The sequence below is a fragment of the Flavobacterium pectinovorum genome (genome assembly GCF_022802975.1).
GTDB lineage: Bacteria > Bacteroidota > Bacteroidia > Flavobacteriales > Flavobacteriaceae > Flavobacterium > Flavobacterium pectinovorum_B.
In genome coordinates, this window is the sequence record NZ_JAFEVZ010000006.1 from 230,685 (window position 1) to 346,027 (window position 115,343).

98 protein-coding genes, 3 tRNA genes and 1 pseudogene (2 of these 102 cut by a window edge) are annotated in these 115,343 nt (G+C 34.1%); 56 read left to right on the forward strand and 46 right to left on the reverse strand.

Going from position 1 to position 115,343, the window contains the following annotated elements; translation table 11 throughout:
• The 4 genes from FLV_RS11020 to FLV_RS11035 all read left to right on the forward strand — a co-directional run.
• On the forward strand, positions 1-476 hold the final stretch of the coding sequence (locus FLV_RS11020; RefSeq protein WP_243233826.1) for a TonB-dependent receptor. The gene continues 1,987 nt to the left of window position 1, outside the view; only the last 476 of its 2,463 coding nucleotides appear in the window; its start codon lies beyond the left edge, outside the window; its stop codon occupies positions 474-476.
• Positions 477-538: 62 nt separating this feature from the next.
• Positions 539-871 (forward strand): hypothetical protein, encoded by a 333-nt coding sequence (locus tag FLV_RS11025; RefSeq protein ID WP_243233827.1) that lies wholly within the window; start codon positions 539-541, stop codon positions 869-871.
• Between the two features lie 2 nt (positions 872-873).
• Positions 874-1,176: a hypothetical protein gene (locus tag FLV_RS11030; protein WP_243233831.1), complete on the forward strand. Its 303-nt coding sequence runs from the start codon at positions 874-876 to the stop codon at positions 1,174-1,176.
• Between the two features lie 3 nt (positions 1,177-1,179).
• On the forward strand, positions 1,180-2,736 hold the full coding sequence (locus FLV_RS11035) for a PepSY-associated TM helix domain-containing protein (protein WP_243233832.1): 1,557 nt from the start codon (positions 1,180-1,182) through the stop codon (positions 2,734-2,736).
• A gap of 63 nt (positions 2,737-2,799) precedes the next feature.
• On the opposite strand, the gene FLV_RS11040 is transcribed toward FLV_RS11035, so the two are convergent.
• Both FLV_RS11040 and FLV_RS11045 read right to left on the reverse strand, forming a co-directional pair.
• On the reverse strand, positions 2,800-3,147 hold the full coding sequence (locus tag FLV_RS11040) for a toxin-antitoxin system YwqK family antitoxin (protein WP_243233833.1): 348 nt from the start codon (positions 3,145-3,147) through the stop codon (positions 2,800-2,802).
• 207 nt (positions 3,148-3,354) lie between these two features.
• Complete coding sequence (locus tag FLV_RS11045) at positions 3,355-4,350, reverse strand: TlpA family protein disulfide reductase (RefSeq protein WP_243233838.1); 996 nt, start codon at positions 4,348-4,350, stop codon at positions 3,355-3,357.
• A gap of 160 nt (positions 4,351-4,510) precedes the next feature.
• On the opposite strand from FLV_RS11045, the gene aspS reads away from it, so the two are divergent.
• The 17 genes from aspS (at position 4,511) to FLV_RS11130 (ending at position 21,594) form a co-directional block, all read left to right on the forward strand.
• Positions 4,511-6,262 (forward strand): aspartate--tRNA ligase, encoded by a 1,752-nt coding sequence (gene aspS, locus FLV_RS11050; RefSeq protein WP_243233843.1) that lies wholly within the window; start codon positions 4,511-4,513, stop codon positions 6,260-6,262.
• Between the two features lie 313 nt (positions 6,263-6,575).
• On the forward strand, positions 6,576-6,770 hold the full coding sequence (locus FLV_RS11055) for a cold-shock protein (protein WP_007137066.1): 195 nt from the start codon (positions 6,576-6,578) through the stop codon (positions 6,768-6,770).
• A gap of 241 nt (positions 6,771-7,011) precedes the next feature.
• Positions 7,012-7,377 carry an NADH-quinone oxidoreductase subunit A gene (locus tag FLV_RS11060; RefSeq protein WP_243233845.1) on the forward strand — a complete coding sequence of 122 codons (366 nt, stop codon included), beginning with the start codon at positions 7,012-7,014 and terminating at the stop codon, positions 7,375-7,377.
• Positions 7,378-7,532: 155 nt separating this feature from the next.
• Positions 7,533-8,081: an NADH-quinone oxidoreductase subunit B gene (locus tag FLV_RS11065; RefSeq protein WP_031454074.1), complete on the forward strand. Its 549-nt coding sequence runs from the start codon at positions 7,533-7,535 to the stop codon at positions 8,079-8,081.
• Between the two features lies 1 nt (position 8,082).
• Positions 8,083-8,604: an NADH-quinone oxidoreductase subunit C gene (locus tag FLV_RS11070; RefSeq protein WP_243233846.1), complete on the forward strand. Its 522-nt coding sequence runs from the start codon at positions 8,083-8,085 to the stop codon at positions 8,602-8,604.
• 99 nt (positions 8,605-8,703) lie between these two features.
• Positions 8,704-9,942: an NADH-quinone oxidoreductase subunit D gene (locus tag FLV_RS11075; protein ID WP_243233848.1), complete on the forward strand. Its 1,239-nt coding sequence runs from the start codon at positions 8,704-8,706 to the stop codon at positions 9,940-9,942.
• Between the two features lie 198 nt (positions 9,943-10,140).
• Complete coding sequence (locus FLV_RS11080; protein ID WP_243233851.1) at positions 10,141-10,671, forward strand: complex I 24 kDa subunit family protein; 531 nt, start codon at positions 10,141-10,143, stop codon at positions 10,669-10,671.
• A 1-nt stretch (position 10,672) separates the two neighbouring features.
• The gene (gene nuoF, locus FLV_RS11085) at positions 10,673-12,043 is read left to right on the forward strand and encodes an NADH-quinone oxidoreductase subunit NuoF (protein ID WP_243233852.1); all 1,371 of its coding nucleotides are present in this window, start codon (positions 10,673-10,675) and stop codon (positions 12,041-12,043) included.
• Positions 12,044-12,135: 92 nt separating this feature from the next.
• A complete protein-coding gene (locus FLV_RS11090; RefSeq protein ID WP_078226937.1) occupies positions 12,136-13,167 on the forward strand; it encodes a 2Fe-2S iron-sulfur cluster-binding protein in 1,032 nt (343 codons plus the stop codon).
• Positions 13,168-13,169: 2 nt separating this feature from the next.
• Positions 13,170-14,225 (forward strand): NADH-quinone oxidoreductase subunit NuoH, encoded by a 1,056-nt coding sequence (nuoH, locus tag FLV_RS11095; RefSeq protein WP_243233853.1) that lies wholly within the window; start codon positions 13,170-13,172, stop codon positions 14,223-14,225.
• A 155-nt stretch (positions 14,226-14,380) separates the two neighbouring features.
• Positions 14,381-14,926 (forward strand): NuoI/complex I 23 kDa subunit family protein, encoded by a 546-nt coding sequence (locus FLV_RS11100; protein WP_243233854.1) that lies wholly within the window; start codon positions 14,381-14,383, stop codon positions 14,924-14,926.
• Entirely contained in the window at positions 14,927-15,466 is a 540-nt protein-coding gene (locus tag FLV_RS11105) for an NADH-quinone oxidoreductase subunit J (RefSeq protein ID WP_243233856.1), read from the forward strand. It abuts the gene before it with no gap.
• On the forward strand, positions 15,466-15,786 hold the full coding sequence (nuoK, locus tag FLV_RS11110) for an NADH-quinone oxidoreductase subunit NuoK (protein WP_017494599.1): 321 nt from the start codon (positions 15,466-15,468) through the stop codon (positions 15,784-15,786). The genes FLV_RS11105 and nuoK overlap by 1 nt, the downstream gene beginning before the upstream one ends.
• 6 nt (positions 15,787-15,792) lie before the next feature.
• A complete protein-coding gene (gene nuoL, locus FLV_RS11115; RefSeq protein WP_243233860.1) occupies positions 15,793-17,676 on the forward strand; it encodes an NADH-quinone oxidoreductase subunit L in 1,884 nt (627 codons plus the stop codon).
• 10 nt (positions 17,677-17,686) lie between these two features.
• Entirely contained in the window at positions 17,687-19,129 is a 1,443-nt protein-coding gene (locus FLV_RS11120) for a NuoM family protein (protein WP_243233862.1), read from the forward strand.
• 136 nt (positions 19,130-19,265) lie between these two features.
• Positions 19,266-20,657: an NADH-quinone oxidoreductase subunit N gene (locus tag FLV_RS11125; RefSeq protein ID WP_243233863.1), complete on the forward strand. Its 1,392-nt coding sequence runs from the start codon at positions 19,266-19,268 to the stop codon at positions 20,655-20,657.
• A gap of 163 nt (positions 20,658-20,820) precedes the next feature.
• Positions 20,821-21,594, forward strand: a complete 774-nt coding sequence (locus FLV_RS11130; RefSeq protein WP_243233865.1) for a Bax inhibitor-1/YccA family protein — start codon at positions 20,821-20,823, stop codon at positions 21,592-21,594.
• A gap of 84 nt (positions 21,595-21,678) precedes the next feature.
• On the opposite strand, the gene dinB is transcribed toward FLV_RS11130, so the two are convergent.
• The 3 genes from dinB to FLV_RS11145 form a co-directional block, all read right to left on the reverse strand.
• Positions 21,679-22,761, reverse strand: a complete 1,083-nt coding sequence (gene dinB, locus FLV_RS11135) for a DNA polymerase IV (protein ID WP_243233869.1) — start codon at positions 22,759-22,761, stop codon at positions 21,679-21,681.
• A gap of 850 nt (positions 22,762-23,611) precedes the next feature.
• On the reverse strand, positions 23,612-26,974 hold the full coding sequence (gene mfd, locus FLV_RS11140) for a transcription-repair coupling factor (RefSeq protein WP_243233876.1): 3,363 nt from the start codon (positions 26,972-26,974) through the stop codon (positions 23,612-23,614).
• A complete protein-coding gene (locus FLV_RS11145) occupies positions 26,967-27,581 on the reverse strand; it encodes a hypothetical protein (protein ID WP_243233878.1) in 615 nt (204 codons plus the stop codon). The genes mfd and FLV_RS11145 overlap by 8 nt, the downstream gene beginning before the upstream one ends.
• Positions 27,582-27,928: 347 nt before the next feature.
• Here FLV_RS11145 and FLV_RS11150 point away from each other — a divergent pair, with 347 nt between their 5' ends.
• Positions 27,929-28,867, forward strand: coding sequence for an L-threonine 3-dehydrogenase (locus tag FLV_RS11150; protein ID WP_243233880.1), 939 nt, complete (start codon positions 27,929-27,931; stop codon positions 28,865-28,867).
• Between the two features lie 85 nt (positions 28,868-28,952).
• On the opposite strand, the gene FLV_RS11155 is transcribed toward FLV_RS11150, so the two are convergent.
• Positions 28,953-30,833 (reverse strand): M1 family metallopeptidase, encoded by a 1,881-nt coding sequence (locus FLV_RS11155; protein ID WP_243233885.1) that lies wholly within the window; start codon positions 30,831-30,833, stop codon positions 28,953-28,955.
• Positions 30,834-30,912: 79 nt separating this feature from the next.
• Positions 30,913-32,532 (reverse strand): S8 family peptidase, encoded by a 1,620-nt coding sequence (locus tag FLV_RS11160; RefSeq protein WP_243233886.1) that lies wholly within the window; start codon positions 32,530-32,532, stop codon positions 30,913-30,915.
• Positions 32,533-32,745: 213 nt separating this feature from the next.
• On the opposite strand from FLV_RS11160, the gene FLV_RS11165 reads away from it, so the two are divergent.
• The gene (locus FLV_RS11165; protein WP_243233899.1) at positions 32,746-34,926 is read left to right on the forward strand and encodes a LamG-like jellyroll fold domain-containing protein; all 2,181 of its coding nucleotides are present in this window, start codon (positions 32,746-32,748) and stop codon (positions 34,924-34,926) included.
• A gap of 183 nt (positions 34,927-35,109) precedes the next feature.
• Here FLV_RS11165 and FLV_RS11170 read toward each other — a convergent pair whose 3' ends face one another.
• The gene (locus FLV_RS11170) at positions 35,110-36,843 is read right to left on the reverse strand and encodes a tetratricopeptide repeat protein (protein WP_243233902.1); all 1,734 of its coding nucleotides are present in this window, start codon (positions 36,841-36,843) and stop codon (positions 35,110-35,112) included.
• A 269-nt stretch (positions 36,844-37,112) separates the two neighbouring features.
• On the opposite strand from FLV_RS11170, the gene FLV_RS11175 reads away from it, so the two are divergent.
• Positions 37,113-40,631, forward strand: coding sequence for a leucine-rich repeat protein (locus FLV_RS11175; RefSeq protein ID WP_243233903.1), 3,519 nt, complete (start codon positions 37,113-37,115; stop codon positions 40,629-40,631).
• Between the two features lie 47 nt (positions 40,632-40,678).
• Here FLV_RS11175 and FLV_RS11180 read toward each other — a convergent pair whose 3' ends face one another.
• Positions 40,679-41,548, reverse strand: coding sequence for an MBL fold metallo-hydrolase (locus FLV_RS11180; protein ID WP_243233905.1), 870 nt, complete (start codon positions 41,546-41,548; stop codon positions 40,679-40,681).
• A 509-nt stretch (positions 41,549-42,057) separates the two neighbouring features.
• On the opposite strand from FLV_RS11180, the gene FLV_RS11185 reads away from it, so the two are divergent.
• From FLV_RS11185 to sufD, 5 genes are all read left to right on the forward strand, one after another.
• Positions 42,058-42,387, forward strand: a complete 330-nt coding sequence (locus tag FLV_RS11185; RefSeq protein ID WP_110305982.1) for a HesB/IscA family protein — start codon at positions 42,058-42,060, stop codon at positions 42,385-42,387.
• A gap of 86 nt (positions 42,388-42,473) precedes the next feature.
• Positions 42,474-43,922: a Fe-S cluster assembly protein SufB gene (gene sufB, locus FLV_RS11190; protein WP_243233907.1), complete on the forward strand. Its 1,449-nt coding sequence runs from the start codon at positions 42,474-42,476 to the stop codon at positions 43,920-43,922.
• 155 nt (positions 43,923-44,077) lie between these two features.
• Positions 44,078-44,824, forward strand: coding sequence for a Fe-S cluster assembly ATPase SufC (gene sufC, locus FLV_RS11195; RefSeq protein WP_113677127.1), 747 nt, complete (start codon positions 44,078-44,080; stop codon positions 44,822-44,824).
• 49 nt (positions 44,825-44,873) lie between these two features.
• Positions 44,874-45,242 (forward strand): four helix bundle protein, encoded by a 369-nt coding sequence (locus tag FLV_RS11200; protein ID WP_243233908.1) that lies wholly within the window; start codon positions 44,874-44,876, stop codon positions 45,240-45,242.
• A 117-nt stretch (positions 45,243-45,359) separates the two neighbouring features.
• On the forward strand, positions 45,360-46,676 hold the full coding sequence (gene sufD, locus FLV_RS11205; RefSeq protein ID WP_243233909.1) for a Fe-S cluster assembly protein SufD: 1,317 nt from the start codon (positions 45,360-45,362) through the stop codon (positions 46,674-46,676).
• 111 nt (positions 46,677-46,787) lie between these two features.
• On the opposite strand, the gene FLV_RS11210 is transcribed toward sufD, so the two are convergent.
• Complete coding sequence (locus FLV_RS11210; protein WP_243233911.1) at positions 46,788-47,747, reverse strand: MBL fold metallo-hydrolase; 960 nt, start codon at positions 47,745-47,747, stop codon at positions 46,788-46,790.
• A gap of 171 nt (positions 47,748-47,918) precedes the next feature.
• Between FLV_RS11210 and FLV_RS11215 the strand changes: the two genes are divergently transcribed.
• Positions 47,919-49,472: an aldehyde dehydrogenase family protein gene (locus tag FLV_RS11215; protein WP_243233913.1), complete on the forward strand. Its 1,554-nt coding sequence runs from the start codon at positions 47,919-47,921 to the stop codon at positions 49,470-49,472.
• Between the two features lie 84 nt (positions 49,473-49,556).
• On the opposite strand, the gene FLV_RS11220 is transcribed toward FLV_RS11215, so the two are convergent.
• The 10 genes from FLV_RS11220 to FLV_RS11265 all read right to left on the reverse strand — a co-directional run bounded on the left by FLV_RS11220 (position 49,557) and on the right by FLV_RS11265 (position 63,712).
• Positions 49,557-52,592: a T9SS type A sorting domain-containing protein gene (locus FLV_RS11220; protein ID WP_243233924.1), complete on the reverse strand. Its 3,036-nt coding sequence runs from the start codon at positions 52,590-52,592 to the stop codon at positions 49,557-49,559.
• Positions 52,593-53,074: 482 nt separating this feature from the next.
• Positions 53,075-55,858, reverse strand: coding sequence for a T9SS type A sorting domain-containing protein (locus FLV_RS11225; protein ID WP_243233930.1), 2,784 nt, complete (start codon positions 55,856-55,858; stop codon positions 53,075-53,077).
• A gap of 437 nt (positions 55,859-56,295) precedes the next feature.
• Positions 56,296-56,826 carry a DUF6646 family protein gene (locus FLV_RS11230; protein ID WP_243233932.1) on the reverse strand — a complete coding sequence of 177 codons (531 nt, stop codon included), beginning with the start codon at positions 56,824-56,826 and terminating at the stop codon, positions 56,296-56,298.
• 45 nt (positions 56,827-56,871) lie between these two features.
• Positions 56,872-57,597 carry a metallophosphoesterase family protein gene (locus tag FLV_RS11235; protein WP_243233934.1) on the reverse strand — a complete coding sequence of 242 codons (726 nt, stop codon included), beginning with the start codon at positions 57,595-57,597 and terminating at the stop codon, positions 56,872-56,874.
• Between the two features lie 149 nt (positions 57,598-57,746).
• A complete protein-coding gene (locus tag FLV_RS11240; RefSeq protein WP_243233936.1) occupies positions 57,747-58,943 on the reverse strand; it encodes an aminopeptidase C in 1,197 nt (398 codons plus the stop codon).
• A 233-nt stretch (positions 58,944-59,176) separates the two neighbouring features.
• Positions 59,177-60,610: a pyruvate kinase gene (pyk, locus tag FLV_RS11245; RefSeq protein ID WP_243233943.1), complete on the reverse strand. Its 1,434-nt coding sequence runs from the start codon at positions 60,608-60,610 to the stop codon at positions 59,177-59,179.
• A 5-nt stretch (positions 60,611-60,615) separates the two neighbouring features.
• Complete coding sequence (locus tag FLV_RS11250) at positions 60,616-61,104, reverse strand: IPExxxVDY family protein (RefSeq protein WP_243233944.1); 489 nt, start codon at positions 61,102-61,104, stop codon at positions 60,616-60,618.
• 125 nt (positions 61,105-61,229) lie between these two features.
• A complete protein-coding gene (rnc, locus tag FLV_RS11255; protein ID WP_243233945.1) occupies positions 61,230-61,970 on the reverse strand; it encodes a ribonuclease III in 741 nt (246 codons plus the stop codon).
• Positions 61,971-61,979: 9 nt separating this feature from the next.
• Positions 61,980-63,233 carry a beta-ketoacyl-ACP synthase II gene (gene fabF, locus FLV_RS11260; protein ID WP_243233946.1) on the reverse strand — a complete coding sequence of 418 codons (1,254 nt, stop codon included), beginning with the start codon at positions 63,231-63,233 and terminating at the stop codon, positions 61,980-61,982.
• Positions 63,234-63,475: 242 nt separating this feature from the next.
• Entirely contained in the window at positions 63,476-63,712 is a 237-nt protein-coding gene (locus tag FLV_RS11265) for an acyl carrier protein (RefSeq protein ID WP_007137004.1), read from the reverse strand.
• A gap of 175 nt (positions 63,713-63,887) precedes the next feature.
• On the opposite strand from FLV_RS11265, the gene purN reads away from it, so the two are divergent.
• Positions 63,888-64,472, forward strand: a complete 585-nt coding sequence (gene purN / locus FLV_RS11270) for a phosphoribosylglycinamide formyltransferase (RefSeq protein WP_243233947.1) — start codon at positions 63,888-63,890, stop codon at positions 64,470-64,472.
• A gap of 154 nt (positions 64,473-64,626) precedes the next feature.
• Positions 64,627-65,106, forward strand: a complete 480-nt coding sequence (rnhA, locus tag FLV_RS11275; RefSeq protein ID WP_243233948.1) for a ribonuclease HI — start codon at positions 64,627-64,629, stop codon at positions 65,104-65,106.
• A gap of 51 nt (positions 65,107-65,157) precedes the next feature.
• Here rnhA and FLV_RS11280 read toward each other — a convergent pair whose 3' ends face one another.
• On the reverse strand, positions 65,158-65,508 hold the full coding sequence (locus FLV_RS11280) for a DUF6249 domain-containing protein (RefSeq protein WP_243233949.1): 351 nt from the start codon (positions 65,506-65,508) through the stop codon (positions 65,158-65,160).
• A 295-nt stretch (positions 65,509-65,803) separates the two neighbouring features.
• Between FLV_RS11280 and FLV_RS11285 the strand changes: the two are divergent.
• The 6 genes and pseudogenes from FLV_RS11285 (at position 65,804) to FLV_RS11310 (ending at position 71,690) form a co-directional block, all read left to right on the forward strand.
• Positions 65,804-66,390: pseudogene (locus FLV_RS11285) on the forward strand (RNA polymerase sigma factor).
• On the forward strand, positions 66,374-66,769 hold the full coding sequence (locus FLV_RS11290) for a hypothetical protein (protein WP_243233950.1): 396 nt from the start codon (positions 66,374-66,376) through the stop codon (positions 66,767-66,769). Before FLV_RS11285 ends, FLV_RS11290 begins: the two are co-directional and overlap by 17 nt.
• A gap of 17 nt (positions 66,770-66,786) precedes the next feature.
• Entirely contained in the window at positions 66,787-67,671 is an 885-nt protein-coding gene (locus FLV_RS11295) for an alpha/beta hydrolase family protein (protein WP_243233951.1), read from the forward strand.
• 330 nt (positions 67,672-68,001) lie between these two features.
• Positions 68,002-68,925: a PfkB family carbohydrate kinase gene (locus FLV_RS11300; RefSeq protein ID WP_243233952.1), complete on the forward strand. Its 924-nt coding sequence runs from the start codon at positions 68,002-68,004 to the stop codon at positions 68,923-68,925.
• Between the two features lie 81 nt (positions 68,926-69,006).
• Positions 69,007-70,905 carry an amidophosphoribosyltransferase gene (locus tag FLV_RS11305; protein ID WP_243233953.1) on the forward strand — a complete coding sequence of 633 codons (1,899 nt, stop codon included), beginning with the start codon at positions 69,007-69,009 and terminating at the stop codon, positions 70,903-70,905.
• A 410-nt stretch (positions 70,906-71,315) separates the two neighbouring features.
• Positions 71,316-71,690, forward strand: coding sequence for a hypothetical protein (locus tag FLV_RS11310; protein ID WP_243233954.1), 375 nt, complete (start codon positions 71,316-71,318; stop codon positions 71,688-71,690).
• Positions 71,691-71,750: 60 nt separating this feature from the next.
• On the opposite strand, the gene FLV_RS11315 is transcribed toward FLV_RS11310, so the two are convergent.
• The 4 genes from FLV_RS11315 to FLV_RS11330 all read right to left on the reverse strand — a co-directional run bounded on the left by FLV_RS11315 (position 71,751) and on the right by FLV_RS11330 (position 75,308).
• Complete coding sequence (locus FLV_RS11315; RefSeq protein ID WP_031454019.1) at positions 71,751-72,362, reverse strand: superoxide dismutase; 612 nt, start codon at positions 72,360-72,362, stop codon at positions 71,751-71,753.
• A 135-nt stretch (positions 72,363-72,497) separates the two neighbouring features.
• Positions 72,498-73,172: an aminoacyl-tRNA hydrolase gene (gene pth / locus FLV_RS11320; RefSeq protein ID WP_243233955.1), complete on the reverse strand. Its 675-nt coding sequence runs from the start codon at positions 73,170-73,172 to the stop codon at positions 72,498-72,500.
• A 461-nt stretch (positions 73,173-73,633) separates the two neighbouring features.
• Positions 73,634-74,245, reverse strand: coding sequence for a 50S ribosomal protein L25/general stress protein Ctc (locus tag FLV_RS11325; protein WP_243233956.1), 612 nt, complete (start codon positions 74,243-74,245; stop codon positions 73,634-73,636).
• A 121-nt stretch (positions 74,246-74,366) separates the two neighbouring features.
• The gene (locus FLV_RS11330; protein ID WP_243233957.1) at positions 74,367-75,308 is read right to left on the reverse strand and encodes a ribose-phosphate pyrophosphokinase; all 942 of its coding nucleotides are present in this window, start codon (positions 75,306-75,308) and stop codon (positions 74,367-74,369) included.
• A 284-nt stretch (positions 75,309-75,592) separates the two neighbouring features.
• Between FLV_RS11330 and FLV_RS11335 the strand changes: the two genes are divergently transcribed.
• Both FLV_RS11335 and FLV_RS11340 read left to right on the forward strand, forming a co-directional pair.
• A tRNA-Leu gene (locus FLV_RS11335) sits at positions 75,593-75,672 on the forward strand.
• A 263-nt stretch (positions 75,673-75,935) separates the two neighbouring features.
• On the forward strand, positions 75,936-76,628 hold the full coding sequence (locus FLV_RS11340) for a hypothetical protein (RefSeq protein WP_243233958.1): 693 nt from the start codon (positions 75,936-75,938) through the stop codon (positions 76,626-76,628).
• 99 nt (positions 76,629-76,727) lie between these two features.
• Here the strand turns inward: FLV_RS11340 and FLV_RS11345 are convergent, their stop codons facing one another.
• The 4 genes from FLV_RS11345 to rseP all read right to left on the reverse strand — a co-directional run bounded on the left by FLV_RS11345 (position 76,728) and on the right by rseP (position 78,685).
• Positions 76,728-77,018 (reverse strand): GIY-YIG nuclease family protein, encoded by a 291-nt coding sequence (locus tag FLV_RS11345; protein WP_243233959.1) that lies wholly within the window; start codon positions 77,016-77,018, stop codon positions 76,728-76,730.
• Positions 77,019-77,071: 53 nt separating this feature from the next.
• Positions 77,072-77,145 (reverse strand) — tRNA-Asn (locus FLV_RS11350).
• Positions 77,146-77,184: 39 nt separating this feature from the next.
• A tRNA-Asn gene (locus FLV_RS11355) sits at positions 77,185-77,258 on the reverse strand.
• Positions 77,259-77,344: 86 nt separating this feature from the next.
• The gene (rseP, locus tag FLV_RS11360; protein WP_243233960.1) at positions 77,345-78,685 is read right to left on the reverse strand and encodes an RIP metalloprotease RseP; all 1,341 of its coding nucleotides are present in this window, start codon (positions 78,683-78,685) and stop codon (positions 77,345-77,347) included.
• A gap of 1,130 nt (positions 78,686-79,815) precedes the next feature.
• On the opposite strand from rseP, the gene FLV_RS11365 reads away from it, so the two are divergent.
• The 9 genes from FLV_RS11365 (at position 79,816) to hflX (ending at position 91,707) form a co-directional block, all read left to right on the forward strand.
• On the forward strand, positions 79,816-80,448 hold the full coding sequence (locus tag FLV_RS11365) for an ATP-binding cassette domain-containing protein (RefSeq protein WP_243233961.1): 633 nt from the start codon (positions 79,816-79,818) through the stop codon (positions 80,446-80,448).
• A gap of 141 nt (positions 80,449-80,589) precedes the next feature.
• Entirely contained in the window at positions 80,590-81,660 is a 1,071-nt protein-coding gene (locus FLV_RS11370; RefSeq protein WP_243233962.1) for an NADH:flavin oxidoreductase/NADH oxidase, read from the forward strand.
• 67 nt (positions 81,661-81,727) lie between these two features.
• On the forward strand, positions 81,728-82,771 hold the full coding sequence (locus FLV_RS11375; protein WP_243233963.1) for a Gfo/Idh/MocA family oxidoreductase: 1,044 nt from the start codon (positions 81,728-81,730) through the stop codon (positions 82,769-82,771).
• A 151-nt stretch (positions 82,772-82,922) separates the two neighbouring features.
• Positions 82,923-83,486, forward strand: coding sequence for a DUF4256 domain-containing protein (locus FLV_RS11380; protein ID WP_243233964.1), 564 nt, complete (start codon positions 82,923-82,925; stop codon positions 83,484-83,486).
• A gap of 111 nt (positions 83,487-83,597) precedes the next feature.
• A complete protein-coding gene (locus tag FLV_RS11385; protein ID WP_243233965.1) occupies positions 83,598-84,815 on the forward strand; it encodes an MFS transporter in 1,218 nt (405 codons plus the stop codon).
• A gap of 303 nt (positions 84,816-85,118) precedes the next feature.
• Positions 85,119-87,956 (forward strand): carboxypeptidase-like regulatory domain-containing protein, encoded by a 2,838-nt coding sequence (locus FLV_RS11390; protein ID WP_243233966.1) that lies wholly within the window; start codon positions 85,119-85,121, stop codon positions 87,954-87,956.
• 10 nt (positions 87,957-87,966) lie between these two features.
• Positions 87,967-89,316, forward strand: coding sequence for a DUF5689 domain-containing protein (locus FLV_RS11395; protein WP_243233967.1), 1,350 nt, complete (start codon positions 87,967-87,969; stop codon positions 89,314-89,316).
• A 137-nt stretch (positions 89,317-89,453) separates the two neighbouring features.
• Positions 89,454-90,317 carry a hypothetical protein gene (locus tag FLV_RS11400; RefSeq protein ID WP_243233968.1) on the forward strand — a complete coding sequence of 288 codons (864 nt, stop codon included), beginning with the start codon at positions 89,454-89,456 and terminating at the stop codon, positions 90,315-90,317.
• 160 nt (positions 90,318-90,477) lie between these two features.
• A complete protein-coding gene (gene hflX / locus FLV_RS11405; protein ID WP_243233969.1) occupies positions 90,478-91,707 on the forward strand; it encodes a GTPase HflX in 1,230 nt (409 codons plus the stop codon).
• A 203-nt stretch (positions 91,708-91,910) separates the two neighbouring features.
• Here the strand turns inward: hflX and FLV_RS11410 are convergent, their stop codons facing one another.
• The 7 genes from FLV_RS11410 to FLV_RS11440 form a co-directional block, all read right to left on the reverse strand.
• Entirely contained in the window at positions 91,911-92,843 is a 933-nt protein-coding gene (locus tag FLV_RS11410; RefSeq protein WP_243233970.1) for a DUF3078 domain-containing protein, read from the reverse strand.
• A gap of 80 nt (positions 92,844-92,923) precedes the next feature.
• Positions 92,924-93,433 (reverse strand): DUF2480 family protein, encoded by a 510-nt coding sequence (locus FLV_RS11415; protein ID WP_243233971.1) that lies wholly within the window; start codon positions 93,431-93,433, stop codon positions 92,924-92,926.
• Positions 93,434-93,515: 82 nt separating this feature from the next.
• The gene (locus FLV_RS11420) at positions 93,516-93,839 is read right to left on the reverse strand and encodes an SUF system Fe-S cluster assembly protein (RefSeq protein ID WP_243233972.1); all 324 of its coding nucleotides are present in this window, start codon (positions 93,837-93,839) and stop codon (positions 93,516-93,518) included.
• Positions 93,840-93,987: 148 nt separating this feature from the next.
• A complete protein-coding gene (locus tag FLV_RS11425; protein ID WP_243233973.1) occupies positions 93,988-94,398 on the reverse strand; it encodes a GxxExxY protein in 411 nt (136 codons plus the stop codon).
• A gap of 198 nt (positions 94,399-94,596) precedes the next feature.
• Positions 94,597-95,022 (reverse strand): SufE family protein, encoded by a 426-nt coding sequence (locus FLV_RS11430; protein ID WP_243233974.1) that lies wholly within the window; start codon positions 95,020-95,022, stop codon positions 94,597-94,599.
• 2 nt (positions 95,023-95,024) lie between these two features.
• On the reverse strand, positions 95,025-95,450 hold the full coding sequence (locus tag FLV_RS11435; protein WP_243233975.1) for a hypothetical protein: 426 nt from the start codon (positions 95,448-95,450) through the stop codon (positions 95,025-95,027).
• An 11-nt stretch (positions 95,451-95,461) separates the two neighbouring features.
• Complete coding sequence (locus FLV_RS11440; RefSeq protein ID WP_243233976.1) at positions 95,462-96,676, reverse strand: aminotransferase class V-fold PLP-dependent enzyme; 1,215 nt, start codon at positions 96,674-96,676, stop codon at positions 95,462-95,464.
• Positions 96,677-96,901: 225 nt separating this feature from the next.
• Here FLV_RS11440 and FLV_RS11445 point away from each other — a divergent pair, with 225 nt between their 5' ends.
• From FLV_RS11445 to FLV_RS11460, 4 genes are all read left to right on the forward strand, one after another.
• On the forward strand, positions 96,902-98,245 hold the full coding sequence (locus FLV_RS11445) for a serine hydrolase domain-containing protein (protein ID WP_243233977.1): 1,344 nt from the start codon (positions 96,902-96,904) through the stop codon (positions 98,243-98,245).
• Positions 98,246-98,296: 51 nt separating this feature from the next.
• Positions 98,297-98,815 (forward strand): ATP-binding protein, encoded by a 519-nt coding sequence (locus FLV_RS11450; RefSeq protein ID WP_243233978.1) that lies wholly within the window; start codon positions 98,297-98,299, stop codon positions 98,813-98,815.
• Positions 98,815-100,308 carry a PIN domain-containing protein gene (locus FLV_RS11455; RefSeq protein ID WP_243233979.1) on the forward strand — a complete coding sequence of 498 codons (1,494 nt, stop codon included), beginning with the start codon at positions 98,815-98,817 and terminating at the stop codon, positions 100,306-100,308. Before FLV_RS11450 ends, FLV_RS11455 begins: the two co-directional genes overlap by 1 nt.
• A gap of 96 nt (positions 100,309-100,404) precedes the next feature.
• Positions 100,405-100,782 carry an ASCH domain-containing protein gene (locus tag FLV_RS11460; protein ID WP_180908738.1) on the forward strand — a complete coding sequence of 126 codons (378 nt, stop codon included), beginning with the start codon at positions 100,405-100,407 and terminating at the stop codon, positions 100,780-100,782.
• A gap of 147 nt (positions 100,783-100,929) precedes the next feature.
• Here FLV_RS11460 and FLV_RS11465 read toward each other — a convergent pair whose 3' ends face one another.
• Both FLV_RS11465 and FLV_RS11470 read right to left on the reverse strand, forming a co-directional pair.
• Entirely contained in the window at positions 100,930-101,469 is a 540-nt protein-coding gene (locus FLV_RS11465) for a 3-hydroxyanthranilate 3,4-dioxygenase (RefSeq protein WP_243233980.1), read from the reverse strand.
• 110 nt (positions 101,470-101,579) lie between these two features.
• Positions 101,580-102,677, reverse strand: coding sequence for an endonuclease/exonuclease/phosphatase family protein (locus FLV_RS11470; protein ID WP_243233981.1), 1,098 nt, complete (start codon positions 102,675-102,677; stop codon positions 101,580-101,582).
• Between the two features lie 228 nt (positions 102,678-102,905).
• Between FLV_RS11470 and FLV_RS11475 the strand changes: the two genes are divergently transcribed.
• From FLV_RS11475 to FLV_RS11485, 3 genes are all read left to right on the forward strand, one after another.
• Entirely contained in the window at positions 102,906-103,802 is an 897-nt protein-coding gene (locus FLV_RS11475; protein ID WP_243233982.1) for an LD-carboxypeptidase, read from the forward strand.
• 117 nt (positions 103,803-103,919) lie between these two features.
• Positions 103,920-104,291: a YraN family protein gene (locus tag FLV_RS11480; RefSeq protein WP_243233983.1), complete on the forward strand. Its 372-nt coding sequence runs from the start codon at positions 103,920-103,922 to the stop codon at positions 104,289-104,291.
• Positions 104,292-104,411: 120 nt separating this feature from the next.
• On the forward strand, positions 104,412-105,068 hold the full coding sequence (locus FLV_RS11485; RefSeq protein WP_007808595.1) for a hypothetical protein: 657 nt from the start codon (positions 104,412-104,414) through the stop codon (positions 105,066-105,068).
• 149 nt (positions 105,069-105,217) lie between these two features.
• Here the strand turns inward: FLV_RS11485 and FLV_RS11490 are convergent, their stop codons facing one another.
• From FLV_RS11490 to FLV_RS11525, 8 genes are all read right to left on the reverse strand, one after another.
• Positions 105,218-106,384, reverse strand: a complete 1,167-nt coding sequence (locus FLV_RS11490) for an acyltransferase family protein (protein ID WP_243233984.1) — start codon at positions 106,382-106,384, stop codon at positions 105,218-105,220.
• 152 nt (positions 106,385-106,536) lie between these two features.
• On the reverse strand, positions 106,537-107,004 hold the full coding sequence (locus tag FLV_RS11495) for an OsmC family protein (protein WP_243233985.1): 468 nt from the start codon (positions 107,002-107,004) through the stop codon (positions 106,537-106,539).
• On the reverse strand, positions 107,004-107,852 hold the full coding sequence (locus FLV_RS11500; RefSeq protein WP_243233986.1) for a DUF2971 domain-containing protein: 849 nt from the start codon (positions 107,850-107,852) through the stop codon (positions 107,004-107,006). Before FLV_RS11500 ends, FLV_RS11495 begins: the two co-directional genes overlap by 1 nt.
• Positions 107,853-107,972: 120 nt before the next feature.
• Positions 107,973-109,154, reverse strand: coding sequence for an aldose epimerase family protein (locus tag FLV_RS11505; protein ID WP_243233987.1), 1,182 nt, complete (start codon positions 109,152-109,154; stop codon positions 107,973-107,975).
• A 136-nt stretch (positions 109,155-109,290) separates the two neighbouring features.
• Entirely contained in the window at positions 109,291-110,799 is a 1,509-nt protein-coding gene (gene araA, locus FLV_RS11510; protein WP_243233996.1) for an L-arabinose isomerase, read from the reverse strand.
• Positions 110,800-110,971: 172 nt separating this feature from the next.
• Complete coding sequence (locus tag FLV_RS11515; RefSeq protein ID WP_243233988.1) at positions 110,972-111,673, reverse strand: L-ribulose-5-phosphate 4-epimerase; 702 nt, start codon at positions 111,671-111,673, stop codon at positions 110,972-110,974.
• A complete protein-coding gene (locus tag FLV_RS11520; RefSeq protein ID WP_243233989.1) occupies positions 111,657-113,348 on the reverse strand; it encodes a ribulokinase in 1,692 nt (563 codons plus the stop codon). Before FLV_RS11520 ends, FLV_RS11515 begins: the two co-directional genes overlap by 17 nt.
• A gap of 222 nt (positions 113,349-113,570) precedes the next feature.
• Positions 113,571-115,343: the 3' portion of a glycoside hydrolase family 127 protein gene (locus FLV_RS11525; RefSeq protein ID WP_243233990.1), read on the reverse strand. The gene runs 216 nt beyond the window's last position; the window shows 1,773 of its 1,989 coding nt (coding positions 217-1,989); its start codon lies off the right edge, out of view; its stop codon occupies positions 113,571-113,573.

Below are 115,343 nucleotides of genomic sequence, written 5' to 3' on the forward strand. Positions count from 1 at the left end.
CTAATGATGTGACTTATTATCAGGATGGAGCTCAGGAAAACAAAGGTGTAGAAGTTGAAATTGTTGCCAATCCTGTTAATGGTCTAAACATTATTGCCGGATACAGCTATAATGAAGCCATTTTAACAAAAGGAGATCCTGACTTTGTGGGATTCAGATCTGAAGATGCAGGACCTAGAAATCTGGCAAACCTTTGGGCCAGCTACAAATTTACAAGCGGTATCCTAAGAGGTTTTGGTTTAGGTTTTGGAGGAAATTATGTTGGTAACAATATGATTATGCATAGAGCTACTGCAGGAACATTTACAATTCCGGAATACACTGTTCTAAATTCATCTTTGTTTTATAATGCAGAAAAATTTGGAGTAAATGTTAAACTAAACAACCTTGCAAACAAAGATATTTATGACGGATGGTCAACAGTTCATCCAAAAGACCCAAGAGCTATCTCGGCAAGTTTCACTTACAGATTCTAAAAAAATAACACAAAAACACCTTTCCAATCAAACAGAAAGGTGTTTTTAAATTTTTTAAAATTATGATATCAATAGCAAGCCTTATCGTTTTTTTAGCCTTTTACACGTTATACTACACGTCAAAAAGAGCTGTTTTATCGTATAATTTAGGTTTTGAAAAATGGATGCAGAAAAATCCAAAACAAACCAAAGTTACCGGATTGGTACTCCTTTCAACTGCCTATGGATTTTGGCTTTTTACACAATCACTGGGTTGCGGAACTTTACTGTTTTTTATTCAGTTAATGACAATAGGAAGTTTAATCGTAATATTGACCCCGCTAAAAAAAATAAGCCGTATAACACTATTGATTATTTTTATAATTATAGCTTTATTAGAATTTTATTACTCCTAAACATGCCTGCAAATCCTAAATATTTAACACAGTCCAAATGGCAACGGTTTGCCAAAATTACAGCTGCCATCCTGGGCGGCTATTTTGTTTCGGTTACCTTTCATTTAGCTTTGGCCTCCTGGTTCAATCGGGCAAATATCCTTATCACAATGGCTTTTAGTGGTTTTATCCTTTGGGTAGCACTTATGGTTATTGCTTTTTTAGCCAAAAACGGATGGAAGATCTGGATGATTTACATACTTCTTTCACTAATTTTCTCTCTTTTAATATACCTGGGACAAACCTATAATCCAACTGCACAATAACCCATGAGCAATCGAAATTATAACATCTATTTTCATACGCATACTGTTAGCGGAATTGTTATCAGTGTCGTTCTTTTTGTCATTTTCTTTGCCGGATCATTTTCTTTTTTCAGGGATGAAATCATTAATTGGGAAAAAAATGAGTCAGCTCCAATTTCACGAGAAATTGATCTAAACTACGACGCTGCCTTAAAAAAACTGGACAAAGAATATATTTTACACGGACGAAATATTACCATTTCTAAGCACAGCAACGAAAGAAGGGTCAACATTTATGCAGAAGGAACCAAAGATACTCTCGCTCCTGCCAAACAAAAAGAAGGAAGCTTTTTTTACTTAGATACCAAAAATTACAAAACAGCAACCTACGAAGAGTCATATTCTTTAGGAGAGTTTTTATACCGATTGCATTTTCTTGCTCAGGTTCCTTATCCTGTAGGGTATTATCTTTCGGGTTTTATTGCGTTATTCTTTTTATTTGCCATAGTAACAGGTGTTTTATTACACTGGAAAAAAATTGTGTCTAATTTTTATGTTTTCCGTCCAAAAGAAAAACTAAAAACGTTATGGACTGATGCTCATACTGCATTAGGAATGATTGGCTTGCCTTTTCAATTTGTATATGCTGTCACCGGTGCTTTTTTTATGATTAAACTTTTAATAGTTGCTCCAGCTGTAATGACACTCTACAAAGGTGATCAGGATAAATTATATAAAGAACTGGAATATACTGACCCTGAATTTAAGTTTGACAACAAAAAATTAGCAACACCTTTTAGCATCAATCAGTTAGTTTCTAAAGCGAAAAACAATTGGAAGGATTTTGAAATTACCCGTGTTATGATTCAAAATTACGGTGACACCAATATGCATGTTTTGGTCGAAGGTGAATTGTTAAGTACTAAAAAATTTACCGGAATCGGAAAAGTAGTTTATCGTATTGCTGACGGAAAAGAGGTTGCAAGAAAGAATCCTGAAACACAAAACTATTATTTAGATGTTGTCAAAAATGTTTTATATCGCATTCATTTTGGCGATTATGGAGGATATGCGCTGAAAATAGTAAGCTTTGTTTTAGGAATTATAACCTGCTTTGTAATTATTTCAGGAGTTATGATTTGGTTAGTAGCAAGAGATAAAAAGAACATGCCCGAAAAGAAACGCCGTTTCAACGAAGGCGTAGTTCGTATTTATTTGGCAATTTGTTTAAGCATGTATCCTATTACGGCATTGGCTTTTATTGCAGCCAAACTTTTCCACCCCTTAACTCAGTCTAATTTGTACAGCATTTATTTTATCGGATGGTTACTACTTACGATATTTTTTATCATCAAAAAGAATGATGCATTTACCAACAAATGGTGTTTAATCTCAGGAAGTATTTTAGGATTTTTAATTCCGGTTACTAATGGAATCGTTACCGGAAATTGGTTTTGGAGTTCTTTCCTGCAAAACAAAATTCAGATTTTCTTTATTGATGTTTTCTGGATAGTTCTGTCCTCAATTACCCTGTATATTACTCTTTCATTAAAACGAAACAACAAAATACAAGAGATATAAAAAACGAAAAAGGAGAAAAATTTCAGTGAAATTTTTCTCCTTTTTTAATTAAGTGAAATTATCTTAATTTGTATGTGCGATAACTTTTTCTTCTAAATTCTTAACCGAATTAATTTTGCTTTTTGAATAATCTACCTGACAAATATTTTTTTCGTTAAAGAAAATCCATTTCCCGGTTTTCAATCCGTCTGAATATTCTGCAATAGCTTTTTTATTTCCATTTTCGTCATAGGAAACCCAGACACCATCTAATTTACCTTCTTTAAAAAAACCTTCTTGTTGTACTTTGCCATTTTCATAATAGTAAGTTGCTCTTACTTTGTTTCCAACAGCTTCTAATTCAGGTTTTGTTTCTTGTGCAACTAAAATTCCAGAGAACAATATTGCAACTAAAATTACACACTTTTTCATATCTTTAGGTATTAATGTTATCAAATCTTTATCAAATATAATTAAATGTTTACATTAAAAAAACTTTTACTTAACAATTTGATAACATTGAATAAAAGCTTAACATTGGAAATTTTCATAAAACAAAAAAACCAACGCCGAAGCATTGGTTTTACTGGTATTTTAGAAAAAATTCAAAATTACGATAACGATATAATTTTGAAGGAATTATTTCAATAAAGTATCTAATTGTGTCTGTAATTCAGCTGATGAGGGTCTGTCAGCATCCGGATCTAAAATATTTCCATTTGGATCAATTAATATAAATCTCGGAATCCCCGTAACCCCATAACTTGTTACAAAATCGGATCCCCAATCCTTATCAGCAAATAATTGAACCCCTCCTAAATTTTTATCCGCTACAAATTTTTTCCATTTTTCGAAATCTTTTGCCTGATCGATAGAAATACTCACAAATTCAATATTTTTTCCATGATACTTCTCTTCGATTTTCTGAAGAAAAGGAATTTCAGCCCTGCAAGGCCCACACCAGGTTGCCCAAAGATCAATATAAACATATTTACCTTTTAATTCAGAAAGCTTCGTTTTTCCGCCTTTATAATTTTCATAATCAAAATCCGGCGAAGGTTTTCCTTTAAGTTTATTCGCTTTTGCATTACTTTCATAAGCCTGAGCTGCATATTGGCTAAATTGTACAAATGAATTTTTTAATGCAGCCTGAAATTCCGCATCATATTTCCCTTTTTCCAGCGTTTCATTATCCCACTTTTTCTTTGCTTCTAAAAGTACCGCAAACTCTTTTTCATCTTTAGAAAAAGCTTCATTTTGAAATTTCTCATTACTTAAAGAATATTGAGCTAAAAAATTGCTTTCTTCACCTCCCTTGCCTTTATAAACAATGGTTTCATCAAATTGTTTAGCATCCATAGTCAGATTTATTTCTGAATCTGGTTTTAAATACAAACTTGAAGCTTCTCTCCCGTCTGAAAATTGATAAAATCCCTTTGGCGCTTCAAAAGTCGCCGCAAAAACCTGTTTTTTATTAATTGGAATAACCTGCTTAAAATTATTTGCTCCACGAATAACTAAAGTATCACTGTTTCTATTCGTGATTTTAGCAGTAAATTTTATTAAATTCTTTGTTTGGGCATTAACGCTGAAAGCACCAAGCACAATCAAAGCTAAAAGAAAAACTTTTTTCATAATTGACATTATTTTGTTTTGAGTAGACCAAAACTAAAGAAATTCTGTGTGAGAAATTTAGCTATTAACAAAATATTTCATTTTAATGCTCATCAAGTTGCACACTTTTCTATATTAATTTGAATTTTGTGTTTACTTTTGCAGTCTAAAATTTTGATCAATGTATAGAAGTCATAATTGTGGCGAATTAAATGCCTCAAATATTAATACCGAAGTTACACTTGCCGGCTGGGTTCAAAAATCACGCGATAAAGGATTTATGAATTGGGTTGATTTACGTGACCGTTACGGAATTACACAACTTATTTTCGACGAAAGCCGTACCGATAAAACCGTTTTTGAATTAGCAAAAACATTGGGAAGAGAATTTGTAATTCAGGTAAAAGGAACTGTGATTGAGCGTGAAGCCAAAAACAAAAACATTCCAACAGGTGAAATCGAAATTTTAGTTTCTGAATTAACGATTTTAAACGCTGCCTTAACGCCTCCATTTACCATTGAAGATGAAACGGACGGTGGTGAAGACATCAGAATGAAATACCGCTATTTGGATATCAGAAGAAATCCTGTAAAAAACAGCTTATTATTCCGCCATAAAGTAGCAATGGAGGTTCGTAAATATCTTTCTGATTTAGATTTCTGCGAAGTTGAAACACCATACCTAATCAAATCAACTCCGGAAGGAGCCAGAGATTTCGTAGTACCAAGCCGTATGAACGAAGGACAATTTTATGCACTTCCACAATCTCCGCAGACTTTCAAACAACTTTTAATGGTGGGTGGAATGGATAAATATTTCCAGATTGTGAAATGTTTCCGTGATGAAGATTTACGTGCAGACCGTCAGCCAGAGTTTACACAAATTGACTGCGAAATGGCATTTGTGGAACAAGAAGACATTTTGAATGTTTTTGAAGGTTTGACAAGACACTTATTAAAAGAAATTAAAGGCATTGAAGTAGACAAATTCCCAAGAATTACCTACGATTATGCCATGAAAACATACGGAAATGACAAACCGGACATTCGTTTCGGAATGAAATTTGGCGAATTAAACGAATTTGCACAACACAAAGATTTCCCAGTATTTAATGCAGCAGAATTAGTTGTCGGAATCGCTGTTCCCGGAGCCGGAAATTATACCCGTAAAGAAATCGACGGATTAATTGACTGGGTGAAACGTCCTCAGGTTGGAGCATCAGGAATGGTTTACGTAAAATGCAACGAAGACGGAACCTATAAATCATCTGTAGATAAATTCTACGATCAGGATGATTTGACAAATTGGGCAAAAGCAACAGAAGCAAATCCCGGAGATATGATTTTTGTACTTTCTGGTCCAGCAAATAAAACACGTGCACAATTATCTGCACTTCGCATGGAATTAGCAACTCGTTTAGGATTACGTAATCCTGAAGAATTTGCTCCATTATGGGTGGTAGATTTCCCATTATTGGAATTAGACGAAGAAAGTGGTCGTTACCACGCCATGCACCACCCGTTTACCTCTCCAAAGCCTGAAGATATGGCTTTGTTAGAAACAGAACCTGGAAAAGTGCGTGCAAACGCTTACGATATGGTTTTAAACGGAAACGAAATTGGTGGCGGATCCATTCGTATTCACGACAAAGCGACACAACAATTAATGTTCAAATATTTAGGATTTACTGAAGAAGAAGCAAAAGCACAATTTGGATTCTTAATGGATGCTTTCCAGTTTGGAGCACCGCCACACGGAGGATTAGCTTTTGGCTTAGACAGATTAGTTGCTATTTTAGGAGGTCAGGAAACGATTAGAGACTTTATTGCGTTCCCTAAAAACAATTCAGGCCGCGATGTCATGATTGATGCGCCAGCTGCAATTGATGATTCACAACTGAAAGAATTATCAATTAAATTGGATTTAAAATAATTCTATACAATTTTCAATAAATACAAAAGGGTGACAAATTAAACAGTCACTCTTTTTTTTGATATTTATTGTAAGAATCATAAAAAATGAATTTTTAATAAGTAGTCCGTTTATTACAATAAAACAAGTGTCAAAAATGCTTAATCCTCAATAAATGATTCTTATTTTAAAGATATCCTTATCAAATTTAATATAATATAAGCACAGAAAACACTGTAAATCAATAATTTTTACAAAAAATTAACACCCTATTGTCTTTTGTATGAATTTATATATTACATTTGCTTCATTATAAATTATTATTACAATTACAATGCGTACAGGTACAGTAAAATTTTTCAATGAGTCTAAAGGTTATGGATTCATTACAGACGAAGAAACAGGAAAAGATATCTTCGTTCACGCTTCAGGAATTAACGCGGAAGAATTACGCGAAGGTGACCGTGTAAGCTATGAAGAAGAAGAAGGAAGAAAAGGGAAAGTTGCTGCTAAAGTAGCAGTAATCTAAGAAAAATATAGCAATTTATTTTTTTTGCCTCTGAATGGTTTTGAAACGTTTCGATTTATTTCGAAACGTTTTTTTTTGCATACTTGTTAAAAAAATGTGAAACTTTAATTTATTATTTATAATCAATAAAAATTACACTCAAACCCTGTTCAGCACTATACTTAAATCCTTTTTTAGCTTGTGATTTACAGAGTTGAAACCTATCTTTGTGGCTTATTTTTTAAGTAAAAACCCTAAGTTTATGCAATCTGATCAATACAGCTATCTTCCTATTTTAATGCAGCTTATCCTTGCTGTTGGTTTTGTAGTAGGAACTATCATTATTTCCGGAAAATTAGGTCCAAAAAGAACTTCTGAAACAAAAGATAAAAACTTCGAATGCGGTATCGAATCTGTTGGTAACGCCCGTATTCCCTTTTCAGTAAAATATTTCCTTGTAGCTATTTTGTTTGTTTTGTTTGATGTAGAGGTTATTTTTCTTTACCCATGGGCTGTAAACTTTAAAGAGCTGGGAATTGAAGGAATGTTGAAAATGATTGTTTTTATGTCTTTACTTCTTGTTGGTTTTTTCTATATCATCAAAAAGAAAGCATTAGACTGGGAATAAAAAAATTTAGATTTCAGATTTTAGATTTTAGATTGTTTGATTTAGAATTTTAGATTTGAAAGATAATTTTCAAAATACAATATTGATTTTTTTAAAATATTGATTTCGATTTCAGAATTAAATCTAAAATAAGAAATCTAAAATCTAAAATAAAAATGAGCGATTCAAATGTAAATATGGTTGCCCCTCCGGAAGGTGTTGTTGGTGAAGGTTTTTTTGCCACAAAACTAAATGACGTTGTAGGTTTGGCACGTGCGAATTCTCTTTGGCCACTACCTTTCGCAACTTCATGCTGCGGAATCGAATTTATGGCAACTATGGCTTCACATTACGATTTGGCACGATTTGGTTCTGAACGTGTGAGTTTTTCTCCTCGTCAGGCAGATATGTTAATGGTAATGGGAACTATTTCTAAAAAAATGGCACCAATTTTAAGACAGGTTTACGAACAAATGTCTGAACCTCGTTGGGTAATTGCTGTTGGAGCCTGCGCTTCATCAGGCGGGATTTTTGACACTTACTCTGTTTTACAAGGTATTGATAAAGTTATTCCGGTTGATGTTTACGTACCGGGATGCCCACCAAGACCGGAACAAATTGTTGACGGCGTAATGAAACTTCAAGAATTGGTAAAAAGCGAATCTGTGAGACGAAGAAGCTCTCCGGAATACCAAGAATTATTAGCTTCCTATAACATTTCATAAGATGGCTTTAGAAAACACCCTGATTCAGGACAAACTTATCGAAACATTTGATACTAATGTTTTTAACTTTCAACAAGAAAGAGATATTTTCTCATTTGAAACTTCTGCTGATAAAATTACAGCCCTGATTCTTTTCCTGAAAAATGACGCCGATTTACGTTTCCACTTTTTAACTGATTTATGCGGTATTCACTATCCCGATAACGAATCAGAACGTCAGTTTGCCATTGTATATCATCTGCACAACTGGTACGAAAACAAACGTATTCGAATAAAAGTATTCCTTAACGGCGAAAAACCTGAAATCAAAACGATATCAAATATTTTCCTGAGTTCAAACTGGATGGAAAGAGAAACATACGATTTCTTTGGGATAAACTTTATTGGTCACCCTCAATTGAAACGTATTTTGAATATGGATGAAATGGTTTCTTTCCCGATGCGAAAAGAATTCCCAATGGAAGACAGCGGAAGAACAGATAAAGACGACAGATTCTTTGGAAGAACAACAATCAATGCATAATTAACAATTTATAATTGATAATTATTACATAATATAAAAACAAAAATTAATAGTTAATTGGAAAAGAATCAATTATCAATTATCAATTTTTAATTAAAGATGTCAGAACTATTATTATCACCAGAGCATCGATATGCTAAAATAATAAAGGAGAAACTAAACGAAGACGGAAGCGAGCTTTCGGTACTGAATTTAGGACCTACTCACCCTGCTACGCACGGAATTTTTCAGAATATCCTGTTGATGGATGGAGAAAGAATTCTTGAGGCTGAACCAACTATTGGTTACATCCACAGAGCTTTCGAAAAAATTGCCGAAAATCGTCCTTTTTACCAAATTACTCCTCTTACAGACCGTATGAACTATTGCTCCTCTCCTATCAATAATATGGGATGGTGGATGACTTTAGAAAAATTGTTAGGTATTGAAGTTCCAAAAAGAGCACAATATTTAAGAGTTATCGTTATGGAGTTGGCGCGTATTACAGACCATTTAATCTGTAATTCGATTCTGGGTGTAGATACCGGTGCATATACCGGTTTCTTATACGTTTTTCAATTTAGAGAAAAAGTTTACGAGATTTATGAAGAAATTTGTGGAGCTCGTTTAACAACCAATATGGGAAGAATTGGTGGATTTGAAAGAGACTGGTCTCCGGAAGCTTTCAAAAAAATAGAAACTTTCCTTGAAGAATTTCCTATTGCATGGAAAGAATTCGAAAACTTATTCGAAAGAAACAGAATTTTTATTGACAGAACTGTAAACGTTGGAGCTATTTCTGCTGAACAAGCAATGGCATACGGATTTACTGGTCCAAACTTACGTGCTGCGGGAGTAGATTACGACGTTCGTGTTGCGCATCCTTACTCCTCTTACGAAGATTTCGATTTTATTGTTCCTGTTGGAAAATCAGGAGACACTTATGATCGTTTCTGTGTTCGTAATGCCGAGGTTTGGGAAAGTTTAAGCATTATTCGTCAGGCTTTGGATAAAATGCCGGCTGGAAACGAATACCATGCAGAAGTTCCGGATTATTACCTTCCTCCAAAAGAAGATGTATACACTTCAATGGAATCTCTAATTTATCACTTTAAGATTGTCATGGGAGAAGTTCCTGTACCGGTTGCAGAAATTTATCATCCGGTTGAAGGAGGAAACGGAGAAATCGGATTCTATTTAGTCACAGACGGAAGCAGAACGCCATACAGATTACATTTCAGAAGACCTTGCTTTATATATTATCAGGCTTATCCGGAAATGATTAAAGGTGCTTTATTATCTGATGCAATTGTTATTTTGTCAAGTTTAAATGTAATTGCCGGAGAATTAGACGCCTAAAAAGATTGTATATTTTAGATTGTATATTTTAGATTGCTGATTGAGAATGCAGATTTAGAATTTAGATTTAAAATTATAATTAGGAATTGAAAAATTCAGATTGAAGAATCTAAAACTTAAATAATGATTGAAGAATCATAGATTATAGACAACGATTAAAAAAATCTAAAATCTAAAATCTAAAATCTAAAATTAAAAATGGAACGTAAACAGTACAAACAAGAAATAAATATGACTGAAGCATTGATGAACCGCATCAATGAATTAATCAGTCATTATCCTGAAGACAAAAGAAAATCAGCTCTGTTGCCTGTTTTGCACGAAGTGCAGGATGCGCATGATAACTGGCTGAGCATTGAGTTGCAGGATAAAGTTGCCGAAATTTTACATATCAAACCAATTGAGGTTTACGAAGTGGTTACTTTTTATACCATGTACAACCAAAAGCCAATTGGAAAATACATGTTCGAATTCTGCCAGACTTCTTGTTGTTGTTTAAATGGTGCCGAAAATTTAATGGATTATACTTCTGAAAAATTAGGCATTAAAATGGGCGAAACTACTCCTGACGGAATGTTTACCATTGCCGGTGTAGAATGTTTAGGTGCCTGTGGATACGCTCCGATGATGCAGTTGGGTGATTTCTACAAAGAAAAATTGACAGAAGATAAAATCGATCAGCTAATCGCTGATTGCAGAGATGATAAAATAATATTACACGATAAATAAGATGTCAAAAAAAATATTATTAGACAAAATCAATATTCCGGGTATTAAGACCTACGAAGTGTATCGCCAAAACGGGGGTTATGCTTCTGTAGAAAAAGCCTTAAAAACACTTACGCCTGACGAAGTTGTTGAAGAAGTAAAAAAATCAGGAATCAGAGGTCGTGGTGGAGCAGGTTTCCCGGCGGGAATGAAATGGAGTTTTATTGATAAAAAATCAGGAAAACCAAGACATTTGGTTTGTAATGCCGATGAATCTGAACCGGGTACTTTTAAAGATCGTTATTTGATGGAATTTATTCCTCACTTGTTGATTGAAGGAATGATTACCTCAAGTTTTGCTTTGGGCGCAAACCTATCCTACATCTACATTCGTGGAGAATACATGTGGGTTTTCAAAATTTTAGAAAAAGCAATCAACGAAGCAAGAGCTGCAGGTTGGTTAGGAAAAAATATATTAGGTACAGGTTACGACTTAGATTTATATGTTCACTGCGGAGCAGGAGCTTATATTTGTGGAGAAGAAACTGCACTTATTGAATCACTGGAAGGTAAAAGAGGAAATCCTCGTATTAAACCACCTTTCCCGGCTGTATCAGGTCTTTGGGCAAATCCAACTGTGGTTAACAATGTGGAGACTATTGCCGCTGTGCCTTGGATTATCAACAATTCCGGTGATGAGTATGCTAAAATTGGAATTGGACGTTCTACAGGAACTAAATTAATCTCGGCTTCAGGGCACATCAAAAATCCTGGAGTTTACGAAATTGAATTAGGATTATCTGTTGATGAGTTTATGAATTCTGATGAATATTTAGGTGGAATGTCTTCAAGCAGACCCTTGAAAGCTTTAGTACCGGGAGGATCTTCTGTGCCAATTTTACCGGCTGAATTAATTTTTAAAACAGCAAACGGTGAAGACCGATTAATGTCTTACGAATCTTTGAGTGATGGTGGTTTTGCTACCGGATCAATGTTAGGTTCAGGAGGCTTTATCGTGTACAACGACACATCCTGTATAGTGAGAAATACATGGAATTTTGCCCGTTTTTACCATCACGAATCTTGTGGGCAATGTACACCATGCCGTGAAGGAACCGGATGGTTAGAAAAAATATTACATCGTATTGAAAACGGTCACGGCCGTGAAGAGGATATCGAATTGTTATGGAGTATTCAAAGTAAAATCGAAGGAAATACGATTTGTCCTCTTGGTGATGCGGCTTCATGGCCGGTGGCAGCAGCTATCCGTCATTTTAGAGATGAATTTGAGTATCACGTTCGTTTCCCTGAAAAAATAAAACACAGAGATCATTTTGTAGCTGAACCATTTTCGCAAGTAAAGCATTTGGTTGGCGGTAAAATAATCGTATAATAAAAATATAAAAGAATTACGAAGTCATATTATTAAAAGGACAGCAAATCTTTTGAATAGCTAAACTTTCGACATTCAAATCATTAAGAGAGATGAAAGTAACCATAGACGGTCAAAGTATTGACGTAGAACCAGGAACTACCATCCTGCAGGCGGCGCGTATGATTGGAGGGGATTTAGTTCCGCCAGCCATGTGTTATTACTCAAAATTAAAAGGGAGCGGCGGAAAATGCCGTTGTTGTTTAGTGGAAGTTTCAAAAGGAAGTGAAGCGGATCCAAGACCAATGCCAAAATTAATGGCATCTTGTGTAACCGGCTGTATGGACGGAATGGAAGTAAACAGCAAATCTTCTGACCGAGTAACAGAAGCCCGTAAATCTGTGACCGAATTTTTATTGATTAATCACCCACTGGACTGTCCTATTTGTGATCAGGCCGGAGAATGTGATTTACAGAATTTAAGTTTCGAACACGGAAATCCAAAATCACGTTATATCGAAGAGAAAAGAACATTCGAACCGGAAGATATCGGTCCGAATATTCAACTGCATATGAACCGTTGCATTTTATGTCAAAGATGCGTACAGGTTGCAGATCAATTGACAGACAACAGAGTTCACGGCGTATTAGACCGTGGAGACCACGCTAATATTTCAACAGGAATCTCAAAAGCTATCGACAATGAATTCTCCGGAAACATGATTGACGTTTGCCCGGTTGGTGCTTTAACAGATAAAACTTTCCGTTTTAAATCAAGAGTGTGGTTCAACAAACCTTATAACGCACACAGAGAATGTACAACTCCCGGATGTTGCGGTAAAACAACCGTTTGGATGTTTGGAGGCGAAATTCAGCGCGTAACGGGTCGTAAAGATGAGTACCATGAAGTGGAAGAATTCATCTGCAACAGCTGTCGTTTTGATCATAAAGATGTTAATGACTGGGTTATTGAAGGACCAAGAGAATTTGAAAAAGATTCTGTTATCAACCAAAACAACTACACTCAAAAATTAGAGAAAGTACAAATCGACACCGAAAAGAATATCCTTTTAGGAAGAGATGTAGACCGTAAAAAAATTAGTATGGCCGAAATTCCGTTGAACACTAACAACAAAAATTCTTAAACATGGTAGATAGTGCATTTATTATAGAGAAAAGTGTTGTTATTGTAGTGGTTTTTGCCGTAACGATGATTATGGCCATGTATTCTACCTGGGCAGAACGTAAAGTTGCTGCTTTCCTTCAGGATCGTGTAGGACCAAACCGCGCTGGATGGGGCGGATTATTACAGCCTCTTGCTGATGGTTTGAAATTATTTTCGAAAGAAGAATTTTTCCCAAATACACCAAATAGATTTTTATTCGTTGTCGGACCGGCAATTGCCATGAGTACCGCTTTGATGACCAGTGCGGTAATTCCGTGGGGAGACAGATTGCATCTTTTTGGAAGAGATATTTTATTACAGGCTACTGATATTAACATTGCGTTATTATACTTCTTTGGCGTTGTTTCAGTTGGAGTTTACGGAATCATGATTGGCGGATGGGCTTCAAATAATAAATTTTCATTGATGGGAGCGGTTCGTGCTGCTTCGCAAATGGTTTCTTATGAAGTCGCCATGGGATTATCAATGATTGCTTTGTTGATGATGACCGGAACTTTAAGTTTAAAAGAAATCTCTGAGCAACAGGCCGGAATGAACTGGAATGTTTTTTATCAGCCTTTATCTTTCCTTATTTTCCTTATTTGTGCTTTTGCAGAAACCAATAGAACTCCTTTTGATTTGGCAGAATGTGAATCGGAGTTGATTGGTGGTTACCATACTGAATATTCATCTATGAAAATGGGATTCTATTTATTTGCTGAATATGCCAATATGTTTATATCTGCGACTATTATCTCGGTATTGTTTTTTGGAGGGTACAATTATCCCGGAATGCAGTGGATGGTAGAAAATGTAGGTATCAACACAGCAAACGTATTAGGAATAGCAGTTTTATTTGCTAAAATATGTTTCTGGATCTTTTTCTATATGTGGGTTCGCTGGACGATTCCGAGATTTAGATATGACCAGTTGATGAATTTGGGATGGCGAATTTTGATTCCGCTTTCTATAATTAATATCATGATTACGGGTGCTGTTATTTTAAGACACGATATCGCAGCCGCTTTAGGATTCTAAGAACCGTAATGCCCTAGCCCTGATAGAAGCGGCATCCTTTTATGGTGGGGTTCACCATAAAAGATACAGCGGATAGCAGGATTAGCTACTAAATAAAAAACGAAATAGATTGGATTTGGTCTAATCATCAAATTGAATCACAAATTATACTTTAAATGTCAATAGAAACTATATCATTATCGGGTAGAAAAAAGTTAGTCTCTAACAAAGAGATGACTTTTTGGGAGCGATTGTATCTTGTGGCGATTGTAAAAGGTTTATTGATTACTATCAAACACTTTTTCAAGAAAAAAGCTACTATTCATTACCCGGAACAAGTTCGTGAAATGAGTCCGGTGTATCGCGGTCAACACCAGTTAAAACGTGATGAACAAGGTCGTGAAAACTGTACCGCCTGTGGATTATGTGCTTTGTCATGCCCTGCAGAAGCGATTACAATGAAAGCTGGAGAGCGTAAAGCTGATGAAAAGCATTTGTACAGAGAGGAAAAATATGCTGAGATTTATGAAATCAATATGCTGCGTTGTATTTTCTGCGGATTGTGTGAAGAAGCCTGTCCGAAAGATGCTATTTATTTGACGACTTCGAAAGTATTGGTTCCTTCCAGTTATGAAAGAGAAGATTTTATTTTTGGAAAAGACAGATTAGTGATGCCTCTTGATGTGGCTATCAAAAATGCTCAACTTAATAATGCTAACTAAATGATACATATTCCTGATTTTGCACACGCAACAACTATACAAGTTATATTTTGTTTCTTAGCGTTTATCACGGTAATTACTGCCTTTTTAACCATTTTTAGCCGAAATCCAATTCACTCTGCAATTTACTTAGTGATTTGTTTCTTCTCGATTGCAGGTCATTATTTGTTATTAAATGCTCAGTTTTTAGCTATTGTACATATTATAGTCTACTCGGGAGCCATTATGATTTTGTTCCTTTTTACGATCATGTTGATGAACCTGAATGAACAAAAAGAAGTTCATCGCCCAAGGATTACACGTTTGGGTGCAATTGTTTCGTTCTGTTTAATTGTAATCGTTTTAATTGCAATTTTCATCAATTCGAAACCAATTGTTGGTGAATACGATTCGACTGGAGAGGACTTCCAATCTATTAAAGTTTTAGGTAAAATATTACTGAACGAATACATGGTTCCGTTTGAATTTGCCTCTATATTGCTTTTAGTGGCGATGATTGGAACAGTATTATTGTCTAAAAAAGAAAAATTAAATAAATAATGGGTAATATATTAAATCAGATAGGTATTGAAAATTACATCTTTTTAAGTGTTGTACTTTTTTGTATTGGTATTTTTGGTGTATTGTACAGGCGAAATGCGATTATCGTTTTTATGTCTATAGAAATCATGCTGAATGCCGTAAACCTTTTATTTGTGGCTTTTTCGACTTATCATCAGGATGCGCAAGGGCAGGTTTTTGTGTTCTTTTCGATGGCAGTTGCAGCAGCAGAAGTTGCTGTAGGATTGGCTATTTTAGTTTCGATCTTTAGAAATTTAGGTTCGATTAGTATCGATAATTTAAAAAACTTAAAAGGATAAATGGAAATGGATACCAATTTAGCTTTACTTTTAGTACTAACTCCTTTTTTAGGATTTTTAATTAATGTTTTCTTCGGAAAGAGCTTAGGCAAAACAGCTTCAGGAGCCATCGGTACCTTAGCTGTAGCAATTTCTTTCATTGTTACTCTTGTACTTTTTAATCAAATAACTTCAACCGGAAAAGCGATTGAAGTTACTTTATTTGACTGGATTCAGATTAGTAACTTAAAGATCAATCTTGGCTTTTTATTAGATCAGTTATCTGTTCTTTGGTTATTGTTCGTAACCGGAATTGGATCTTTGATTCACTTATACTCTATCAGTTACATGCATGATGATGAAAATATGCACAAGTTTTTTGCCTATTTGAATCTGTTCGTGTTCTTTATGATTACACTTGTCATTGGAAGCAACTTATTAGTATTATTTATCGGTTGGGAAGGTGTTGGACTTTGTTCTTACCTGTTAATTGGATTCTGGCATAAAAACCAGGATTACAATGATGCTGCAAAAAAAGCTTTCATCATGAACAGAATTGGGGATTTAGGTCTTTTAATTGGTATGTTCATTATTGGTTCAATGTTCTCTACGTTAGACTATGCAACTTTAAAAACGGCAATTACGGGAGCTTCAAACTTAAATTTGCCATTACTTTCTTTAGCGGCCTTATGCTTGTTCATTGGAGCTTGTGGTAAATCTGCTCAAATTCCGCTGTACACCTGGTTGCCTGATGCGATGGCCGGACCAACTCCGGTTTCTGCTTTGATTCATGCAGCTACGATGGTTACTGCGGGTATTTTCATGGTTACAAGATTAAATTTTGTTTTTGATTTGGCTGTTGATGTACAAACTGTAATTGCAATTGTTGGAGCTATCACTTCATTAGTAGCCGCTACAATTGGTTTAGTACAGACTGACATTAAAAAAGTATTGGCTTATTCTACAGTTTCTCAATTAGGTTTAATGTTTTTAGCATTAGGATTTGGAGCTTATGAAGTAGCTGTTTTCCACGTAATCACACATGCTTTCTTTAAAGCTTGTTTATTCTTGGGTTCAGGTTCTGTAATTCACGGATTACACGGAGAGCAGGATATGCGTAAAATGGGAGGATTGCGTAAAGCAATGCCAATTACGTTCTGGACTATGCTGATTTCTTCATTAGCAATCTCAGGAGTTCCATTTTTCTCTGGATTCTTCTCAAAAGATGAAATCTTATTGACAGCTTTCCACCACAGTATTCCTTTATATGTTGTGGGATCGATTGCTTCAATCATGACAGCTTTCTATATGTTCCGATTGATGTTCCTGACTTTCTTCAAAGAATTTAGAGGAACCGAAGAACAAAAACATCATTTACACGAAAGTGGTGCCTTAATTACTATTCCATTAATCATTTTAGCAATTTTAGCAACTTTTGGCGGATTGATTAGTTTACCGGGACACAGCTGGTTAAATGAATATCTTGCTCCCCTTTTCACTAAAGTGGCTGGCGAAGAACATCATTTAGGACCAACTGAATATACCTTAATGGGAGTTGCTGTTTTAGGCGGATTATTAGGTATATTAATTGCGTACATCAAATATTTCAAACAAGATAATGTTCCTGAATCTGATGAAAACATTACTGGTGTAGCAAAAGTTTTATATAACAAATATTATGTAGATGAAGCTTATGATGTCCTATTTGTTCGTTCTGTAAACGGATTATCACGATTCTTTAGAGACTACATCGAAACTGGCTTATCTGCACTTGTTTTTGGATTAGGAAAAGCAGCTAACGAATTAGCTTTTCAAGGTAAAAAAATACAAACCGGAAGTATCGGATTATATCTTTTTGCTTTCGTATTAGGTCTTTGCGCCATTGTATCTTATATATTTTTAGCTCAATAATTTTATAACTATGAACGTTTCTCTTATATTAATTATTCTTTTAGTTGGTGCCTTTATCACCTATTTCTCTGGTGACAAACTCGCTTCAAAAGTAGCTTTGTTCTTTAGTTTGGCAGCTTTGGGCTATTCGGTTGTATTGCTAAACCATTTTAATGCCGGTGAAAATATCAGCCTTATCAATGCCTGGATTAATCAACCTAAAATTTCATTTGCGCTAAATGCTGACGGGCTGGCCATTGCTATGCTTCTTCTTACTGTAGCTTTAACCCCAATTATTATATTTTCTTCTTTTGGAAATGAATATAAAAATGCAAAAGGTTTTTATGCTCTAATTTTATTTATGGCATTTGCAATGACAGGAACTTTCCTTGCGGCTGATGGTCTTTTATATTATATTTTCTGGGAGTTGGCTCTTATTCCAATTTACTTTATTGCTCTTATCTGGGGTAACGGAGATGCTGACGAACGCAGAAAAGCAGTGGTAAAATTCTTTATTTATACGCTTGCAGGTTCTTTATTCATGCTAACTGCATTTATTTATTTATCTCAAAAAGCAAACGGAAGCTTCTTAATCGAAGATTTGTATAAAGTTGAATTATCTGCTTGCGAGCAATTCTGGATTTTCTTAGCTTTCTTTTTAGCTTATGCGATTAAAATTCCAATTATTCCTTTCCACACCTGGCAGGCAAATGTGTACCAAAAAGCGCCAACTGTTGGAACCATGCTTTTATCCGGTATCATGCTAAAAATGGGATTATACAGTGTGATTCGCTGGCAATTACCGATCGCACCTCTTGCTGCAAAAGAATACATGGATATTTTTATTGCTTTAGGAATTGCTGGAGTTATCTACGGATCCATTGTAGCTTTAAGACAAAAAGATTTGAAAAAATTATTGGCTTATTCATCTCTTGCACACGTTGGATTAATTGCGGCTGGTACATATACTTTGACCCTTGATGGTTTACGTGGTGCTGTTTTACAAATGATCGCTCACGGTTTTGTAGTGGTTGGTTTATTCTACGCTGCTGAAGTAATTTTTAGAAGATTTGAAACAAGAGAAATTGCTAAATTGGGCGGAATCCGTACGCAGTCTCCTAAATTTACCTCCATGTTTTTAATTTTGGTTTTAGCCTCTGTTGCTTTACCTGGTACATTTAACTTTGTTGGAGAATTTACAGTTTTATACAGTCTTTCTCAAATCAATATCTGGTTTGCTGTTCTTGGGGGAACAACTATTATTTTAGGAGCTTACTATATGTTAAGGATGTTCCAACATGTAATGTTAGGCGAAACCAATTCTAAGACTTTTGCTGATGTTACGCTTAACGAAGGAATTTCATTTGCTATAATCATTGCTGTTTTATTAGTCTTTGGTTTATATCCAAAACCAATTACAGATTTGATTACACCAAGTTTAGAAACGATTTTAAACGTTATCAATAAAAATTAAGATTTTAGAGTAAGGATTAACAATTTTTGATTTCAGATTTTTCTATTGATTAAAAAGTTAAACTTAAAAAAGTAAAAATATATTTTAAATAAAATAAATTAGGGCGTTTTAGATTTCCTAAATCAAAAAAACAAAAATGAATACATTAATAGCTATAACAGGATTAGGTGTTTTCTGCCTATTGTTTGAAATTCTAAATTTTAGAAAAGGCATCGTTCCGTTTACCATTTTAGGTTTATTGGGTGTATTGGCGCTAAATTTTTATGAATTCGGATCAACAGAAAGTTACTACGATAATATGATAACAGTGAGTAAATTCTCTACTGCATTTTCATCATTGTTTATCATCTTAACTATTTTTCTTGTAGCGTTAAGCCATAATTTTTATGAAAATCATCAGACAAAAATTTCTGATTTTATTGCCATAAAAGTATTCTTATTAGCAGGAGCAGTTGCCATGGTTTCTTTTGGAAACTTAGCGATGTTTTTCTTAGGAATTGAAATTTTATCAATTGCACTATATATTCTTGCTGCAAGCGAACGTTTGAACCTCAAAAGCAACGAAGCAGGTATGAAATACTTTTTGATGGGATCATTTGCATCAGGAATTATCTTATTCGGAATTTGTTTGATTTATGGAGCAATGGGAAGTTTTGATGTAGTTGAAATCAGCGAATATTCTTTATCTGCCGAATTGCCAATCTGGTTTCCTATAGGGATGATTTTAGTAACAATCGGAATGTTATTTAAGATAGCCGCAGTTCCTTTTCATTTTTGGGCTCCGGATGTTTATGAAGGGTCACCTGCCTTAACCACTGCGTTGATGAGTACTTTGGCAAAAGTCGTAGCCATTGCAACTCTATTCAAATTAATTTCAGGTTTAAATTTAATACCGTCATTAGAAAATCAGGATCATTTAAATACTTTCGAAAATATTATTGTAATCATTTCAATTGCTTCTATGACCGTTGGTAACATTATGGCATTGCGTCAGGTAAATGTAAAACGTATGCTGGCTTTCTCAGGGATTTCTCATGCAGGTTTTATGTTAATGACTTTCTTAACTGTTGCAACTTCTGCGGGAGTTTTATTATATTATACAGCAGCTTATGCTTTGGCCGGTATCGCAGCTTTTAGTGTAATTTTATACGTTTGCAAAAATCAGAATAACGAAGATATTACAAATTTTCACGGTTTAGGAAAAACGAATCCGTTGTTAGCCGCAATTTTAACAGGTTCTCTATTATCTATGGCAGGTATCCCGATTTTCTCCGGATTCTTTGCAAAATTATTCTTGTTCAATCAAACTATTCAGGCTGGTTATATTGCTTTAGTAATAGTAGCTGTTGTTAATTCTATTATTAGTGTTGGCTATTATTTCAAACTGATATTAGCAATGTATTCAAAAGAACCAAATCAGGAACGTACCGGAAAACCTTTTATTATTTATGCAGTTGCAATTATTTCTATTGCATTAAATATTATTCTAGGTTTATTTCCATCATTAGTTTTAGACTTATTGAATTAAAAAACCATTATTATAAATACAAATCCATCAAGAGTTACTTTTGATGGATTTTTTATTTGAACCCGTTTTTTTGAGAAGAAAAAATCATGTTAAAAATTTTACAGAAACAATTGCGCTTCAAAAAAACTCCATATATTTGAGTACAAATAAATGTATTAAAACTATGAACTTCAATTCAAAAAATCCGTTTTTAAGCGACAAACGTTTTTCATCAAACGCTGTTTCTAAGGCTGAAGAAGTACACCAAGCACAAATTATTGATTATGATCAGGAAATGAGCATCTCGGGTACAATCAATAAAACAGCAATTTTATTTTTATTATTATGCGGTTCAGCAATGGTAACATGGTGGATGGCTTTTAATCAAATGAATCCGTTGCCATTAGCAATTGGAGGTGCGATTATTGGTTTTATTTTGGTATTAATTTCAGCTTTCAAACCTCAGCTTTCTCCTTATTTGGCTCCAGGTTATGCTATATTTGAAGGTTTGTTTATCGGAGGTATTTCTGCCATTTTCGAAGCTAAATTTCCCGGAATTGTAATTAACGCTGTTGGAGCAACTTTAGTCACATTTTTAGTTTGTCTGGGATTATATAAATTTAAGATTGTAAAGGTTAACGAACAATTCAGATCAGTAGTAATTGCAGCCACATTAGCGATTGCAACATACTATTTAATTTCGTGGATTGTATCTATGTTCACAAGCTTCACTCCTGTTCATCACGGAAATTCAATGATGAGTATCGGAATCAGTGTTTTTGTAATCATTGTTGCCGCATTAAACCTGTTTTTAGACTTTGACCAGATTGAAAAAGGAGTTCAGGAAAGAATGCCAAAATTCATGGAATGGTATGGCGCTATGGGATTAATGATTACCTTAGTTTGGTTGTACATTGAATTCCTGAGATTGTTATCAAAATTTGCAAGTAAAGATTAATTTCTTTTCCATTTAAAATATGAAAGCCTTTTTGTAATTCAAAAAGGCTTTTTTTTATGTAACTTATAATCAAAATTATCATTATCAAAAAGCGAATTTTAACTGCACTACAACCGCTTTTTTTTGTTCTGTATTCAAATTACTTAAGGATATTCCCAACAGCCTCACAGAGTTTTTCATACGTTCCTGATACAATAATTCTTCTACTGTTTCTAGTATCAAACTTTTATCCGAAATAAAATAGAGTAACGTTTTACTTCTGGTTTGCTGTGAAAAATCGCTGTACTTAATTTTAAGTGTAACAGTCTTTCCTGAAACATTGTATCTTTTTAATCGTTTTTCCAACGAAGCTGCAATTTTCTCAAGTTGTTCCAGCATAAAAATTTCCGAAGTAAGATTCACATCAAAAGTATGTTCAGAGGCAACAGATTTAGTATTTCGGGAAGGTTTGACTTCACTGTTATGAATTCCTCTAACCACATGGAAATAAAATTTTCCTGATTTTCCAAAGTATTTTTCCAGAAATTCCAGTGATTTGCCTTTTAAATCCAATCCTGTAAAAATGCCGAACTGGTACATTTTTTCTGTAGTGACTTTTCCGACTCCGTAAAACTTTCGAATAGGCAATTCTTCTAAAAAAGGAATTACCTCATCAGGATTCACCGTTTTTTGTCCGTTGGGCTTATTGTAATCGCTCGCAATTTTGGCTACGAATTTATTCACAGAAATTCCTGCTGAAGCTGTAAGACCAACTTCGTTTAAAATTCGTAATCGAATTTCCTGAGCCAATAACGATGCACTTGGATTTCCTTTTTTATTCTGCGTTACATCTAGATAAGCTTCATCAAGCGAAAGCGGTTCCACCAAATCTGTGTATTCATGAAAGATTTTATGAATCTTAGACGAAATTTCTTTGTAACGATCAAAACGAGGCCGGACAAATATAATTTCAGGACAATATTTTTTGGCCAAAACACCGCTTATGGCACTTCTGACACCAAATTTTCGTGCTTCGTAACTTGCTGCAGAAACCACTCCACGATTTTCTGAACCACCCACAGCGATAGGCTTTCCTCGCAAAGCAGGATTATCCATTTGCTCTACCGAAGCATAAAAAGCATCCATATCGATATGGATTATTTTTCGATAAATTGGAGTTTCAGACATGACACAAATTTAAAGAAGAACTGGCAAACTGAGCCATCAAAATTTATCAAATGTTTTTTATAGTAAATTGAAATTTTTATTTAATTCCTGATAACGACGTTTCTCCATGATCAAAAAAAGAAATAGCTACATTTGAAATATCTTAATAAATTAAGTATTAATTTTAATTATTAAAAAAAATACGGATAAAAAAAATAAAATAAGTTTTTTTACATATCTATAATTGAGAAAAATATTTTTATATATTTGCCATACAGAAATGAATTACACCAGACATTTGGTAAAGTGAATTGAAAATCACAAGCAGAAAAAATTAAATATCATGAAAGAAAGGCATGAGTTCTTAAGAAAGAAATCATAATGGACTCGGCATCTCTATAAATACTATCAGAAAACAAAAAACTCGCATAGAATAGATGCAAGTATTTTGGGTTCATGATGAACTATCTAAACCAAAAAACCAATTGACCAATTAAATCACCTTCCCAAGGTGATTTTTTTACTTTTTGAAATTACTGTTACAGGTAATCAATGAAGCAAGCTTTAAAGTAAAAAACTTTTAAATTTCACAATTACACAAATTAATATTGTTTAAAAAGTAAACCCGAATGAAAATTTTCATTCGGGTTTACTTTTTATGTTTACTTTTCAAAAAGACGTTTGAGAAGGTCAATAAAATTACTAAACCTCTAACCTAGCCCCGATAAGACTGGAAATCCTTTTGTGCCGGTGTTCGGCGCAAAAGATTACTTCACTTAATTCTTATTTTTTATTTGAGTTCAGTGAACTACGTTTAGAAGGAATAGCGTGACTGTTGGTGTTTGAAACTCAGCTATTCTGCCTCTAAAATTTATTCTCCCAACATCTCCATCAACTCCAAAGCTCTTCGGGTAGATTTTACATTATCGAAAGTCAGCAATAATCGTAGACCGTTTGGCGTTTGCTTTTCTTTCATGGTGCAAATATTACTGTGCGTTTGCACGAATTTAATCACTTTATGAAAACGCTTCGACTGGTAATAGTCAGACTGTTGATCGGAGACAAAATAACCAATCATTTTTCCTTTTTTCATCACCAGTTTTTCGATTCCGATGTTGGTTGCAATCCACTTGATGCGAATGCTGTTCATCAACGCATTGGCACGTGGAGGTATTGGCCCAAAACGGTCAATTAGTTTGTTTTGAAAGAGAACCAGTTCTTCTTCGTTTTTTACTGAACCTAACTCGTTGTACAAGCTCAAACGCTCAGTAACGTTATTGATATATTCATCAGAAAATAACAATTCAAAGTCCGTATCGATTTGAAGATCTTTTACATATTCCTTCGTTTCTACATCGTTCTCTTCCGGATATAAATCTTTGAATTCGTTTTCCTTTAATTCTTCGATGGCTTCGTTCATAATCTTTTGATACGTATCAAAACCAATTTCGTTGATAAAACCACTTTGTTCACCACCCAATAAATCTCCTGCACCACGAATCTCCAAATCTTTCATGGCAATGTTGAAACCGCTTCCGAGTTCACTGAATTGTTCCAATGCCTGAATACGTTTTCTGGCATCTTCGGTCATAGAAGAATACGGTGGACAGATGAAATAACAGAATGCTTTTTTATTGCTTCGCCCTACCCGACCCCGCATTTGATGCAAATCTGATAATCCGAAATTATTAGCATTATTGATGAAAATCGTATTCGCATTTGGAACATCCAAACCACTTTCGATAATGGTTGTAGCTACCAAAACATCAAAATCTCCGTTCATGAAACCTAGCATCAATTCCTCCAGTTTAGCACCTTCCATTTGTCCGTGACCAATTCCGACTCTTGCATTTGGAACCAAACGCTGAATCATTCCCGCCACTTCCTTTATATTTTCGATTCGGTTATTTATAAAGAAAACCTGTCCGTTTCGCTGAATTTCATACGAAATTGCGTCACGAATTACTTCTTCGCTAAAACCAACCACATTTGTTTCTATTGGATAACGATTTGGCGGAGGCGTTGTAATTACCGATAAATCGCGAGCTGCCATTAATGAAAACTGCAACGTTCTCGGAATCGGCGTTGCGGTTAATGTTAACGTGTCAACATTTGCAGCAATCGTTTTGAGTTTATCTTTTACGTTTACTCCAAACTTTTGTTCCTCATCGACAATCAACAAACCAAGGTCTTTAAAAACGACATTTTTATTGACTAATTGATGTGTCCCGATTACGATATCGAGTTTTCCCTCGGCTAAATCTTTTAAGGTTTGTGTTTTTTGTTTGGCAGTTCTGAATCGGTTTAAATACCCAATTGTTACGGGCATATCTTTTAATCGTTCCGAAAAAGTTCTGTAATGCTGGTACGCCAAAATCGTGGTCGGAACCAAAACGGCTACTTGTTTACTATTGTCAACGGCTTTAAAAGCAGCACGAATTGCAACTTCTGTTTTACCAAAACCTACGTCACCACAGACTAAGCGATCCATAGGGCGATCGCTTTCCATGTCGGCTTTTACTTCTGCTGTCGATTTGGTCTGGTCCGGTGTATCTTCATAAATAAACGAACTTTCTAATTCGTTTTGCAAATAACTGTCAGGCGCAAACTGAAAACCTTTCTCCAGACGACGTTTTGCATACAACTGAATCAAATTGAACGCAATATGTTTTACACGCGCTTTGGTTTTTTGTTTTAAAACTTTCCAGGCGTTGGAACCTAATTTATAGATTTTTGGTGGTGTTCCGTCTTTTCCGTTATACTTTGAGATTTTATGAAGCGAATGGATGCTTACATATACAATATCATTATCGGCATAAACCAGTTTTATGGCTTCCTGCGTTTTGCCTTCGACCTGAATTTTCTGCAAGCCGCCAAACTTCCCGATTCCGTGATCGATATGCGTTACATAATCGCCTACGGAAAGTGCGGTTAGTTCTTTTAAAGTGATATTCTGCTTTTTTGAATAGCCGTTTTTGATGTTGAATTTATGATAACGCTCAAAAATCTGATGATCGGTATAAGCTGTTATTTGATTTTCTTCATCAATAAAACCCTGATATAAAGGCAATACAATAGTATGATATTGTTTTCGAATATTCTCAGAATTGGCTTCATCTAAGCTTTCAAAAATATCATGAAAACGTTTTGCCTGCGTCTCATTCGAACAGAACAAATAATTAATATATCCGTTAAAATGATTTTCGCTCAGATTATTCAGTAACAAATCAAATTGTTTGTTGAAAGAAGGCTGAGGCTGAATATGAAATTCGAATTTTTTAGCTGTTTTATAAACCGGTTTTGATAATTCTACAACCGAAAAATCTAATGATCTTTTTATAAATGACGCCTGATTCAGAAATAATTGCTCCGGCGTGGCGTGTTTTATTTCTTTCGATAGTTTCTCAAAGGCTTCTTCTGCCCTTGCAAATTGTTTGTCTAACTGGCTAAAAAGCCCGTCAGTATTTTGGATAAAAATAACGGTTTTCTCAGCAATGTAATCTAAAAAGCTTTCACGGTTTTCCTGAAATATCTTGTTTTCGACATTCGGAATAATCGTGATTTTTTTGTGTGTTTCGACAGACAACTGTGTCTCGACATCAAAACTTCTGATACTGTCAACTTCATTACCAAAAAACTCAATTCGGTACGGATGATCGTTCGAAAAAGAAAACACATCTACGATTCCTCCACGAACCGAAAATTCGCCGGGTTCTGTAATAAAATCGACTCTTTTAAATTCATATTCAAATAAAACTTCGTTGATAAAATCGATCGAAATTTTATCGTTCAGAGCGACTTTTAATGTGTTTTTGTCTAATTGTTGACGCGTAACTACTTTCTCAAAAAGTGCTTCGGGATACGTGACGATTATAGCCGGTTTTTTACGGGAATTGATTCGGTTTAAAACCTCGGCACGCAACAAAACATTGGCATTATCTGTTTCATCAACCTGATACGGACGTCGAAATGAAGCCGGATAAAACAACACATCCTGCTCTCCGATCATTTGTTCGAGATCGTTCAAATAATAAGCTGCTTCTTCTTTATTGTCTAAAACAATCAAAAAAGGCAGTTCGGTTTTCTTAAAAACAGAACGGATGATAAATGAAACCGCAGATCCTAACAATCCGCTAAGATTCATTTTTACTTGATTTCCTTCCAGTAAATTGGCTGCAATCTGCTGTGCTTTCGGCAGATTGTCGTAAGTAGTATATAAGGCGTTTTTACTCAACTTTAGGCAAATTTTGTTGTATTGGAGGTACAGATCCTGAATTTGGAATCGCTCGTGCTGTATCTAACATTCTTAAAAAATCGGATTCCCCTTCTTCTTGCGGGATTTTACTTTTTTGAACAATTTTGTCCATTTGTCTTTGCAAAGACACCAATTCTTTGTTAATTTCTCCAATTAAAAAAGTAACTTTTTCATCGGGAATTTTATGTAAATGAATAAATAAATCCATCATTTTTACTTTGGTAATCAAAATGGAAATTCGGCTTTTAATTTGAGGCTGATCAAATTGTGCCGGTATATTATTGTTTAATGCCATTGCTTTTTTTGCAATAGCCGAAGATTTTTTCTGAAAAGCTCCGATTGTTTTCTTTGGTTTTCCGTCTAATTCTTTTAAAAAATCACGCCATTCACTCCAGGAAACTTCATTTTGCTCTGAAACTTCATTGATGGGTTCATCAATAAAAGACCAGCCTTTATTTATATTATTAAAAATAATTTCTTTCTTTTTTGCTTCTTTTTTATTTTCTGCAATGCGTCTTTCATTTTGATCCTGACACGAATTCAGCATAAAAATTAAAAGTAGAAAAAGAGCTATTTTGTATTTCATATAGGTAAAAATTTATTTTTTAATGGCAATTTCATTTGAAAAACATTAAGCTACAAAGTTACAAAGTAAATTTACAATTACGAATTCTGTTTTGGTGATAGAATCCAAAGATTAACATAAATTTTTCAGCCACAGATTAAAAGGATTAACACAGATTATTTCTGCTCAAAATTTGAAAATCATTATAATTCTTTTAATCTGTGAAAAAAATAAAATGCTACACCAAGCTATCAATTCAGGAATAATATAAAAATCTATCTTTATTATTACTGATTTTGTAATTTTAACCTATAAAAAGGATATTTATTTACGAAAACGTTATATTTGCAAGACTAAATTTTATTAAAATGAATCCAAAAATATTAATCATTGGTGCCTGTGGTCAAATTGGGACTGAACTGACTCAGAAACTGCGTAAATTATATGGGACAGAGAATGTAATTGCTTCTGACATTCGAAAATTGAATACGGATGTGGTTAATTCCGGACCGTTTGAAGTGATTAATGCTTTGGATTTTAACCAGATCGAGCATCTTGTAGAAGTGCATCATATTACAGACATCTATTTAATGGCGGCACTTTTATCGGCTACGGCTGAAAAAAATCCTGCCTTTGCCTGGGATTTGAATATGAATTCACTTTTTCATGTTTTGAATCTGGCGAAAGCCAAAAAGATAAAAAAGATATTCTGGCCATCGAGTATAGCCGTTTTTGGTCCCACAACCCCAAAAGAAAACACGCCACAATACACCATTATGGAACCTTCGACCGTTTACGGAATCAGCAAACAGGCAGGAGAAAGATGGTGCGAATACTATCATAATATTTACGGAGTGGATGTGAGAAGCATTCGTTATCCGGGTCTAATTAGCTGGTCAACTCCTCCTGGTGGCGGAACTACAGATTATGCTGTTGATATTTTTTATAAAGCTATTGCCGATAAAAAATACGAATGCTTTTTATCATCAGAAACTAAAATGCCGATGATGTATATGGACGATGCCATTGATGCCACAATCAATATCATGAAAGCTCCGGCTGAAAAAATCAAAATACATTCTTCATACAATTTAGCTGCCATGAGTTTTACTCCAACCGAAATTGCTGCCGAAATTAAAAAACACATTCCTGAATTTGAAATCACTTATAATCCTGATTTCCGTCAGAAAATTGCGGACAGCTGGCCGGCAAGTATTGATGATTCTGATGCAAGAGCTGACTGGAACTGGAACCATAAATTTGATTTGGAATCGATGACCAAAGATATGCTGGAGCATTTGAGGTAAATCGGAAATAAATAAAAATTAAAAATCTCGTTTAAAATTCATTCCTGAAAATTAAACGAGATTTTTTATTATCCTTAAATGAAATTTACTTCACTTCAAAAACATTATTTGCCGCTTTCACATCAGCCATTAATCCGCTTGGATCGATGGTGATTTTTTTGATTGCCGTTTTGTTTTTATCAATTGTAAAACTATAATTGGATTGTGCCCACGCCCAATCCTCTAAAACAGTTCTCTTTTCGTTTGGATTTGGATTTGGTTTGATGAAATTCATCATTCGTAACGGAATGTAGAACGTTTCAGAAGTTCCGTCTGTATAATCCACTTTTAAATCAATTGGCATCGGCATTCTGCCTATTCTTTCTAAAGTAACAGTTGTTTTTCCTGCATTATCAGCAACATCTTTAATTCCGTAATCAATAGTATTGGTTGTTTGTGCCCAATCTGTCAAATACCAGTCTAATTCTGCACCTGAAACTCTTTCGGCTGTTCTTTTAATATCATTTGGAGTTGGATGTTTGAATTTAAAATCATTAAAATACCTTTTTAAAGCAGCATCAACATTCTCTTTTCCAATTACATATTCCAATTGAGACAAAAAGATACTTCCTTTAATATATGACGAAATACTGTAAGGTCTGTTTTCGTCATAACGGTCGCCATGCGTAGTTTGCGATTGCTCCTTACCGGAATTTACTAAGCTGTAATAAGCCGCATAATTTGCTTTAAACGGATTTGAAACTTTTTTATCTCCGGCTAATTCATTCAAAGCACTGTCTTCAATGTAAGTTGTAAAACCTTCGTCCATCCACGGGTGTTTTGATTCGTTCGAAGCCAGAATATGCTGAAACCAGGAATGTCCTAATTCGTGAGTAGCGGTTCCTGTAATTCCTTCAAGCGTACCGTTTCCTAACATTAAAGTACACATGGCATATTCCATTCCGCCATCGCCACCCTGAATAAATGAATATTGTTTGTATGGATACTGTCCTACTTTCTGATTGTAGTAATCCATCACCTTCACCATTAAAGGTTCTAGTTGTTTCCAGTTTTCAGTAGTTTTTGGATTGTTTTTGTAAAAGAAATGCAAATCAACATCGTTTGGTCCTTTTACAATATCGTGTGTATATTCTTTGTCAGCTGCCCATGTAAAATCGTGCACATTTGGTGCGATAAAATGCCAGGTCAACGTTTTTGTTTTCTTTGGATAAACCACTTTTACGCCTTCATCCTCGTAACCATGACCGATGGAGTTTTTATCCTGTAAATATCCGGAACCACCAATGGTGTAGTCTTTATCAATGGTAATTTTTACGTCAAAATTACCCCAAACGCCGTGAAATTCCCTTGCAATGTAAGGATCAGCGTGCCAGCCTTCAAAATCAAATTCGGCTAATTTTGGATACCATTGCGACATTGAAAGTTCAACTCCTTCAGAATTATTTCTTCCCGAACGACGTACCTGTACCGGAACCTGTCCGTCAAAATCTAAGGTAAAAGTCGATTTTGAATTTGGTAAAATTGGTTTAGCCAAAGTTACTTCTAAGATTGTTCCCGAAACTCTTGTCTGAGCAACGGCACCATCTTGTTTGAAGTTTGTGATTTTTAAAAATCCAATTTCGTTTGGCTTCAGAGTTTCTATTCGGCTTTGTTTCGTCTCTTTACCGTCAGCTCCTTTTACCTTAGTTACCATTCTTCCGTCAGGATCTTTTATAAAATGAAGACGGGCATCCATTTCACTTCCAGGCTGAAAAGCATTTGGAAATAAATGATAAAAAACTTTCTTTAAAGTATCTGCAGAATTGTTCGTATAAACCAATTCCTGTTTCCCTTTGTATTGATAGTTTTTTACATCCATCGAAACCTCCATTTTATAATCGGCGTGTTGCTGCCAATATGGAGCGCTTTGTGCAAAAGAATTATGAAAACCAAAACTCAAAAAAGAAAGAAGGATAATTTTTTTCATTACGGTATTATTTAAAAAACTACAAGTTTACAAAAGTGATCTTGTAAACTTGTAGTTAGATTATTAAAAACGATAAATTTTATTTTTTAGACATTTTTTCAGCCATCAATAAAGCATTATAGGCATTCACCATTTTAGCCGTTTTTGATGATTCTGTGGCAGAAACTGCTTCTGGTTTCTCTTCACCTAAAACCACTTTTTCAGGAAGAGCCACTCCGGAATCCATTAAAATCTTTTTAACCTGAGCTGCTTTTAGCTTTGGATAATAAGAACGGATTAAAGCCGCAACTCCTGCTGCGTTTGGCGATGCCATTGAAGTTCCCTGCAGATATTTATATTTATTGTTTGGAATTGTTGCATAAATTTCTTCTCCGGGAGCAAAAACATCTACATTTATTTTTCCGAAATTAGAAAACCCGGCAATTACATTTTGCCCATAAGCCTTATTAATAGCCCCAATTGTGATTAGATTATCTGCAAATTCTTTAATATTATCTTCAGAATCATTTGGGTAATTAATATTTTTTGTTTCATCGATATTATAACCGTCATTACCTGCCGCATGAACAATTAAAACGTCTTTTTTCTTGGCATATTTTATAGCATCATATACCCATTTTTTTTGTGGAGAAAAGCTTTTTCCAAAACTTCCGTTAATTACTTTTGCTCCGTTATCTACCGCATAACGAATTGCTAAAGCGATATCTTTATCATATTCGTCTCCGTCAGGAACTGCTCTGACAGTCAGGATTTCAACATTGTTTGCAACACCGTCTCCGCCTAAATTATTACCACGAACCTGAGCAATAATTCCGGCAACGTGAGTTCCGTGTAATGCTTCTTCTTTATCTGGACCAAAAACAATATTGTTTCCGTATTTAGTGCTTTTAATATCTTCGGCATTATCCCCTAAAGGCTTTCTTCCGTCAAAATCCTTGTTTAAATTATAATTTAACTGATTATAAACATGCTCCCTGTAGTCCTCCAATTCAACTTCAGGATCAAAAGTTGGCCCAGCATTTGTAAAAATTTGTGTCATTACAGCTTTACTTCTCGCTACTTTTGGATCAGTAGAAGTGATTGTATTCAAATCTTCAACTTTATAAGTCGTTTTATTTAAAGCTGTTTTGATAGTTTTGTGTACATCTAATAAAAAATCTACCTGTTCTTTATCTTTTATGGCCTTGTCGTATTTTTCAGTGTACTGTGCCAAAGCGTTTTTATATTGCTCAGAACCGTCATCTCCTTTTTTAACAATACGGGTCATTTCAAGATTTTCTTTTACAACATCACCCAGAAAATTCCATCCGTGAATATCATCAATGTAACCATTTTTGTCATCATCGATTCCGTTTCCGGGGATTTCCTTTGGATTTGTCCAAATCACTCCCTGTAAATCTTCGTGTTCGATATCAACTCCTGAATCTACAACCCCAACAATTACTTTTTTACCTGTTTTTCCTTGTAGTAATTCTGCATAGGCTCTATCTACACTCATTCCCGGAATAGAATCTTTAATTAAATCAAGATGACTCCACCTTTTTAGTTCATTTTCAGTAACCGGTGCTTTTTTAACAACGGCCAAAGGAGCCGTAATAAATTCTTTTTGAGTTGAAACTTGCGCCTGCATAGTTGCGCCACAACCTGCTAAAACAAGTAATGTAAAAGCAGATAAATTGAGAGATTTTATATTACTCATGTACCTATATATAATGTAAAGTTAAAGATGGGACTAAATTATGCTTTTTTGTTACAAAAAACTAACCGTTAACAATGTGTTATGAATTTTGTTTCTGAAATCAATATTTTAAAATTAGCCTAAACAATTATGAACTGGACCTGTAACATTTATTAAATCAAGGAAATCACTTATAATTTGTATCATTGCAAATTGAAACTCTTAATGAAATTTATGAAAACAAAACTACTTTTTATTCTCTTACTGGCCAATTTTTCTATTTATGCACAATCTTCAGATATTCCGGATTATATCCCTTCGGATGGTCTTCTTGCCTATTATCCATTTAATGGAAATGCCGATGATGTGAGTGGAAATGGTTCTCATGGAACTGTTGTAGATGCTACGATAACGCACGATAGATTCGGACTTCACAGGAATGCTTACTATTTTAATGGAGAAAGCAGTTATATTGAAGCAGATGTACTTAACTATCCTTTGAAAGGAGGATCACGGACGATTACCGGATGGTTTCAGGCTGATAGTCCAGTTATATCCGAAGAAATGGATTTTTGTCTTTTAAATTATGGAAATGTATCTGATCCAAATTATTGGTTTAAAATCAGTTTTTATCGTAAAGGATATTTAGATATACAGTTTGACTCAAAAACTTTTCAATCACAGGACAATTACTTTAATAATGAGTGGACATTTTTTGCTATGGTTTTTAATGATGAAACTAATACCTTTTCATTGTACATAAATAATCAATTAAAGTTAAGCGGATCTGCTGATTTATATACAAATGGGTTTGGAAATCTTTTTAGAATAGGTAAAAATAAATCAAACAACTTTTTTGAAGGTTCAATAGACGACATCGGAATTTGGAACCGCATTTTAACCCCGCAGGAAATTACTACATTATATAATGCTCCAAAACCAATGTTTTATACACTAATTCCTGATCTTAATTTTGAAAACAAATTAATTGAATTGGGACTTGATGAAGATGCTCCAGACGGAAAAGTGTTAACTGATAATTTGGTATGGCAATCATCGTTAGACATTTCATCAAGCAATATTTCTGATCTAACAGGAATTGAAGCTTTTGCAGATTTGGCGATTTTAGAATGTCAGAATAATAATTTAACCACAATCGATATTTCTAAAAATAAATTATTGAGTAAGTTAAATTGTGCTAATAACAAAATTTCATCAGTAAATGTAGAAAAACACGAATACCTTAAAGAACTTATTGTATCAGATAATAAGTTAACAAGTCTTGATATAACAAAAAATGATTCAATTGTATCTATATCTGCACACCGAAACCTTTTAACTGCCTTAGATATATCAAACAATAAAGACTTAATTGATTTATACATTTCATACAATAAACTTTCTAAGTTAGATATTTCTAAAAATATAGTACTGGAAAATCTGGATGTAAGTGCGAATAGTCTAACCAGTTTAAATCTTAAAAATGGTAATAATTTACTTTTAGGAAATTCGGTGAATTTTACAGAAAACCCAAATTTAACCTGCATTCAGGTTGACGATGCGGAATATTCAAATACTAATTGGGCAACTTTTAAAGATGCAACTGCCACCTATAATACCAATTGCACTGTAGCATACATAACATTAAAAGACACTCATTTTGAGCAAAAATTAATTGATTTAGGAATTGATACCGACGGTTTAAACGGTAAAATTTCCAGTTCAGATATAAGTGCTGTTACTTCTTTAGACCTTTCAAACAGCAACATCACAGATTTATCTGGTATTGAAAATTTCACATCTCTGACAAATTTAGATTGCAGTAACAATCAAATAACAAATCTGAATCTTTCTTATAATCTTCTTTTGGAGAGATTGATTGCGTTTTCCAATCAAATTACGTCGTTGGATTTATCTAAAAACAGCAAACTTACAATTGTGTATGTTGTATCAAATCCTCTGGTATTTTTGAATCTGCAAAACGGAAATAATACAAACATGATTATACTCAATGTAACCGGGAAAAACGCTGCAAGCTACGCTACTTCTTTTCTTGGACTCAACCAGCTTGCCTGTATTAAAGTAGACAATGCCGCTTTTTCAAACACCAACTGGTCTAAGATTAAAGAGACTTCAACTACTTACTCTACAAGTTGTTCTTTAGGAATTGAAGATGCTGTTTTTGATAAAGTAACACTCTATCCAAATCCAACAAAAAACGAAGTTACTATTGCAAATATTTCGTTAGAAAAAGCAACCGTTTACAATACATTAGGACAATTGGTAAAATCTTTTACTTTGAACTCAGGTAATACTAACAATACAATCAGCCTCTCCGATTTACCAAAAGGAGTTTATTTTGTATACCTAATAAATAAGGATGCTGCTTCTGTTAAAAAAGTTATAGTAGAATAATATCAAATCGATTAAAATCAAAAATGCCGTTTTCATTCCCTGAAAACGGCATTTTTGATGCTTTTAAATTTCTTTTAAAGAATTTTTCTTCACAAGTAAAAACTTTTTTTAACCTGACTCTTTTTTCAGTATACCCAACGGTTATAATTTGGTCATGAGCGTACTCGAATTTAAATAGCCGAACTAAACACCTTCAATAAATTCAAATAGTAAATTATATCTGTTTCCCATCTTTTTTTTCAAACGCTGTTTACTTTTCTTAACTGCTTCTACGGTAATCCCCAACAGAGAGGCTATTTCGGGATTGTTAAAGCGTAATTTTTGAAGCATGATAATTTTTAGATTGGATTCCTTTAGTTCGGGAAACTCCACAGCCAGCACTTGAGTGAAATCTACATATTCTTTTTGGAATTCTCTTTTGAAACTACTCCAGTTTTCTTCAGTCATTAAATGAGAGTCTAATAAGGCTTGCAGCTTTCCGTTCTTCTCTTCAAGAAAAGAAGATGGAGATTGGTGAATGGCTTCGAGTTCTAATTTTAATTTAGAAATCTGACTGTTTTTATTGTGAAGATATTGAATTTGTGTATTCAAATCCTGATTCGCTTCGCTAATGGTTTTTTCATATCTTAATTTCTCAATTTCATAGTACATGGTTTTTTTATCGTATTCAAGACTAATGTTTTTTAAGCGTTTTTTAGAAAAAATGACAATCAGGAAGATCAGCATAATAGCTAATAAAATTATGATGACGTATATTTTATTTATTTTAGATTCACGAACAAGTTTTACCTGGGTACTTTTTACTTCATTTTCATATTTTGTTTTTTGTACAATCCAGTTGGATTTCCGCAATGCAAAATCCCCATCGGTCATAAGTAGCCAGTTCTCTAAGACTTTTAATTGTCGGTGTAAAATAAGTTCTTTTTCCGGATCTTTGCCATTAGATATTTTTAATTTTAATTCAATTATTTCTTTTAAAGAATCACGATAATATAGTTTCGTAATAGCAATATCTTCGGCTTTTTGCAAATAAGTACTTGCAGCAGTAATCTTTTTTTGTTTTAAAAGTATTCTTGCCATTAAGATCGATGCATACATGTTGTTTTTTTCATTCCCGTATTCGATTGACAACGCAATATCTTTTTCTAAAAGAGTGATGGCTGCGTTTAAATCTCCGGTCTTTTCGGCAATCAATGCTTTGTCTCCAAGTGCTTTGGCATATCGAATTTGATCATTAATCCGTAAGGCTGCAGTTGCTGTTTTGTCAAAATAGCTGTTGGCTTTTTGAGTGTTTCCTTTATTTAAATAACAGTTACCAATCGCATTTAAAATAGCACCATAATCAGACGAATCTTTGGGAGTATAGTGCAATGCTTTTTTTAAAAATTCTAACGCCAATTCATGATCATCAACTCGCATCATGATCCACCCAAATATTTTGTAGGTTTCGCCAGGCAAAATCATTTGCTCAGGATTGATTTTATTAGCGTTGTCAATGGTTTCAAGCAGCACAGGAATTAGCTTGTCCATTTTTCTGTAGTAATACAGGTATTTGCAATAATTAAATTGCGACCAAACTACAAGCGCTTCGTCTTTACTTTTTTTTGCTTTTTGTATAGAAAGTAAATAGTTTTCATCACTTTTGGCATTCATTTCATCAAAAAAATCGGCATAACCATTTGCTAATAAGCCATAGTATAAAACCTGCACTTTTTCACTACGAGATTGCTGGAGTGGTTTAAGAAAATTTTTTACTGAAAGAGTATCTTGCGACGGGATTTCCTGATGTAGCGTACGTTCAAAATCTTGCCGTAAATCTTGTGCAGGCACAACGATTGTTTGGGAATAGGATTGTGAAAAAAAAAGAGCAAACAAAAACAGCAACAGTGTTACAGCTTTTTTCTGAGCGTACTCCATGTGTCAGGATTCTTTAAAATTTGTTTATAACAAAAATAAGAATCTTAATCAAAATTATTGTGCTAATCATGAGATAATGATTTAGCACAATAATTTTTAGCTTATAACAGACCATTTTATTTTGATGCTGCTATAACAAAAAAAATCAAAACACTCAATTTCAAACAATTAAAGATTCACTTGAAATTTGTCCCCTATTTGTCCCCCCTAAAATTTTTATAAATATTTTGTCATATCCTAATTTTATAGCTTCTTTTAAAAACTTAGATATGAAAAAAAAATTACCCTTAAAATTATGGTGTGTATTATTGATGTTAATGACAACATTAGTAAGTGCACAAACCTTTACCGTTAATAACTTATTTTATAAGGTATCTTCCGGATCGAACGTAACTGTAATTGGTTACGTTTCCCTGCCAACTGGAGATTTAACTATTCCTGGTACTGTTACTTATGCTGGTAATTCGTATTCTGTTACAAGTATTGGTGATAGCGCTTTTAATTCTTGTACAGGATTAACGGCTGTAACTATTCCAAATTCTGTCACAAATATTGGTAATAATGCTTTTTATAATTGTTCAGGGTTAACGTCTGTGACTATTCCAAATTCTGTTACCAGTATTGGTAATTATACTTTTTATAATTGTTTAGGGTTAACATCTTTGACTATTCCAAATTCTGTTACCAGTATTGGTGAAGGTACTTTTTATAATTGTTCCGGATTAACGTCTTTTGATATTCCGAATTCTATTACAAGTATTGGTGTGGCTGCTTTTTTTAATTGTTCCGGATTAACGTCTTTGGATATTCCAAATTCTGTTACCAGTATTAGTTATTCAGCTTTTTATAATTGTTCAGGGTTAATGTCTGTAACTATTCCAAATTCTGTTACCAGTATTGGTGATTCTGCTTTTTATAATTGTTCTGGGTTAATGTCTGTAACTATTCCAAATTCTGTTACAACTATTGGTAATTTTGCTTTTTATAATTGTACAGGATTAAAGTCTGTAAATGTTAGCTGGGCAACTCCTTTGGTTATAAATAGTAATATTTTTTCTGGGCTCAGTTTAAAAACTATTGGTCTAAATGTTTCATCTCCGGGTAATGCTACTGATTATAGAAAAAGTAATTTATGGAAAGATTTTTTTTCTATTAATTTAGACTTTATAGTTGATAACTTAATATATGCAAAATCTTCTGGGTCGGAAGTAAGTCTAACTGGATATGTTTCCCAGCCAACAGGAGTTTTAACTATTCCTAGTACTGTGACTAATGCTGGTAATTTGTATTCTGTTACAAGTATTGGTGAAGAGGCTTTTGCTTCTTGTTCAGGATTAACTTCTTTAAGTATTCCAAATTCTGTTACAAGTATTAGTAATTATACTTTTACTGGTTGTGTAGGATTAACGTCTTTAAGTATTCCAAATACTGTTACAAGTATTGGTAATTCTGCTTTTGCTTATTGTTCAGGATTAACCTCTTTAAGTATTCCAAATTCTGTTACAAGTATTAGTAATTATACTTTTGCTGGTTGTACAGGATTAACGTCTTTAAGTATTCCAAATTCTGTTACAAGTATTGATGAAAGAGCTTTTACCGGTTGTGCCGGACTAACGTCTTTAAGTATTCCAAATTCTGTTACAAGTATTGGTAATTATGCATTTTCTTCTTGTTCAGGATTAACGTCTTTAGATATTCCAAATTCTGTTACCAGTATTGGTAATTCTACTTTTGCTTTTTGTTCCGGACTAACGTCTTTAAGTATTCCAAATTCTGTCACCAATATTGATAATTCTGCTTTTGCTTATTGTTTCGGATTAACGGCTGTAAATGTTAGCATGGAAACTCCTTTAGCTATAAATAGTGATGTGTTTGCTGGTCTTAGTTTAAACACTATTGCCTTGAATGTTTATTCTCCGGGTAATGTTGATGTTTATAAAATAACTGATGTATGGAAAGATTTTTCATCTATTAATTCACGCCTTAAGGTTGATAATTTAATATACACTAAATCTTCAGCGACGGAAGTAAGTGTAATTGGATACGTTTCTCAGCCAACAGGAGTTTTAACTATTCCTTCTACTGTTGATAATGCTGGTATTGTGTATTCGGTTACTGGTATTAGTGATTCGGTTTTTGAGGAATGTACAGGATTAACGTCTGTAAGTATTCCAAATTCTGTTACAAGTATTGGTAATTCTGCTTTTTCTAATTGTTCAGGATTAACAGCTGTAAGTATTCCAAATTCTGTTACAAGTATTGGTAATTATGCTTTTATTAATTGTTCCGGATTAACGTCTTTGGATATTTCAACTTCTGTTACAAGTATTGGTGATTATACTTTTTTTAATTGTTCCGGATTAACGTCTTTAGATATTCCAGCCTCTGTTATTAGTATTGGTGAAGGTGCTTTTGGAGAATGTACAGGATTAACGGCTGTAACTATTCCAAATTCTGTTACCAGCATTGGTTATTATGCTTTTAAATTTTGTTCCGGATTAACGTCTTTGGATATTCCAACTTCTGTTACAAGTATTGGTGAAGGTGCTTTTTATTCTTGTTACGGATTAACGGCTGTAACTATTCCAAATTCTGTCACAAGTATTGGTGATTATGCTTTTGTTTCTTGTTCAGGATTAACATCTTTAGATATTCCAACTTCTGTTATAAGTATTGGTGATTATGCTTTCGGAGGATGTATAGGATTAACGTCTTTAACTATTCCAACTTCTGTTACAAGTATTAGTGGAAATGCTTTTTCTAATTGTTTAGGATTAACGGCTGTAAATGTTAGCTGGGCAAATCCTTTAGTTATAAATAGTAATGTGTTTTCTGGGCTTAGTTTAAAAACTATTGCTTTAAATGTTTCATCTCCGGGTAATGCTACTGATTATAAAACAAGCAATGTCTGGAAAGATTTTCTTTCTGCTAATTTAGACTTTATAGTTGATAACTTAATATATACTAAATCTTCTGGGTCTGAAGTAAGTGTAATTGGATATGTTTCTAAGCCAACAGGAGTTTTAACTATTCCAAATTCTGTTACCAATGCTGGTATAGTGTATTCTGTTACAAGTATTGGTGAAGGTGCTTTTGTATATTGTTATAGATTAACGTCTGTAACTATTCCAAATTCTGTTACAAGTATTGGTGATTATGCTTTTGTGGAATGTACAGGATTAACGTCTGTAACTATTCCAAATTCTGTTACAAATATTGGTGAAGGTACTTTTGGAGAATGTACAGGATTAACAGCTGTAACTATTCCAAATTCTGTTACTAGTATTGGAGATTATGCTTTTGCTTCTTGTTCAGGATTAACGTCTTTGGCTATACCAAATTCTGTTACCAGTATTGGGGATGAAGCTTTTGGATATTGTTCAGGATTAAGGTCTGTAAATGTTAGCTGGGCAACTCCTTTAGTTATAAATAGTGATGTTTTTTCTTCACTTAATTTAAGCACCATTACCTTAAATGTTTCTTTTCCGGGTATTGTTGATGATTATAAAAATGCTACTGTATGGGAAGATTTTTCTGTAAATACTTTAAATATACCATCTCATTTATCAGATAAAAATATACTAGTATATCCTACTTTAGCTAAAGATTTTATCACTGTTTCTGGTTTATCACAAACAGTACGCTATAGTATATTTAGTATTTTAGGAATAAAAGCAGGTAAGGGCAGTGTTTCTAATAATGAAAAAATAGAAGTTCAAAACCTAACCAATGGAGTGTACATTCTACAATTAGAAGGTGGCCATACCACTAAATTTATAAAACAATAATTTAGTTTATAAAATTTGACTAACCCTGGATAATCTGTATCGATTATTTAGGGGTTAGTCAATAAAATATCCTCACAAGTAAAAACTTCTTTTAACCGAACCCCTTTTTCGGTATGCTCAACGGTTATAATCTGGTTATGTGCATCGTGTTCTAAAAACAAATAATGATTATGATCTGCAGCAGCATCCAACAATTTTGATTTCTCAGGCATTGTCAATAAAGGGCGAGTGTCATATCCCATAACATACGGAAGCGGAATATGTCCGGCAGTAGCCAATAAATCAGCGCAAAAAACTATAGTTTTATCCTGATATTGAATATGTGGAATCATTTGTTTTTCGGTATGACCATCAACATAATAAATCTCAAAACCCAATTCTTTTGAGAAACCAAAATCACTTTTGGGTCTTTCAATAAAATTTAATTGTCCGCTTTCCTGCATCGGCAAAATATTCTCTGCTAAAAAAGAGGCTTTTTCACGAGCATTAGGGTTTGTTGCCCATTCCCAATGATTTTCATTGGTCCAGAATTTAGCATTTTTAAACGCCGGCTCATATCCGGTTTTGTCGGCATTCCATTGCACGCTTCCGCCACAATGATCAAAATGCAGATGCGTCATAAAAACATCGGTAATATCATCTCTGTGAAAACCATATTTTGCCAAAGAACCATCCAGGGAATGGCTTCCCCAAAGTGAATAATAACCAAAAAATTTCTCAGATTGTTTGTTTCCCATTCCGGTATCTATCAAAATCAGACGATTTCCATCTTCGATAAGCAGACAGCGAGCGGCAATGTCAATTAAATTATTAGCATCGGCAGGATTGGTTTTATTCCAAATTGTTTTGGGTACCACTCCAAACATGGCGCCTCCGTCTAATTTAAAATTTCCTGATTCTATTGGATAAAGTTTCATAAGTAAAATTTCTAAGATAAAACAAAACTAGGAAATCCTATTTTTTTATTGCTAAAATTTTTCGTTTAAATTCTATTCAACAAATCATTTTAATCACAAATTTTAAAATTTTAAGTTTTTGAAAACCTGTCGAATCTGCCAAATCTGCGAGAAAAAATAAGCTCGCAGATTCGACAGATTTTGCAGATAATTTTATCCGTTTTTTTTAAATCTGAAACCCGAGCGAATCGAACAGACGAAGTAAAATCCTAAAGTACTTTCTTCAAATTAATACAAATTCTTGTCAATATTTTGAGTTCTAATGTTTCTGTTTAAAACAATTTATATTCAAAAATAAGTATTATCTATTTTAACATTTGTTATAATAATGTGAACCGTTATGGAAAAAGGTTTTTAAGTCGTATCTTTGCAAATAATTTCATTTCAGCATTGAAATCCAGCATTTTAAAAAATTGATATTTTTTTGAATCTGAATTAAAAATGAAAGAAAAATACAAATACCATAAACAATGATAAAAGTTTCTGATACAGCCAAAAAGAAAATCATCGATTTGATGAATGATGATGGTTTTGATGCCGCACATGACTACGTACGTGTAGGAGTAAAAAGCGGTGGATGCTCTGGTTTGTCATATGATTTAAAATTTGACAAAACCAAAGGCGAAGACGATAAAATATTTGTAGACAACGACATAACAATTGCAGTTGAAAAAAAATCTTTCCTTTATTTAGCCGGAACAATTTTAGAATTCTCGGGCGGATTAAACGGTAAAGGATTTGTATTCAACAACCCAAATGCAAGCAGAACTTGTGGTTGTGGAGAATCATTTTCTCTTTAGTCAAAAGCCGAAAGTCATCAAGTCTTTAAGATTTCAGACTGACTTTCAAACTTTGGACTTTCAAACTTTAAGACAACATCAAAATAATGAGCAAATACACAGAAGACGATTTAAAAATCGAACTCGAAACTAAAGAATACGAATACGGATTTTATACCAATATAGAATCGGATACATTCCCTATTGGTTTAAATGAAGAAATTGTAAAAGCTATTTCACTTAAAAAAGAAGAGCCGGAATGGATGACTGAATGGCGCATCGAGGCTTTTCGTGCCTGGAAAGAAATGATTGAACCGGAATGGGCAAATGTTCATTATCAAAAACCGGACTTTCAGGCAATCTCTTATTATTCAGCACCTAAACAAGTAGATCCTAACAAAACTTTGGACGATGTAGATCCGGAGCTTTTAGAGATGTACAAAAAATTAGGAATTTCTGTTGACGAACAAAAAATGATGAACAATGTCGCTATGGATATTGTGGTCGATTCTGTTTCTGTAGCAACAACTTTCAAGAAAACATTGGCCGAAAAAGGCATTATTTTCTGTCCGATTTCTGAAGCTATTAAAGAACATCCTGAATTAGTAAAAAAATATTTAGGAACTGTTGTACCTCAAAAAGATAACTTTTATGCTGCCTTAAACTCAGCTGTTTTCTCTGACGGAAGTTTCTGTTATATACCAAAAGGCGTTCGCTGCCCAATGGAACTTTCAACATATTTCAGAATCAATCAGGCAGGAACCGGACAATTCGAAAGAACTTTGGTTATTGCTGATGCCGGAAGTTACGTTTCTTACCTTGAAGGTTGTACTGCTCCAAGTCGTGACGAAAACCAATTGCACGCTGCTGTGGTTGAACTAATCGCTTTGGATGATGCAGAAATTAAATATTCTACCGTTCAAAACTGGTTTCCGGGAAATAAAGAAGGAAAAGGTGGAGTTTACAACTTCGTAACCAAAAGAGGTTTATGCGAAACAAACGCTAAAATTTCATGGACACAAGTTGAAACTGGTTCTGCTGTAACCTGGAAATATCCTTCTTGTGTACTTAAAGGAGATAATTCGGTAGGAGAATTTTATTCTATTGCCGTTACCAATAATTACCAGCAAGCAGATACGGGAACTAAAATGATCCATTTAGGAAAAAACACTAAATCGACTATTATTTCTAAAGGTATTTCGGCTGGAAAATCTCAAAACAGCTACCGTGGATTAGTGCAGATTTCGCCAAGAGCTGAGAATGCAAGAAACTTTTCGCAATGTGATTCTCTTTTAATGGGGAACAATTGTGGAGCGCATACTTTCCCTTATATTGAAAGTAAAAATCCATCGGCTAAAATCGAGCACGAAGCAACTACAAGTAAAATTGGAGAAGATCAGGTTTTTTATTGCAACCAAAGAGGTATCCCAACTGAAAAAGCGATTGCCTTAATTGTAAACGGTTTCAGTAAAGATGTATTGAATAAACTTCCAATGGAATTTGCTGTTGAAGCTCAAAAATTATTAGAGATTTCTTTAGAAGGATCTGTGGGTTAAAAAGTTTCAAGTTTCAGGTTTTTGATCTGAAACTTTGTTCTTTACAACTATTAAAAAAGAATTTTTTATATCAATTAAAATAAAAAGATTTTTCAACGTTTCGCTTTTTCAGCATAACAGAAAACTTGAAACCTGAAACTTTAAACAAAAAAAAGATGTTATCAATAAAAAACCTTCACGCCTCAATTGGTGATAAAGAAATCCTTAAAGGAATTAATATAGAAGTAAAAGCTGGAGAAGTTCATGCTATCATGGGACCAAACGGTTCTGGAAAAAGTACACTTTCTGCTGTAATTGCAGGAAACGAAAACTATGAAGTTACAGACGGAGAAGTGATTCTTGACGGAGAAGATCTTGCTGATTTAGCTCCAGAAGAAAGAGCGCACAAAGGCGTTTTCCTTTCGTTTCAATATCCTGTAGAAATCCCTGGAGTAAGTGTAACTAACTTCATGAAAACAGCCATCAACGAAACTCGTAAAGCAAACGGTCAGGAAGAAATGCCGGCAAACGAAATGCTGAAAGTGATTCGTGAGAAATCTGAATTATTAGAAATCGATCGTAAATTTCTTTCTCGTTCTCTAAACGAAGGTTTTTCCGGAGGAGAGAAAAAAAGAAACGAGATTTTTCAAATGGCAATGTTAGAACCAAAATTGGCTATCCTTGACGAAACGGATTCTGGCCTTGATATCGATGCTTTAAGAATCGTTGCAAATGGTGTGAACAAATTGAAAAGCGAAAAAAATGCGATTATCGTAATCACACACTACCAACGTTTATTAGATTATATCGTTCCGGATTTCGTTCACGTTTTGTACAACGGAAGAATCGTAAAATCTGGCGGAAAAGAATTGGCTTACGAACTGGAAGAAAAAGGATACGACTGGATTAAGGCGGAGAATTAATTCTGAGTCGAAAGTTTTAAAGTCGAAAGTCATAAAGTCCAAAAACTAGATGAGTAAGTTCCGATCTTTTGAAGAAATAAATTCCTGGCAAAAATCTCGAATCTTCAACAAGAAAATATATTTGATTACTGAAAATTCTAATTTCAAAAAAGACTTTGATTTTGTTAGACAAATAAGACGTGCATCACTTTCTATATCATCAAATATAGCAGAAGGTTTTGAAAGAAATACGGATAAAGAGTTTGTTTACTTTTTATATGTAGCCAAAGCATCGGCAGGAGAAGTTAGATCTCAATTATATTTAGCTTTTGATTTAGAATATATTATAAAAGAAGAATTTGAAATGCTTTTAGAATCGATAACAGAAATATCGAAATTATTAAGCGGTTTCATTAAATATTTGAGTCAAAAGTCATAAAGTCAAAAGTTGTAAAGTCTGTTTAGACTCAACTTAGTTTATGATTTTTTCACAAAAATAGTCGACAATCTAAAGTCTTTCGACTTTCGACTTTCGACTTTAAGACTAAAAAGAACAATGGATTTAAAAGAAAAATTAGTATCGTCTTTTATGGCTTTTGAAGAGCGCGTCGATGTACATTCAGATTTACATGACATACGCACCAATGCCTTAAAAAACTTCGAAAATAAAGGTTTCCCAACCAAAAAAGAAGAAGCCTGGAAATATACATCGCTAAATGCCATCTTAAAAAATGACTTTACGGTTTTTCCAAAGCAGGAAAATGCAATCGAATTTAATCAGGTAAAAAAATACTTTTTACACGAAATAGATACTTACAAATTAGTATTTATTGATGGTGTTTTCAGTTCGCATTTGTCTTCCACAACACACGACGGAATCGATGTTTGCTTAATGTCATCGGCATTAACCAAACCAAAATATAAAATGGTTATTGACACCTATTTCAATCAAATTGCAAGCAAAGATGACAGCTTGACTTCATTGAATACTGCTTTTGCAATTGAAGGTGCTTTTATCAATATTCCGAAGAAAAAAGTAGCCGACAAACCAATTGAGATTATGTATTTCTCAACCGGAAATGAAGCAGCTTTAATGGTTCAGCCAAGAAATTTGGTGATTGTGGGTGAAAATTCACATGTTCAGATTATCGAACGTCACCAAAGTCTGAATGAAAATCCGGTTTTAACCAATTCGGTTACGGAGATTTTTGCTCAAAAACGTGCCATTGTTGATTATTATAAAATCCAAAACGATAACAGCGAAGCAAACTTAGTTGACAATACTTATGTTTCGCAGCAACAGGAAAGTCATGCTTATGTACACACTTTCTCTTTTGGTGGAAATTTAACTCGTAACAACTTAAACTTTTATCATTTTGGTGAAAGATTGACAAGTACGCTTAACGGAATTTCTATCTTAAATGACAAACAGCATGTTGACCATTACACTTTAGTAAACCACGCACAGCCAAACTGCGAGAGTTTTCAGGATTATAAAGGAATTTTCTCAGATCGTTCGACAGGCGTTTTCAACGGAAAAGTTTTAGTAGAAAAAGAAGCTCAGAAAACAAATGCTTTCCAAAAAAGCAACAACATTTTATTGAGTGATAAAGCTACTATCAACGCAAAACCACAATTGGAAATTTTTGCTGATGACGTAAAATGTTCTCACGGATGTACAGTTGGACAGCTTGATGAAACCGCAATGTTCTACATGCAATCACGCGGAATCCCGAAAAAAGAAGCTAAAGCTTTATTGATGTACGCATTCTCAAATGCCGTTATCGAAAGCATCAAAATACCGGAATTAAAGCAAAGAATTACTAAAATCATTGCCACAAAATTAGGCGTGAATTTAGGATTTGATTTGTAAATTTTCTTAACCGCAAAGTTCGCTAAGATTTACGCAAGGTTCGCAAAGTTTTTATTAAAGCTTTGCGAACTTTGCTTTTTTATACCTTGTGCTCTTTGCGGCAAAGCCCTTCTACAACTCAAAACTTTTCCCTTGTTCAGGAAAGATAAACTTCAATCCTAAATCATTCTGAAATTTCAACTGTTCCTTAATTTTTATAATATTCTTTACAGGCGGTTTCAAATGTGTAATCACTATTTTAAATCCGTTTAAAGAATTTTTTCCGGCTAATTCTTCTAATTTATAAAGTTCATCCATTAAATATTTCGGTGTCAGATGTCCGAATAAAAACTGATCGGGCTGTTCATTTGGGAATGAAACTTCTATAAAAATACCTTTTAATTGTTTACTCTGAATCAATGGCGCAACAGATGTCCATAACTCTTTTAAATTACTGCTTTTTTCTACCGCATCCGGGCCAGTATCTCCCAGATATAAAACATAATTATCATTATTTTTAATTAAAAAAGCAGTGCTTTCATAAGGATTGACATGACTCAACGGAAAGGATTTCACCGTCATATTTGTACTGGTAATTGGAGTTTCTTCTCCTATATTTAAAGTCTGAAAATGATAACGCTTAATATGAAAACCTGGCCCTTCATCACCAAAATTAGCCCATGTTTTATCATTAAAATAATGTTCTTCCATCATTTCCATACAGCTTTTTGTAGCATAAACCGTTTTTGAAGAATCTGCCGGCGAGTTGATTATCAAACCCGAAACATGGTCTAAATGGGCATGCGAAATCAAATATCCTTTAATATATTTTCGTAAAACCTCGCTTGCAGAAACTTTGAATACCTTATTCTCAATAGCTTTTTCGATTCCCGAATTGATGGTTCCGGCATCCAGACAAATATAATCTTTGGTATTAGAAGGTGCCACTAAATAGGCTGAAAGGTTTTTTTCATCAATTCCGCCCTTTACCCCCAAAGAAACAACCTGAAAAAATGACTTTTGAACTTTTTGGGAAAATGAATTAACTGATAGTAAAATCAAACAACCCAAAAGCATTTTTATAATTTTCATACCTATATTTTTATGATTACAAATTTCATCAATTAAGATGAATTTAGTTGCTTGTATTTTCGAAAATCCTGTAAAATAACGCTAAATTTACTTTGCCCTCCAATGATAAAATTCAATCTTAAAACAATATCTTTACGTAAAAATATAACATTTTAAACCAAAAAAGTTACAATGACAACGATAGCATCTCAATTTGGAATAAATGAAGCTCTGGAAAAATTGGGCATCAAATTTATAAATGAAGGAACATCAACGGGTTTAAATAATTTTTCATCCGGAGAAATTTTAGACAGCTATTCTCCTGTTGACGGAAAATTAATTGCGTCTGTAAAAATGTCCACAGCTGAAGATTATGAAAAAGTAATGCGATCGGCAACGGAAGCTTTTAAAACATTTCGTTTAATCCCTGCACCACAGCGTGGAGAAATTGTACGTCAGTTTGGAGAAAAATTACGCCAAAATAAAGAAGCACTTGGAAAATTAGTTTCGTATGAAATGGGTAAATCATTGCAGGAAGGCTACGGAGAAGTACAGGAAATGATTGACATTTGTGATTTTGCAGTTGGATTATCCCGCCAGTTACACGGACTAACCATGCATTCAGAAAGACCCGGACATCGTATGTACGAACAATATCATTCGTTAGGAGTGGTCGGAATCATTTCGGCTTTTAATTTTCCTGTTGCCGTTTGGTCCTGGAATACCGCTTTGGCATGGATCTCAGGTGATGTTTGCGTTTGGAAACCTTCTGAAAAAACACCTCTTTGCGGAATTGCCTGTCAAAATATAATTGCCCAGGTTATTAAAGAAAACAACTTGCCGGAAGGGATTTCATGTTTGATTAATGGTGATTATTCGATAGGAGAATTAATGACTGCCGATACCCGAATCCCTCTAATTTCTGCAACAGGTTCTACCCGAATGGGAAAAATAGTAGCTCAGACTGTTGCGGGGCGTTTAGGCAAATCATTATTAGAATTAGGCGGAAACAATGCTATTATTGTTACTCCTGATGCTGATATTAAAATGACCGTGATCGGTGCTGTTTTTGGTGCAGTTGGAACTGCCGGCCAACGCTGTACTTCAACACGCCGATTAATCATTCACGAAAGTATATATAATAAAGTAAAAGATGCTTTGGTTACAGCCTACAAACAATTAAGAATCGGAAATCCGCTTGATGAAAACAATCATGTTGGTCCGTTAATTGATATTCATGCAGTTGAGATGTATGCTAAAGCCCTGAACAGAGTTGTTGCTGAAGGCGGAACAATTTTAGTTGAAGGTGGCGTGCTTTCCGGCGAGGGCTATGAAAGCGGCTGTTATGTAAAACCCGCAATTGCCGAAGCAGAAAATACATTCGAAATAGTACAGCACGAAACCTTTGCACCAGTTTTATATCTGATAAAATATTCGGGAGAAGTCGATAATGCTATCGAAAAACAAAATGGTGTAGCACAAGGTTTATCGTCAGCCATTATGACAAACAACTTACGTGAAGCAGAAAGGTTTTTATCTGTTACAGGTTCTGATTGCGGAATTGCCAATGTAAACATTGGAACTTCCGGAGCCGAAATTGGTGGTGCTTTTGGCGGGGAAAAAGAAACCGGAGGCGGAAGAGAATCCGGTTCTGATGCCTGGAAAATTTATATGCGTCGCCAGACTAATACCATTAATTATACCACAAGCCTGCCATTGGCACAAGGAATTAAATTTGATTTGTAGATTATAAATACCGAATTAATCATAAAAGGCTTCCAAAATTTTGGAAGCCTTTTACTTTAAAAATAATGGTTAGTTAGTTGGGTATTATTTTTTAATGATAATTTTTGTAGTTACACTGTTTTCGGTATAAACTTTTACCAAATAACTTCCATTGGCAAGATTACCCATATCTATAGTATTACTATTTCCTGCTTGTGAATTTACCAATGCTCCCGTCAAATTATACACTTCAACTTTTTGAATCGTTTTATCTGAATCAATATTTAACTCGCCTGAAACCGGATTTGGATATAAAGTCAGCGCCTTAGACTCTACCGTTTCCTCTGTTAAACTATCAGATAAATTTGACGCTATACGTGAAGTTGTATTATACGCAGTACGTATATAAAACAAATTTGCAACAGAGCCTTTTGTTATGGTATTTGCTCCTGCTGGAAGTGATGCTGTAACGATTCCTGCTGTTGCCGTGTAAGACACATTATTAACTTTTATAGTTCCGGTAAAATTAGAGTCGAATACTAATGTTAATGTCGAAGCGGCAGTTGTGGTATATGTAATAGATGTGCTGGATTCTATTTTTAAACGAGCAGTCAATGTTAGACCAGCATACGTCACAGAACCTGCAGTCGAATTCATATTTCCGCTAATAGTGTAAAATGAACTTGTTTTTCCAGAAGTTGTAAAATTGTGAATCTGATTCCCTGTTGATGTCCCCGTAACAGTTATAGTCCCTGACCCTGTAGCAACCGTACCTGTACCGCTTGTAGTAATCGAATAGGAAACCGTTGCTGTTGGTGTTCCGGTAATAGTAATGGTTTTAGCAGTAGTATTTTTTACAAAAGTAATTCCTGATGCAGGTAATCCTGTTACTGTAGCATCTGTTGCGCTTCCACCCCAGGTAAAAACAATTGAACTAATTGCTGTACCACTTGTCACAGTTTGACTGTTATTAGTAGTTGACGTAAGGGTTTGAACACTTGCAGGTGTAACAGTGATTGTTCCTGATCCGGTCGCTGCTGTTCCTGTTCCTACAGTAGTGACTGAATAAGACAGAGTGGCTGTTGGTGTTCCGGTAATAGTGACGGTTTTAGCAGTAGTGTTTTTTACAAAAGTAATTCCTGATGCAGGCAATCCTGTTACCATAGCATCTGTTGCGCTTCCGCCCCAGGTAAAAACAATTGAACTAATTGCTGTACCACTTGTCACAGTTTGGTTATTATTCGTAGTTGAAGTAAGGGTTTGAGCACTTACAGGGGTAACGGTGATTGTTCCTGATCCGGTCGCTGCTGTTCCTGTTCCTACTGTACTGATTGAGTAAGAAAGCGTAGCAGTTGGTGTTCCGGTAATAGTGATGGTTTTAGCAGTAGTATTTTTTACAAAAGTAATTCCTGATGCAGGCAATCCTGTTACCGTAGCATCTGTTGCTGTTCCTCCCCAGGTAAAAACAATTGAACTAATTGCTGTACCACTTGTCACAGTTTGGTTATTATTCGTAGTTGAAGAAAGCGTTTGATTGCTTACTACACTTGTTTCACCTTGTACAGAAACCAATGTTCCCGTGTAGTTTGTAAGAGCCGATTTTAATGCTGTGATTACAGTAGACGAAGCATCATCTACAGCATTATCAAATGTCCATTTTAAATCTCCTCCTGAAACACGGCCTGAATACTGCACTACTTTCGTTTGTGCTACCGCAGGCTGGTCAACAACCAGATTTTTAACATATAAGGCAGCATTGGTATCAAAGTTGTTGTAACTATTCGCTCCCAGTTTTGATTTAATACTACTGCTAATAACTTCTCCCCTGGTTACAGCTTCAATAGCATCAAATTCTACAGGATAATTAGTGGCATTGTACGTAACGTAACGTGTTTGACCAGTCATGGTATTATTAAATGCCTTAATTGTACCTCCGGCTTCACCAGAAAAAGTACCTGTAGCATCATAAAAAATATCTGTTCCTTGTTTAGAAGTTAACATAGGATATTTACAATTACGAAAAACATTTCCTTCAATGAATAAAGAGGAACCCAATGTTGACCCTGCTCCATATTTTGAATTTCCATCATAATAATTGTTATAAATGTGCGCAGAATAATAACGAACCCTTGGATGACGAGAATCTGAATGATCAAACCAATTATGGTGATACGTAATATACAAACCTGTTGTAGTCCCTTCACTCAAACCTAAAAGACTTGCTTTTCCGCTATCCCAAAAGTGATTATACGACAATGTAACATACGTTGATGATTTATTATCTAATGCCCCATCTCCTTTTATCTGGTCAGCATCGCTACCGGCATCTCCATAAAACAAATCACAATTATGAACCCAAATATGATCATTATCCTGTTGCATTCCAACATTATCTCCTGCTGTACTGTTGCAGTTCATAAAACCAATATTACTTACTTCAATATTCGAAGCCGATTTAAGGCGCACACCCCAGCCATTGGCAACCGCATCATTACCAACACCTTCTAAAGTAACATAACTTGATACGTTATTAGCATTTTCGATAACAACATCTCCGCCTTCCATCACAGTCATATCTGTAATATTTCCTAACAGACGGATGATAAACGGACGGGTATCTTTTCCTTTTTTAATGGCGTACAAAATATTTTGCAGTCCTACACATGGATTTGCACTTGCTCCGGTAATATCCATTGAAATCGTATTTTTGGTATTTTGTGTGATATAAAGAATCACCGCTCCATCTTTTGGAGTACCATCTGCTTTATATCCTCCCGGAACACGGCCCCCATCAAAAGCAAAACCATTACGGTCCTGAGCTAAAACTGTCAAAGTACCTGTTGCAGTACCGGCACCTTCAACACCTGAAATAACAGGCTTAACTTTTACCGTGTAAGTTCCTGCCTTCAGTCCCGGAATATCTGCGCGGTAATAAGAACCATAACTACGGATTAATTGATTGTCAATTTTTTGGTCTGTAAAACCATTTCCGGTGTAATAAACATTGTAAGTCTGGGCATTACTGACAGGCTGCCATTTTATAAAAGCCGATTCAAGCCAGCCGGCTGCCTCATTAATTTGCTGCGACCATGTTTGCATAGAAACAAACAAAAAGATCAAAAAAAGTAACTTCTGTTTCATTTTGTGGTTTTGGTTAATTGATAGTTATTTAAAAGTGGTTTTTATTTTACGAATACAAACTTTAAAATGTAATCGATTACGCAAAAATATATAAAATTTTAATATTCATAATATTTTTAGAATAAAAAAACATATTCAATAAAAATAACGTTATTATAATAACTAAAATGTAATTAATTACATTTTATGCAATAAATTACACAACCCGAAAAAGCCCTTATTTTACAGAACTTCCGAAACTTTAATTGCTTATTATTTTATCTTATTCATTGAAAATGCTATTGACTTTAGATGTCTTTTTTAATTCAAAAATGAAATTAAAAACATAAGAAAATAACTTCAAAAAAGAATAATCATTTGAAAATCAAGCACAAAAATCACTTTTTCTTTATTTAAAAAACAGATCATTTCAATCAAAAACTACCACAAACAAAAAAAGGCTTCCAAAATTGGAAGCCTTTCAATTAGCTGTTTTTTTTAAATTACTTTTTGATAATCTTTTTAGTAACCGAACCTTGATCCGTAGTCACTTTTACTAAATAATTTCCTGTAGCAAGATTACTTACATCAATAGATTCAACTTCACTGGAAATATTTTTTACCACAGTTCCTGACAAACTGTAAATAAGAACGTTTTTCACTTTTTGATCTTCAGAAGAAATATACAATTGATCTGAAACAGGGTTAGGATATAGAGCCAATTTCGAAGCCTTAACATTATCTCCTACACCCAATGTGCTGTATGATAGTTTTACATAAAATATATTTCCTGTTCCACTTTTCATGATTTTATGATGTCCGGCAGGAAGAGTTATTACAAGTATTCCACTTGCATCACTACGATTTACTCCGTCAATATTTGCATTTGCTCCAGCAACAAACGTGGTAGCATTTGACGAAGCATTCATTACTAATGTCAAAGTGCTTGGTTGAGTTGTATCAAATTCAATTACACCAGCAGAACTTTCCAATTTTAAACAAAGACTTAGTGATAAACCTTCATAAGTCATAGTTCCTCTTGAATTTGATAGATTGCTTCCTGAAATTGCAAAGAATGAATTTGTTTTATCAGACAATGTGAAATTATGTATTTGATCACCAACAGAAACCGCATTAACTACAATTGTACCCGAAACAGCAACAGGCGTTCCTGCAATTCCTGAGGTAATTGCTGTAAAAGTTGTAGATCCTGTTGCAGTTGGAGTACCAGAAATAGTAATGGTTTTTGCAACCGCATCTTTTAGGGCATTAAGACCATCTGCCAATTCATTAGTAATTTCTACATCAGTTGCATCACCGCTCCATGTAAGCACTATAGGGGCTATAGCGGACCCTTTTACAATTGTTTGACTACTATTATTAGAGCTCACAGTAAGAACTTGACTACTAGCAGGCAATACGGTTATAGTCCCTGAATCAGAAGCGGAAGCCCCTGTTGTTCCGGTTGTCGTAACAGTATATTCCATCGTCTCAGTAGGCGTGCCAGAAAGTGTTATTGTTTTTGCAGATGCATTTACAACTGAAGTCACTCCATTTGGCAACCCTACAACACTTGCATTTGTCGCATCTCCTCCCCAAGTAAAAACAATATTGCTAATTGCAACTCCCGCAGAAACCGTTTGATCATTATTTTTACTGGTTGACGTCAAAGTTTGATTACCAACCACATCGGTTTCCCCCTGAACTGATACGAGTTTTGTCGTATAAGAAGTAAGCGCACTCATTAATGCCACGTTAACATCAGAAGAAGAATCGTCAATTGCATTATTAAAAGCATATTTTAAATCACCTCCTTCAACACGTCCTGAATACAACATCGTATTTGTTTTGGCATCTTCAGCACTATGTGGAGTATAAGCATACATAATTGCAGGATTGACATCAAAGTTATTATAAATATTAGCTCCCAGCTTAGATTTTATAGTACCACTGATAGGTAATGATTTGTCTGTAACTTCAATAGCATCAAATTCAATTGGATTAGTTATGGCATCATAAACCACATAGCGTGTTTGGCCACTCATAACATTATTAAATGCTTTTATCGTTCCTCCGGCTTCTCCAGAGAATGTTCCTTTTGCATCAAAAAATATATCTGTTCCTTGCTTAGAAGTTAGCATCGGATATTTACAATTACGGAAAAAATTTGCCTCCATAAATACAGATGACCCTAAAGTTGACCCTGCTCCATATTTAGAGTTTCCATCATAATAATTATTATAAACATGAACTGTGTGAGTTCTTACTCTCGGATGCCTGCTATCAGAATGATCATACCAATTATGATGGTAAGTAAGATAACCCTGAGGTTCTGAAGTGCCATTTCCTAAGAGATTTGATTTTCCGGTATCCCAGAAATGATTATATGAAAACGTAACAAAAGTAGATCGTTTACTATCAAGAGCACCATCACCTTTTGCCTGATCTGCGTCCCCGCCTGCTCCACCATAAAACAAATCACAATTATGCACCCATACATAACTGTTGTCAGTTTGAAGACCTATATTATCTCCTTCGCTGGCATCAGTCAACATTAATCCGATATTTCTAATTTCTATGTTTGATGCTTTTTTAAGACGAATACCCCAACCATTTGCAACTGCATCATTTCCGACGCCTTCAAGCGTTACATAACTTGAAGCATTATTATTATTTTCTATAACAATGTCTCCGCCTTCTAAAACAGATGGGTCAGTTATATTTCCAATCATTCGAATAATAAAAGGACGTGTTTCATATCCTTTTTTAATACCATACAGAATGTTTTGCAGTCCCACTGAGTTAGTTACACCGCCCTTATTATTGGTTACAACATTAAAAGAAATTGTGTTTTTAGTATTTTTAGTAATATAAAGAATGATTGCACCAGCTTTAGGTGTACCATCTGCATTATAACCTCCTGGAACACGTCCACCATCAAAGGCAAAACCAGAACGATCCTGAGCCAAAACGGTTAAGGGCAACGTTGTTGCTCCAGCCCCTTCAACACCTGACGTAACCGATTTCACTGTTACTGTGTAACTTCCTGCCGCAAGTCCAAGAACATCAGCACGAAAATAAGTCCCATAACTACGAATCAACTGTTCATCAATTTTTTTGTTTGTTTCTCCTCCGCCAGTATAATAAACATTATAACTGTCAGCTCCTGCCACAGGAGACCATTCAACAAAAGCCGACTCAAGCCATCCGGATGATTTTGTTATTGTTTGCGCCGCAACTTGTGCTGAAATAAACAGCAAAGCCATGTAAAGTAAAATTCTTTTCATAATTGTGGTTTAAGTAAATAGATAGTTTAGTTTAAGTCATCGAAAAAATGTAATCGATTACACGAAAATAAATATTTTTCCTTAATCTAAAAAAATTTTAGAATAAAATTACACATAGTTAAAAAAATAATCATTTTAAATATTCATAATACAACTAAAACGTTATAGTTAAAATAACTTCCGAAAGCCTATAAATATTGGCATTTGCATGAAATAGTTAATCTTAGATTTTAAAATTCAAATAAAAAAACAAACAAATTCAAACAACAGGAATATTCTTATTTTTACTAACAGCTACATCATGAAAATTCTCTTCTATGGCTGTTTCCATTTTATGAAACTTTACAATCCAAAATAAATTCCGGTTAGATTTTTAAACAAAAAAAGCGGCGGTTTGAAAAATTTCAAACCGCCGCTTTTTTGTTTTTTAAAACTCCTTACAAGTTAAACGATGCCCCAAGACTAAAAGTAACCTGATTATTCAAATCATCAAACAATTCATTATCATCACTGTATTTAGCAATTGGAAACCCAATCTCTGTAAAAACACCAAATCCTTCAGTAAAGAAATAACGACCTCCTAAATGTCCACCAAAATTTTTTAATCCTAAGCTTAAACCCGGATAAACATCTAACTTTTCATCAACCTTTAAAACATTTCCAATGTTCGCATTTATTCTGAATTTAGCATCGAAACGATCTTTAAAATCCGGCTTTTCATTAGTATATTGAGTTGTTCCTCCGTTATAAAACCCTGAAAATTCATTTACTCCCAACAAATAAGAAACTACAAAACCATAAGAGAAGTTCTCTGCCAGACCAAAATCAACAGAACTTTGTATTCCGGAGCCTCCGTCTTGCAGATTAGCGCCAATATTAACTTTTACATCTCCTTTTCCTTTAAAAGCTTGCTGGGCATGTGCTGTACCAAATAATACCAGAAATGATAATGTGATTATTTTTTTCATAAATTTTAAAATATTTTTTTATCTACAAAAATAGAATTTTACAGATTAATTTCTTCCTTTTTCATTAAAATACAATTCGTTTAAAGGCTCACTTTGCCAAAATTCTTTTGTATCTACATTCATTATTGTCAAAGGCCCTTTAAAGGCTGCACCGGTATCAATATTCCAGACGCAGGCTTTATTTACAGGAACCGTTTTGCCAATTCGGCTAACGGGAGTATGTCCAATAAAAATTTCTTTATACAAAGTAAATCTCTTGGGATAGTACAAATCCTCTTTTTTCATGTTTGGATCTAAAGAAAGTGCTGTTTCCCACAAAGTTCTGTCCCAGTAAAATAATTTTGGAAAGTATTCATAACCAACGCCATTTAAATTTGTAAAACCTGCATGAACAAATAAACGGTTTTGTTCGTCTAAATAATAATCTTCAAGTGATTCTAAAAATTTTATATGTACCTGCTTTTCTCCTTTATTTAATTTTTCATAAGCCAAAACCGTAGCCTCACCACCGTGTTGATACCAAAGCTCATTGTTTTTTGCATTTTTAAGCCATTCTAACAACAGCTCATCATGATTTCCTCTGATACAAATACAGTTTTGCTTACTTTGAAGATTAATCAAATAATCAATTACCTGAGGTGACTGACTCCAACCATCAACATAATCTCCAAGAAATATTAACCTGTCTTTTTCAGTAACTTCGGCTTTTTTCATCACTTGTTCAAGGGCAAGTAAACCTCCATGAACGTCGCCTATAACAAATGTTCTCATTTTTAATTATTTAATCCGGAATTTACAAAAATATGCAAAATGATTTGTGTACGGTAATTATTTTATATCAATAAAAAAGAAATCCCAACAACCTCAAAACACATTGTTCATAAGCGCTGTCGGGATTAGTCCTTTAAAAATAAAGAAAATTATACTCCTAATTTTTTGGCAATATCGGTTGGAATCCCTCCCTTGTTTACCATCAAAGCAGTTGTTTTATATTTTACGAAATTTTTAGTCACAAACAAGAAACCTTTATAGTCATTAGTTTCTCCCCAGGAATTTTTTACGATGTAGTATTCTTTTCCAGTCTGATCTTTTGCCAAACCGATAATATGCATTCCATGATCATCGGTAGTCTGGTAATTATCAAAAGCTGCCTGACGCATTTCAGCTGTAATTTCAGGCTCTGCTTTTGGCCCATTAAACATATCAGCCTTTTCTTCAGCTGTCATATCATCATATTTTTTTGATGCAACATAAGCAACTCCGTTTTTCCAGCTAAAACTTTTTTCACTCACATCAGTCGCCCAGGCTACAGTGTATCCTTTTTTCAAAGCATTATCAATAACATCGGTCATATCATTCACTTTCACATTATAAACCTGATCAAATGACCAGTTATCCGGAACAGCCAATAACGTTTTTTGATAATATGGAGCGCTTGTAAAAGAGGACATCTCTACATACTCATCAGGATTAATTCCAACAACTTCTTTTGCAAAACTTTGTGGAGTGTAATTCTTTCCTTTATAAGCAAAATTATCAGGAACTTTTCCTAAGTATGAATCAATAACAGAAGCATATGCTTTTTCCCAGCTTGGAGTCAATTCTCCGTTTGGATTTTTAACTACTGCTGTTAACACTCCTTCAATAAGAGCTGCCATCTCGGCAAATTTATTTTTATCAGTACCGTAATTCAATCCTGTATAAACTTCTCTAGGCACAGTTCCGTATTTTTTGTACATATTAATTACATCGTGTAATGATCCTCCGTCACCTAAAGTAACAGCACCATGCATACGCACATAATTTTTTCCTTTTTCAACATACACATTTCTGGCAGAAAAAATCTGAGACAGTTCAACCGGCTGTTTTCCTAAACGAATCATTTCTGATTCTAAAAAAGAGTTTGAAGCATAACTCCAACAAGTTCCTGAAGAACCCTGTAATTTTACTGAAGTCGTTCCTAAATTAATTACTTCAGTGAATTTAAAGTTTTCTTTGCTTTTGTCACTTGAATTTAATTTTAATGAATTCACCAAAATGTCTTGTGCAAAACAGCTTGTTGCTCCAACAAAAAAAACAGAAGCCAAAAACACTGATTTGATTGAAAATCTATTCATAATTTTTATTTAATGATTTAATAAATTAGTAGTTACAATTTATATTTTGTTACAAAACAATCAAATTATACACAATTTGTTAGTATCAGTTTCGTTAAATTTTTACCGAATTATCCTATACAACTTAAAATCAATAACTTAAATAAAAAACCAACAATTAAAACAAAAGTATTTTATACAGAAAAACCACCAAAAAATAAATTTTGGTGGTTTTATATTTTATTCTAAATAAACTATTCTATTTCAGAAACTCTCATGGTATTTACCATTCCTTTATCTTTAATTGGCATTGCGGCAAGATTGATTAAATAATCGCCTTTTGCAGCATAACCTTTTTCAATTGCAATTTTATTTACATCTGTAACCGTATCATCAGTACTTTCGTCTTTATCATAAAAGAATGATTTAACACCCCATAATAAATTTAATTGTGTCAAAATTCTTTTGTTTGAAGTAAACACTAAAATATGTGCCGATGATGGTCTCCATGCTGAAATCTGAAAAGCAGTATAACCGCTATTGGTAAGCGTACAGATTGCTTTAGCCTGAATTTCATTAGCCAATAAAGCCGCCTGATGACAAACCGTTTTAGTAACAAAACGTTTTGTTTTAATTTGCGGCGTATTTTGAGGAACCTGAATAAGTGGAGAATCTTCAACAGCCTCACAAATTTGAGTCATTTTTTGAATAACCTGCACCGGATAGTTTCCTGTAGCCGTTTCACCAGACAACATTACCGCATCAGCTCCGTCCATTACTGAATTTGCAACGTCATTTACTTCAGCTCTTGTTGGAGTTAAACTTGTAATCATTGTTTCCATCATTTGAGTCGCAACGATAACAGGAATTCTGGCAGTTTTTGCTCTGCGAATTAAATCTTTTTGAACTAATGGCACTTCGTGAGCAGGAAGTTCAACTCCTAAATCTCCACGAGCTACCATTAAACCGTCACAATAAGCAACAATTTTATCCATGTTCTCAAGTGCTTCCGGCATTTCAATTTTAGCAATAATTGGAATTTTAACCTCAGAATGCTTCGCAATTAATTCCTGTAAGTCTTGCAAATCACGAGGTGTTTTTACAAACGAAAGCGCAATCCAGTCTACTTTTTGCTCAATAGCAAAAATAGCATCAGCAATATCTTTTTCAGTTAAAGCCGGTAATGAGATTTTAGTGTTTGGAAGATTAACCCCTTTTTTAGATTTTAATTCTCCACCCTGAATTACCTTAGCAACAACTTCTGTTTTTTTATCTGTAGAAACGATTTCAAAAATAAGCTTACCATCGTCAAGCAAAATACGCTCTCCTACATTTACATCATTTGGAAAATTTTGATATTTCATGAATGCTTTTTTTGCATTTCCTACAATATCTTCTGCAGTTGTAAAAGTAATAATGTCTCCATCATTAACAACTGTCCCTTCTTCCATTACACCAACTCTAAGCTTTGGCCCCTGTAAATCTCCAAGAATTGCAGTAGTATATCCAAATTCTTCGTTTAGTCCTCTAATAATGTTTATTTTCTCTTTTACTCCTTCATAGTCAGCATGCGAAAAATTGATTCTGAACACATTAACCCCTGCTTCGATCATATCCTTGATAATCTCTCTCGTACTACATGCAGGCCCAAGTGTAGCTACAATTTTGGTTTTTTTGTTTGTAAGCATTTTTTTTAAAAAATTAAATTGTTTTTTGATTTTATTTTGTTTGTATCTACAGCATAAATAGCAGCGATACTCTCAATTGTATTTAGCTTTTGCTGTATTTCTGAAAAATTTATAGCCTCGCCGCTATTATCTATTTTCAGGAAAAAATCTACTTTTTTGAATTCAGGAAGTAAATGAATTGTTGTTGAAATCTCACTATTTTCATTGGAAAACAAATTCTGAAAATCATTTTTTCTCACTGAAATGATTTCATTTTTATTCTGAATCAAGTTCCATGAAAGGGCTTTTTCAGTATCATAGTAATAGAATCTGGAAAAATTTGTCTCACCTTCCTTAGTCTGAGCATGGATCTCGTTTTTGCTCTTACTTAAGTTTATCGGAAGTTTTTTATTTATAAAATAGGCTAATCTATAATCTTCTAAAGAAGTATGGATTGCCATTAAATAATAATCAATTTCGTCAAATTCGTCTAAATCCAATCTATGTATAGCCATATCATGAAATATCAAGCTGTAAATATACTATTTCTATCGTAGCTTAAAGAGTTAAGAACAGCATGTTTTTGTTAATTTATAAACGAAAACGTTATAGCATTAAGAATATTACACTACTTTTCGTGTTATTTCTTATCTATTTTTTCCTGAAATGCAAAATAAGCACGTTGAGATGCCTTCTCTTCAGCCTTCTTTTTTGAAGTTGCTCTTGCTCTTGCAATTACTTTATCATCTATACTTAATTTAACACCAAACAAACGCTGTCCATCAATTCCGTTATCCTCAAAAATATCATAATGAAAGATTTTCTTCTCTTTCTGACACCATTCAATAACCAAACTTTTATAGCTTATTACTTTTCCTTCTAGTCGGGCAATATCGACATAAGGTATGATAACTCTTTTTTGAATAAATTTTTCGCAAAAAGAATATCCGCGATCTAAATAAATTGCTCCAATAAGTGCTTCGAAAATGTTTCCATGAATATTTTCACCAAAATGCTGAACAGGCACTTTACTCTCTACAAACCTTATTAAATTTAAATCTTTACCCAATTCATTCAAATGTTCCCTACTCACAATTTTAGAGCGCATTTTTGTTAAATAACCCTCGTCTCCGTTGGGTGCTTTATTGTACAAATGTGCTGCAATGACAGAACTTAACATAGCATCTCCTAAAAATTCAAGGCGCTCATAATTAATTGGATTTCCTGATTCATCTAATTTATTAGAAGAACGATGTGTAAATGCTTTCCTGTAAAACCCGAGTGAAACTGGCTCAAAACCAAGAATTTTCTGAATATCATCAAAAAAAATCCCGCCTTCGTGAGGACGGGATTTTGAAAATATTTTTTTGATAATATTCATATACAGAAATTAGTCAACTAATTTTTTAAACAATACACAAGCATTATGTCCTCCAAAACCAAAAGTGTTACTCATTGCAACATTTACTTCTCTTTTTTGAGGCTTATTTAAAGTAAGATTTAATGATGGATCAATGTTTTCATCAACCACAGTATGATTAATTGTTGGAGGAACAATACCGTTTTGCATAGCCAAAATAGAAGCAATAGCTTCAATAGCTCCCGCAGCACCAAGTAAATGTCCTGTCATTGATTTTGTAGAGTTGATGTTGATTGTTTTGGCATGATCTCCAAAAACAGCACTGATAGCTTTTAACTCAGCAACGTCTCCAAGAGGAGTAGAAGTTCCGTGTGTGTTGATATGATCAACATCTTCAGGATTCATTCCGGCATCTCTTAGTGTATTTTTCATTACTGCAATAACTCCAATTCCTTCCGGGTGTGGTGCTGTTAAGTGGTAAGCATCAGATGACATTCCGCCTCCGCCAATTTCGCAATAAATTTTTGCTCCTCTGGCTTTTGCATGTTCGTAATCTTCCAGAACCAAAGCTCCTGCACCTTCACCTAAAACAAAACCATCTCGGGTTGCATCAAAAGGTCTTGAAGCTGTTTCCGGACTTTCGTTTCTTGTAGACAGCGCATGCATTGAACTAAAACCGCCCATACCTGCAATTGTAACTGCTGCTTCAGAACCACCGGATACAATAACATCACACATTCCTAAACGAATATAGTTAAAAGCATCAATTAAAGCATTTGCAGAAGAAGCACAAGCCGAAACTGTAGTATAATTAGGTCCCATATAACCGTTACGCATCGAAATATGCGCCGGTGCTATATCAGCAATCATTTTAGGAATAAAGAAAGGATTGAATTTTGGAGTTCCGTCACCTTTTGCATAGTACAGTACTTCGTCCTGAAAAGTTTCTAAACCTCCAATTCCTGCTCCCCAAATAACCCCTACTCTTTGTTTGTCGATATTTTCGTCTGTTAATCCCGCATCTTTAATAGCTTCATCACTAGCAGCAACAGCATACTGAGCAAATTTATCTAACCTACGAGATTCTTTACGATCCATATAATCCTCAATATTGAAGTTTTTTACTTCACAGGCAAACTTGGTTTTATGTTTCTCTGTATCGTAATACGTTATTGGGGCAGCACCGCTAACTCCATTAATAAGTGCATCCCAATACTCCTGGATATTATTTCCGATAGGAGTAAGAGCACCTAATCCTGTTACAACAACTCGCTTTAATGCCATAAATATGTATTTTGTATCTTTAAACAAATAAAACCCACGCTTTCTTAACTGTATTGTTACTTAAGAGCCATGGGCATTACAATATAAATATATCTTTTGGATTGAAAATCAATCGAAATTTAAATTTGAAAAAAAATAATAACACCCGATTTTTAGAAAATCCAATTTTTCAAAAAAACAAATCCCAATTTTGGAATTTGGACATTCAAATTTGGAATTTTTAAAATTCGGGTGCAGTATTATTATTTTTTAGCTTCCTCGATATAAGAAATAGCTTGACCAACAGTAGCAATGTTTTCTGCTTGATCGTCTGGAATTTGAATATCAAATTCTTTTTCGAATTCCATAATAAGCTCAACAGTGTCTAATGAGTCAGCTCCTAAATCATTAGTGAAGCTTGCTTCTGTTACAACTTCGTTTTCGTCAACACCTAATTTGTCTACGATAATCGCTTTTACTCTTGATGCAATGTCTGACATAATCTTTAATTTTAGAATTTAATTTGTTGGCAAAAATAAAAAACTTTATTTTAAAACAACTATTTAGTTAATAAATGTGTTACTAATTTATAAAATTAATTTCAAGAAAGGCCTTCTAATACTATTTATTTTGATTTTTTATTCCGTTTTTTGCATTCTCAAAATAAATTTGATTATGAAAAAAATTATCGTTTTTGCCTCAGGTTCAGGAAGTAACGCAGAAAACATTATTAAGTACTTTAAAAAAACTGAAATAGCAAATGTTGTTTCTGTCTTTACAAATAATGCTAATGCAAAAGTCATTGAAAGGGCAAAAAATCATCAAATCCCTGTTGAAATCTTCTCAAAAAGCGAACTTTTAGAAAGAAATTTATTGCAAAAAATACAAGAAATCAATCCGGATTTGATTGTCTTGGCAGGTTTTCTACTCAAATTTCCCGAAAACATAATTGAACAGTATCCGCACAAGATAATCAATATACATCCGGCGCTTTTACCCAACTATGGAGGTAAAGGAATGTACGGCATGCACATACACAGAGCCATTGTAAATAATAAGGAAAAAGAAACCGGTATCTCGATTCATTATGTAAACGAACATTATGATGAAGGCGCCATTATTTTTCAGGCAAACGTTGCTTTAACCGATGAAGACACTCCTGAAACTGTTGCTGAAAAAATCCATGAATTAGAGCAAAAGCATTTTCCTGAAATTATTCAGACACTATTAGAAGATTCAACAAAAGGAAATTCCAATTAAAAAACAAACCATATAAGTAAATATAACAGCAGCTGTAAATCTTACTTTTTATTTAAGGAATATAAGATACTTAAAATAATTTCACTTTTACTTACAACAAATAACACAAAGTTTAAATGAACTTATATCACTTATATGGTGAAAAAAAATTAAAATGAGCCAACACGAAGTACATATATATACAGACGGCGCTGCAAAAGGAAATCCCGGCAATGGCGGTTACGGAGTCGTGATGGAATTGGTAGGAACACCGCATAAAAAAGAATTTTACGAAGGTTTTCGCTTGACAACCAATAACCGCATGGAACTTTTAGCAGTTATAGTTGGCCTGGAGAAACTAAAAAATCCAAACATGAAAGTTTTGGTTATTTCAGATTCTAAATACGTAGTCGATTCTGTCGAAAAAAAATGGATTTTAGGCTGGGAAAAAAAGAAATTTGCAGGCAGAAAAAATCCCGATTTATGGAAACGATTTTTAATTGTTTACCGTAAACATCAGGTTAATTTTAAATGGATAAAAGGGCATAATAATCATCCGCAAAACGAACGCTGTGATCAACTCGCTGTTATGGCATCCATGCAGCCTAAACTTTCTGTTGATGAATATTATGAAACCATTGGTTCTAAAGAATAAAAAAACGCATCAAAAATTAATTTGATGCGTTCTTCATTTCTAACTTAAAATTCATTCTTCTTTATCTAAATCTTTTGCTGTTTTAAATCCAACCAAAAGCCCAATTCCTGCCATTATAAAAATAATAGAAGGATAAACCGCACCATCATTAAGAGAGGTGTAAGTTGTAATAAGCAAGGCAAGAAAAATCCCAACACCGCTTCCTATTAATAGAAATGCCAAATTGACAACAAAAATTTTCCATGATGAACTTCCATTCGTTCTTCCTTTTAAAAATATGCTGGCATCAACACCCTTCTCTATAAGAGCCAAACGCTCTCTGTTTCTTGTTGAATAAATTAGATAGACAATCCCAAAGATCATCGCAAAAAGACTAAATGGTACTAATACTTCTGGTCCCATAATTTTTATGTTTTTATAATTGATTGATACCCTATAGGACGACACCTTTTAAATTGAGGTTACAACATTTGGTGAAAATTTTTAAATTCCAAATTCCAAACTCCAAAAGTCACTGATTATCAATTAATTTTGAATATAAAAACTTTGTAGCTCTAATTTTAGTTTCGACATTTTTGTCAGAGATGACAATATTGCGGTTAAGCTTTGTGAAAGTTTGAAAATCCAACAATTAGAATTTGGAATTTATTTTAAAACCCTTGTAACCTAAAAGAACAAACTGTCGTCTTAATATAATATGAGTACAATTCCAGATCAACATTATATTGATAAAATTCTGCAGGGCGAAACCAGTTCTTTTGCCGTGCTGGTTGATCGTTACAAAGACATGATTTTTACTCTTGCCCTTAAAATGGTTAAAAACAGAGAAGAAGCTGAAGAGGTTGCTCAGGACACTTTTATTAAAATATTACTTGTTTAAGTAAATTTAAAGGCGATTCTAAATTTTCTACCTGGATTTACAAAATAGCTTACAACACTTGCTTAGACCGTTTGAAGAAAAACAAAAAAGAAGACAATACTATTTCGATAGATGAATTTTCCAGCCATCTGATTAAAACAATGGACAATGCTTTGAGTGCTTTAGAAGACAAAGAACGAAAACAAGCCATTCAAAATTGCTTAAATTTGTTACCGGGTGAAGAAAATTTCCTGCTGACTTTATTCTATTTTGAAGATCAGAATTTGGAAGAAATTGGCAAAATCATGAATATTAATGCTAATAATGTCAAAGTAAAATTATTTAGAAGCCGACAAAAATTAGCCGCAATTTTGAAAAAACAATTAGAACCGGAAACAATTGATTATTATGAAAGAAGAAGATAAAAACATAGAAAATCTTATTGAGAAAATGATGGCCGAAAACACTTTACAATCGCCATCTGCCGACTTTACTTCGAACTTAATGTCGCAAATTTTTGTTGTCGAAAAAGTAAAAATAAAACCTTACAAACCATTGATTTCTATTTCAACATGGATATTTATTGGAATTCTTTTAGCTCTTTTGGTTATTTATAATGTCTTTTTTGCAGGAGCAGAAAATAATCCGGAAATAGGGAAATCTTATTCTGATAAAATTTCCGGAATTGTTTCCGGAATTCATATTTCTAAAACTACATTGTATGCTATTTTAATCGTTCCTTTTATGGTTTTGATTCAGATTGGAGTTTTGAAAAATTATTTTGATAAGAAGTATCAGCTGTAAATTAATTCATCAAAGAAATGAAAACAAAAAAAATACACACCTATTCACTCTTAATATCGTTGTTTTTTATCACTAGTTATGCATCAGCACTTCCGCCAAACTTTACTACTAAGGAAATAAAATTTGTTAGTGAAGGAGTTTCACTCGCCGGAACTGTTTTTACACCCAACAAAGTACAGGCAGCCGTCGTGATTGTTCATGGATCTGGACAAGAAAAAAGAATGTTAAACTTTGCTAAAACTCTAGCCAACAATGGAATTGCAGTTTTAACATACGATAAACGTGGAGTCGGAGCATCGGCTGGTGTATATGCGGGCCCTGAAGTTGGAACTAACAATGTTGATTTCTCAAATTTGAATCTTTTGTCTTTAGATGCGAGTGCTGCTGTAAATACTTTATTTAAATCTTTATCCAATAATAAAATACCAATTGGCTTAATAGGCGGTAGTCAAGCTGGGTGGATCATTCCATTGGCTGCAGAAAAAAATAAGAAAGTTCAATTTATGACCATATTTAGCGGCGCTCTTATAACGGTTAAAGAACAATTGAGATTTCAATTTTATACAAATGGGAATAAAAATTTCTGGGATACGCACTCAGAAGAAGATGCCAGAAAACATGTATTCAATGACCCGGACAAATATGAGTTTATTGATACAAATCCTAATGATGTTCTTTCTAAATTATCAATTCCGGGAATCTGGATTTTTGGAGGTAAAGACATTCAGGTTCCTATAAAGCTATCCATCGAATATCTTAGCAAATTGAAATCTAAAGGAAAAAATTATGAATATAAATTATTTCCAAACTTGGGTCACAATACAGCATTTTCAGACGATGAAGAACCTATGAAAGATGCAATCGATTGGATTAAAAATGTAGGGGAATTAAAGAAAAACTAGAGACACTATCACATCTTTACTGCAACACATTTAAACATCTTGATTTAAAGAAAAGTTGACTTTGTATTTGGCAATTTTAAAGGAAAAAGAAAATCTTCTTCTTTTAAAAAACTTAAATAAAATCTTAAAGCTTTTTCCCAAAATAAATATTGCAATTTAATTCTAAAAATTATATTTTGAGCACTGAACAAAACCTCAGACAATCACCTCGTTTACAATAGTTTTAACCCCGAAATCGATATCATTTTTTTATGAAAATTTTGAGAACCTAAACCGTTGCAATATTGTAACTTATGAAGTATCTTTGCACCTTAATTCGAAATTCATAAAATGAATAAATTATTGATTGTTGGAACGGTTGCTTTCGACGCGATTGAAACTCCTTTCGGAAAAACAGATAAAATATTAGGTGGTGCAGCAACATACATTGGTTTATCAGCATCCTTTTTTAACTTGCAATCGGCCATTGTTTCTGTAGTTGGCGACGATTTTCCTCAAGAACATTTAGACCTTTTAACTTCAAAAAATATTGATATCTCGGGTATCGAAATTGTAAAAGGCGGAAAAACCTTTTTCTGGAGCGGTTTATACCACAACGATCTGAATTCAAGAGACACCTTGGTAACGGAGTTAAATGTTTTAGCTGACTTTCAGCCAAAAGTTCCTCAAAACTTTAAAGACTCAGATATCGTGATGTTAGGAAACCTGCATCCATTAGTACAAAGCAGTGTTTTAGATCAATTAGAGAAAAAACCAAAATTAGTAGTTTTAGACACTATGAATTTTTGGATGGACTGTGCTCTTCCTGAATTATTAGATGTAATTAAACGTGTTGACGTTATTACAATCAATGACGAAGAAGCAAGACAACTTTCGGGTGAATATTCATTAGTAAAAGCAGCAGCTAAAATCCAGGAATTGGGACCAAAATATGTGGTAATCAAAAAAGGAGAACACGGCGCACTTTTATTCCACAACAGAGAAGTATTCTTTGCACCAGCATTGCCATTAGAAGATGTTTTTGATCCGACCGGAGCTGGAGACACTTTTGCAGGCGGATTTTCAGGATTCATTGCACAAAGCGAAAACATTTCGTTTAACAATATGAAAAACGCCATTATTTACGGTTCAAATTTAGCTTCGTTCTGCGTAGAGAAATTTGGAACTGAGAGGATGGAAACCTTAAGCAAAGCCGAAGTAGCGATTCGATTACAGCAATTTAAGTCGTTAACTCAGTTTGACATAGAAATATAATGCTCACGAGCCTCGGTAAAACGGGGCTTTTTTATTACGTTAATACGCACACAACTTACAACAACACAAACACACAAAAAAATGAGCGACGCTTTAAAACACGAATGTGGTATAGCCTTAGTTAGACTTCTTAAACCGCTTGAATATTACAAGGAAAAATACGGAACTGCTTTTTACGGGATACAAAAAATGTATCTAATGATGGAAAAGCAACATAACCGTGGACAGGACGGTGCCGGTTTTGCAAGCATTAAATTAGACGTAGAACCCGGAGAACGATATATCAGCAGAGTTCGTTCTAATCATTCTCAGCCAATCCAGGATGTTTTCAAACAAATCAATGAACGTATCAGTGAGGAACTAAAAGCAAATCCGGAACTGAATGACAATATAAAAGAATTAAAAGCAAACATACCTTATATAGGAGAATTGTTTTTAGGACACGTTCGTTACGGAACTTTCGGAAAAAACAGTATCGAAAGCGTTCACCCTTTTTTACGCCAGAGTAACTGGATGCACCGTAATCTGATTTTGGCAGGAAACTTTAATATGACCAATGTTAAAGAGCTTTTCCAAAATTTAGTAGAACTTGGACAACATCCAAAAGAGATGGCCGATACCGTTACAGTAATGGAAAAAATTGGTCACTTTTTGGACAAAGAAGTAATGCAATTATATCAGGACTGTAAAGCAGAAGGTTATTCAAAAAGAGAAGCCTCTCCGGTAATTGCAGAACGTCTGGATCTTGCAAAAATACTAACACGCTCGGCAAAAAATTTAGATGGCGGGTATGCAATGGCCGGTTTATTAGGTCATGGAGACGCATTTGTTTTTAGAGACCCGGCAGGTATTCGTCCGGCGTATTTCTATCAGGATGACGAAGTTGTTGTTGTAGCTTCAGAAAGACCTGTTATTCAAACCGTATTTAATGTTCCTTTTGAAAGTGTTCAGGAGATTGAACCGGGAAATGCCTTAATTATAAAGAAAAACGGAAAAGTTACCATGAATCAAATTCTGGAACCAACCGTTAAAAAAGCCTGTTCTTTTGAAAGAATTTATTTCTCAAGAGGAAGTGATGCTGAAATTTATCAGGAACGTAAAAATTTAGGAAAATTAATTTTACCTGCTGTTCTTCAATCAATTGACAGCGATACAGATAACACAGTTTTCTCCTATATCCCAAACACAGCTGAAACTTCATTTTATGGTTTGGTTGAAGCTGCTCAGGATTTCTTAAATCAGAGAAAGAACAATTATATTTTAGAAAACAGAAATACACTTACAGCTGAAACTTTACAAGAGTTACTGGCAGTAAAAATCCGTACGGAGAAAGTTGCCATTAAAGATGCTAAACTTAGAACCTTTATTACAGAAGACAGCAGCCGTGACGATTTAGTGGCTCACGTTTACGATGTTACTTACGGAGTGATAAAACCAACTGATAATTTGGTTATTATTGATGACAGTATTGTTCGCGGTACTACATTAAAAATGAGCATCATAAAAATGATGGATCGTTTAAAACCAAAACGTATCGTAATTGTTTCTTCTGCTCCACAAATTCGTTATCCGGATTGCTACGGAATTGATATGGCAAAACTGGAAGGTCTTGTTGCTTTTAGAGCTGCTTTAGATTTATTAAAGGAAAGAAATTTATATCATATCGTTGACGAAGTGTATGCAAAATGCAAAGCTCAGGAAAATTATGCCGACACTGATGTTGTAAATTATGTAACCGCAATTTACGATCAATTTACCCCGGAAGAAATTTCAGACAGAATTGCTGAGATGTTAAGCTCTCCTGAAATCAATGCCGAAGTAAAAATTATCTTCCAAAAAGTAGAAGACTTACATATTGCCTGTCCGAAAAATCTTGGCGATTGGTATTTTACCGGAGACTACCCAACACCCGGTGGAAATCGTGTTGTAAACAGAGCATTTATCAACTTTTATGAAGGAAAAAACGCAAGAGCATACTAAATGAAAAGTTAAAAAATGCATTTCATCGGATTTTTATGCATTTCATCCTATATTTTTGGGAAAAATGCAATGCTAGTATATCTTTGAGGAACCATAACATTAGTAGGTTAAGTTTATGGTAGATTTGGGGCAAAAAAGGTGGAAGAAATTTCACCTTTTTTATTGGAATAAAGTTAAATTTTTAAAAATCAATCAGTTAATCGGATATTATTGCTGTTAATCCAAAATATTTGATATACATAACATAGTGCCATACATTTGATATACCATAAATTAAGTAGGTTAAGTATATGGTAAATTTGGGGCAAAAAAGGCGGAAGAAATTCCGCCTTTTTTATTGAAATAAATGGACTGAAAATATTTTTTATTACTAAATTTCTTTATTATTGTCTAAATTTTAAACTCAACCTATGAAACTCTTTAAACAAATTTTATTTTCAGTCTTTCTAAGCCTCTTTTTAGTTAATTGCTCAGGTACAAAATCCGTTACAGCAAAAGCAGACAATCAAATTAATAATGAAAAAACTGCCGGTACTACTGAAAACGAAAACTCCTCTGAGAAAAAAACCACTCCTGACGGAAGCTCGATCAAAAATGCCATAAAAGTAAACAGTGTGGCCGAAGAATATAAAATTGCAAAAAAACTTTGCCCAAATTGTACTATGAATGGTCAGGCTTTACTAAACGAAGGCAACAAACACTACGATTTATTAAAATTAACCAATGAAAAAGGAGAAGAGGTCAAGTATTATTTTGATATTAACAGCTTCTTTGGGAAATGGTAAAAAAATAAAACCCGATTAATTCAGAACGAACTAATCGGGTTTTTATTTATTTGAAAAAGATTATTTATCTAAAGCAAATCTTCTTGCAACTTCTGTCCAGTTAATCACACTGAAAAAAGCTTCAATATAATCCGGTCTTCTGTTTTGGTAGTTTAAATAATAAGCATGCTCCCAAACATCCATTCCTAAAATTGGAGTTCCTCCGTTACCAGCAACTTCCGGCATTAATGGATTGTCCTGATTTGGAGTACCTACAACTTCTAATTTTCCTCCTTTTTGAACCGTTAACCAAGCCCATCCTGAACCAAATTGTGTTGCTCCGGCTTTAGCAAATTTTGCTTTAAACTCTTCGAAAGTTCCAAAAGAAGCCTCAATAGCCGCCAATAAATCGCCTGTTGGCAATCCTCCTCCATTTGGAGACATTACTGTCCAAAACAAGTTATGGTTATAAAAACCTCCTCCATTGTTACGAACTGCAGCGTTTGATTTATCTAAGTTAATTAAGATATTTTCGATTGTTTTTCCTTCTAAATCTGTTCCTGCAATAGCAGCATTAAGATTTGTTGTATAGGCATTATGATGTTTAGAATGGTGGATTTCCATTGTACGCGCATCAATATGTGGTTCTAATGCGTCATAAGCATAAGGTAATTGTGGTAATTCAAAAGCCATGATATATGATTTTATGATTTATAATAATTTATCCAAATTTATACATTTAACTTTGGAATAGAAAATACTATTTCGTTATAATTGAATTAAGTTAACCTATAATTGTTGTTTTTACACTAACCCCCCTGTAAATCTCTACTTTCCGTTAAAAGTTGTCATTGTATTTTCTAATCCTGCCGTACCGAAAGATTTGATAATTTCTGATGCAACTTCGAGCCTTTCAGGTAATTTTGTTTTTTCCTCTTCATCCCAGTCTCCTAAAACATAGTCAACCTGTTGTCCTTTTTTGAATTGATCACTGATCCCAAATCTGAAACGGGTGTATTGCTGTGTATTTAAAACAAGATTAATGTTCTTCAATCCGTTATGTCCACCATCACTCCCTTTTGGTTTGATTCGGATGGTTCCGAATGACAGGTTTAAATCATCTGTAATTACCAGAATATTTTCTAACGGAATATTTTCTTTGTCAATCCAGTATTTTACTGCTTTTCCACTCAGGTTCATGTAGGTATTTGGTTTAAGCAGTAAAAAAGTTCTTCCTTTGAATTTATATTCAGCTAAGGCTCCCAATTTTACAGTTTCAAAGGAAAGGCTTTCTTTTCTGGCTAAAAAATCCAGGACTTTAAATCCGATGTTGTGTCTGGTGTTTACGTATTCAGCACCAATATTTCCTAATCCGACAATTAAATATTTTTTACTCACGCTTTTTATATTGTTTTTTTGGTGTTCGTGAACCTCCGGTTTCATACTGACTATGTTCTCTTCTTTTTGTGTTGATGAAAACAGTTTGTTTATCCATTTTATCATTTGGCAAAAGTAAGGTTAATTAAGGAATTAGAAAATGTGTCAATTAGATAATTTATGGTGGTTGTGTTTTAATCACAGCGTTAGCCTTAAAAGGTTTCTCGCAGATTTTGCAGATGAAACAGATTTTTCAATCCTAAAAATTTTATAAATCCTTTACTTTTCCTGATATCTCAACAACTTAGAGACTTATGAAAAAGATATTGTCTTGTTAGCCCTGACAGAAGCGGTATCCTTTTTCTGGTTTCTTTAACCAGGAAAAGATTTAGCGGATGGCAGGAATATCTGGTCTTGAAAAAAATCATATTTCTGCTTCTAAAAAAACTAACGACAAAGACTTCGACTCGGCTCAGTCTGACATCTTACACAATCCAACCTAAAAAACTTAGCATCTTAGAAACTTAGAAGCTAAAAAAAAAGCACCAACCTTTCGATTGATGCTTTTTGTATGATTTGAAAAAAAATTATTTTTTCTTTCCTTTTGCAGGAGCTTTTGCAGCTTTTGCAGCTTCCTGAGCAGCTTTCATAGCAGCACGAGAAATTCTTACCTGAGCCACAACTGTGTTGTCCGGGTGCATAATTTTGTATTCTGGAGCACCAACTTTAGTAACATATAATTTGTTACCCATTTCAAGTGGAGTAATGTCAGCTTCAACAAAATCAGGAAGATTTGCCGGTAAAGCTTTTACTTTTAATTTACGAGTATTTAAACGTAAAACACCACCTGCAAGAACACCTTTAGATGTACCAACGATTTTTACAGGAACTTCCATTGTGATTTCTTTATCATCAAATAATTGGAAGAAGTCGATGTGTAAAATTTTATCAGATACCGGGTGAACCTGAATGTCTTGTAAAATTGCATTGAATGATTTTCCTTTTCCAAGCTCAATCACAACTGTGTGTGCGTTTGGAGTGTAAACCAAGTTTTTGAACGCTGCAGCGTCTGCTGAGAAGTGTACTGCCTGATTTCCTCCGTATAACACGCAAGGAACCGCTCCAGCATTACGTAAGGCTTTAGTTGACACTTTGCCCACGCTTTCTCTTTCTGATCCTTTAATTGTAATCGATTTCATTGTAAAAAAATATAGTTATTAATAAATATTCTTGTTTGCTGTAAGCTTTAAGCAATAAGCTTTAGGCTTTTTTTCATTAAGTAACAAAGCTTATAGCCTACGGCTTAAAGCTTATTGCTTTTTACATAATGAATTTTCCACTGATGGAATTGTTGTGGTGCACCATGTGCATAACTTCTGCAAAAAGAGGCGCACAACTCACTACTCTGATTTTCTTTGATTCTTGTTTTAACGGAATAGAATCAGTTACGATTAATTCTGTTAATTTCGAATTTTCAATTTTTTCATACGCTCCACCTGATAAAATAGCGTGTGTACAAATTGCTCTTACACTTAGTGCTCCTTTTTCGATCATTAGATCGGCAGCTTTTGCTAAAGTTCCGCCTGTATCGATCATGTCGTCTACCAAGATTACGTTACGTCCTTTTACTTCACCAATCAGCTCCATAGTGTCGATAACGTTGGCTGCTTTTCTTTGTTTATAACAGATTACTACATCTGATTGTAAAAACTTAGAATAAGCATATGCTCTTTTTGAACCTCCCATATCCGGAGATGCAATAGTTAAATTTTCTAATTTTAAACTTTCTACGTATGGTAAAAAGATGGTAGATGCAAATAAATGATCTACTGGTTTTTCAAAGAATCCCTGAATTTGGTCTGCATGTAAGTCCATTGTCATGATTCTTGTTGCTCCGGCTGCAGTTAATAGGTTTGCTACTAATTTTGCTCCAATCGGAACTCTTGGCTTGTCTTTTCTATCCTGTCTTGCCCAGCCAAAATAAGGCATAACAGCTGTAATATGTCTTGCTGATGCACGTTTTGCAGCGTCAATCATTAACAATAATTCCATCAGATTATCAGCAGTTGGAAAAGTTGAGCACACGATAAAAACGCGTAGCCCTCTGATTGATTCTTCGTAAGATGGCTGAAATTCTCCATCGCTATACGTTGACATTGTTACTTTTCCTAACGGAATCCCGTATTGGTCTGCAATTTTCTCTGCAAGATAAACACTTTTTGAACAAGCAAAAATTTTAGCTTCTGGTTCTAGGTGCGACATTATAATTTGTTGTTTTATTCCTTAGTTTTCAATACAATTTGACTAAATTATTTTTTTTAGCCAAATCTCCTATCTGCCTCGGATGTAGTTAGTTGTGTGTGCTTCGTTTTAACGAGGTGCAAATTTATAAAATTTATCGGAGACTGAAAGGAAAATTTTGAGTATTTTTAGTAGAACTTTTAAATTTATTTTTTACATTTGCACCGTGTTAAAGGAATAAGCACATTATCGATTATTCTATTGCGTTAAAATAATCAAATTTTGATTGTTTTTTCGTCTGCTAAGCCCGGATGGCGGAATTGGTAGACGCGCTGGTCTCAAACACCTGTGGGAAACCGTGCCGGTTCGACTCCGGCTCCGGGTACTTTAACGGAAAAGCTGTCATTTTTGACAGCTTTTTCTTTTTTAAGCCTTTCCGAACCCTTGCTATTTCTAGTCAAAACCTCAACGACCTCATTCACTTCAGCGGTTCGACAATTTTATTTTAAAAAAACACACTCTACACACCAAATTAAGCACTTAAACGACTTTAACAGCACTTAAACGCTAATACAAAAGGCAAACAAAACACAATCAATACCTTTACTATATAATTTCAATACAGCTCTCAACTTTATTTTAATTATCATGAAAACTCATGCAATACACCTTATAGCACTTGCAGGTGTTTTTTCACTAAATTGTTTTAGTCAGCAGGTAAATCAGGTAATTACCAATGCCGATTTTCGAAAAGCACCATTAAAGTTTGATGACAAATCTGATGAAGATCTTGTCATAGAAGCTTACTGTGTCGAAGAAGTAATCAATCTTGCTGCCGGAAAAAAAAGAATCACAACATACGAAGTCACAAAGCTCGACATGGTCAACACCTACGACCTGGGACCAAACAACACCAGAACCGTAACTGCCATATACCGAAAAGCACACGTTAAAGCCACCGAACCCATAACAGCTTCAAAAACCACAATCACCAAAACCAATCAGACTATTCAACCCGTTACCATTAAAACTACAGTTCCGGAACACAGCAAAAAATCTGTAAGCATAGATGTTTTAAACACATACACCAATGTTGTAGACAAAGGATACAAATCTACAGACATGCTTAAAAAAGTCGCCGACAAATATTATTTTGAAAATGATTTCGAAGCCGCCGCTAAATACTATACAGAACTATTTAGTCTTGAAGAAAATTCAGAACCTGTTTATTATTTACGATGCGCCAAATCCCTGAAAGCAATTAGTCAACCGGAAAAAGCTGAAGAAATGATTAAATTGTTTGAAAGCAAAAGTACCGCTCTGACAATATCTAAAAAATAGAATCGATTCAAAAAAAAAAGACTATCATTTTCATGATAGTCTTTTAATAAGCTCCCCCTCTTGGGCTCGAACCAACCCCGAAAGCTTTCGGGGCTCTGATTAACAGTCTTTATATTTTTCAAGTAATTTATTTATGATTTCAGGATATCGCAATAGGTTTTCAATGTAGATTTTGCTTTTCATATTTTTGATATGCTTTTCAATCGCCAAAGCTTGTGACTTTGATTCACATTCTATTTTCAGAAAAACAATCCAGTCATCTACTTTATAAGTGAATTTTCGTGCTTGCTCTGAATTCAAGTGAAAATCTAATCTTGTATCAAAATCTGCTGTAAAGCCAGTATAAAATCGACTTAATTTAGCAGAATGAAGAATATAAACGTAATTCATATTTTATATTTAAAAAAAAAAGACTATCATTTTCATGATAGTCTTTTAATAAGCTCCCCCTCTTGGGCTCGAACCAAGGACCCTCTGATTAACAGTCAGATGCTCTAACCAACTGAGCTAAGGAGGAATCACCTTAAAGGTAAATATGTTTGCTAAAAAAAGTTTGCTCCCCCTCTTGGGCTCGAACCAAGGACCCTCTGATTAACAGTCAGATGCTCTAACCAACTGAGCTAAGGAGGAAGTTGTTGCTCTTTTTAGCGAGTGCAAATATAATTGAATTTTTAGTTTCTCAAAAATATTTTAACTCTTTTTATTCATTTTTTTTTCTACTTCATAATTGCCTTGTAAATATCGTTGCCATTAGCAAACAAAAGCAGCGATATAAGTATTACGAAGCCAACCATTTGGGCATTTTCAAGGAATTTATCGCTCGGTTTTTTGCCACTAACAATTTCATACAATAAAAACATCACATGTCCTCCGTCAAGTGCCGGGATTGGCAATAAATTCATAACACCAAGCATAATTGACAATAAAGCAGTGATTGACCAGAACGTTTCCCAGCTCCAGCTATTTGGAAAAATATTAAAAATCGCCGCAAAACCACCCACTTGTTTATAGGCTTTTGTTTCAGGATTAAAAATCATTTTTAATTGTTTCCCATAACCTACTAACTGATCTTTTCCTTTTTCTAATCCAACCGGAATAGATTCAAGGAATCCGTAATGTTTTGTACTTATTTTATAATATCCTAATTTTTCTAATGATTCTATTCCTAAACCTCCTGCAATTACACCTAATTTTCCGTCTTTAGAAACACTAACTGATATTGGAGTCTCTTTCAAATCACGTAATACAACAGCCGGAATCATTTTACCTTTATTACTGTTTAAAATTGCTTTTACCTGATCGTAATATTTAGCTTCCTGTCCGTTAAGAGTTACAATTAAATCTTTTGCTTTTAATGATTTGTTTGCAGACTCAGCAGAAACTTCTTTAATAGCGAAAGGTACACGCATATCTACAAGATGAGATTTTTCATGTTTTGACAACTGATCAACAAAATCATTTGGCATTTTAATGGTTTGCTGCTGTCCGTTTCTTTCAATCAAAACTTCTTTAGACATGATGATATTGATATTTAACTCATTGTCAAAATTCACCACTTTTTTCCCATCGATTGCTAAAATTTTATCTCCGGTTTTAAAACCTGTTTTAAGCATTACAGGATTTTCAATCAAAACACCATCTTTCAAATCGGCATTCGCTACAAACGTATCACCGTAAGCAAACGCCATACCTATATATATGATAAAGGCCAGAATAAAGTTTACTGTAACACCACCCAACATAATAATTAAACGCTGCCAGGCCGGTTTCGAACGAAATTCCCAAGGCTGCGGAGGCAAAGCCATTTGTTCTTTATCCATACTCTCGTCAATCATTCCTGAGATTTTCACATAACCACCAAGCGGAAGCCATCCAATTCCGTAAACTGTTTCTCCAATTTGTTTTTTAAACAACGAATATTTAACATCAAAAAATAAGTAGAATTTTTCGACTCTTGTTTTAAATAATTTTGCAGGAATAAAATGTCCTAATTCGTGAAGAATAATAAGTAATGATAAACTCAATAAAAATTGAGAGAGCTTGATAACTATATCCATTTTGTAATTTTAGTTCGTAATTTGACGCACAAAAGTAACGTTTTCTATTTTAATTTGAGAGCGCAATATAATACATAAGGCTTTAAATGTTTGTTAATAATTGCTCTTGCCTTAATATTTTAAATTAAGATTGTTTTTATTAGTAACGTATTGGCATATTATGTTACAAATGTGTAGTAAAGTTATTTGCAAAACTGAATTATAATTATTTTTGAAACTATAAACCCTAAGAGCATTGATTAAAATTTTACAGTATTTATTTATTATTCGTTTTAGAAAACTAGTTTCTAAAGATGACAATATTGCCATATTTTTAATCATACTGCTTTATTTGACAGCAGCTTTCTTCGTTTTTAAAAATTATGAATACTTCCGAAATTATATTTTATTATTTTTTTTTGATATTGTCGGTTATCATTTGCAAAGATCCGATATCGAAATTCTGAAATTGAAGAAAAATTACAAGGTCATATTGTTTTTAGAATACCTCATTTATTCCCTTCCATTTCATTTGATTTTATTGTTCAAAAAAGATTTTTTGTTCATTTTGGTGATTTTTATCTTCAATATTCTTTTAATAAATACACCAAAATCAACTCGCAAAACCATTCGTTATCCTTTTGATTTATTTAATGTTCATTGGCATATCTCTTTCAGACAATATAAATTAATCTATATATTTCCATTTTTAGTAATCTTAATTTATTTTGCATCCGAATATAAAAATGAAAATCTAATTTATTTTGTACTACTGATTTTAGCTTTAATAGGTTGTCTGCCCTCTTTTGAAAGAGAGAAAACAGAAGAAATAAAACGCAATCCTTTTAATGCTGAAAAGTTTTTGTGGTTTCAATTAAAAAACACCATAATCAATACATTTTATATTGCAATTCCAATTTTTATAGTCCTATGTTTTTTTCATAGATGGGAGCAATTACTGCTGTTTGGCATTGTTTTTATCCCTCCGGTTCTAAATGTAATTTTAAAATATATGTATTTCCATAATAATTTAATTCACCAAATTGTTTTTGTAATATTTGTTTCTTCAATCTTTTTCCTGTTTGGAGCCTCATTATTAGCAATCCCTTTGATGTATAAAAAAGCCATTAAAAACTTAAAAACCATTAAATATGCTAACCATTCAAATTGATCAAAAAAAATACGGTAATATATCGATATTAAAAGATATAAAAATCAACATTGAACAGCCTGGAATTTATGGAGTGATTGGTAAAAACGGTCACGGAAAAACGACACTTTTTAAATGCATTTTAGGTCTTGAACAATTTAAAGGGAATTGCCTTCTTAATGGCGAAAAAATTTTACTTCAAAACGCTGGCTGGGCGCCAACAGAACCTCCAATTTACAACGAACTTACCGCCAAAGAATTTTATGACTTTTATGCGCATCTATTGGATTTGAAAACGTTCATTCTTAACGAAATATTTAAAGTCCCGGAAAAACAGTTAATTCGTGAATTTTCGACCGGTATGAAAAAGAAAACCTATTTAAATGCCGTTTTCCAAAAACAATTTCCGATCTATATCTTAGACGAACCTTTTAATGGATTGGATTTAGAATCGAATTATTTATTAATGAATTACATTCGGAAACTTTCAAATACAAGCATTATCTTTATTTCTTCCCATATTTTGGAAATTCTTTATAAAGACTGTGATAAAATTTTTCTGCTGAAAGACAAGAAAATTACTGAATTTGAGAAGAATGACTTTTCCGAAATTGAAAATAAGCTTTTCATGTAGTTTTACAGAGCCGTATTTGCTTTAAATGTTTGTTAATTAATAAACATTTGAATTTCTACTTTTACGAAGATGCTGTAACTTTACTTTTTTATATGCTATCGTATCCAATTGGTAGCGCAAATTCATTAAAAGTTACATACTATGGCTTCATTATTATTCTCTCCCCTTACTATAAAAAACAGCACTTTAAAAAACCGAATCGTTATTTCGCCAATGTGCCAATATTCAGCAGTCGACGGATTTGCAAACGACTGGCACCTAGTTCATTTAGGAAGCCGTGCCAGCGGTGGAGCCGGATTGATTATTCAGGAAGCGACGGCGGTTTCTCCGGAAGCGAGAATTTCTCCTGCTGATCTTGGGATCTGGAAAGACGAACATATCGAAAAGCTAACACAAATCAACGAATTTATTGTTTCTCAGAATTCGATTCCGGGAATTCAATTGGCTCATGCCGGACGAAAAGCAAGTGTATCTGCTCCCTGGGAAGGAAATAAAAAGTTAGATTTCGCTCAGGGCGGATGGCAGACCGTGGCTCCAAGTGCAGTTCCGTATCATGAAAACGAGCCGTTTCTTCCGGAAGCCTTAGATAAAAACGGAATCCAAAAAGTAGTTTCTGATTTTAAAGCCGCCACTAAAAGAGTGGTCAAAGCCGGTTACAAAGTTCTTGAAATTCATGCGGCACACGGATATTTACTGCATCAGTTTTTATCTCCTCTAACAAATATAAGAACCGATGAATATGGTGGAAGTTTCGAAAACAGAATTCGTTTTACATTAGAAATTATTGAAGCTGTCCAGACAGAATGGCCTTCTGATTTACCTTTATTCGTTCGAATTTCAGCCACAGACTGGGCAGAAGGCGGATGGAATCCTGAAGAATCTGTACAACTTTCGCAACTATTAAAAGAAAAAGGAGTAGATTTAATCGATGTTTCGTCTGGTGGATTGGTTTCACATCAAAAAATTGAAATTGGACCGGGTTATCAGGTTCCTTTCGCAGAAAAAGTAAAAAAAGAAGCCAATATTTTAACCGGAGCCGTTGGTTTGATAACCGAAGCGAAACAAGCTGAAGAAATTTTAAATAACAGTCAGGCCGACTTGATTTTATTCGCAAGAGAATCCTTAAGAAACCCCAACCTGCCTTTGGATTTTGCCAATGAATTAAGCGATGATATTCAATGGCCAAAACAATACGAACGAGCTAAACTATAAATTTATTAACCACGATTCATAAATTAAAAATAAATTCGTGAATTCGTGGCGGAAAAAACATAAAACAATGCAAAAAATAAAAACAGCACTATTATCATACGGAATGTCGGGAAAAGTTTTTCACGCTCCTTTTTTGGATCTTCACCCAGGTTTTGAATTATTAGGTTCCTGGGAAAGAAGCAAAAAACTGATTCAGGAAGATTATCCAACCGTAAAAAGCTATCCTTCGCTTGAGGATTTGTTGGCAGACGATGTAGATCTGGTAATTGTAAATACGCCTGTCGGAACACATTATGAATACGCTAAAAAAGTACTTTTGGCAGGAAAACATGCCGTTGTCGAAAAAGCATTTACCACAACCGTTGCAGAAGCTGAAGAATTGGCTCAAATTGTCAAAGAAAAAGGGTTAAAACTGGCCGTTTTCCAGAACAGAAGATGGGACAGCGATTTTAAAACGATTCAGAAAGTAATTAACGAAGGTGTTTTGGGAGATTTGGTTGAAGCCGAATTCCATTTCGACAGATACAATCCGATATTAAGTCCGAAAGCACATAAAGAAACTGCCAATGACGGAGCAGGAATTCTGAAAGATTTAGGACCGCATTTAATAGATCAGGCTGTTTGTCTGTTTGGTTCCCCAAAATCGGTTTTTGCTGATATTCGTTATACCAGAGAAAACTCGGTAGTAGACGACTGGATTGATTTATTATTAATTTATGAAGATTTCAGGGTACGTTTAAAAGCAGGTTTTTTTGTGAGAGAAGCGCATCCGGCTTATACCATTCACGGAAAAAAAGGTACTTTCTTAAAACAGCGTGGTGATATTCAGGAAGACGAACTGAAAATTGGCAAAAAACCAAATCGTGAATCCTGGGGAACAGAATTAGAAGGTTTTGACGGGCTTTTGCATACCGAAATTGACGGAAAAACAATCCGTGAAAAAATACCAACACTTCAGGGCAATTATTTTGAATATTTTGATGGTGTTTATGATTCCATTACAAATAATAAACCGGAACCGGTTACAGCTCAGGACGGTGTAAAAGTTATGCAGGTTATTGAAGCTGCTATTGCGAGTAATCAGCAAAAAAAGATTATTGATCTGAAGTAAAATCTTAAGAAATCATTGTCAATCCTGAGCGGAGTCGAAGGCTTTCACCAAAAAAGGGCTTCTACTAAGTTTATCCTGAGCGAAGACGAACGGACTCAGCCTGACACTATAATTTTTGAATTAAATCTAACGTCTTAAGAATCTTTCTAATATGAAAAGCGAAAAAGAATTGTTACTGGAAGAAAGTGAACAGCTCCTTAAAGCCCTAAAAGTTCGTTTTGAGAAAAACAAAAACCGTCATCAAAATATAGATTGGAACAAAGTACAGTTAAAGCTGGAATTCAATCCTGAAAAACTATGGTCTCTCAATGAAATGGAAAAAACGGGAGGCGAACCGGATGTGATCCGTTTTGATGAAAAAACTAACGAATACATTTTTTATGACTGTTCTGCAGAAAGCCCAAAAGGACGCAGAAGCATTTGTTATGATTTAGAAGCTTTGGAAGCACGAAAAGAATTTAAGCCGGAAAATAATGCTGTGGGCATGGCTACGGAAATGGGTATCGAACTTCTGTCTGAATCACAATACAGAGAACTTCAGAAACTTGGAAAATTCGATCAAAAAACTTCCAGCTGGATAAAAACACCTGCTGAAATTAGAAAATTGGGCGGTGCTCTTTTTGCCGATTATCGCTATGAAACTGTTTTTGTGTATCACAATGGCGCTCAGTCTTACTATGCCGCGAGAGGTTTTAGAGGAGCATTAAGGGTTTAAATTCACAATTTATAAACAATAACGTTGTATATTTAACAATCAATCTATTGTTTTTATTCTTTAAAATAGGAATTCAGTACCTTTGTATATACAAATTTAAAATGCATTTCTGTGATAGATTTCAATCCATTAGCGCTGTTCCAAACCAAAGGAAAAATTAAAAAAGTTTATCGGGAGGCAAAAGCTTCCTATTTAAACAGAATTCGTTTTGCTGTTGGAATGTTTTATTTTGGAATGGGTTTGAGTTTTGCCACCTGGGCGAGCAGAATTCCGGATATTAAAACGGCTTTGCACCTAAGCGAAGGAGAATTAGGCTCTGTTCTTTTTGCGCTTCCGGTCGGGCAATTGATTATCATGCCTTTTTCGGGCAAAATGGTAACCAAATTTGGAAGCCACCGCATTTTGATTTTCTCTTTAATTATGTATGTTTTCAGTCTCACCAATTTAGGCTTGGCTGCAAGTGCGCTTCAGCTTCCTTTGGGATTATTTACTTTTGGACTATTTGGAAATTTAGCCAACATCGCCGTAAACACCCAGGGTGTATATACTGAAACACTCTTTAAGAAAAACATCATGTCCTCCTTTCACGGTATGTGGAGTTTTGCCGGGTTTACCGGTGCTTTGGTAGGCTTAGGAATGCTTTCACTTCATTTAAAACCGTATCATCATTTTCTGATTGTAGGTGCTGTTGTTTTATTAATGATTGTTTTTAATTTTAAGTTTTTAGTGAAAGCAAAAGAAAAAATAAAACCCAAAACAGAAGGCAAAAAATTGTTCCCTAAACCGGACAGTGCCCTAATATGGCTGGGTATAATTGGTTTTTGCAGCATGGCCAGCGAAGGTGTTATGTTTGACTGGAGCGGGATTTATTTTAAAGATATCGTAAAAGCTCCGGGTGCTTTGGTAATTTTAGGTTACACTTCATTTATGATTATGATGGCCAGCGGACGGTTTATTGGTGATGCCATGAATAATAAATTTGGACGAAAAAAGGTTATGCAAATTAGCGGCTGTATGATTTCTGCCGGTCTTTTTACCGCTGTTTTCTTCCCGTATATTATTCCTTGTACAATTGCCTTTATGGTTGTGGGTCTGGGCGTTTCTACTATAGTTCCAACCGTTTACAGCCTTGCGGGTAAAAACCCAACCGTTTCTGCTGGAGAAGCATTAACTATCGTCTCCAGTGTTAGCTTTCTTGGCTTTTTGATGGGGCCTCCTATCATTGGATATGTTGCACAAACTTTTGGACTTCAGTTTTCTTTTGCCTTTATCGGAATATTTGGCGTTTTAATTGCTTTTATGGTTTCTAAAATAAAAGTATCAGACTAATATTCTTGTCTTCATTATTTCAGTTTCATCAAAATTGATTTATCGGTTAATAAACTTCTGTTTTTTTAACAAGTAAAAAGAATCGAAATTATTTTTTTAAACTATCTTTGTAATCTAATTCATACTTATATCAATGTATTATTGTTTGAAAATTTTCAATACCACATTTTTTTCAAACATTATTTCCAAAACCTGATTTGATTTTTTGACTAAAATTTATTGTTTTTTAAGGATTTCAGTCAAAATTATTCTCACCCTTTTCTTGTAAAAAAGAAGAGGGTTTTTTTAATAAATTCGGTTTACATGCACAAAAAATCATTCGTTCTTATACTCCTTTTTATTTTTAAAATTGCTTCTGCCCAAAAAGAAACTATCTTTTCAGGGCTGGTTATCGATTCTAAAACTCAGAATCCTTTAGAAAATACTGTTGTCAGTATTCAAAATTCAGCTATAATGCAGCTCACCAAAAAAGACGGGACGTTCGAGTTACATTCGGCTATCTCCGGTGAACAATTACTTTTAATCCACAGTCAGGGCTACAAAGATTTGCTTCTGAAAGTGAATGCTAATTTTGGCCAAAAAGTAAATCTCGGAACCTTATTGCTAGAAGAAGACCAAATCGAAAATCTCCAAACTACTATTATTTCACTTTTAGAAAGCGACCTGAACGAAGACAACAGTTCATCAGAAACTACTTCGGGGCTTTTACAGTCTTCAAAAGATGCTTTTTTGCAGGCAGCAGCGTTCAATTGGGGACAAGCTCGATTTAGTGTCCGGGGACTTGACAGCGAAAATGCAGCAATGATGCTCAATGGCGTGAAAATGAATAAAATTTACGACGGAAGACCACAATGGAATAATTGGGGAGGATTAAATGATGTACTCAGAAATCAGGAATTTACCATTGGTCCTGCTCCTTCAGATTATACTTTCGGAGGGATTTTAGGCACACAGCAAATTTTCACTCAGGCATCCGCGTATAGAAAAGGAACCCGGATATCGTTTTCAGGAACCAATACCAATTACAATTGGAGGACAATGATTACCTATGCTTCGGGCATGAAATCTTCCGGTTGGACTTATGTTTTTTCGGTTGGAAAACGCTGGGCAGCCGAAGGTTATTTTGAAGGAACAAATTACAATGCCAATTCTTTTTTTATAAGTGTCGAGAAAAAATTAAACCCAAAACATTCTTTAAATTTTACCGGTTTTTTTACACCGAATGTACGTGGAAAAAATTCACCAAATACCAATGAAGTAACTGAATTAAAATCGGAGAAATACAATTCGTACTGGGGATATCAAAATGGAGAAAAACGAAATGCAAGGGTAAAAAATGTCGAAGAACCATTGCTCATGCTCAATCATTATTTTAAAATGAATGACCGGACCAATCTAACCTCAGCCATTATGTATCAGTTTGGAAAAGTCGGCAACAGCAATATTGATTTTCAAAATTCGGACAGCCCTGACCCCACTTATTACAGAAAACTGCCCAGTTATTTTAGTTCGCTTTATGCAAAAGACAACGGAGAATTCTCAGGTGAATTTACTCCCGATTATGAAAATGCAGCAAGAAGCAAAACATTGTTTTTAAAAAATTCTCAAATCAACTGGGATGCGATCTACAGAGCCAATCAGAAAGCTATTTCAAATTCTGAAGGAGTTATTACAGGATATGAACCTTCAAAAAGCCATTATGTGCTTTATGAAGACCGAACCGATGACAAAACTTTCGCTGTAAATTCAAACCTCAATACTCAGCTTTCAGACAATATTTTTTTTAGCGGAGGAATACTTTTTAAGAATCTAAAATCACATAATTTTCAGCATCTGCTGGATTTATTGGGCGGTGAATATTTTGAGGATATTGATTCCTTTTATAAAGGCGATCAATCCCAATCGGATCTAAAAAATCCTGATCGTCAGGTAAAAACCGATGACACTTATGGTTATAATTTTAATTTTTATGCTACAACTGCAGAAGCTTTTACGCAGTTTAGATTTGTGTACAGAAAAGTCGATTTTTACTTAGGAAATTCATTTTCTACTTCAAAATACCAGAGAGAAGGTTTATACCAAAACGGCATTTATCCGGAAAATTCATTGGGCAAAAGCCAAAAAGTAAATTTTGAAAATTTTGGGTTCAAAGGCGGACTTAACTATAAAATTTCAGGAAAACAATGGCTATTTTTTAGTGCAATGCATCAAACCAAAGCGCCTTCTCTCCGAAACACTTTTTCAAATTCGAGATTAAACAATTCAATTGTAAACGGAATCGAAAATGAAAACATAAGTGCTGCTGATCTCAATTATGTGTACCATTCTCCCAAACTTAAAATGCGTATTTCGGGTTATTATGCATTGATAAAAAATACCACAAAAACATCTTTTTTTTATGCTGAAGGTATTTTTGATGATGGAGCCGGTTATGACAATACCGATGCCTTTGTAAGTCAAACTTTGACCAACTTGGATAAGAAAAATATCGGTATCGAATTCAGTCTGGAATATCCCGTTACTTCTACACTTAAAAGCTTTTTTTCTGCAGCTTATGGAAATTACACTTATAGCAGTAATCCAAATGTTTTGATTACCAATGATGCCAATGCAGCGGTTGCAGATACGGAAAATACATTTGATTTTGGTAAGTCCTTACTCAAAAATTACAAACAATCCGGTATGCCGCAACAGGCTTTTTCGTGTGGAATAGAATATCGTGATCCTAAATTCTGGTGGATTTCTGCTAATATTAATTATATCACAGACCGTTATATCGATGTTACTCCAATTACCAGAACATCCCGATTTTACATCAATCCGGCGAGTGGTTTCAACTTCCCCGAAGCATCAGAAGAACGTACAAAAGTACTGTTAAGGCAAGAAAAACTAAACCCTGTTTTTTTATTAAACATGACTGGAGGAAAATCGTGGCGTATTCATAAAACAACAATCGGGCTATTTGCCAGTATCAATAATGTCCTTGATTATACGTATAAAACCGGCGGATTTGAGCAGGCAAGAAATTCAAACTTCAGAGAGTTAAATCAGGATGTTTCCAGTGGAACACCTTCTTTTAGCCCCAAATATTTTTATGGATACGGAAGAACCTACTTCGTAAATATGAATATCAATTTATAAACTATTTCAAATGAAAAACAACTATAAAAGTCTTACCTCGATATTATTTCTATTCCTTTTTTGCAATTGTAATGAAGATGTATCTATTCCAAAATTAGAATGTAAACAGCCTGATTTAATCGTAAACAGAACGGTTGAAGATGTTCTGAAAACGGCAACCATCACAGCTACCAAATATGTTTACGATGATGTAATTGAAGCTTACGTAGTTTCAAGTGATGAAAACGGAAACTTTTTTAAAATCCTCTATCTTCAGACTTTGGCGACAGAAACAAAACCGTCTGTTGGATTCAGTGTTGCTATAGATGCGACAAACACTTACATCGATTATCGTGTTGGAAATAAAGTGTACATCAAATTAAAAGATCTGTTTACCGATTTATTTTATGGCGGGATGCGAATTGGAAGTTTGTACGAAGGTAATTCTGGAGCGGCATCTGTGGGAAGAATTTCTCAAAATGATTACAAAAAAGTATTAAATGCTTCGTGCTCAATGCTCAATGAAGATCAATTAGTGAATACAATTTCAATTGAAGAAGCTTTAGATGACAATAAACTAAATACTCTTATAGAATTGTCTGACGTTCAGTTTTTAGAAGCCGCTATTGGCCGTCATTATTTTGAAGAGGCAAATAATGTGGGAGGCTCTACCAATTGGGGTTTAAGAGATAAATCCGGAAATCAGATCATTTTCAGGACCAGCAGTTTTGCAGATTTTTCAACCCATTTAGTTCCTAAGGGAAGCGGAAAAGTACGCGGAATTTTAACCAAATATGGTTCTGATTATCAGTTAATGGTCCGTTCAGAGAAAGATATTGTAATGGACGGAAAAAGCAATATTCCGTTTTTTACCGAAGATTTTCAAACGGTTACAAACAATGTCAATCTTGCATTAACGGGCTGGAGCAATATTGTAGAGAAAGCCTCAAAATTATGGAGAACTATGGTTTCTGCCGGAAACGGTTATGCAGAATTCAATACCACAAGTACAACAGCTGCCCAAAATATTGCATGGCTGGTTTCTCCTAAAATTAATTTAACCGGTTATAAAAATACCGTCTTTTCTTTTAGAAGCGCACAACACGATTTAAAAGTGGATTCGCCTTTGAATACTTTAGAAGTTTATGTCTCAGCCAATTTTGACGGATCAAATGTAACCAAAGCCACCTGGATAAAATTAGATGCCAAAGTAGCGTCACTTTCTACGCCAACACGCCAGTTTATTAGTTCAGGAGGAATCGATTTATCTGCTTATTCAGGAAATATCAATATTGCATTTAAATATACAGGATCAGGAAAAGACAAAACGCTTAACGGAGCATTCATGGTGGATGATGTAAAAATGTTCGGAGAAAAATAAATTTTCAAAACAAATACAACTAATTGTTTTACAGAGTAAAAATCGTTAAAAATCTAATTCGAGTGTTTTTCAAATCTTAAATTGCTAAAATTTGAGAGAATTTTGTATTTTGGTCTTCCCAAATCAATACAAATCTTATGAAAAAAATCTACTTGCTTGCCATTATTGCAATGGTCTTTACCGGTTTATTACACAGTCAGGATAATCCTGTTCGGTTAAAACAAATTAACATCGTAAAAACAAATTACCAAAATTCTAAAGACGGTGAAATTGTAAACAAAACGGTACTGTTTAAAGACGGAAAAATTGAAACCATCACCACTTCAGATGTTATACAGAAATTCTTTTATAACAAAAACGGATTATTGGATATGACCGTTAAAGATAAAATCGGAAGCGATTGGAAAGAAGTTACCAACTATTCTTATAATGCAGATAACAACATTACAAAATTTGTAAATAAGTATCATGAAGGGAATGATTACATCACCAAAACGGTAACTTTTAATTACGATGGTGCCCGAATTAAAGTAATAACAAAAAAAAGTACCAACCATCAGAATATACTTGAGGACATTGAATATATCGTAGAAAACGGCATCATTGTCAGACGTACCTCACGTGACAGAAACAAAGCCATTATAGGTAAAATTGAATATGTTTATGTAAATGATAATGTATCAAAACATAAAGGTCTGGTGGGAGATAAAATTTCTAAAACGTACACATTTGATGATAAAAAATCTGTAGATCAGTTAATCGTTCAGAATTTATTTGGTGATAATTATAAAGTAATCGTACCTATGATTTCGTATCATGAAAATGAATTTAGCTTTGAAACCATATCCTACAATAACGAAGTAAACTTTAGTCCTTCATCAACTGCTTTAGTAGCTGTAAGCAGAAAGTATAAATACAACAAACTGAATTTCCCAATCTCTTGTTCTCAAATTGAAGAAAACGGTATTGTGAAAACGGAGAAAACGTTTATTTACGAATAAAAACTGTATTTTCAGTTTCCTGTAAACCATTTAGAAAGTTAATTTCTGAATGGTTTTATTTTTTATACAAGAACATGGAGATTTCTTAAATAGAACTTAAAAACTAAATTCTATAAGTATTCTATTTACAAATCATTAAATTTGCAGCTTATTCAAAGCTATGTTAGAAAAAGAAGTAATAAATTTTGAAAGAACAGCCATCGTTGGTATTGTGACTCAAAATCAAAATGAAGAGAAACTACAAGAATATCTTGACGAATTGGAGTTTTTGACTTTTACCGCCGGCGGTGAAGTGATTAAACGTTTTTCGCAAAAAATGGAACGCCCAAATCCTAAAACTTTTGTGGGTACCGGAAAAATAGAAGAAATCAATCTTTTTGTAAAAGAAAACGCCATATCGACTGTTATTTTTGATGATGAACTAACACCTTCACAGCAAAAAAATATTTCACGAATTATCGATTGCAAAATCCTGGACAGGACTAACCTGATTCTGGATATTTTTGCGCAAAGAGCCGAAACTTCATATGCAAGAACTCAGGTAGAACTGGCGCAATGTCAATATTTACTGCCAAGACTTTCCGGTTTATGGACACACCTTGAGCGTCAAAAAGGAGGTATTGGTATGCGTGGTCCCGGTGAAACGGAGATTGAAACAGACAGACGTATTGTTCGCGATCGAATTTCGTTACTGAAAGACAAAATTAAAACCATCGATAAACAAATGAGTATCCAGCGCAGCAATCGCGGTGCTATGGTACGTGTTGCCTTGGTTGGTTATACGAATGTTGGAAAATCGACTTTAATGAATGCGATTGGAAAAAGTGATGTTTTTGTCGAAAATAAATTATTTGCAACATTAGATACTACGGTTCGAAAAGTGGTGATTAAAAACCTTCCTTTTTTGCTTTCCGATACTGTAGGTTTTATTCGAAAACTACCGACACAACTGGTAGACTCTTTCAAAAGTACCCTTGACGAAGTTCGAGAAGCCGATTTGTTATTGCATGTTGTAGATATTTCGCATCCGGATTTTGAAGATCACATCGAATCTGTGAATCAAACTTTACTGGAAATCAAAAGTAATGACAAGCCAACGATTATGGTTTTTAATAAAATTGATGCCTATAAACATCTGACAATTGACGAAGATGATTTGATTACCGAAAAAACCAGAAGACATTACACTCTTGACGAATGGAAACAAACCTGGATGAGTAATGTTGGTCAGGATAAAGCGTTGTTTATCTCAGCAACTCAAAAAGAAAATTTTGAAGAGTTTAGAGAAATCGTTTATGAAGCGGTTCGCCAGATTCATATTACGAGATTCCCTTATAATAAGTTTTTGTATCCGGATTATAAGGATGCCATTGAAAAGGAAGAAGAATAAAAAAAACGGCTTTTGAATTAAATCAAAAGCCGTTTTTGTTTTATGAATTTTTTAAAAATATTTAAAAGAAGCCTATTGTTTGTAATTAGCCCCGACAGAAGCGATATCCTTTGCTTGCCTTCTTTATGGCAAGTAAAGATATAGCGAATGGCGGGAAATCATGCTCATATAAAAAGCCGATTGTGGTCCTCCAGATTATTAAATTAGAATCCGAAATTAACCCCAAGTCCAAAAACTTGTCTGGTTTGGAATCCTTCAAAAGCGTTGTCATCATAAATAGCCTGGAATGAAAAGTTTGCCGACAGATATTTATTTACTTTCATGATGATATTCAGCGAGTAATCCATATCGACGTTTTGAGGATCTTCTAAATAATTGGAATAAAGATTCAACGTGTTTTCGGCAGTTACATTGGTCATGATGGCCAGTTTGTAATAAACCGAAGCATAAAAACCTAATTCGTATCGCATGCTTTTGCCCTGATCGACACCAAAATAAGAGCCATCAACATATCCAATTCCGGACGTGTAAGCATTGTCTACAAAAGTGAATTTTGAGGTCAACGGTGCAAAGTTGATTTTTAGATTGGCATCTTTTGTCCAATAGATACCGGGACCGGTTGTGAAATATCCCGGAGACATAAATTTAGTATTTTCTGTCCTGATTTCTTTTCCGTTTGCGTCCTGACCGTAAATATATCCTGTCGTAAATTGTGTCCTGAAATTCACAAAGTAAGAATAGTACCATTGCCCGAAAGCTCTTTTTCCTACTATAGAATTAAACTCAAAACGGTCGTCTGTCTTTTTTTCGAAATCGGCATTTTTAGTTTGCAGTAAACCATAAGAGGCTAAAAGTTTGTTGTCCCAGGTAAGGTCGTCTTTTTTATAATTAAAATCATAGTTGATTCCTAACGTTCCTGAAAAACTGTCTTCACCACCCGCTAACCAGTTATTGAAGCTTGACTGATTTAATAAAAGCGATACGGTTCCTTTGGTTTTCCAGCCTTCGCCTTCAATGGTATCGTTTATTTTTTTTACCGCTTTTTCGGTATTCTGAATTAATTCCTTTTCGGTATTTTGTGCCTGAACAAATGTAAAGTTCGCTAAAACGAAAAGTAATAAAGCTATCTTTCTCATGGTTGTTTAGTTTATTAAGTATATTAACAAATATAATACTAAAAACGCTAAAGCCTGAGAGTTTATTGAGTTAAAGAAAGTTATTTCTTAGATTCTTTGTATAAAGGTACCGCAGAACAAGCCTCGCCGTACATAATACTTCTGGCAAAAGGCTGCAAATAAGTTGTTGCCAAAATATAAGCACGCATAGGCACCGGTTTTCTGGAACAGCCTTTTACGATTACCGGTTTGTTTTTGTAAACCGAATAATCAATTGTTGGTAAAATTTCTTCGTACAAACTTCCGTCAAGATCCTCTATCGTTCCATTGACAACTTTTTTAGCAAATGGCGCTAATTGTACCGCTACTAAAATTAAAGCCCAAGCCGGAATAATAGCATCGGTACTGCAATGTACCGCTACATATTGATCCTGATATTGTGACCAGTCATGATTTTTAAGATGCTCTCGAAAGTCTTTTTCTTTCAATAAAAAACCTTCCAAAAGCCACTGCGAAATGTCAATCTGCACACGCATTCCTTTTGGATAATAATCCTCTAAATCAAAAACTTCTAAAGCACTACTGGCAACTTTATTGATAATTTCTTCCATTCTTAAAGTCTTAAAGTCGAAGGTCGAAAGTCATAAAGTCTCTAACTTTGGACTTTATGACTTTCAACATTATGACTATTTTTTAAAGCATTCCTAATTCTAATTTTGCTTCTTCGCTCATTAAATCTTTGCTCCAAGGCGGATCAAAAGTAATTTCAACCTCTACCTCTTTTATGTTTTCGATTGTTTTTACTTTTTCTTCTACTTCTCTTGGCAAACTTTCCGCAACCGGGCAGTTTGGAGAGGTTAACGTCATTAAGATTTTTACTTCGTAATCGGTATTTACCATTACATCATAAATTAATCCTAATTCGTAAATATCTACAGGAATCTCAGGGTCGTAAATACCTTTTAAAACTCTTACGATTGATTCTCCTAATTCATTAGTGTCTATTTCTTGTTCCATTTTTACTATTTGATTTTTTACCACCATATAAGTTATATAAGTTCATTTAATTTTTGAAACCTATATTTGTGTCGGATATTAAAAGCTCATTTAAGAGAGTGAACTTAAATTTCCTTATATAACTTATATGGTTTAATTTTTATTTTTTTTAATCTTCGAGCCAACGGTATAATTCGTTGACGTATGTTTTTTGGCCTTCGTGATAAATATTTGTAACATTAAAGTTTATCATTAGTCCTATGGGAGACTTCAAAAGTTTCATATAAGACATTAATTTGGCAATATGAACCGGAATAATTTGATCAACTGATTTTAATTCCAGAACTAAACAATTTTCTATAAATAAATCACATCTTAAATCTGATTCCAATACCAAACCCTTGTATTCAACCGGAATAATCAACTCAGATTGAAAATTAATTCCTCTTAAAGACAATTCTCTTATGAGACACTGATGATAAATGTTTTCTAAAAGTCCTGCACCAATATTTTTATGAACTTCAATCGCTGCTCCATTAACCTTATAAATTAAATCAGTCAAATATTTCTTTGTTATCATGTAATTTTTTCACAATAATAAGGAATAAAAAAGAAAGACAAAACTTACTTTTTATTTTTCACCATATAAGTAATATAAGTTCATTTAAATAATTCAAATTTGAATCTTTCCGTTCTTATATGATTTTTTTATCTACACTAAGTTCAGTAAACACAAAGCTTATATTTTCTAATATGAACTTATATGGTTTAAAAATATTTAGTTTTTATTTTTTGCATCAAAAGCCAAAGCGTACATTTTGATGTTTTTTATCATTGAGACCAAACCGTTTGCACGTGTGGCAGATAAATGTTCTTTTAAACCTATTTCGTCTATAAATTGCGTATCGGCATTTATAATGTCTGACGCTTTTTGATTCGAGAAAGCCCGAATTAAAATGGCGATTATTCCTTTGGTCAAAATCGCATCACTGTCAGCTGTGAACACAATTTTATCATCATTTTGTTCTCCCTGAAGCCACACTTTCGACTGGCAACCTTTGATTAAATTGTCGTCGGTTTTGTATTCTTCATTAATCAACGGAAGACTTTTTCCTAATTCGATGATGTATTCGTAACGCTGCATCCAGTCATCAAACATCGAGAATTCATCTATTATTTCGTCTTGTATTTCTTTAATTGTCATAATTATTCTTTAGCAAAATCAGTCAGCAAATGTACCAGTTTTTCAATTTCCTTCGGAGGGAAACCATTGTCAAAACCCTGTGTTTCGTAAATTTTCTGATTTTGGATTATTTTTAGATTCCCAATTGCGGCACCGTCATAAAAACGTTTTTCGGTAGGTGCTTTTAAAGTTGGAATACTTTCTATATTTATTTTTTCGAATTCGGCTACAATTTTATCCCAATTCGCTTTTTCAATTTTATTTTCTACGGGTTGTGCATCTCTTTTATTGGTAACTAAAACCGTTTGATTTTGTACCACTATCTTTTTATAGTAACCTCTCGACATAGCCGAATACTCAATCACAGTCGATACCATATCCGTTTTTTTTTGGCTTGAACAACCTGTTCCAATCAAAATTGTTAAGAGCAAAAAAGATAGAATTCTCATAGGATGAAATATTAGCTTAACATGGTTTTTGCCTTTTTAACAGCTTCAACCATTACATCAATTTCTTCTTTAGTGTTGTAAAAAGAAAACGAAGCACGAATGGTTCCCGGAATACAGAAGAAATTCATGATTGGCTGTGCGCAATGATGTCCGGTACGAACTGCAATTCCTAATTTATCAATTATTGAACCAATATCATAAGGATGAATCCCGTCAATATTAAATGAAACTACCGAAGCTTTATTTTTTCCGTTTCCGTAAATTCTCAGACCTTCAATTTCAAGCAAACGTTTTGTAGCGTGTTCCAGTAATTTTTTTTCCTGAAGCTGAATATTTCCAAAACCAACTTCGTTCAGATAATCAACAGCGGTTCCTAAAACGATTCCACCCGCGATATTTGGGGTTCCGGCTTCAAATTTATGCGGTAGGTCGGCGTAAGTTGTTTTTTCGAAAGTTACTTCTTTAATCATTTCGCCTCCGCCCTGATAAGGAGGAAGTTTGTTTAGCCATGCTTCTTTTCCGTATAAAATTCCGGTCCCGGTTGGCCCGCACATTTTATGCCCTGAAAAAGCATAAAAATCACAATCTAAATCCTGAACATCCGGTTTTAAATGCGGAACGGCCTGCGCTCCGTCAATCAAAACGGCGGCTCCAACCGCATGTGCCTTCGCAATCATCTCCTTAACCGGATTGATTACACCCAATGCATTTGAAATATGATTTACCGTAACGATTTTCGTTTTCTCAGATAATAATAATTCATATTCGCTTATAATCAGTTCGCCTTCTTGGTTTATCGGAATCACTTTAAGTACAGCTCCTGTTTTTTCGCATAACATCTGCCACGGCACAATATTACTGTGATGCTCCAGAGAAGAAACCAAAACTTCGTCACCCGGCTTTAAAATAGAAGCAAAACCGTTGGCTACCAAATTGATTCCGTGTGTTGTTCCTGAAGTAAATAAAACTTCATGAGAAAATTTGGCATTAATATGATGTTGCAACTTTACACGTGAAATCTCATACGCATCGGTCGCTAACTGGCTTAATGTATGAACTCCACGGTGAATATTGGCATTTATTTCCTGATAGTATTTCGCTTCGGCATCAATCACAACTTGTGGTTTTTGCGAGGTTGCCCCATTGTCGAAATATATTAATGGTTTTCCGTTTACTTTTTCAGAAAGTATCGGAAAATCAGCTCTTATTTTTTGAATATCCAGCATAATTTATTTAGAAAAATTCTATTTACAAAAGTACTAAATCTAAATTGTTTTATCTGCCAATTCTATCATTTCCTTTTATAGCACTATCAAATTCAAAATTGTAATGCAGATTCCTCAAAAATTAATTCTTTTTTTCAGAGTTTCTTTCCAATAATTTAAAAACCAGCCTGATAAAATCCTGTCTATAAATTATTTATATTGCATTCAAAACAACTGCAAAAAATTATGAAAAAAGTCTTTCGTTTACTTGGCATTCTTCTTCTTTTAATAATTCTTTATTTTGGTTTTACCACTTACCCAAAACTCGATCTGATTTCAGGCTTTTCAGCCAAAAGCATTGCTTCGGGACATTTTTTGGATAATCGTTCGAAAGAATTAATCGAAAAGACCGACAACGATATTAATCTGATCGATCTGGCTACCAACACCATTGATGATGCCGGAAAATTTGCTACTTCGTCTGTTTATGGACTAAAAGAACGAAAAGCAATTTACCGTGAAGGTTTAGGAGCTACTTTAATTAACGATGATTTTGATGTTTCGAAACCTTATTTAGTTCCAAAACGAAACAAATTAGTTAATAATTTACCTTTTCCTTACGGGAATAACGAACCGAAATACACCGTTTTTCCCAACATTGATTATTCCAAATTGAACAAGGCAATTGATAATGCTTTTGACAAATCCGGCGGAAAATTAAAACGAACACGTGCTGTTGTTGTTTTATACAAAAATAAATTAATCGCCGAAAAATACGATACCGGTTTTACGAAAGATAGCAGAATCCTGGGATGGTCGATGACAAAAAGTATTACCAGTTCGGCTTTTGGCGTGCTTGCTAAGCAAGGAAAAATAGATATTTACAAACCTGCTCCTGTCGCAGAATGGCAAAATGACGAACGCAAAAACATCACTATCAATGATCTGCTTCACATGAATTCTGGTTTGGAGTGGGAAGAAAATTACAACACGATTTGCGATGCTACCAAAATGCTTTTTCAGGCAGAAGATATGGGGAAAGTCCAACTGGACAAACCCGCTGAATTTAAACCTAACACACATTGGAACTACTCTTCGGGAACGACCAATTTATTATCACTGATTTTAAAAAGACAATTTAAAACCCAACAGGAATATCTTGATTTTTGGTACAGTGCCGTGATTGACAAAATCGGAATGAACTCGATGATTACAGAACAGGACATGAGTGGAACTTTTGTAGGTTCTTCATACGCATGGGCAACGCCTCGCGACTGGTCAAAATTTGGATTGTTGTATTTAAATAAAGGCAATTGGAACGGCGAACAAATTCTGGATGAAAGCTGGGTAAAATACACCGCAACACCAACCAATACTTCTGAAGGAAAATATGGCGCACAATTCTGGCTGAACGCAGGAGGAAAATTTCCGGATGCACCACGTGACATGTTTTACTGCAACGGTTATCAGGGTCAAATGATTGCTATTATTCCATCAAAAGATATGGTGATTGTGAGAATGGGACTTAAGGAAGATCCTGCTTTTGATTTTAATGGGTTTTTGAAAGGGATTATTGGGAGTGTGAAATAAAAAAATGTAATATATTTCATTCTTTTTAATATATTAGTCAAAAATTCATTTGTGAAAGTATTTGAAAACATATATTTTATCGGCGGGATTCATGGTGCGGGAAAAGGAACTATTTGTAAAGAAATAGCATCTAAGACTAGATTAATACATATAACTGCAAGTCAAGTTTTAAAATGGGAAGAAATTAGCGATAGCGATAATAAACTTGTAAAAGATATTAATTCATCACAAGACCGATTAATCAAAAACTTGAAAAATCTAATTAAAAAAGATGAAATATATCTTCTTGATGGTCACTTTTGCTTGTTAAATTCAGATGACATTCCATGTAGAATTGATGAAAATACTTTTGATCAAATTAATCCAAAAGCAATATCAATTGTAATTGATGATGTTAAAGAAATTGCCGAAAGATTAAAATCAAGAGATGGTAAAATTTATAATATTCAAATTCTGAATAAATTGCAAGAAATGGAAATAGAATATGCAAAATATCTTTCAGATAAGTATTCAATTCCTTACATCGAAATAAGAGACAAAAATTATAATCAACTAATGGAAAATATTTGATGAAAATTTTACTAGACACTAATATCATTATTCATAGAGAAGCAAACAAAATATATAAACCAGAAATTGGCCAGCTTTTCAAATGGATCGATAATCTTAAATACTCCAAATACATTCATCCTTTAACCGTTGAAGAATTAGAAAGATATAAAGATCCAAATGCTCTTGGTACAATGAGTATTAAGATTGAAAGCTATAATTTACTAAAACATCAGGCTCCTTTAGGTCAGCAAATATTAAAGGTCAGCAAAAATATTGATAGTCAAGACAATGATATAAATGACACTCAAATCTTAAACGAAGTTTATGAAGGTCGAGTTGATATTTTGATTTCAGAAGATAAAAAAATCCACACTAAAGCTAATTTATTAGGTATAGGAGATAAAGTTTTTAAAATTCAAAATTTCTTAGAAAAAGTAATATCTGAAAATCCAGAATTAGTTGATTATAAAGTTTTATCTGTACAAAAAGTTGATTTTGCTGAAGTAAATATAAAAGATGATTTTTTTAATAGTTTCAGAGAGGATTATGCTGAATTTGACAAATGGTTTAATAAAAAGTCAGATGACATTTGTTATGTCTGTTATAGTGAAAATCAATTAACCGCATTTTTATTTATAAAAAGAGAAGATGAAAATGAGAATTATTCTAATCTATCTCCAGTTTTTCAACCTAAAAAAAGATTAAAAATTGGTACATTTAAAGTAACTGCAAATGGTTATAAGATTGGAGAACGATTTTTAAAAATAATTTTTGATAACGCTTTACAATTTAGAGTTGATGAAATCTATGTTACAATTTTTGATAAAAGAGAAGAACAAGAAAGATTGATAGACTTATTAAAAATATGGGGATTTAATCATTTTGGGATAAAAACTACTCAAAATGGGGAAGAGCAAGTCTATGTTAGAAAATTTAATAAAAAACTTATCAATGTTGACAATCCTAAACTAACATTTCCATTCTTTTCTCGAGAACAAAATCTTTTTATAGTTCCAATTTATCCTGAATATCACACAGAATTATTTCCTGATTCGATATTAAACACTCAATCCCCAAAAGATTTTATTGAAAACTATCCTCATAGAAATGCTTTAAGTAAAGTATATATTTCTCGTTCTTATGAGAAAAAAATGAAATCAGGTGATGTTATTGTTTTCTATATGACTGGCGGAAAATATAAGGGCGTTGCAACAACATTAGGAATAGTTGAATCTTCAATTTTAGAAATTGAAAATGAAGAAGAATTCATTTCTTTATGTAGAAAAAGAAGTGTCTTTACAAATCAGGAATTATCAGAACACTGGAATTATAATTTAGCAAATAGACCTTTTATTGTGAACTTTCTTTATACATATTCATTTAGAAATAGACCTAATCTTGAATGGTTAGTCAATAATGGAATTATTTCAAGTTATGAAAATGTACCAAGAGGCTTTTCTAAAATAACAGTTGAACAATTTAATAAAGTTTTAAGGTATGCTTATGAATAAAAATCTTTAAAGGTTTTTTAAAAATGCGATATTTGCAATTAATAATTTATGTGTTATTGTATTTATATCTAAATCAATATTTAATTAATTTTAATTATGAAAGTAGTAATGTCGATTAAGCCCCAGTTTGCAAATAAAATATTTGATGGGACAAAAAAATTTGAATTCAGAAAAGCTATTTTCAAGAACCAAAATGTTACTTCGGTTTTAGTTTATGCTTCTTCTCCTGTTCAAAAAGTAATTGGTGAATTTGAAATTGGTGAAATATTCAATTTAGACCTTAAAGAACTTTGGGATAAAACCAAAGAGCATTCAGGTATAACGGAAGATTATTTTTATGAATATTTTGAAAATAGAGAGCAAGGTTTTGCAATTCAAATAAAAAATAAAAAAAGATTTACAAATCCTAAATGTTTAAAAACAGATTATAATTTAACTCCTCCTCAATCATTTGCATATTGGTCAAATGAATAAGTTTGTTTTAGCCCCGTAGAAGTAGAAATCCTTTTTTGAGATTCTTTATCGAAAAAAAGATTGCAACGGATAGCGGGAAATAGCTCCTAAAAAAAACCGATACACTTAAAAAGTCTATCGGTTTTTGTATTTATAAATTTGTCTAAATTATTTCTTAGCCACAAACCTCGGATCAGATTCCATAACGGTTCCGCAATTATCGCAGGTTCTTAAGTCTTCTGAATTGTAGAAATGTTCAAAATGCGGCAGGAAATCTTTTTCGATATTGTGCAATTCGAAAAACACCTCATATAATTTATGATTACAGTTGTCACAATGCCAAAGCAATCCGTCTGTGTAGCCCAATCCGGCACGTTTTCGCTCGATAACCAAACCAATGGAACCCTCAGAACGAACCGGAGAATGCGGCACTTTAGCAGGATGCAGATACATATCGCCTGCATTCAGAATCATTTCTTTACGTTCGCCTTCTTCCTGAATCACTACTTTTATATTGCCTTCCAACTGGTAAAAAAGCTCTTCGGTTTCGTTGTAATGATAATCTTTTCTGGCATTTGGTCCTGCCACGATCATCACAATATAATCGCCTGAATCAACGTATAAGTTTTTATTTCCAACAGGTGGTTTTAGTAAATGACGGTTCTCGTCTATCCATTTAGTCAGGTTGAAAGGTTTTGCTATGGCCATTTTTTTTAAGATTCTGAGTTGCTAAGTTTCTGAGAGGCTAAGGTAAGAAATTTGTAGAGACGCACAGCAGTCTTTCGTACCGCCCATTTTAGACGCTCTGCTGTGCGTCTCTACAAATTCACCTCTTTTATCAAATAAATATACACCGGAAAATGATCACTGAAACCCACTTCGATTGTGCTGTGCCGCAACGGATACCCTTTGTATTTTCCAGAATTTTGGATGAGATACGGTTTATTGAAAATTCCGGCTTTCCAGAATTTAAACGATGAAAAATCAGGTTTTATGAACGATTGTGTAATAATGATCTGGTCAAAAATATCCCAGGAATCCCGAAAAGCTGTTGTTCCCATACCGCGTTTCGCCATTTCTTCAAAAGGATTATAAGTGCCAAATTCCGGTACTTCAGACTTTTTGGCTTTTGCTCCCAAGGCAGTTTTTATACTTTTATTATACGGACCGTCGTTTAAATCGCCCATTGTAATGACTTTTGCGTTTGGATTAATTTGCTGCAGCGAATCGATTATTTTTCGGTTTAATTTTCCTGCTGCTTCACGATATTCGCTTGTTGCTTTCTCTCCTCCGGAACGAGAAGGCCAGTGATTGACAATGATATTAATTTCTTCTCCTTCTAAAAAACCGGTTATCAAAAGCTGGTCACGGGTAAAAACCCGATTGTTTTGAATTGCCGGCGTTATTTCTTCATCAGTTGATTCTTCTTTTTTCTCTTCTTCTACATTTTTATTTTTCAATATATATAAAGGTATATTTGAAAAAGTAGTCGGTTTAAAAAATTTCTTCTGATACAATAATGCCACATCAATTCCGCGTTTATCGGGCGAATCAAAATGGATGATTCCGTAATCGAAAGAAAGCAGCTTAGGTTGCTTAATCAAATCTTCAAGAACGCCTCTGTTCTCAATTTCGGAACCTCCAATAAAAACAGGTGCATTTGGATTTTCCGGTGTACCGATTTCAGACAGAACTTTGGAGAGGTTCTGGAGTTTCTGATTGTATTTTTCCTTTGTCCAGTTTTGTACGCCATTTGGTGTCCACTCATCATCATTGGTATAAATATCATCAATAGTGTCAAAAAGATTTTCAAAATTATAAAAGGCAACCGTATGAATACTGTATTTTTTTGCTTGTCCGAAAGCTGTAATCCAAAAAAAGAAAATAAAACAAATTCTAAGTGAAATTATTCGCATAAATAATATGGTTTTTAAAATATTGAATTTAATCAAAATTACTATTTGTAAGATATTTCTAATAATTTTATTTTTTTTAATCTCTATCTTTGTTTTTAGATAAATTCAAAGCAAAAAAGCAAAATGAAACCAAATCTATTCTTTTCACTACACAACCATTTTGCTTTTTGTAAATTCCTATTTCTTATTTTTACTTTACATTCTTTTACCTGTCAATCACAACAAAATATGATAACACCACCTTATTTACAAAAAGGAGATACCGTAGTTCTTTTGGCAACAGCCAGAAAAAACATCGATGACAATTTAAAACCTACCATAGATTTACTCAAAAGCTGGGGATTAGAAGCTGTAATTGGAAGTTCAATTGGTCTGGATTACCACCAATTGGCAGGAACAGACGAACAGCGTGCTGCCGATTTTCAAAAACAACTGGATAATCCGAATATAAAAGCGATTTGGTGTGTACGAGGCGGTTACGGAACTGTTAGAATGCTGGATTTACTGGATTTTACGAAATTTAAACAACATCCAAAATGGGTTGTTGGTTTTAGCGATGTAACGGTTTTGCACAACCATTTAAATACAATGGGCTACAAATCGATTCACGGTGTGATGCCGGTTACGATTCCGCGTGCGACACCGGCTGCCATCAGTTCGATGAAATCGGCTTTGTTTGGTGAGCCTTTGTCTTACTCAGTTGCGCCTCATGCTATGAACCGTTTTGGTCAGGGAACAGGTGAATTGGTGGGTGGAAATCTTTCTATCTTATACAGTTTATTAGGATCACCATCGGCAATTGACTGCAAGGACAAGATTCTTTTTATTGAAGATTTAGATGAATACCTGTATCATATTGACCGCATGATGATGAATCTTAGACGTAACGGCTGTATCGAAAACCTGAAAGGAATCATTATTGGCGGTATGACTAAAATGAAGGATAATGAGATTCCATGGGGAAAAAATGCGCTGGAAATTATTGATGATGTAACCAAAAAATACAACATTCCGGTGGTCTTTAATTTTCCGGCCGGACATATTCAGGACAACCGTGCACTGGTTATGGGAAGTACGATTTCTATTGAAGTGAATGCATCTGGAAGTACTGTTGTTTTTAAGTAAAAAATTATAAGTCATGAGTTATAGGTTATGAGTTACAAATAATTTCATAACCTATACTTTTTTACAACACTTTATTACCACTTATATCTCATAACTTTTAACTCATAACTCCAAAAAATGGCAGAACACAACGAACTCGGAAAAAAAGGAGAAGATCTTGCCGTAGAATTTCTACTTCAAAATGACTATAAAATTTTAGAACGCAACTGGACTTTTCAAAAAGCTGAGATTGATATTCTTGCTAAAAAAGATCATTTTTTGGCCGTGATAGAAGTAAAGACCAGATCGAATTTAGATTACGGTTCTCCACAGGATTTTGTGAAACCAAAAAAGATTCAACTGCTCATAAAAGCAGTAAATGCCTACATAAACGATAGGGAAAAGGATTTTGATGATGATTTAGAAATCCGATTTGACATCATTGCCATCCATAAAACCGAGGAAACATTTGCTATTGAGCATCTTACTGACGCTTTTTATCATTTTTAACATATTTTTTTATTGTTATATTTGTAACAAATTGTTTTTTAATTTATATTTGCAGAGATTTATAACACAACAAACAACCAAACTAACACAATTACGTTACCCAAAAACAATTAAAAGATTATGAAAACCGTTTCTTCGATTGTAGAAAATTACATCAAAACCAAGCCATTTTTGTTAAACGCACTATCCTTGGGAATTATCAATCTGACTTCTTTATCCCGTAATATCATGACCGAACTGGAAAGTGAATTTGGTAAAGAGGTAAAACAAGGAGCTGTAGTAATGTCCTTAAAAAGACTTACAGAGGAATTAGATTTTAAACTCAACCACAAGATTAACAAAGTCATTAAAAATATTGGTGAAATCACCGTTCGTTCTGAATTGACAGATTACACTTTTGCCGCTTCTGACACCGTTTTAAACAAACAGGCTGATTTAATTTCTGATATTAATGTTTTATCTGATATTTTTTATACCTCATCACGTGGTGTAAATGAAACGAATATCGTAGTAAGCAGCAGTATCAATCATTTGGTAGAAAAACACTTTTTACGTGAAAAACTGATTCAGAAACTGGATAATCTGGCTTCTATTACCGTAAAATTACCAAAAGAAAATATCGTGGTGCCGGGAATTTACTATTTCATTTTTCAGCGTTTAGCCTGGGAAGGAATTATTATCAATGAGGTAATTTCGACTTCAAACGAATTTACGATTCTGGTAGGAGAAGAACAAGTTGATGTTGCTTTTAAAGTAATCAAAGACTTAAAAAATTAATTTTCTTTCGAGAAAATCACAATCCAAAAAAAAAGAAAAAAAAGACAATATACATATACAAAGAGGCTGTTTTACGACAGTCTCTTTTTTTATAGCGTTTCTGAATTGTTCATAACAAGAAAATTACAGAAATTCTAAAATTCTTTTCCTTAACATTTTTTTGAAATTTCCATAAAAGGCTTTTCAATAAATCTATAACATACAAAACTAAGAATTACAACAACTGGTGTAACTAAAAAAACAACAACGCAAAATTCTGATGCAGAAAGAGTTTTTGCTTCCTCAAGTCCAAATCCAAAATAAAAGACAACAAAAAGAATAATTCCGTGAATTAAATAGATACTATAAGAAATTTCTCGCATAAATTTTAATGTCGAACTTTTCAAAATTCCGAATAATGTATTTCCAGATGATATTAAAATAAAAATAATAGTTATTAAAATTTTACAAGGCATATTAGTTGATTTTTCAAACTGAATAATTAAAGCCAGACAAACCAAAATTAAAATGCTAAAGAGCTTGTTGTCTTTATTTTGAAAAGGTTTATATTTTACCACTACTGCAGCTAAAATACCTCCGACAAAAGAAAGTAAATGTTGAACATGAACTGAATTTACATAAAAATAACCTCCAATAAAAACTAAGCTAATGAAAAGATAAAAGGCAGAAGGCTTTCTCTTTAAAATTAATATTGAAATTACAGGCAAGCTAAAATAAAACAACCATTCAAAAGGAAGTGACCACACAACTCCGGCATTAATTAAATAAGTAAGACCAAAACCATTAATACTTGTATCGCGTATAACGGCAAATGTGCCCCATAAAAACATTTCATGCAAAAACTCAAATACTCCTACTTTTAAACTCCAGTCACTAATAATTATGACTAAAAACACAATTATAGCAACTGAAAAATAATACATTGGAACTAATCTAAATAATCTTGAAATAAAAAAGGCCTTCCAGTTAAATTCTTTTTTCCCTGTATTTAAAAGTTTTGAAATAAACAAAAAACTTGAAATCATGAAAAAAAAAGCAACACTTGTAGAACCAAGCTGTGTATAAAAATATGATTTAGAAGCCCACTGCTCTTTTTGAATATATTGATACCATAAACTTGCATGTGAAATAAACACACTTATTGCTAAGAATCCTCTAAGACCGTCAACAGATTCATATCTTGTAGATAAATTATTTACTTTGTATTTTAAGTTAATCACATAAGCAGTACAATAAGCAATTAAAAATATAATAACAGCAAATAAAGGATTTAAATTATTCATTGAAGATGTTCCATTTTTTAATAATTCTACCAAAAATAAAGTTTATAGATAATAAGAGGTTTTTAATCTCTCTCTTTTTGCATTTCCAAATATCAAAAAACCGAACAAAGAAACAATAATTATTTTCTTTAAAGGATTTCTTAATCACAAAAACATTAAAAAATCTAGTTTAGAAAAACTTATAATTATACTTCACAAACGGCATTATGCAAAACCGGAAAATTACAGGAGTTGGCTATAAAACACAACTGATTGGCTTTTTTGTGGAGTTCTAAAGACAGTTCAATTTGGTCTGCATTTGCAATTTTAACTTTTGGATGCAAACGAACTTCTGTGAAACGGCCGCTTCCGTCAACAGAAACTTCAAGTGTTGCTTCGGCGTTATCTGAATATTCTAAAACATCGATTCCGTTTTGGGAACACACATATAAATACGACATCATGTGGCAGGAAACCAAACTGCTTAAAAGTAAATCTTCAGGATTGTATAATTCCGGATCGCCTTTGAAAGCTTTTGCAGCCGAAATATCTAAAATTGGTTTGCCTTCAATTTTTATTTGGTGTGTTTTGCTGTAGAATTTTCTTTCTGATTGTTCCTGATTTTGTTTGGAATTCCATTTTATTGCTGCTTTGAAGAGGTGTTCTGATTTCATTATTCCTTTATTTCATTAAAATGCATTTTACAACCTATTGGATTTGGTTTCATTTCGTAAAATTTTGCATTCTTATATATCTCTTTTTTCAAACTTTTTAACTTTAAAAATAATTCAGGATTTTTCATACTCAACTTGTGATCTACATAAATAGCCTTTATCACTTTTTGATCAAAAAACACTTTTCGATCAAAACTTTCTGACACAATTGAAACAAACCTAAATTCATTTTCATAATTCCATATGTCCTGTTTCCATGTATATTCAAATATCATTTTTAGCTTAAAAACAAATGCTCTTTTCTGTTCCTCATTTAAAAATGAATTTTCTCTTACTGCATTTATAACTTTGTCTAAATTTTCATTCCCTGCACTATAATCTTTTAAATATGAAACATGTGCTTTCCACGAAATGTTTTTATTGAACGGAATAAGTTTTAAGTCATACTCTACACAAAACCCCCTGTAATTATTAGTATAATTACCCCACAAAACAGGGTTATCATTATTTAGACTAAAGCAACATATTCCTAAATTTGCCCTATGCTTTTCAAGACTTTCTCTGTTTTTTACGTGTGGATTATTGACAATTATTTCATGACGATTCTGTAACAACTCGAAAGGATCATTCAATTTTTCTGGATGCGTAAAATAAAAATACCCTTCTTCTAAAGCATTTAAATGCCAATCTGAATCTGAATAATATTTAAAAATTGAATTTGGAAAATCTAATTTAATATTGTCTTTATAAATATTAATCACTGCTAAATTTGGTTGGTTTAGATTAAAAAGATGCTCATATAAATATTCTTCAAACTTCCATTCTACTTTTAATTGTAACTCCGCCATTTCTAATGCTTTTATTTTCTTTCAAATTTAATAATTCTACTTAATTCTACTCCATAAAAAAACCTCGAAATCAAAACTTTCGAGGTTTTAGAGAACTAAAACTAATAAACTTATTTAAACTTATTTTCTAACTGAAAACTTAAAAGTAGTTTTCGTTTTATAATTTTCTCCCGGGTTTAAAACAGTCGTTGGAAAGTCTTTTTGGTTTGGAGAATCTGGGTAATGTTCTGTTTCTAAGCAAAAACCTGTTCTGTGTGCATAGGTTCCGCCGTTACGCATTGGTAAAGTTCCGTCAAGGAAATTCCCGGAGTAGAACTGAATTCCAGGTTCGTCTGTAGTCATTTCTAAAACTCTTCCGCTTGCAGGATGGTAAGCGGTTGCAATGATTGTTTTGCTTTTTTCAGGATTGTTCAGCACCCAGCAATGATCGTATCCTTTTCCTCTTTCTAACTGCTCGTTTTTAGCATCGATTTCTTTACCAACTAATTTTGGTTTTCTGAAATCAAAAGGCGTATTGGCAACATCTTCCAATTTTCCGGTTGGAATTAAGGTTGCATCTACCGGAACAATTTTATCCGCATTCAAAGTAATTTCGTGATCTAAAATTGTTTTAGTAAAATCTCCCGATAAATTGAAGTACGAATGCTGCGTTAAATTCACAACCGTTTTCTTATCTGTTGTAGCTTCGTAAAGCACTTCCAGTTCGTTGTTTTTTGTTAATGTATAGGTAACAAAAACCTGTAAATTTCCAGGATATCCTTCTTCCATATCTTTACTTAAATAAGATAATTTTAAAGAAGCTGTTTCTCCTGATTTTACTTCTTCCGCTTTCCAGACTACTCTAAAAAACCCTTCCGGTCCTCCGTGTAATGCATTTGTTTCATTGTTGATTGCTAATTGATATTGTTTTCCGTCTAATGAAAATTTACCTTTTGCAATTCGGTTTCCGAAACGTCCGATCAAAGCTCCAAAAAACGGGTTTGGTTTCTCATATTGCTCCAAAGAATTGAATCCGATCACCACATTTTCAGAAACACCGTCTTTATTTGGCACTTTCAAATCTGTAATAATACCACCAAAAGTGATGATATCTACTTCCATTCCGTTTTGGTTTTTCAGCTTATAGCTTTCAACTTTTTCTCCTTTTGGAGTTGTTCCGTAATCTGATTTTACAATTGTAACAGAATCTTTTGCGTTTTGAGTTGTGGTAGCCTCCATTTTTTTATCGCTTTTACATTGAACAGAAAGTGTTGCCAGACCGATTATCGTAATTCCGAAGGCACAACGTTTTAATACATTCATATTTTTTGGTTTAAAAGTTAGAAAGTCATAAAGTCAAAAGTCATAAAGTTGAAGGTTGAAAGTCGAAATACAAAATTCACCAAATTTTCTGGCGTTTTAAGACTTTTCAACTTTTGACTTTCGACTTTTGACTAAGTTAAAGTCCGTGTTGAAACGTATGGTAATACGCTTCGTTGGCATTCAATTTATCTTTAAAGTCTCTAATAGTTGTTTTCTCATCAATAACCAGTAATTCAATTCCGGCGATATCAGCAAAGTCTTCCATAAACTCTGTAGTAACAGACTGGCTATAAACGGTATGATGCGCTCCTCCTGCCAAAATCCAGGCTGTTGCTGCAATATCCAGATTTGGTTTGCAATCCCATAACACACGTGCAACAGGAAGTTTTGGCAATTCTGCCAATGGTTTGATGGCTTCTACTTCGTTTACAATTAAACGGAAACGGTTCCCCATATCTACCAACGAAACATTGATGGCATCTCCGGCAGGTGAATTAAATACCAAACGGGCAGGATCTTCTTTTCCTCCAATTCCAAGAGGATGTACTTCGCATGAAGGTTTTCCGTCTGCAATAGACGGACAAATCTCTAGCATGTGTGATCCTAAAACGTATGATTTTTGAGGTGTAAAATGGTAGGTATAATCTTCCATGAAAGAAGTTCCACCTTCAAGACCAATGTTCATTACTTTTAATGCTCTTACCATGGCAGCGGTTTTCCAGTCACCTTCGCCACCAAAACCATAACCATCGGCCATTAATCTTTGTGTAGCGATTCCCGGTAATTGTTTCCATACACCAAGGTTTTCAAATGTATCTGTAAAAGCTCCAAAACCTCCCTCAACAAGGAAAGCTCTTAAACCTAATTCGATTTTTGCTGCTTCTACTAATGAGCTTCTTTGTGCTCCGCCTTCTTTTAACGAATCCGTTAAGTTATAAGAAGCTTCATAAACTGCTAATAAATCATTTAATTGTGCATCTGTAACTTTCTCAATGTGTTTGGTAACATCTGAAGAATCATATCCGTTTACAGACATTCCAAAACGAATTTGAGCTTCAACTTTATCACCTTCCGTAACGGCAACTTCACGCATATTGTCTCCAATACGGGCTACTTTTAAGTTCTGAAGTTCATCCCATCCTAAAGCTACTCTTGTCCAGATGCCTAATTTTTTCTGCACTCTTTCGTCTTCCCAGTGACCTACAACCACTTTACGTTTTTTACGCATTCTGGACATGATAAAACCAAATTCACGATCTCCGTGAGCGGATTGATTAAGGTTCATGAAATCCATGTCGATAGATCCCCACGGAATTTCAGCGTTGTATTGTGTGTGTAAATGGCATAATGGTTTTTTAAGAATGCTTAAACCGCCAATCCACATTTTTGCAGGTGAAAAAGTATGCATCCAGGTAATCAATCCAATACAGTTTTTAGTGGTGTTTGCTGCCAAACATACATCTAAAATCTGAGCCGGAGATTTTACTACATCTTTGTAAACTATTTTTACCGGAATTTGAGACGAAGCGTCTAATCCTTTTGCAATTATTTGTGAATGTTCCGCCACTTTTCTTAGTGTTTCTTCACCGTATAATTCCTGGCTTCCTACTACAAACCATACTTCTTTTTGAGAGATATCAATCATTTCTTCTTTGTTATTTTGTTTCAAGTTTTCTTTGTTTCAAGTTTAAAGTTTTGAAATGCGGAAAATCTTTGTTTTAAATTGTTTTTACTATTTTGTTTTGTCTATTTCAGGTTTCCTGTTCAGCGTTCCAACAACTTGAAACAAAAAAAACCTGAAACCTGAAACAAAAATTCTATTGTCCGTAATACGAATCTTTTCCGTGTTTACGATTGTAATGTTTCTTTATTAAGGAATCTTTAAGTCTTGGTGCATTTGGGTTTATCTGTAAAGTCAGGTACGCCATTTCGGCTACGACTTCTAAAACCTTACTGTTGTAAACCGCTTTTGCTGCATTTTTTCCCCAGGCAAACGGACCGTGGTTTCCAATTAAAACCATTTCAACTTCTTCGTAGGAAAGATTTTTTTCTTCGAAACAATCCAAAATCTGGATTCCGGTATTGTGTTCATAGTTTCCTTCAATTAAAGAATCTGCCATTGGCGGCGCGCACGGAATATCAGCAGTTAAGTGATCTGCGTGTGTTGTTCCAAAGATTGGAATATCCTGTTGAGATTGCGCCCAGGCTACAGAATACGTTGCGTGTGTATGCGCAACGCCACCAATATTTGGCCAGTTTTTGTACAAATACGCATGCGTTTTAGTGTCTGATGACGGACGCATCGTTCCTTCGATAATGTTGTTGTCAAAATCGACAATCACAATATCTTCAGGTTTTAAATCTTCGTAAGGCACGCCGCTTGGCTTAATGGCAAAAACACCATTTTTTCTGTCAACCGCACTTACATTCCCAAAAGTATAAACCACCAGATTCAATGCATTTAACTGCATGTTGGCTTCGTAACATTCTTGTTTTAAATCTTTATAAAGAGAACTCATTTTCTGTAATTTTAATAGATGGATCGGCATAACTGCTTAATTGGTCGTATGCTAAAAGTAATTTGTTGTAAGCAGCCACTTTGTCAAGTTCTGGTGTGTATTCGCTTTCAAAAGGACTTCCCATTTTTTGACTGGCTTCAATTACATTTGGATAAACTCCGGAAGCTACTGCGGCATAAATTGCAGCTCCCAAAGCCGGAGCCTGATCTGATAAGGCCACTTTAATTGGTTTGTTTAAAACGTTGGCCAAAGTCTGCATGATGAAAGGAGATTTACGCGCAACCCCACCGATACCGATAACACTGTCAATTTTTACGCCTTCTTCTTCAAAACGATCCACGATTTTTTTAGATCCAAAACAGATGGCGTTCACTAAAGCTTTAAAGATATGTGGCGCTTTTGTACCTAAGGATAAGTTTGAAATAGCGCTTTTTACTTCCTGATTTGCATCCGGAGTTCTGCGTCCGTTGATCCAGTCTAAAGCGGTTGGTACACTTTCAGACAACGGAATCTTTTCGGCTTCTTTCGTTAATTCTACAATTAATTTATCGCTGAATTCTTCTCTTAATTGTTCTTTTTGAGCTTCATTTAAAATTGATGAAGCCCCTAACAATTGTTCTGTTGGCCACATCAATAATTCTTTGTACCAGGCCAATAAATCGCCAAAAGCAGATTGACCTGCTTCTAAACCAATATAACCCGGAATCACAGATCCGTCCACCTGACCGCAGATGCCGCGAACGGTTTTGGTACCTACTTCTTCGTAAGAACCAACCAAAATATCACAGGTCGAAGTTCCCATCACGCGAACTAAAGTATTTTCGCCAATTTTAGCTCCAACAGCTCCTGAATGTGCGTCGAAAGTTCCAACAGCTACAACTGTATCTGTAGAAAGTCCTAAACGGTCTGCCCATTCTTTGCTTAATTTTCCGGCAACTAAATCTGAAGTATAGGTTTCATCGTATAAATTGCCACGTAACGCAGCTAAATATGGATGTAATTTTTCTAAGAATTCAACCGGTGGAAGTCCGTTCCAGTCTTCGTGCCACATGGCTTTGTGACCTGCTGCGCAACGGCTTCTTTTGAATGTCTTTAGATCTTTATCTTCAATTAATAAATAGGTCATTAAATCGCAGTGCTCCATCCAGGTGTGCGCTGCATTTCGAACGGCTTCATCTTCTCTTGCGATGTGCAGAATTTTTGCCCAGAACCATTCTGACGAATAAATTCCGCCTACATATTTTGTTACGTTTTCTCCGCCCCAGCTTACTGCCAGTTCGTTGATTTCGTTAGCTTCGTTTATCGCTGTATGATCTTTCCACAACACCATCATCGCATTTGGGTTTTCCTCAAAACCTTTTGTCAAAGCCAGTGGAGTTCCTTCTTTTGTAACCGGTACCGGAGAAGATCCTGTAGTATCAATACAGATTCCTATTATTGCAGCAGCATCAACACCGCTTTCTTTTACAACAGTCTGAATCGTAATTTCCAGTCCTTCAATATGATCCAAAGGATGCTGACGAAACTGATTTATAGATGCATCACAATATTGTTTATTCTTCCATCTTTTATAATGCGAAACATTTGATGCCAATTCCTGCCCATTTTCAGTATCTATTAGCACCGCACGAACAGAATCTGTTCCGTAGTCCAATCCTATTACATAATTTTTCATTCCAAGTTCATTTTAAGTAGGACAAATATAAAAATAATTATTTTATAAGTGTACAAAAAACACTTAATAAAAACAGGTTTCTCAATTTTTACCAATAATTCATTAAAAAAGAATATTTTAATTTAAAAAAAGCAAAAAATACTGATTTTAAACTCATTATATTATCATAAATTCACTTTATTTACAGCATTTATATCAAATCCTGCAACCGTTTGTTTTTATTTAATTCTCTATATAATCCAACCAAACCTTCATTTTTCCAACACCACGGTTTGACCATGAATAATAGGGAATTGCTTTAAATTTCGAATTCTCAATTACATTTACACCCTTCAATAAATTGGCTTCTTTTCTTACTTTAAAAGTATCCGAAGAAGTCACATCTATTTTATCAAAATTGGTTTTATTGTCAATTTCTTCAACCGCATAAACGATTGGTCCGTACTCTAAAGACACTTTGTTTTTATTGGTTTCTACTTTCGAATTCGTTTCTACTTCCTGAACTTCCATTGGGAAATTAAGTACAATTTTGTCTCCTTTTTTCCAGGTTCTTGTTATGGTGTAATAGCCATCCTGAGGCTGAATAGCTAAGGTTTCTCCATTCACATTAATACTCGTTTTTTGAGTTGAAACTTTTTTATAAGAATATAAATCACCCGGCAATACTTCGTTTCTTGCCCAGCCCGGAACACGGAATTTAATAGTGAATTGGCTTTCTTTTTTCGGGTTAACCGAAACAGCAACTTTTCCGTTCCAGGGATATCCGGTTTGCTGTGAAATCTGTAAATCGGTTTTTCCAACTTTGAAAGAGGCGTTGTTGGATGCATATAAATTCACATATAAAACATCATTCGATTTGGAGTAAATCAATCCCGGAATAGAAGGCACAAAACGAATTAAATTGGTCGGACAGCAGGAACAGTCAAACCACGCCTGACGTGTGCAGGAACCTCTGTTTGATTTGTAAACACCATCTGCTTCCAGTGCATTTGGGTAAAAAAACTGTTTTCCGTCAAGCGAAATTCCGGAGATTAATCCGTTGTACATGGTTCTTTCAATAACATCAAAATACGATGATTTACCGTACAAACTGTGTAACCTGTGGTTCCAGTAGACATCGCCAATGGCAGCACAGGTTTCGTTGTAAGCCGTTAAATTTGGCAATTCATAATTCGGTCCAAAAGCTTCTCCGTCATGTCTGGAACCAATTCCACCGGTGATATACATTTTTTTGTTAACCATATTATTCCACAAATTATTTATGGCATCGGTATAGCCTTTGTCTTTTGTCATAGCAGCTATATCAGTCATTCCCGCATACATATAAACCGCACGAACGGCATGTCCAACGGCTTCATCCTGTTGAATTACCGGTTTATGATCCTGAGCATATTCTCCATATAATTTATGATTTTGTGGATTTCCGCGATTGTCTAAATAGTATTTCGCCAGTTTTAAATAATTTTCATTATTCGTAACCTGATACAATTTGATCAGACCGGTTTCTACAATCTGATGTCCCGGAACTCCTTTTACCTGACCAGGCCCGTCGCCAAAAGTTCGTACTAACAAATCAGCATTTTTGATGGCAATGTCAAGGAAATTTTTCTTTCCTGTCGCTTCATAATGCACCACGGCAGCTTCAATTAGATGCCCTGCATTGTAACATTCGTGACTAATTTGTAAAGACTCCCAACGTTCTCCTTCAATAACCGGAACCCACGTACAGGGTGGTTTTGCCGGATTTATGGTTCTCCAGGTTGTCAAGTAGCCGTCTTTTTCCTGACCAATTTTTACAATGGCAATCAGCGAATCTAAAACACGTTCTAATTTCGGGTTTGGTGCACTGATTAAGGTATTCGAAGCCCCTTCGATAATTTTATAAACATCGGTATCGTCAAAAGGCATTTCGCCTCTTACTTTTCCGGTTTTCTGTTTTCCTGCGATTAAGAAATTCTCAAAACGGCCTTCTTCATTACACTTTTGAATGGCGTA

Bases quoted from the DNA above. Each gene is read 5' to 3' on its own strand.
- FLV_RS11025 (WP_243233827.1), top strand. From the start codon at position 539: ATGATATCAATAGCAAGCCTTATCGTTTTTTTAGCCTTTTACACGTTA.
- FLV_RS11030 (WP_243233831.1), top strand. From the start codon at position 874: ATGCCTGCAAATCCTAAATATTTAACACAGTCCAAATGGCAACGGTTT.
- FLV_RS11035 (WP_243233832.1), top strand. From the start codon at position 1,180: ATGAGCAATCGAAATTATAACATCTATTTTCATACGCATACTGTTAGC.
- FLV_RS11040 (WP_243233833.1), bottom strand. From the start codon at position 3,147: ATGAAAAAGTGTGTAATTTTAGTTGCAATATTGTTCTCTGGAATTTTA.
- FLV_RS11045 (WP_243233838.1), bottom strand. From the start codon at position 4,350: ATGAAAAAAGTTTTTCTTTTAGCTTTGATTGTGCTTGGTGCTTTCAGC.
- aspS (WP_243233843.1), top strand. From the start codon at position 4,511: ATGTATAGAAGTCATAATTGTGGCGAATTAAATGCCTCAAATATTAAT.
- FLV_RS11055 (WP_007137066.1), top strand. From the start codon at position 6,576: ATGCGTACAGGTACAGTAAAATTTTTCAATGAGTCTAAAGGTTATGGA.
- FLV_RS11060 (WP_243233845.1), top strand. From the start codon at position 7,012: ATGCAATCTGATCAATACAGCTATCTTCCTATTTTAATGCAGCTTATC.
- FLV_RS11065 (WP_031454074.1), top strand. From the start codon at position 7,533: ATGAGCGATTCAAATGTAAATATGGTTGCCCCTCCGGAAGGTGTTGTT.
- FLV_RS11070 (WP_243233846.1), top strand. From the start codon at position 8,083: ATGGCTTTAGAAAACACCCTGATTCAGGACAAACTTATCGAAACATTT.
- FLV_RS11075 (WP_243233848.1), top strand. From the start codon at position 8,704: ATGTCAGAACTATTATTATCACCAGAGCATCGATATGCTAAAATAATA.
- FLV_RS11080 (WP_243233851.1), top strand. From the start codon at position 10,141: ATGGAACGTAAACAGTACAAACAAGAAATAAATATGACTGAAGCATTG.
- nuoF (WP_243233852.1), top strand. From the start codon at position 10,673: ATGTCAAAAAAAATATTATTAGACAAAATCAATATTCCGGGTATTAAG.
- FLV_RS11090 (WP_078226937.1), top strand. From the start codon at position 12,136: ATGAAAGTAACCATAGACGGTCAAAGTATTGACGTAGAACCAGGAACT.
- nuoH (WP_243233853.1), top strand. From the start codon at position 13,170: ATGGTAGATAGTGCATTTATTATAGAGAAAAGTGTTGTTATTGTAGTG.
- FLV_RS11100 (WP_243233854.1), top strand. From the start codon at position 14,381: ATGTCAATAGAAACTATATCATTATCGGGTAGAAAAAAGTTAGTCTCT.
- FLV_RS11105 (WP_243233856.1), top strand. From the start codon at position 14,927: ATGATACATATTCCTGATTTTGCACACGCAACAACTATACAAGTTATA.
- nuoK (WP_017494599.1), top strand. From the start codon at position 15,466: ATGGGTAATATATTAAATCAGATAGGTATTGAAAATTACATCTTTTTA.
- nuoL (WP_243233860.1), top strand. From the start codon at position 15,793: ATGGATACCAATTTAGCTTTACTTTTAGTACTAACTCCTTTTTTAGGA.
- FLV_RS11120 (WP_243233862.1), top strand. From the start codon at position 17,687: ATGAACGTTTCTCTTATATTAATTATTCTTTTAGTTGGTGCCTTTATC.
- FLV_RS11125 (WP_243233863.1), top strand. From the start codon at position 19,266: ATGAATACATTAATAGCTATAACAGGATTAGGTGTTTTCTGCCTATTG.
- FLV_RS11130 (WP_243233865.1), top strand. From the start codon at position 20,821: ATGAACTTCAATTCAAAAAATCCGTTTTTAAGCGACAAACGTTTTTCA.
- dinB (WP_243233869.1), bottom strand. From the start codon at position 22,761: ATGTCTGAAACTCCAATTTATCGAAAAATAATCCATATCGATATGGAT.
- FLV_RS11145 (WP_243233878.1), bottom strand. From the start codon at position 27,581: ATGAAATACAAAATAGCTCTTTTTCTACTTTTAATTTTTATGCTGAAT.
- FLV_RS11150 (WP_243233880.1), top strand. From the start codon at position 27,929: ATGAATCCAAAAATATTAATCATTGGTGCCTGTGGTCAAATTGGGACT.
- FLV_RS11155 (WP_243233885.1), bottom strand. From the start codon at position 30,833: ATGAAAAAAATTATCCTTCTTTCTTTTTTGAGTTTTGGTTTTCATAAT.
- FLV_RS11160 (WP_243233886.1), bottom strand. From the start codon at position 32,532: ATGAGTAATATAAAATCTCTCAATTTATCTGCTTTTACATTACTTGTT.
- FLV_RS11165 (WP_243233899.1), top strand. From the start codon at position 32,746: ATGAAAACAAAACTACTTTTTATTCTCTTACTGGCCAATTTTTCTATT.
- FLV_RS11170 (WP_243233902.1), bottom strand. From the start codon at position 36,843: ATGGAGTACGCTCAGAAAAAAGCTGTAACACTGTTGCTGTTTTTGTTT.
- FLV_RS11175 (WP_243233903.1), top strand. From the start codon at position 37,113: ATGAAAAAAAAATTACCCTTAAAATTATGGTGTGTATTATTGATGTTA.
- FLV_RS11180 (WP_243233905.1), bottom strand. From the start codon at position 41,548: ATGAAACTTTATCCAATAGAATCAGGAAATTTTAAATTAGACGGAGGC.
- FLV_RS11185 (WP_110305982.1), top strand. From the start codon at position 42,058: ATGATAAAAGTTTCTGATACAGCCAAAAAGAAAATCATCGATTTGATG.
- sufB (WP_243233907.1), top strand. From the start codon at position 42,474: ATGAGCAAATACACAGAAGACGATTTAAAAATCGAACTCGAAACTAAA.
- sufC (WP_113677127.1), top strand. From the start codon at position 44,078: ATGTTATCAATAAAAAACCTTCACGCCTCAATTGGTGATAAAGAAATC.
- FLV_RS11200 (WP_243233908.1), top strand. From the start codon at position 44,874: ATGAGTAAGTTCCGATCTTTTGAAGAAATAAATTCCTGGCAAAAATCT.
- sufD (WP_243233909.1), top strand. From the start codon at position 45,360: ATGGATTTAAAAGAAAAATTAGTATCGTCTTTTATGGCTTTTGAAGAG.
- FLV_RS11210 (WP_243233911.1), bottom strand. From the start codon at position 47,747: ATGAAAATTATAAAAATGCTTTTGGGTTGTTTGATTTTACTATCAGTT.
- FLV_RS11215 (WP_243233913.1), top strand. From the start codon at position 47,919: ATGACAACGATAGCATCTCAATTTGGAATAAATGAAGCTCTGGAAAAA.
- FLV_RS11220 (WP_243233924.1), bottom strand. From the start codon at position 52,592: ATGAAACAGAAGTTACTTTTTTTGATCTTTTTGTTTGTTTCTATGCAA.
- FLV_RS11225 (WP_243233930.1), bottom strand. From the start codon at position 55,858: ATGAAAAGAATTTTACTTTACATGGCTTTGCTGTTTATTTCAGCACAA.
- FLV_RS11230 (WP_243233932.1), bottom strand. From the start codon at position 56,826: ATGAAAAAAATAATCACATTATCATTTCTGGTATTATTTGGTACAGCA.
- FLV_RS11235 (WP_243233934.1), bottom strand. From the start codon at position 57,597: ATGAGAACATTTGTTATAGGCGACGTTCATGGAGGTTTACTTGCCCTT.
- FLV_RS11240 (WP_243233936.1), bottom strand. From the start codon at position 58,943: ATGAATAGATTTTCAATCAAATCAGTGTTTTTGGCTTCTGTTTTTTTT.
- pyk (WP_243233943.1), bottom strand. From the start codon at position 60,610: ATGCTTACAAACAAAAAAACCAAAATTGTAGCTACACTTGGGCCTGCA.
- FLV_RS11250 (WP_243233944.1), bottom strand. From the start codon at position 61,104: ATGGCTATACATAGATTGGATTTAGACGAATTTGACGAAATTGATTAT.
- rnc (WP_243233945.1), bottom strand. From the start codon at position 61,970: ATGAATATTATCAAAAAAATATTTTCAAAATCCCGTCCTCACGAAGGC.
- fabF (WP_243233946.1), bottom strand. From the start codon at position 63,233: ATGGCATTAAAGCGAGTTGTTGTAACAGGATTAGGTGCTCTTACTCCT.
- FLV_RS11265 (WP_007137004.1), bottom strand. From the start codon at position 63,712: ATGTCAGACATTGCATCAAGAGTAAAAGCGATTATCGTAGACAAATTA.
- purN (WP_243233947.1), top strand. From the start codon at position 63,888: ATGAAAAAAATTATCGTTTTTGCCTCAGGTTCAGGAAGTAACGCAGAA.
- rnhA (WP_243233948.1), top strand. From the start codon at position 64,627: ATGAGCCAACACGAAGTACATATATATACAGACGGCGCTGCAAAAGGA.
- FLV_RS11280 (WP_243233949.1), bottom strand. From the start codon at position 65,508: ATGGGACCAGAAGTATTAGTACCATTTAGTCTTTTTGCGATGATCTTT.
- FLV_RS11290 (WP_243233950.1), top strand. From the start codon at position 66,374: ATGAAAGAAGAAGATAAAAACATAGAAAATCTTATTGAGAAAATGATG.
- FLV_RS11295 (WP_243233951.1), top strand. From the start codon at position 66,787: ATGAAAACAAAAAAAATACACACCTATTCACTCTTAATATCGTTGTTT.
- FLV_RS11300 (WP_243233952.1), top strand. From the start codon at position 68,002: ATGAATAAATTATTGATTGTTGGAACGGTTGCTTTCGACGCGATTGAA.
- FLV_RS11305 (WP_243233953.1), top strand. From the start codon at position 69,007: ATGAGCGACGCTTTAAAACACGAATGTGGTATAGCCTTAGTTAGACTT.
- FLV_RS11310 (WP_243233954.1), top strand. From the start codon at position 71,316: ATGAAACTCTTTAAACAAATTTTATTTTCAGTCTTTCTAAGCCTCTTT.
- FLV_RS11315 (WP_031454019.1), bottom strand. From the start codon at position 72,362: ATGGCTTTTGAATTACCACAATTACCTTATGCTTATGACGCATTAGAA.
- pth (WP_243233955.1), bottom strand. From the start codon at position 73,172: ATGATAAAATGGATAAACAAACTGTTTTCATCAACACAAAAAGAAGAG.
- FLV_RS11325 (WP_243233956.1), bottom strand. From the start codon at position 74,245: ATGAAATCGATTACAATTAAAGGATCAGAAAGAGAAAGCGTGGGCAAA.
- FLV_RS11330 (WP_243233957.1), bottom strand. From the start codon at position 75,308: ATGTCGCACCTAGAACCAGAAGCTAAAATTTTTGCTTGTTCAAAAAGT.
- FLV_RS11340 (WP_243233958.1), top strand. From the start codon at position 75,936: ATGAAAACTCATGCAATACACCTTATAGCACTTGCAGGTGTTTTTTCA.
- FLV_RS11345 (WP_243233959.1), bottom strand. From the start codon at position 77,018: ATGAATTACGTTTATATTCTTCATTCTGCTAAATTAAGTCGATTTTAT.
- rseP (WP_243233960.1), bottom strand. From the start codon at position 78,685: ATGGATATAGTTATCAAGCTCTCTCAATTTTTATTGAGTTTATCATTA.
- FLV_RS11365 (WP_243233961.1), top strand. From the start codon at position 79,816: ATGCTAACCATTCAAATTGATCAAAAAAAATACGGTAATATATCGATA.
- FLV_RS11370 (WP_243233962.1), top strand. From the start codon at position 80,590: ATGGCTTCATTATTATTCTCTCCCCTTACTATAAAAAACAGCACTTTA.
- FLV_RS11375 (WP_243233963.1), top strand. From the start codon at position 81,728: ATGCAAAAAATAAAAACAGCACTATTATCATACGGAATGTCGGGAAAA.
- FLV_RS11380 (WP_243233964.1), top strand. From the start codon at position 82,923: ATGAAAAGCGAAAAAGAATTGTTACTGGAAGAAAGTGAACAGCTCCTT.
- FLV_RS11390 (WP_243233966.1), top strand. From the start codon at position 85,119: ATGCACAAAAAATCATTCGTTCTTATACTCCTTTTTATTTTTAAAATT.
- FLV_RS11395 (WP_243233967.1), top strand. From the start codon at position 87,967: ATGAAAAACAACTATAAAAGTCTTACCTCGATATTATTTCTATTCCTT.
- FLV_RS11400 (WP_243233968.1), top strand. From the start codon at position 89,454: ATGAAAAAAATCTACTTGCTTGCCATTATTGCAATGGTCTTTACCGGT.
- hflX (WP_243233969.1), top strand. From the start codon at position 90,478: ATGTTAGAAAAAGAAGTAATAAATTTTGAAAGAACAGCCATCGTTGGT.
- FLV_RS11410 (WP_243233970.1), bottom strand. From the start codon at position 92,843: ATGAGAAAGATAGCTTTATTACTTTTCGTTTTAGCGAACTTTACATTT.
- FLV_RS11415 (WP_243233971.1), bottom strand. From the start codon at position 93,433: ATGGAAGAAATTATCAATAAAGTTGCCAGTAGTGCTTTAGAAGTTTTT.
- FLV_RS11420 (WP_243233972.1), bottom strand. From the start codon at position 93,839: ATGGAACAAGAAATAGACACTAATGAATTAGGAGAATCAATCGTAAGA.
- FLV_RS11425 (WP_243233973.1), bottom strand. From the start codon at position 94,398: ATGATAACAAAGAAATATTTGACTGATTTAATTTATAAGGTTAATGGA.
- FLV_RS11430 (WP_243233974.1), bottom strand. From the start codon at position 95,022: ATGACAATTAAAGAAATACAAGACGAAATAATAGATGAATTCTCGATG.
- FLV_RS11435 (WP_243233975.1), bottom strand. From the start codon at position 95,450: ATGAGAATTCTATCTTTTTTGCTCTTAACAATTTTGATTGGAACAGGT.
- FLV_RS11440 (WP_243233976.1), bottom strand. From the start codon at position 96,676: ATGCTGGATATTCAAAAAATAAGAGCTGATTTTCCGATACTTTCTGAA.
- FLV_RS11445 (WP_243233977.1), top strand. From the start codon at position 96,902: ATGAAAAAAGTCTTTCGTTTACTTGGCATTCTTCTTCTTTTAATAATT.
- FLV_RS11455 (WP_243233979.1), top strand. From the start codon at position 98,815: ATGAAAATTTTACTAGACACTAATATCATTATTCATAGAGAAGCAAAC.
- FLV_RS11460 (WP_180908738.1), top strand. From the start codon at position 100,405: ATGAAAGTAGTAATGTCGATTAAGCCCCAGTTTGCAAATAAAATATTT.
- FLV_RS11465 (WP_243233980.1), bottom strand. From the start codon at position 101,469: ATGGCCATAGCAAAACCTTTCAACCTGACTAAATGGATAGACGAGAAC.
- FLV_RS11470 (WP_243233981.1), bottom strand. From the start codon at position 102,677: ATGCGAATAATTTCACTTAGAATTTGTTTTATTTTCTTTTTTTGGATT.
- FLV_RS11475 (WP_243233982.1), top strand. From the start codon at position 102,906: ATGATAACACCACCTTATTTACAAAAAGGAGATACCGTAGTTCTTTTG.
- FLV_RS11480 (WP_243233983.1), top strand. From the start codon at position 103,920: ATGGCAGAACACAACGAACTCGGAAAAAAAGGAGAAGATCTTGCCGTA.
- FLV_RS11485 (WP_007808595.1), top strand. From the start codon at position 104,412: ATGAAAACCGTTTCTTCGATTGTAGAAAATTACATCAAAACCAAGCCA.
- FLV_RS11495 (WP_243233985.1), bottom strand. From the start codon at position 107,004: ATGAAATCAGAACACCTCTTCAAAGCAGCAATAAAATGGAATTCCAAA.
- FLV_RS11500 (WP_243233986.1), bottom strand. From the start codon at position 107,852: ATGGCGGAGTTACAATTAAAAGTAGAATGGAAGTTTGAAGAATATTTA.
- FLV_RS11505 (WP_243233987.1), bottom strand. From the start codon at position 109,154: ATGAATGTATTAAAACGTTGTGCCTTCGGAATTACGATAATCGGTCTG.
- araA (WP_243233996.1), bottom strand. From the start codon at position 110,799: ATGATTGATATCTCTCAAAAAGAAGTATGGTTTGTAGTAGGAAGCCAG.
- FLV_RS11515 (WP_243233988.1), bottom strand. From the start codon at position 111,673: ATGAGTTCTCTTTATAAAGATTTAAAACAAGAATGTTACGAAGCCAAC.
- FLV_RS11520 (WP_243233989.1), bottom strand. From the start codon at position 113,348: ATGAAAAATTATGTAATAGGATTGGACTACGGAACAGATTCTGTTCGT.